We start from the raw sequence: 88,821 nt of genomic DNA, 5'->3' as shown, positions 1-88,821 counted from the left end.
CACCACTCTTGACGTTAGCTCGTGCAGCGTCGCGTGCGCATCTGCAGGACAAGCGCTATTGCAAGCAAGGACATCATCAAGCCGCGCGTTAAACCTTGGCCCCAGCCCGCGTTGACGGCCAGGTAGTCGGAGGCAGTTTCACCGACAGTGGTGGACATGATTTTGATAATCCAGAACGCAAGCGTGATCTCAGGAACCTTGTTGAGCCAGCGGGAGATAGGCTTGTCGGTAGCGGGCGACATGGTGGCGATTCCTCAGAAGTAGCGTGCCACGCAGTCTAGCTGGGCAGACTTAGGGGAACCTTAGTGTGGCGCGGGGAGAAATCGGAAAACCAGGGCCGTCATATGCGCAATTTTCGAACTCATAAATTTGACGTAATGTAATCTAGAGAATTTTTTTGTGTAAGAGCAAAGTTGACACATCGCATCCGGCGCGCGGATACGGCCGATAAAGGACACGTTCTTTTCCTCACTCTGGAGCAGCCGGTGTTTTCCTAGTCGTTAATGGAGGATAGAGACGACCAGTGCCAAGACGGAAACCGCGAGCGCCACGATGGCCACGAGCAGCATCGAAGTATTAGTCATTCTCGCGTAGTAGAAGTCACGCATTTCTCTCATTCTCTTGTCCATCTGTTCGAGATCCACTTTGCCACCTTCGGGATCCGAATACATGCTGGAATATGCCGCCCGAATCTTTGCCTCGATTGCTTCGTGAACTTCACGGTTCCAACCATCAGTCCATTCGACAAACCAGCGCGCTAGCTTTTTTTTGCTCATGCTGCTGCCTCTTCCCGTTTTCCCGTATGGCCCGCGCATCGAGCACGAGCGTTTTCCGGTGTCTGCGATCGAGCTTTCAGGCCATTCGAGAGCTTGGCTCCTCAACGTCGTCATCCCTCAACTCTGAATTCTTCGGCAATTCAATAATTTTAATCATCCGAGAGGCAACCATTTCCAACGAACAGCCATTGCGCTGTAGTTTGGCACAGGGCTAGACATGGGTCGGTATCCGGGGTGCCTTTGATTCCCGCGCGTTTTTACAGTTGGACGCCTTTAAGCCTGACAAGGCCTTGCCTTGCGGCCCCAAATAACGATTCATATAAAACAATGGGTTAGTATCTACCTTTCGTTGCCGAACAAAAGAGCGTCTTCTGACATGGCCACATCGAAGATGGTGGATCAAGCCATCAAGATGACGGGACGAAATAGACAAGGAACCGATGAACGAACTGGACAACGAACAGGCGCTGAAGTCGTATCCCGACCGCCGCCAGTTGCACCTGAACCGCCCTGGGAAATCCGATGGATCGCGTGATCGCGGGCGAGGAGTTCAGCGACGTGCCGGTCGAAATCGAATCGGCCTCCGACGAAAGCGTGAGCTAGGTCCACCGCATCCGCAGCCTCGTGCTGACGAACGCCGCCGGCGAACCGAACTGCCTCGCGCTCGTGGTGCAAGACGCAACCGAATGGGCGAGCGCCGAGGAGCGCTTCGAGCGCATCTTCAACGCGAACCCGGCGCCGGCCGTGATCTGCCGGCTCGACGACCTGTGCTACGTGAAGGTCAACCAGGGCTTTCTCGACATGACCGGCCACGTGCATGAAGACGTGCTCGGCCGCTCGGTATACGAGGTCGACGTGCTCGAACAGGCCGAGCGGCGCGAACTCGCGATCGAGCGGCTCCGCGAAGGCGCGACGATTCCGCAGATGGAGGCCGTGCTGAAGCTCGCGGACGGCAGCACGAAGGCCATGGTGGTCGCCGGGCAGCCGATCGACATGAACGACGAAGCGTGCATGCTGTTCACGTTCATGGATCTCGAGCCGCGCAAGCAGGCCGAGCGTGCACTGCGGCAAAGCGAGGAACGCTCCGCGACGGCGTTCCAGATGGCACCGGTCCCCACCGCGATCGTCACGGCCGTTGCTCGACGTGAACGGCGCGTTCGCCGCGATGACGGGCCATCCGCAGGACGACCTGCTCGGCAAATTCGCGGAGGAGATCGGGCTGTGGGCCGAACGCGCCGCGTGGCAGCGCATCGAAGACCGGCTGGCGCGCGACGGCAACGTGCGCAACGCCGATGTGCGGATCCGCACGCGTGAAGGCGACGTGCGCGATTGCGTCGTGTCGTCCGACCCCGTCGCGATTCACGGGCGCGACTGCCTGCTCGTCGCGCTGCTCGACATCAGCGACCGCAAGCGTACCGAGATGGAGCTCGTCTACGCGATCGAAACGGCGATGCAGGATGCGTCCTGGTTCAGCCGCACGCTGATCGAGAAGCTGGCGAACGTGCGGCGCGCGAATGCGCCGGATGCGGGCGCCCAGCCGTCGGACCTGACCGCGCGCGAGCGCGACGTGTTCTACCTGCTGTGCCATGGCCTGACCAACATGGAAATCGCCGGCCGTCTCGGGCTCGCGCCGAACACCGTGCGCAATCACGTCGCGACGATCTACGCGAAGCTCGACGTGTACAGCCGCGGCGAGGCGATCGTCTGGGCGCGCGAGCGCGGGTTAGTCGGCCGAATAAGCAACCGCAGCAGTTGAGTCGTTTTGTCGTCGGGCCGCGTTTTACGCAGGCGACGTTATTGACGTTCCTAACGAGCGGATGCTGAACTAGGACGTCGTCGTAGCTGGAAAGCGGACTGATACCTTTGCCGACTCCTGGAGACCTTCATCAACGGTGCGGTTCGCGAGATGCCGGACCTCGGTCGAGCATCTCGTCCGAATGTTTACCCTTCTTGCTTGACCGCGGTAGACATATACTGTTCGCGGACTGCCAGTCCCCCGTATGGCAGGTGGGATGCGGTGACCGTCGCTACGTAATCCGAATAGGCGTAGCTCACCCGTGCAACCGCCACGGGTTTGCCTATAAGCGTTTCCAGTGACGTATCTCCAGACACAGATGTTGGCGCTCCGAGCACATTGTGCAGATTCCGGACGGCGATCTGCCAGCTCCGTCGTGTTTCATCTGCGGACATGTCGCGACGGTACACATTGATGGCCATCAACGTGTGATCCGGCGCGAAACTGAACCATATTTCGCTCACGGGTGGTCCATTCGAGCCGAGCGTTTCTGCAGGCACGCCTCGACAGCGCAGGTAGCGCAAGCCTCGGGACAATTCGAGGCACTGCGCCTTGTATCGCGACATTCTTTCCAGGACTTCTGCTTCCGTACTGCGATCGAGCTGCAGGCCAAACGCAGGACGGTGGGCGGCCGCTGATACACCTCTCTCCTGCAAAATCGCTTTGTTGCGAATCGACAGCACCGTTCGGGAATCGACGGAATCAACTGGACACTTCACGCCAAGCTCGGTGAGGAGCCGTCGCCCTTGCGTCGTGTGCAACCAGCCGATCCCGGCAACACTCACGGAGAGTGCCGCAGCGACGCACGCGATCACGTGGGTCGTTCGCACCGCCGTCAGCCCGTACATGATGTTGCCACCGTCGGGGGAAGATACACCGGGCCGCCGGGTGTGGCGCTGATGATGGTATTACGCAGGTTGAAGAGGGTGGGTACCGCACTGAACTGGAATTTTGTGCCGACCGGGATGCCGGCCGAGTTTTTCTCGGTGAGCGTGTACGTTCCATTTGTCGTCGACGTCAGTGCGGCAAAGTCCGCGGCCGAGAGCTTGCTTTGCAGCGTCGCGACGAGATCCACCATGAACTGATCGAACACGCAGCCCGGAACGCCGACGTCGTTATGGGCAGTCGTCATGTCCTGGCACATCTCCGGCTGGGCGTCGATGTCTCCGGCCACCTTGACGGGACCAGGGTAGGTGTACGGACCGCCGAGGAGCGCTTCGAACTGCAGCGTGAGACAGGCTTCAAGCCGTGCTGGCGTGTCATGGGCTGCACTGCTGTGGCTCGCATTACCTGTTACAGCCGCAAAATAGGGCGCTTCGACCGGGTCCGCCAAAAGGCCTGCGACAGCCGCATTGACCACGCCGGCCACCACGCCGGGGGCCGCCGAATCACCGCCAAGCGCGGTCCAGATGGCCAGATTCTCCGGATGTTGCGCTGCCACGGGCGCAATGTCGTCTCCGCCTCCGCAAGCGCTGAGCGCGAACGGCGCCGCTGCGGCAACGACGATACCGATGAAAAGCTTCATGAGTTGTCTCCTCTGAATGCCATCGCGACGCCATTTCCCGAGGTGGGACGCCAAGCACCTTGGCTGGATGACATTTGCAGATACGGCGGCTGAGCGCGAACGGATGCAGTGGCGATTGAAGAAGGGCACGGTTGTCGACACCGTTGCCATTCCGTGGATCGAGGATCTGTCCGCGATGAAGTGTTCAACCGTGCATCCGCTGCACGGTTGGTCTCGTATCTCCGATTGCTTCCAGTCAACGGCGGCAATCTTTCGGAGAACGAAAATGAAATCTTGCGGCAAAGCAAAACTGGGTGGTGCGGCGCTCGCCCTTGCATTTGCAACGTGCATCTACGCGCCGGCCACCGAGGCCGGATCCATGTCGATGGAGCAGACGGTCGAGGTGGGTGGCGCTGCGATGTACCCGTCGAGGAACATCATCGAAAACGCGGTGAATTCTCACGATCACACGACCCTGGTCGCAGCGGTCAAGGCGGGTGGGCTGGTCGACACATTGTCGAGCAAGGGGCCCTTCACGGTATTTGCACCGACCAACGACGCATTCGCCGCGTTGCCGGCCGGCACGGTGCAGACATTGTTGAAGCCGGAGAACAAGGCGATGCTCGTCAAGGTGTTGACGTATCACGTCGTATCCGGACGACTCACGGCATTCGACCTTGCCAGGGCGGTCGAGCAAGGTGGCGGCAAGGCGACACTGAAGACGGTCGAAGGCGATTCCCTGATCGTCAGCCGTGGCGCGAACGGGCTGGCCGTGACCGACGACAAGGGCAATGTCGCGCACGTCACGATCGGCGATGTCATGCAGTCCAATGGCGTGATTCACGTGGTCGACTCCGTGCTGATGCCCTGATGCCTCAGCCTGTATCGGAAGGAAGGCGTGATGTGCGGAAGCAGGCCGTGCGCGCTTGCACATCGCGTCGCCCCCGGTGTGTCGTCGGGGCGCCCCGTCGCACGGTCGAGCCCCAACGTTCCGATCGGCAATTCGTGATTCGATTCCGGCTAGCGATCGAAGGTCACTTCATTTGGCTCGGTGGATTCAGGATCTCTACCGAACTGAGGGCTCGCGCGCGTGCAACCTGGTGATCCACGATCGGGAAGGGATAACTTGCGCCGAGCGCGATGGATGCTTCCCGCAGCGCTTCAGCGGAAGCGGTCCATGGGCTGTGGAGTGTTTCGGCGGGGAGTGCAGACAGTTCGGGCACCCACCGCCGCGTGTATTCGCCGCTCGAGTCGAACTTTTCCCCCTGCAAAACAGGATTGAAGATTCGAAAATACGGGGCTGCGTCGGCGCCGCTTCCTGACACCCATTGCCATCCGGCGGGATTGCTTGCCTCGTCCGCGTCAACCAGCGTATCCCAGAACCATGCTTCGCCCTCGCGCCAGTCGATCAGCAAATGCTTGGTGAGAAATGATGCTGTCACCATGCGCACGCGGTTGTGCATCCAGCCTGTGTGCCAAAGCTCGCGCATGCCGGCGTCGACCAGCGGGTATCCGGTTTTCCCCCTTTGCCACGCGCGAAGCGCCTTGGCGTCGGTACGCCACGGCATGGCGTCAAACTGACGCCGAAAATTGAACTGATGAAGGGGTTCGCAGTGGTAGAGAAGGTAATACGAGAATTCTCTCCATCCGAGTTCACTGAAGAACTTGTTCAATGACTCATTTTTAGCATCGTCAATGCGAACAACTCGCCTGCTTCGCATTGCGTCTACCGCTGATAACGTCGCGTACCACACCTGCCGGGCCGAGATATTTCCGAAGCGAAGATATGGAGAAAGCCGGCTCGTCGCTCGAGTGGCCGGAAAATCTCGAGCGCCGGCATAGTCGGAAAACGAGTTTTCAATGAAGGCCTCGAGTTGATGCCCGGCCGCTTCCTCGCCGCATCGCCAGGTCGCACGCAGACCCTCCGCCCAGTCTGGCGTCGAGGGCTGCAGTGCAAGTTCAGGAAGCGTACGGACGTGTGCGCTGATGTTCTTGGAGACGGGAAAGAACGTGACCCGAGCGGGCGCCGACAGCGGGCACGGCGGGAAAAAATTGTCGCGGCGAGCGGCTTTCCAGTAAGCGCTGAATACCTGGAACGGCAAGCCTTCGCGCGTGGCCACTGTCCAGGGTTCCCGCAAAAGGTGGCCATTGAATGTCGACACGTCGATGCCGCGCGCGATCAGGTCTTTCTTGATCGATGCATCCATTTCCGTTTGCGCTTTCGAGTAGCGGCGATTCCAGCAAACCATTGCCGCCCGGGTTTCGACGGCGAGGTGCCTGATGGCTTCGTGTTCGTTACCGCGAAGCACGAGCAGCGAGCCGCCGAGAGCGGAAAGCGAGCCGTCGAGTTTTTTCAACGACTCGTGCAGCCACCACTTTTGCGCGCCTCCCATGGGACGCCCGAGCGTCGGGGCAGGGTCGTAGACGTAGACGCAAACAACAGGATGGCCGGTGCTGACCGCATGAGAGAGTGCGGGATTGTCGCTGAGTCGTTGGTCATCCCGAAACCATACGATAACGGGGCGGGATTCATAAGGCAGTTCGGAGCTTGTCATGTGTGGTGCCCGAGAAGGTACGTTGGCAATTTGAACGGGATCGGAGATAAAGCTGGCTTGCGACGCTTCCGGCTCTATCCGGCGCGGGCGTCATTCATGTCGCCTGCGCCGATTGGCGGAGGAGAAGGGGGCGTTACGCCATCCCAATGGCTTGCAATCGCAAGCGCGGCCGGCAAGATGAACGCCCAGCCGGTTGCGAGAACGGCGAGCGCTGCAGCCGGATCGGTGAAATGAACGGCCCCCAGCGCCGCACCTGCGCGAAAGGATGCGGGGCCTGCGAATGCACCGACGAGCGCCGAGATGAGCGGTCGCGCCCGAAGCCAGTGCAGCAAGGTATTGAGTTGAATCGCGAACAGCGCCCACAGCCCCGCGAGCCAGTACGGCGCTGTGCCTTTGAGAAGAACGCCGTTCGGGTATACGAGCAGGCCGGAATGTGCAACGGTGCTGTCCCATAACCATCCGGACACCGTGACCGTGATGACAATCCGCGCCTCGGATGCTGGCCGACGCGCGAAGAGAAGATGGCCGGCTGTCGCGATCAGCGCGTAGGTGACGCCCCACGCCGCGTGATGCGATGCGGCAGTCATCACGCATACCAGCCATCCTGTCTGGGTCGTCGCGAGATAGACGTACACGCGAGCGGTACCGGACTTTCGCGTGCTCGACGTCAGTTGATTCGGCGCGCTTCTCATGATCGCTCGCGCGGGATCGGTAACGGCATGCTCGCCGCGCCGCCATGTCGACGTTGCATCTCGGGGTAAGTGGCAGGTAGAACGTTCATGGCAGACGGCTCTCACTATCGTCGACTAGCGGACTCGCCACCGGACGTTTGCTTGGCAGCGAGCGGTGGTCGGCATTCCGCGTTGTTCACAACTCCCTTCCACATACGACTCTCCGTTGCGGACGGATGCACTTGCGTACGGAAGACCTGGATGCCGTTAAGGGGGAGCGGCTGCCATGCGATGCATGCATCCGCTTGCGCGCAAGCGCCGTAAACCACATACCAGGCGGCGGATGCGGCCGGAATCGTCAGGTATGGGGATCTCCATGAACATGAAAGCCGGACTCGTCGTCCTGTCGGTGCTGCTCGCGGCCGGTCTCCTCTCCGCGTGCAGCCCGGTGCGGCTCCTGAATGCGCTGACGCCGAGCTACACGTTCAGTCTTTTCGCAGGTATCCCGTACGGATCCGGCGAACGCCAGGTGCTCGACGTCTACTTGCCCACGCGCGTCTTGCATCACTGGCCGGCCGATGCGAGCGCGGGCGCCCCTGTGGTCGTGTTCCTTTACGGCGGAAGCTGGCAGTCCGGCGAGCGCAAGGACTATCTGTTCGTGGGCGAGGCGCTCGCGTCGAGGGGTTTTGTTGCCGTCTTACCCGACTACAGGACGTATCCGGCGACTACCTTTCCCGGTTTCGTCGACGATGCGGCGCAGGCGGTCGCGTGGGCACGCGAGCACGCGGTTGCGTTCGGCGGCGATCCACGTCGCCTGTTTCTGATGGGGCATTCCGCGGGTGCGCAGATTGCCGCATTGCTTGCGACCGACGGCCGCTATCTGGCGGCACAGGCGATGCGGAAGAGCGATATCGCCGGCGTGATTGGCCTGGCCGGGGCTTATGATTTCCTGCCGCTGCGCGATACCACGCTTGAAAGGATATTCCCGCAGGAAGTGCGTGCCGTGAGCCAGCCAATTCGGTTCATTCAGGGTACGGAGCCGCCGATGTGGCTGGCCACCGCGGAGAACGACACCGTGGTCGAGCCCGGCAACACGACCCGCTTCGCGCGAGCATTGCAAGAGATGGGCGACACCGTCGTGGTCATGCGTTACGGGAACGTGAGCCATGCATCGATAGTCGGTGTTCTGGGCGCGCCGTTGCGAGGGATGGCGTCAGTGCTCGACGATCTCTCCGCGTTCGTGGATGGCGTCGCGAAGGCGTCCAATGGTGGAACCACGGGCAGGCCGCCGACGTCGCCTGCCGCAGCGCCTCGTTCTTCGGTTTCGGCTCAGTGATCGATGCAAGCCCTGCATTGCACGCGAAAGAGCATCGCCACCTGCCGTCGTGGGCAGGTCGGAACAGCCGGCGGCGTGTGCCGCGCTACAGCGCCTTCAGTTCCGGCGTCGACCCGCCCAATCCCTCTTCGCGAAGAATGACGGCAAGCGCCGTTTCGAGCAATTCGGCTGCCCGGTTCGCTGCGTCTCCAAGGTGGCGGTGCAGCAGCGCATCGGCCGGCGATCGCGACACGCATTCGTCGCTGTATCGCTCGAACGCACTGAGCTGCATGATCAATTCGGAGAGATGACGCGGACACTCGCATTTGACGGTGGTGGACAGGCCGCTGAGCGACGCGAGCGTCGCCTCGTCGAAGCGTCGCCGCGTGCGCAGCCAGAGCCCGCGATCCGCGTCATTCGATTGGCGCGACTTGACGACGGCTTGCGCCAGTTTCGAAATGATCGATATCGGGTTGGTCTGGCCTTCCGTCGACCGGAACAGCTCGAACCCCGACAGACGCGCCAGCTCGACCGCCTCTGCCGTGCCGAACCCGTATACGACGGCCACGGCGTGCGCGTTGAGCTGTTGCGCCACGGCAGCGAGCTGCGAAACGACATCCTCATGGAGCGACGTGGTCGTCGCGATGAGGGCATCGACTGACGTACCCGCATGCGCGCTCGTGTCGTCGAGCGAGTCGATTCGCGCGGCGATCCGGATTCCCATTCGCTCTATCGCGGATTCCGGAATCGAAAGCGCGCCGACGACCGCGAGGCTCACACTTGCCTCGTGAAACGCCGGGTCACGCGTATTCGTCAACGACAACGCCTCGAGTTCCTCGCGGCTCAGGCTGGCGATCGAGCCGATCGCGTGGCCCTGATTGACGAGCGTTTTCAGCAATCGAATTCGCTGGACGTCGTCGTCCGAATACATCCGTTGTCCGGACGGCGTTTTGGGCGGCGCAACCACGCCATAGCGCCTTTCCCAGATTCTCAGCGTGGCTGCCGGCATGCGCGCCAGGCGCGCGGCCTCGCCGCTGCGATAGCGATGGGGCGTATCGCGATCCTTGCGAGGGGGCATCGTTGCTCTCCTGAAGTCGACGTACTGTTGTCTCAGGATTGTACGCAGTTTGCGTGAAATACGAAGCAGGAAAGTGATTCAACATGCGGATTTTCGTCAGAAAAGGTGGTTCGCGAAGCGCGAGCCGGCTAGAATGCTTCGAAGCGGTACCGCTCGGTGTCGCGAGGTTGGTCAGGCGTGCGCGGTGCCGCGCGTACGGAGGGGCAAGGTGTTTCGTTCGACGCGCAGGTGTCTCGACAACCCAGGCGGCGATCGTCAATCGCGAAGCGTTCCATGAAGACTTTAAGGCTTGTCCTCGGGGATCAGCTGGACCCGAATCATCATTGGTTTTCCGATGTCCGGGCCGAAACGATCTACGTGCTGATGGAAGTTCGGCAGGAAACCGACTACACGCTCCATCATGCCCAGAAGCTGATTGCGATCTTTGCGGCGATGCGTCGCTTCGCGACGCTGTTGCGCGATGCGGGCCATCGCGTGCACTACATCGAGATCGACGACCCGCTCAATCGTCAGGCCATTCCCGCCAACCTGGACAGCGTCGCCGAGCTTCACGGCGCAGCGTGCATCGAGTATCTGCTGCCGGACGAATGGCGTGTCGACCAGCAGCTGAACGCCTATGCGGCATCGGCGAGCGTGCCGGTTCGCGCGGTCGATACCGGTCATTTCCATACGACGCGAGACGAGGTCGGGCATGTGCTCGGAACGGGCCGATCATGGATCATGGATCGCTTCTACCAGAGCATGCGCGTGCGGCACCGCGTATTGCTCGACGGGGAAGGGCGGCCGGCGGGCGGGCAGTGGAACTACGATGCCGAAAACCGCCAGGCATGGTCCGGCTCGCCCGCGGAACCGGCCGACTGGCGTCCGCATCACGATCATCGCGTGCTGTGGCAACAGATCGTTGCGGCGGGCGTGCGCAGCTTCGGGGAGCCGTCGGCCGGCGACTTTCGCTGGCCCGTCGATCGAGCCGAAGCGCTCGCGTGCCTCGACGCCTTCATCCGGCACGCACTGCCGTTTTTCGGGCAGTTCCAGGACGCGATGCACGGGAGCGCGCGGCGCCTGTTCCACTCGATGCTGTCGTTCGCGCTCAATGTGAAAATGTTGAATCCGCGCGAGGTCGTCGCGCGGGCCGAGCACGCGTATCACAGCGGCGCGGCGCCGCTTGCCGCGGTCGAAGGATTCATCCGGCAGATACTGGGCTGGCGCGAGTTCGTGCGAGGCGTGTACTGGGCACGCATGCCGGGCTATGAAAACAGCAATGCGTTCGGTCATCGCCGCCCGTTGCCGCATTGGTTCTGGGATGGCCGCACGCGAATGGCCTGCATGTCGCATGCGCTGCGGCAGTCGCTCGAAGACGCGCATGCGCATCACATCCTGCGGCTGATGGTGATCGGCAACTTTGCGCTGCTGGCCGGGCTGGATCCGCACGACGTGCATGAGTGGTACCTCGGTGTCTATATCGATGCGTTCGAATGGGTCGAGATGCCGAACACGCTCGGCATGAGTCAATACGCCGACGGCGGGGCAATGGCGACCAAGCCCTACGTTTCCAGCGCCGCGTACATCCATCGGATGAGCAATTACTGCAAGGGCTGCGCGTACGACCGCAATGCTCGAACCGGCGCGCGCGCATGCCCGTTCAACGCGCTGTACTGGGACTTTTTCGACCGGCACCGCGGCGCGCTGCAGCACAACAATCGGATTGGAATGGTCTATCGGCAGCTCGCGCGCTTTGATGACGAGGCGCTCGAAGCGATTCGCATGCAGGCGGACAGCGTGGTGCGGAATATCGAATCGCTGTAGGCCGTTCCGTCATCTGCCGCCGCCGTCGAAAACGGAGCGTGCGAAGCATGCATGTGCGGTGTGGATGCACCCTTCGCTTCGGATCGCCAATGATCTCTGCTCGAACCGCGAAGCGATTCGCGTGCTCATTGCTCGAGATACATCCTGAGTCGCATCAGGCTGCGGCGAATCCAGCTCTTCATCGTGCCGAGCGGCACCTGCATGCGTTCGGCCAGCTCCGCATACGACGCGCCGCCATGAAACGCTTCCCGCAGCACATACGCCTGCCGTTCGCCCAGATGCGCGAGCCCGCGCTCCAGACGCAGGCGCTCCTGGCTCGCCTGAGCGCCGAGGTCGGGTGCCGGGTTTTCGTCGGGGATCGACAGCGCCAGTTCGTCGTCGAGCGGAAGCTCGCGGTGTTGCCTGATCCGGTCGATGGTCCGATTGCGTGCGAGCGTCATCAGCCATGTCATTGCCGTGCCGCGTCCGGCGTCGAATGAATCGGCGCGACGCCACGCCGTCGTGAACACGTCCTGAAGCAGGTCTTCCGCTTCGTGGCCGTCGCGGATCATCCGGACGATCACGCCGTACAGCCGCGCCGCCGTCAATCGATACAGCTGCGCGAACGCGTGCTCGTCGCCGGCGGCGACGCGAGACAGCAATTGGTCGAGTTCCGCATGCGCGTCAGGTGCTTCGTCGGGCTGAACGACCGCATCGGCGGTGAATTCGGTTCTGCCGCCCGGGCGCGACCTCGCGCGGGACGCGTCCCGGCGTTGCTGCCTGCCTGAATGCGGCTTCGTCGATCGACCCTGGCCGGACGACGGGCGGAGCGAATCGTGCGAGCAGTTCATCGGGAACTCCGTATGGCTTTGCGCTTCCTGCTGTTGCGCGCCCGCGGTGACGAGCAGGCGCGGCTCATGGCCGGGCACGGTGCCGTCGCATTCGTCGCGAATGCCTGTCGCGCGCATTACGCATTCTTTCCGGACAACAAGGCGAGAAACTCTCGGCGAAGCGATGCGTCCGCGAGAAATTTCCCGCGCATCACGCTGTTGGTCATTCTTGCCTGGTCGTCCTTGGTGCCGCGCCAATGCATGCAGAAGTGCTCGGCCTCGAGTACGACGGCAAGCCCGTCGGGCGAGATGCGCGATTCGAGGAGATCGGCGATCTGCTTGACCGCTTCTTCCTGGATCTGCGGGCGCGTCATGACCCAGTTCACGAGCCTTCCGTACTTCGACAGGCCGATCAGATTCGACGCGGCGCTCGGCAGCACGCCGATCCAGATGCGGCCCATGATCGGGCAGAGATGATGCGAGCAGGCGCTGCGCACGCGCAGCGGCCCGACGATCAGCAGCTCGTCCAGCCGCTCGACGTTCGGAAATTCGGTGACCGACGGCGCCGCGTCGTAGCGGCCCGCGAACACCTCGCGGATGAACATCTTCGCGACGCGCCGCGAGGTTTCCCGGGTGTTGTGGTCGTTGTCGACGTCGATCACGAGCGAGCGAAGCACCGCTTCCATTCCTTGCGCAACTTCGTTCTGCAACGCCTCCAGTTCGCCGTCGCGCAGGTGCGCGGCGATGTTGTCGTTTGCATGGAAGCGCACGCCCGCGTTCTCGAGCCGACGACGGATGATGTGCGACAGAGGAATGCCCTCGTCGATCGCAGTCAAGGTGTGCTCAGGAGCGTCGATCAGATTGCCCATTTCGGTTCGTTTCTCGAGGTTAGGGGGATGCGATGGATCGCGACTGAGGCGATGCGATGGTTTGCCTGTATTCGTTGCGTAAAAATCGGGCGAACGCCGCCGCTATTTCGGCGACGCGCCGACCGGATGACGCTCACCGGCGCGTGCGCGGGCGTGCATGGCGGTCCGGCAACGTCACCGGACATCCGGCCCGGATCCCGCACGACTGACCCACTGGCGTTGCCGGGGCCCAGCCGCCAACGTCCCGGCGGAACCGCACCACGGGGTCGTTCGCTGTCGGCGTGGCTGCGAGCATGACGGCGGCGGATTGTTGCAACGTGTTCAGGACGAATGTGTGGTCGATGCGGCCGCCGACCGAGTGAAACAGGTGGAACCCTGCAAGGCGGATCAACGCGAGGGCCTGCACGCTGCCGTACTCATAGATGATCGCGGCCGCGCGGACACGGCGCGCCTGGGCCAGAGACACGAATTGAATTGCCAGAGTCATCTGCAACGACGAAACCTCCGCGATCAGCGCGTCGACGGCCTGGCCCGGCTGTCGTAGCGCCCGCGACACCGATTCGACGCGCTCGCTGACGTGCAGGCCGGCTTGCTCGATCGTTTCGTCGGAGGCGGTCAGGCCGCCGGTGACGAGCAGCGTCGGACATGCACGAGCCGCGACGGGGTTCGATTGCCGTTCGGGCAGTGCGCCATTCGGGCTGGCGCTTGCGCACCGGTCGGTCACCTGTGGCGAGCGGTGCCGGCAGCGTTGGCCGCGCTGCAGCGCAGCGACTCGCAAGCGCGCTGCAATCGGCCGGTCGGGCGCCGCACCGGCGTAGTGTGACGGTCTGCGTGCCGGGGCGACGGACACGCGCACCACCATTGCAGCCGGACACGCCGGAAGCCGGCGCGGCTTGATGTCGTGATTGCGTGTTGGCACGGGGCCTCCCTCGGTCGATTCATGCGTCACAGCTGGATTGTATGCAAATTTTCCGGAAAGTGAAGCGGAAAAGTGATTCATTAAATAATTTGTACCGAAAGTTTGTGCGTTAGGTCCTACGTCAGCATCGGGAAATTGCGTTTTCACCACGTGAACGCTCATTTTTATAAGCGTATTGCGTGTCTGTAGTGCATACGAAACGACTTTCGGGGTCAATGGGATGCTGACCAAGATTGGTCAAGATGGACCAGGAAGTACGCAGGAAGGCAAGCGATTTCGATGCAAGAATCGATCGTGTCTCACATTTGTGAGTCGATACTACGGGATCCGGCCTGCGGCCGCTCGCGCCAACGAACATGACCGGGCGTTCACGCAAGCGTCGGGCAACGGGGACAGGCCGGAGTGAATAGTCTGAAGGCAACCGGGCATGCAGCAATCCAGACGGCCGCGAGGAAGGGGGGCACTCTCGCGAGCGCGCCTGCGCGCACCGGTGCCGATCGATCCCGGTTGCCCGAAACAGGGGCGAGCATTCCGTCTCGGCTCAGGCGAAGCGCTATCCAGGCCCGCGCGCTGCTCGCGACCGGCTCATCAACGCGAAGTCACCGACGTGCAGCGTTTGTTTTCATGCTGGAACGCGGCCGCCGATTCCAACGGCAACGCTCGGAGCAATATCGGACTTCGTCCCACGCGGCTTTCCATTTCTTTCTCCAGCTGAAAGGCAAGCCGCAGGTCTCGCATGTCTTCTCAGGCAAGTGCATCTTGTTGACCATGGCGAATCACGCGTCGAGAAGGATCCTGGCGAACTGTCCGGTCGAGCAGCGCTGCCGGCGTCGATACGTCGATACATCGGACCATCGCCGCTCACCGTCGAATCAGCGCGCATCGTCGCCCAGCAACTGACGGCGCAACGACTTTGCCCGCGTGCGTGGGTCGAGCCAGATCGAGAAGAATGCGCGCGCGAACGCCGGGTCGGTCACGTCGGCCGTGAGGCGGCCGTTGGTGTAGAAGCGTGCACCGCGCTCGGGCACATACACGCCGCACAGCACGTCGCCGCGCGATACGTCGGTGAAAGCCCGTTCGATATCGCGGCGCCAAGCATCGAGCGTCGTCGGCGGCAACGGCGCGGGTGCGAGTCTCTCGATTTCGTCCATGCCCGTCGAGACGAGCCGCTCGCCTTTCACGTCGTGACGGTAGGCCAGCGACAACGCAAACGGCGTGTCGAACGCGCCGGGGGGCCGGGGCGCCCACAGCTGGGCGTCGTACAGGCAGATGCCCAGTATGCAGAACCGGCCGGATCCGATCAGTCGCGCCGATGCGATGTCGTCGACACAGCTCGCGCCGGCGAACAAGGGGGCAGCCAGCGCCGCGGCCGCGACTGCGGCGAGCATCGCAAGCCGGCGCCGCATGTCAGCCGCCCGACGACACAATGAAATGCATCACGTCGGTTCGCCGCTCGGCAAATCCCGCTTCGCAATAGGCGAGATAGAGGCGCCAGGTGCGAATGAACGTCTCGTCGAACCGTTGCGCGCGCACCGAGTCGATACGTGCCTCGAACGTGGCCCGCCAGGTGCGCAGCGTGCGTGCGTAGTCGTCGCCGAACGCAAGCACCGGCTCAGCAGCCAGGCCAGCCCGCCGCGCGGCATCGACGAAGCGCTCCGGGCTCGGCAGCATCCCGCCGGGAAAGATGAACTCGCGGATGAAGTCGCTCGACGCGCGGTAGGCCTCGAATTGCGACTCGACGATCGTGATCGATTGAATCAGCGCGCGAGCACCGGGCTTCAGGCGCTGCCTGAGCGTGTCGAAATACACCGGCCAGAACGTTTCGCCCACGGCCTCGAACATCTCGATCGACACGATCGCATCGTATTGGCCGTCGACGTCGCGATAGTCGCGCAATTCGAGCGTGACCCGATCGGACAGCCCGGCGCGCGCAATGCGCTCGCGGGCCAGTGTGTATTGCGCCTGCGAGATGGTGACGCCATGCACGCGTATGCCTTGCCGTGCGGCATGCACGGCGAAGCCGCCCCAGCCGCACCCGATCTCGAGCACGCGCTTGCCCGCGCGCAGGCCGAGCGAATCGACGATGCGCTGATACTTCGCCGTTTGCGCGTCGGCGAGCGAACGCTGCGTGTCGCCGTCGAAGCATGCGCTCGAATACGTCCACGTGTCGTCGAGCCACAACCCGTAAAAGTCGTTGCCGAGATCGTAGTGCGCGTGGATGTTGCGGCGGCTGCCGGCCCGCGTATTCATCCTCAGCCGGTGACGCAGCGCGTACCAGACGCGTGCCAGGCGGCCGCCGGTCACCGTCTTCGCGATCACCGGCTGATTGCGGATCGCGAGGCGCAGCAGCGCGACGAGTTCGGGCGTGTCGATCCAGCCGGCGCGATACGCTTCCGCGAATCCGATGTCGCCCGCGCGCAGGATCGCACGGCACGCCCGCCAGTCGCGGACCTGCAGCGTCGCGGCCGGCTGGCAGTGCGGATCGCCGAACACCTGTTGCGCGCCTTCGGGCGTTACAAGCGTCAGGTGGCCGTCGCGGATTTGTCGTAGAAGCGCGATGAACAACCGGGCCGAGAGCGGCATCACCGGTTGCGATGCGGGAGACAGCAGGCGCAGCAAGGTCATGGACGAGCCTCGTGATCGGACATCGCCGAGCGGCCGCGTGGCGACGCGCCCGGCGAACGGGACAATGGCGAATCGGCAGCGGCAGAACGGCCGGGGGGCGTCTTGCCATAGAACGGCACGCGCGCGAGCCACAGCCGCAGCGCTTGCCAATGAATGCGAATGACGACGTTGATCGCGTTAAGCGGCTGCCGGGCCAGCGCGCGCCACGCGCGTGCCGCCGTCAGCGGCGCGGACCGCATACCGATTGCCGTGCGCAGCAGCAGACCGTCGTCGTCGCGATAGTCGATCGCCATGTTCAGATGATCGCCGCGCTGACGCACGCGAAACGCGTAATCTCCGACGACGTCGCAAAACGGCGAGACATGAAACGTCTTGCGGCAGACGAGCACGGTGTCAGCTCCGATCGGCGCGTGGCGCATCGCACTCATCAGGTAGCCGTGGTGCGCACCGAACGTGTTGCGCACATCGGCGTACAGCGCGCGAAGCCGGCCCGCGCGGTCGTAGCAGTACCAGAAGCTCACCGGGTTGAACGCGTAGCCGAAGATGCGCGGAATCGTCTGCAGCCAGATCGGGCCGTCGGCTGGAATGCCGGCGTGTGCGAGGACATCGCGCATCCACGGGCCGAGCGCGCGGCCGTCGCGCGGGCCGTAGTCACGCAACGCGAGTCCGAGCGGGCGCCAGCGATCGATACCGAACCAGCTGCCATCGATTTCTCCCAGCCGTTCGACGTCGCAGCAGACTTGGAAGACCGGATACGTGAACGCATGGCGCACGGGCCGCAGCCGTTCATGCATCACGTTGCCGACGAGAAGCCGGGCGGCCGTGCCGTCGCGGGCAAAGGGTGCGCTCATGGCTTGGCCCAGGCCGGAGCGACACCGAAGTCGCAGGCGACGCGCAACGCGGACTTCAGCCCGTCCTCGTGAAAGCCGTAGCCCGTCCACGCTCCCGCAAACCAGGTATTGCGCCGCCCTTGCAGCATCGGCAGGCGATGCTGCGCATCCACGGCCGTGAGATCGAGCAGCGGATGCTCGTAATCGTAGCGGCCGAGCTGGGTGTCGGGCGCGGGCTCGTCGACCGGATTCAACGTGACGACGACCGGCGAGCGGAACGGCAGCGGCTGCAACTGGTTGAGCAGGTAGCTCACGCACACCGGCGATTCGCCGCCCGTGCGCCTCGGCCGGCCGCCCAGGTAGTTCCACGCCGACCACACGCGCCGCCGGCGCGGCAGCAACGCGGTATCGGTATGAAGCACCGCGACGTTGTGCTGGTAGCGCACGGCGCCGAGCACGTCGCGCTCGGCCTTGCTGGCATCCGCGAGCAGCCGCAGGCTGGTCGGCGCATGGCACGCGAGCACGACCGCGTCGAACCGCTCGTGACCGGCTGTATCGGTCGCCACCGTCACGCCCGCGTCGTCGCGCCGTATCGCGCGGACCGGCGTATTCACGCGCACGTCGTCGAGCGTCGCGGCGATGCGCTCGACGTACTGCCGCGCGCCGCCCGCGACGGTGCGCCAGGCCGGCCGGTTGTTGACCTGCAGTAACGCGTGATTCAGGCAGAAGCGCAGGAACGTCGCCGCCGGAAACCGCAGGATGTCGTTGGCCGCGCTCGACCAGATCGCGGCCGCCATCGGCAGCAGGTAGTGATGCTGGAATGATGCGCCGTAACCGCCGGCCGTGAGCAGTTCCCCGACCGAAAGACGCTGCCGGCTCGCCGATTCGAGGTGATCTTGCGCGGACGCGTTGAAGCGCAGGATGTCGCGCAACATCCCGAGAAAGGTCGGCGAGAACAGGTTGCGGCGTTGCGCGAACACCGTGTTCAGGTTGCTGCCGGCCCATTCGAGCCGGCCGCCGTCGACCGAAACCGAAAACGACATGTCGGTCGAATGGGCGGCCACGCCCAGTTCGTCGAACAGCGCGATCAGGTTCGGATAGGTCCGGTCGTTGAACACGAGGAATCCCGTGTCGACGGGGTGGCGTGCGCCGTCGAGTTCGACGTCGACCGTGTGCGTGTGACCGCCGAGGTAGTCGGCGGCCTCGAACAGCGTCACACGGTGACGGCGGGCCAGCAAGTACGCGCTGGCCAGGCCCGCGATGCCGGCGCCGACGACGGCAATCCGCCGGCCGGGCAGCGACATTGAAAGTTCCGGGTGCATCGCGAATGGTCTCCGTCAGTCACAAGTGCAGGTTCGGGAATCACATGTGCACATATACGTCGCACCGCACGCGGCGGATGCAGGTGCGGTGGTCATTCGCGATCGCCGGGCGACGCGAAGCCCGGCTTGCCGATCTGGTCGGGTGTTTGCGGCACCCGCCTGAAGCGCGACGTGTCGTAACCCATCGCATCGAGCCGGGCGAGCAGCGAGCGATAGGTGGCCTCGTCCATCGTCGGCTCGCGCGAGAAGATCCAGCCGAGCGTCTTGCCCGGGTAGCCGAGTATCGTGTACCGGTAGTCGGGATCGACGTAGAGCGTCAGTTGCGTGACATACACCGGCCAGAACAGCCGCACGCGCCATTCGCCGCCGCCGCTGCCGGGCTTGACGGCGTCGACGAACCGGTAGTGCTTCTCGGGCTGGTCGAAGCCGCCTTTGCGGCCGACGAATGCGTCGTCGATCCGGCCGTCGTCACGCAGGCGCCACTCGGCCCGGCTGCCGACGAAGCGGCGTTCCGCGAAATACGGGATGTTCGCGATCACGTACCAGCGGCCCATGTAGCGCGGCAGGTCGACGGGTACGGTCGACAGCGGAACGGCGGCGCGCGGATTCGGGTTCGGCGGACTGCCCGAGCACCCGGCGGCCCCGATCGCGAGCGCCGTCACGACCGTGACGGCGGCACGGCGGAGAACCCGGTACGCGATCGCGGCCGTCATGCGAGAACCCGGCGCTTGTCGAACAGATAGTGGGCGACGCCCCATTCCTGCCCGTCGGCATAGCCGAACAGCTCGGCGACCGCCATGTAGAACATCCGCCAGCGCTGGAACCAGATGCGGGCGTAGGCGCCGTAGACCGTCTCGAAAATCGGCATGACCCGGGGGCGCGCCGCATCGAGCGACGCGAGCCACTGATTGGCCGTGCGGGCGTAGTGAGTCCCGTCGAGCCACCATTGGCGGGCGATGCGCACGTCGTCCTGGAACCGCAGCAGCAGGTCGGCCGACGGCATCGTCCCGCCCGTGAAGAAATAGCGCGACATCCAGTCGGTGTCGTCGTGCACCGCGAAGTGATAGGCGAGCAGCTTGTGCGCGAAGATGTGCACGAAGAGCTTGCCGTCGTCGTGCATCCAGCGCGCGATTTTGGCGAGCAGTTGCCCGTAGTTCTTCATGTGCTCGAACATCTCGATCGAGAGCACGCGGTCGAAACCGGCATCCTCGGGATCGAAGTCGAACTCCACCACGTTGCCGGTCACGATGCGCAGATTCGTCAGCCCGCGCTGCGCCGCGCACCGCTCGATGAAGTGGCGTTGACCGTGCGAATTCGACAGGCCGACGATCTGCGCGGCCGGGTAGCGCTCGGCGAGCCAGAGCGACAGCGAACCCCAGCCGCATCCGAGGTCGAGAATGCGCTGGCCATCCTCCAGCCTGGCGCGCTGCGCGTACAACGCCAGCATGGCTTCTTCTGCTTGCGACAGCGTTTCGTCGCCGCGCGGGTAATAGCCGCACGAATATTTGAGCCGCGGGCCGAGATGGGCCTCGAAGAAGCTGCCGGGCACTTCGTAATGCTGCGTGTTCGCCGCGAGCGTTTCGATTGCGATCGGGCTCGCGCCCAGTTCACGCACCAGCGTGTCGTAGGCCGCCGCGCGCCGTTCGCCGTCATACGCGTGTTCGTCGCGCAGGCGTTGCCGGATGAGCGAGCGCATGCCGGCCCGGATCAGCCGGTCCGGCAGCCAGCCGCGCTCGCAGCAGCGGATCAGCCAGGCGTCGTTGGGTGCCGCCGCCGAGGCCGGCGACGGTTGCGAGGTGGTAGCGGTCATGATCGCGTGCTCCGGTCTTCAGGGTGATCGGATCGAGTGGGGGAAGGGCCAGGCGCCGGCCTCGGAGGCCACGGAACGATGGCGCTGGTCGTGCGCATGTACTCGCGGTAGCCCGGCCGGCTTTGCACCAGACGCGCTTCGAGCAGCGGCAAGCCGGATACCTTGAGCAGCAGCCATGCCATCAGGAGTGGCGGGAACAGCGTCAGCAAGCCCCACGGCATGCCGATCGCCAGCGCCGTGTAGGCGAGCCAGTGCACGCACTCGAAAAAATAGTTGGGGTGCCGCGAATAGCTCCACCAGCCGGCGCGACAGACCTGGCCGCCGTGGTCGGGATCCGCGAGAAACCGCTTGAGTTGCCGGTCGGACGCAGTCTCTCCGGCGACGGCGGCGATCCAGATCGCTACTGCCGCGGCGATCGCGGACCGGGACGGGGCTGCCGCGCTGTATGCGGGGATGAAGAACGCGATCGACAGCAGCATCGAGATCAGCGCCTGCAACTGGAACAGCCAGAACATGTTGCGCGGCGCGGCGTCGCCCCACTGCAGGCGGAACTGTCGATAGCGCGGGTCTTCCGGCTGCCCGCGATTGCGCCGCCACAGGTGTCGCGCGAGTCGCAGCCCCCAGATGCCGCCGCCGGCGGCGACGAGCGCACGATTCAATTCCGGGCCGGTAGCCAGCACGGCGACGAACACGGCTACGCCGCCGAGCGTCGCGGCCCAGACAGGATCGATCATCCCGGCGTTCCGGGAATGCAATTGGGCAATCCATACCGCCGTGAAGGACAGGATCAGTCCGACGAAGGCGAGGAGGGCAACGACGACGGCGTGCATACGGGCTCCGAGGGCGCGATATCCCTCTATACGGAGCGGTCGACCGATCGGACGCAGACGGATGCGACGAGATGCGCGATCTCGTCGAGAGAGACGGCAGCGGGCGGCACGCCGCCTCCCTTTACGTTTGCGGGTTGAGCGCGCGTTGCGCGCGTCAAGTGGTGTGCATCGCGCCGGTGGCGAGCACCGGCCCGGTGGGTTGGCCGCTCGGCGAGCCGCCGCGAGGCTCGAGCGATACGGCGAGCACCGCGCGTGCATCGAGTCGCGCGACGATCGCTTGCGGCAGCGTCATCGACGCCGGTGCGTTCGACGAGAATACGCCGAGCGAGATCGGCTTCGCATTTGGCGGAATCAGCCAGAGCTCCGTCGAGCGGTCAGCGGCGATCGGTGGCGTGTTCGCGGGCACCACGACCATCCGGGCACGCTGCAAGTCGACCGTGGCGGTCCACCGTGCGACGCCATCCGCTTGTGCCAGCGTGGCCGCCATGTAGTGGCTGTCTTCGGCAGCGGGGCGCGGCGGCGCTTCGCCCACCCGGATCACGTTGACCGTGAGCAGTCCGAGCGCCGCCACGCTCGCGCCCATGCCGACCCAGCGCCACAGTCGCAGGCTGTTCCACCATCCGTCGGATGGCGCAGCGCTGCGCGGGCGCGGCGGCGGAATGAAGCCCAGTTGGTGCTGGATCCTCGTCCAGGTTCGCGCGGGCGGGTCGACGGGCGTGACGTCGTCCGCGAGCGGGGCGAGGTGGCGCTGCCAGCGCTCGAGTGTGGCTTGCAACGCCGGGTCGCGCGCGGCGGCCTGCTCCAGCTCGCGGCGCGCGTCTGCGTCGAGCACGCCGAGCGCGTATTCCGCGCAGCGCAATTCGGGATTGTGATCGGCCGGCGTATTCATTGCTCCAGGCACACCTTCAGCTGCATCAGGCTGCGCCGGATCCAGCTCTTTATGGTTCCGAGCGGCACACGCAGTCGCGCTGCCAGCTCACTGTAGGTCGCGCCGCTGAAGAAGGCCTCGCGCGCCGCGCGGCCCTGCTGCGGATCGAGTTGCGCGAGGCATCGCTCGAGGCGCAGACGCTCCTGCGAGGCCTCCGCCAGCGCGGCGGGCGTCGGATCTTCGGCGGGAAGCTCCAGCGCCTGTTCGTCGTCGAGTTGCGCGTCGCGATGCTGCCGCAAGCGGTCGATCGTCTTGTTGCGCGCCAGCGTGATCAGCCACGTCATCGCGCCGCCGCGCGCCAGGTCGAACGCGTCGATGCGTCGCCATGCGGTCGTGTAGACCTCCTGGAGGAGATCCTCGGCTTCCCCGTGATCGTGAAGCATGCGCACGATTGTTCCGAACACCCGCGACGCGGTCAGCCGGTACAACTCCGCGAAAGCCGCCTGGTCGCCGGATGCTGCCTGAAGCATCACCCGGTTCAGATGTTCGCGGCGCGCGACATCCGCATCGGCATCGCGCGAAGGGGCTGACTGATCGAAGCCGCTGGCACCGCCTGGCGTGTCGCTCATGCGAAGTGGATGGCGCGGACCGCCATGATGTGAATGTCGAGCGAAATATAGCACTCTCGGATGCATGTGATCGAACGATCGGTGGCGCGCCCGCTTTGATCTCTTCAACCAGATACGAGCGACGCGTTCGCGCGGATGCAGGCAGCCGCAACGTGCGGCGAATGCGGTCGACTACCGTCGGTTGCGTGCACAATGAGCGGGTTTCGTGTCTGGAGAGTCATTCAATGAAGCGAAGTATCGTGGGCCGACCGATGTGGACGGCGGGCGTGATCGTGGCGGGCGCCGCCCTGGTGCTGGCGGGATGTGCAGGCCTCGCCGGCGGGCCCAGCGGGAATGCACGCGTTCCGCAACCGGCGAAATTCGTCGATCTCGATCGCTACGTCGGCAGATGGTACGAGTTCGCGCGGTACGAAAACCGCTTCGAGCGCGGATGCGACGGCGTGACGGCCGACTATGCGAAGCGGGAAGACGGTCTTGTCGGCGTGCGCAATACCTGCCGCGAAGGCGGGCCGGACGGCCGCGCGCGAAGCGCCGACGGGCGGGCACGGATCGTGGCCGACAGCGGCGGCGCAAAGCTGAAAGTGTCGTTCTTCGGGCCTTTGTTTTTCGGCGATTACTGGGTGCTCGATCACGCCGACGATTATTCATGGTCGATCGTCGGTGAACCGTCGGGTCGGTTCCTGTGGATCCTGACGCGCGACGCAAAGCCCTCCGCTGAACAGGCCGCGGCGCTTGTTGAGCGGGTCCGGACGCTCGGTTACGACACGACGATGCTGCTACGCACTGCGCATTAGGGCGACCGGACTGCAACCGGCATGCGCGGCCTCATCAGGTGCAACGCAGCGTTCCGTATGCGCCGTGCCGATGGCGGTTGCGAAGGAGAGGAAGGGGAGACGCTGGTCGAGGACCGAAGTCGCGTGACGTTGCTCGATGCACGTCACGCGAAACGGCGCCTGCCTCGACGGCGCAAGACGCGCGCGGGTCTGATCGATACAAGCGGGCACCTGCGTGCCCGCTCAGTTCGGCACGGCGTTGTGTTCGCGCCCGATACCGGGCGCGAACCTTTCGGGGGCTAGACCTGCCCGCGATTGCGCGAGTTCACCGCGACCACCTTGGGCGACTCGGCCAGCGGGACAAAATGTCGGGTGGTGCCGTCCAGCGCATCGATGCCGCCTGTCTCGATGTCGTAGACCCAGCCGTGCAGATTCAGGCGTCCTTGCTCGAGCGCAAGCGCGACGGAAGGGTGAGTGCGTAGGTTCGCAAGCTGCGCGATCACGTTTTCGCGCACGAGCCCGTCGAGCTTCGCGCGCGGCGAGTCGTATTCATGCGCGGCGTTGATGACTTTCGCGGAATCGGCATGACGCAGCCAGTTCGCGACGGCCGGCAGGTGGTCGAGGCACGTGCAGCGCGAAATCGCGCCCATCGCACCGCAATCGGAGTGGCCACAGATCACGATATCCCGAACGCCGAGAACGGCGACCGCGTATTCCACGGTGGCCGACACCCCGCCGGGTTCCGGGCCGTAGGACGGCACGATATTGCCCGCATTGCGGATCACGAACAGTTCGCCCGGCTCGCGCTGCGTGAGCAGCTCAGGTACGACTCGGCTGTCGGAGCACGTGACGAACAGCGCCTTGGGGTTTTGTGACGTCGCCAGTTGCTTGAAAAGCGCCTCACGTTGCGGGTAGATATCGCGCTGAAAACGCAGAAAACCATCGATGATGTCTTGCATGCTCACTCCAGAACTTCAATCGTATGATCAGCGCAGTAGCGGCAGGTACGCCTGCGCGGCCAGCATCATAGTGCATATCCGGCAAGCGTGGGTATGGCGCGCAGTATCGCCCGACACCTCTCCAGGTATGGGGGCGAATATCGATTCTATTTGACATAATTAACACTCTCGGCGGACCATGTGTCCCTGCATGCCAGCATCGGGGGCGTGCCTGTAGGGAGCATCCCGAACGCAACCGAGCCCGCCAAGGCAACTTTTGGGGCATTTGGGCGGGAATCTGCTCGGCGTCCCTTTGCCATCAGGGCGTTGCGGCCGATCTTGGATTGGCGCTACGGCCAATATGGGTAGGATAGTGGGTAGGAGCCTATCTGCGATTGAGGGAGTCTTACCCGGCGGATCTGTGCGAGCGATGGTTGGCGTTGGCTGCCTTCAGCCAATCTGGACCAAAAAGGCAGAGACGGCGCGCCGTGTGCGGGGGCGCATTAAGGCGATCCTGGACGCGGGGACCGTGATGGGCCACCGCGCCGGTGGTAACCCTGCTCGTTACGTAGACCGTCTCCAACTGGTGTTACCACGGTCAAAGAAACGCTCGCAGGTAAAGCATCATCCGGCGTTGCCTTGGGAAGACCTTCCGACGTTTATCCGGGAGCTGGAGCTTCGTCCCCGACGCGCGGCACGGGTGCTGCACCTGCTTATCCTCACGGCGACTCGCACGAACGAGGTGCGGTTTGCGCGGGTTGAGGAGTTTGATCTCGACAATCGTGTCTGGAGTATGGTCGCGTGCTCGACATCGAGACGGCACGCAGTATCTCGCGTCCGCTTTTTAGTGTCTTTTTAGTGTTCGCGCCGGGACGCGTGGAATCAAATTTGAGGGGCCGGAGCGGGAAGCCTTGCAGATATTGGCTCACGGCGCGGGCACGATTCAAAGTTAAATGAATCGTGAAGTCTGGGGTGTTGGGTTGGGGGGGGGCTGGAATCTGTCGAAGCCCCGGCTGGCAAGGGCCTTCGAGCGGGGGAGCAGCCAATGTTTACCGGGCGTCTGTTCGCGCCGCGATTTTTAGTGTCTTTTTAGTGTTCGTCGAGAGGTGCGGCGAATCCGGAGTTTGGCTTGCCGGTCGAATCGGACAGGGACACGAGCGTTGTTTGACTGCGGTCATGCATCACGCCGAGCGTGTGATGCGCGTTGATAGACGGCTGAGTTTGCAAGCCAGCGCGACCGACGTGTGGTGCGCGTGTGGACGCGGAAGTTTGACAGTTTTTTTCGTAGAAACTTCAGGGGGCGAGCTAGGACGTGCGCGGTTGTGCAGTGAAAGACGGGCGCGATGCGCTCCGCCGAAGTGGTCCATTTCGAGGCAGGATCCGGCGGAATGAAGGGGAACATAGTAAGGGCCAGGTTCTCCTTCATTTCGGGACTTAGGCGGAGCCTCCGCGTGCGAGGCATCGTGTCCGAAGGGCATTGAGCGCCCCCGCCGTGGCGATCGAAAAACGCTGCCGCCACCGTCTCGGCGCCCCTGTAATTCTGGCGCGGACGACGACGTGTCGGTGGGCGGGTTCATTGGGCATTGCGTCGCACGCGGGCCTGGAGGTTCTTCGATCTGGGCGGGGCGACTGGAGGGGCGGCTTTGTCTCTGGCGGTGCCGAAGCTCAATTGCGCGCGCACATTTGGCGCGGTGACAGGCGAGGGCCTCGGCGGGCCGGTGGCTGAATTCTCTCCGCCCTGCGGAGAGAATTGAGCTGGACCCATCTGAGGATGTTGATGTACGTCGACGACCCGCTCAAGCGCGACTTCTACATCGAACTCTGTCGCCTGGAGCGCTGGTCGTCGCGGCAGTTGCAGGAGCGGATGAACTCCCGTTATGCGGCCGGCCTGCGCACCAACCGGCTGGTCGGCACGACGGTCGGTGGCATCTGTCGCCACGGTCGCGATCTACCGCGTGCCGGTCCATTTCACACCGGCTTCGCAGCCGGGTCCATTGTCTGAATCGAGTGCGCCGCGGTTCACGCGGTACACGATCCAGAGTCGCGGGCTCAGCGCCGCCTGCAGCCGGCTCGTCGTCACGCCCTTCAGGCGATTCTTGACCGGCTGACAAAAGCGATCCCTGGACAGCCCCCGAGCGCTTTCGAATTCGTGCCGAACCCGAGCGAGTCCAGCGCGTACTGGCCATGACCGTCGGCGCTCTCGAGCAGGTTTGTCGCGGTGCGCGGCACGGGCGCCGACTTGCTGCATATCCCCCTCCATTTTTGGTCAAATCCCGAATTGTGGTAAATGCAAAATACTGCGTTGTCTTTTCAGTAGGGCGTATCCCCACGAAATCCGGAAATTTTCGGGAATTTCCCGTTCTTCTTCTGACGAGGAAGGGTGCGGTTGTGTTTGACAAATCCCGTAATTAGGGATTACAGTAAAAACACCTTAGCCAAACCCGTCGAGCAGCCGCATGAACATCCCACAGTTGGGCAGCGATACCGAAGCAAGAAGCGGGGCGAGCGTCGTGCTCACCACGGCGCGCGACGCCGGTGTCGACGTCTGTTTTGCCAATCCAGGCACGACCGAGATGCCGTTCGTCGGTGCGCTCGACACCGTGGCGGGCTTGCGCTCGATCCTTGGGCTGTTCGAGGGCGTGTGCACGGGCGCCGCGGACGGCTATGGCCGCATGACCGGCAAGCCCGCGATGACGCTACTGCATCTCGGCCCCGGCCACGCGAACGGCATTGCGAACCTGCACAATGCGCGCCGCGCCCGCACGCCGATCCTGAACATCGTCGGCGATCACACGCGCGAGCATCTGAAGTACGACGCACCGCTGACGTCGGACATCGAATCGCTCGCCCGTCCGGTGTCGGTGTGGTATCGCAGCGTGGCGCGCGACGCCGATCTCGCGACGGATACGGCCGACGCGATTTCCGCCGCGATGGGCACGCGGCGTGGCGTCGCGACGCTCGTGCTTCCAGTCGATCTCCAATCGGCCCGGGTGCGCAGTGCGGCGTGGCCCGCCATCGTGCGCCCGGCTGCGGTGACGTTCGATGCCGCTCGGGTCGAACAGGTGGCCGACCTGCTGCTCAGCGGTCATCGCGCTGTCCTGCTGATGGGCGCCCGCGCGCTGTCGGTGCGTGGGCAGCGTGCGGCGGCGCGCATCGCGGCGGCCACCGGTGCGACCTGCTTCAGCGAGACTTTTCCTGCGCGGGCGGAGCGCGGCGGCGGTCTGCCGGACATCGACCGCCTGCCTTATTTCCCCGAACCGGCGCTCGCCGCGCTGGCCGGTCGGCGCGTGGTGCTCGCCGGCGCGCTCGCGCCCGTCACTTACTTCGGCTACGAGGGCATTCCGGGCGAACTCGCGCGGCCCGAGGACATCGTGACGCTGGCAACACCAGGCGATGCGGCGGACGACGCGCTGGAGGCGCTGGCCGATCGCGTCGGCGCGGCAACGAACGACGATGGGGTGCCTATCGAACGCTGGCGCGTGGAGGACGGGCCGCTGACGCCGCAGACCGTCGGCCGCGTGCTGGCGAATGCGCTGCCCGACGACGCGATCGTGTCGATCGAGGGCGGCACGTGCGGTTATCCGTTCGTGACCGCGTCGGCGCGCGCGCGCCGTCACACGATCCTCACGAACACGGGCGGCGCGATCGGCCAGGGCTTGCCGGTGGCGCTCGGCGCCGCCGTCGCGTGCCCTGAGCGCCGCGTGTTCGCGCTGCAGTCCGACGGCAGCGCGCAGTACACGATCCAGTCATTGTGGACGATGGCGCGCGAGCGTCTGCCGATCGTCATGCTGATCGCCTCGAACCGGCGCTACGGCATCCTGCAGACCGAGCTCGCACGCGGCGGCCTGCCGGCCGACACGCCGCACGCGAGCCGCCTGACCCTGCTCGACGATCCGCCGATCGACTGGCTCGCGCTGTCGCGCGGCTACGGCGTACCGGCCGAGCGCGCGAATACCGTGCAGGCGCTGTCCCAGGCGCTCGACGTCGCGCTCGCGCACTCCGACGGGCCGCGGCTCATCGAAATGTGCCTGCCCTGATCGCGCTACCCGCTGACTTCTTCAATCCCGACTCTGATCTTTCATCGTTATGGACCTGCAACTCCACGGAAAAGCCGCATTCATCACCGGCGGCAGCATGGGCATCGGCAAGGCGGTCGCGCTCGAACTGGCCCGCGAAGGCGTCAACGTCGCCATTGCCGCGCGACGCCTCGAACACCTCGAGGCCGCCGCCGCCGAGATTCGCGCGACGCTCGCGCCGCTGGGCGACGCGGCCGGCGCGATCCTGCCCGTCACGCTCGACACGACCGACATGGCGTCCATCGAAGCAGCGATGGCGGCGAGCGTCGAACGTTTCGGCCGGCTCGACATCCTGCTGAACGGCGCTGCGCATCCGGGCGGCCTCGTGCGCGCGGAGCTGGAGCACGCGGATCCGCAGGGGCTGCTCCAGGACATCGACATCAAGGTCGTCGGCTACCTGCGTTGCGCGAAGGCGGCCGCGCCCTACATGCGGCGCCATGGTTTCGGCCGGATCGTCAATATCGGCGGGCTCACCGGCCGCGGCAGCAAGCAGTTGTCCGGCATGCGCAACGTCGCGATCGTGCACCTGACCAAGACGCTGTCCGACCAGCTCGGCCCGTTCGGCATCACGGTCAACACGATTCACCCGGGCGTCGTCGAGACGCCGCACATTCACGAGCTCTACGAGAAGGAAGCGCAGAAGCAGGGGCTGACGGCCGCGGAGGTCGAGGCCAACTACGTGAAGGTCACGCCGATCCGGCGCGTGCTGCAGCCGGAAGAAATGGGATGGATCGTGGCGTTTCTCGCGTCACCGAAGTCCGGCTCGATCACCGGCGAGTCGATCGGCTGCGACGGTGGGCTCACGCGCGGCATTTTTCTCTGACACAAGGAGCATCGCATGACCGCAACCGTACTGGTCGCCACCGCGGGACAAGGCATCCTGCGCTCGAACGACGACGGCAAGACCTGGCATCGCCTCGGGCTGGACGAGCCCATCGAGTTCGACGGCATCGTGCGCGCGCTCGCGGTGGATCCCGCTACGCCGTCGCGCGTGTATGCCGGCGCCGATTCGGGGCTGTGCATCAGCGAGGATGGCGGCGCGCACTGGTTTCGCCCCGAGAACCTGCTGAACGGGCAGGCAGTCTGGTCCATCGCGATCGATCCGGCGAATCCGGCCGTGCTGTATGCGGGCACCGGCGCGCCGTCGCGTGCCGCGCTTTACAAGTCGAGCGACGCGGGGCTGACCTGGGCGCGAACGGCTCCCGAGTTTCCGGAGTTCTGTTCAGGCGTCAATCGTCCGCGGCTGCTGACGATCTGCGTGGACCCGGAAGACAGCCGCAACGTGTGGTACGGCGTGGAGGAAGGCGGCGCATGGCGCAGCCGCGACGCCGGTGCGACCTGGACGCGCGTGGACGGCCCCGGCACGGCGATCCGCAACAGCGACATTCATGCGATCGCCGTGCTGCCTGCCGGGCCGCACCAGCCGAAGACGACGGTGTTGCTGACGGTGAACGCGGTGCACGTGAGCGACGACGACGGCCTGACCTGGGACGGCAAGCTGTCGCGCGACCGCTTCGACGGGCTGTACTACACGCGCACGGTCGTCCCGCTGGCGGCACCCGGCGGCGACCTGCTGATGGCGATCGGCGACGGCACGCCGGGCACGCGCAGCCGTATCTACCGCTCGCCCGATCGCGGCCGTGCATGGCACGAGACGGATCTGCACACGCCGCCGAATTCGACGTTCTGGGCATTCGGCGTCCATGCGGCGCGGCCCGGGCTCGTCTATGCGGGGACCAAGTACGGGCACCTGTTCCGTTCGCACGACGGCGGCCGGAGCTGGACCAAGGAATGGCGCGAATTCAGCGAGATCACGGCCGTGGCGTGGACGCCGTTCGAAGCGCCGCTCGTCGCCCACGCGCAGTCGACGCATTGAGCGGAGCGAGCGATGACCCAGCCTGACCTCCTGCAACGGGCGGCGCACGCGAACGAAAGCGGGCTGCCGCTGCCGGTACCGCGTGTGCAGCGCACGCACCTGTCGCTGTTCGTGCGCGATCCGGTGCGCTCGAGCATCTGGTATGCCGACGTGCTCGGCATGACGGAAACCGCTCGCGGCGAGCAGTGGGTGTTCATGTCGTTCGGCCAGAAACACCATGACATCGCGCTGATTCGCGCGGCGTCCGATGCGGAACTCGGCACGATCGGCCTGCAGCACTACGGCCTCGAAATCGCGGGCGGCCTGACCGAGCTGCGCCGGCTGTACGGGATGCTGATCCGTCGCGACGTGCCGATCGTGAAGATCACCGATCACAAGGTCGGAATCGGCGTGTATTTTTCGGACCCGGACGGCAACCGGCTCGAATTCTTTTGCGAAACCGTCACGGACGACGAGGAAGGCAAGCGCGTGCTGCACCGGTACAACGCGCCCAGCGATCCCTTTCAGCTCGAGCCGCTGTTCGACTGACGTGCCCGCCATCCATTCCGACACCATCGATACTTTATAGAGGATTACTGATGAGCAAGATCGCCAATTTCGAGGGCTTTCATATCCGCAAGTGGTATACGCAGATCGAGGATTCGCTCGCGAACGAGACCGGCCAGCTCGCGGACGGCGAGCCGCTGCGCAAGATCGTGATCGCCGCGGCCGTGCACAACCCGTATGCGGGGCGGTACAGCGAAAATCTTGACGATCTCGTACGCCCGTCGCCGGCGCTCGGGCAGGAATTCGCGCGACGCATCGAGTCGCTCGCGGCGGGCCGCGCGATCGAGAGCTACGGCAAGGCGTGCCTGGTCGGCTCGGCCGGCGAATACGAACACGGCAACGCGTTCCTCACGTCGATCTTCGCGGAGCCGATCCGTGCGGCATTGGGCGGCGGCAAATCGTGGGTGCCGTCGAGCGGCAAGCGCGGCCCGATCAACACGGTGATCGACGTGCCGCTCGCGCACAAGGATGCGCTCTACGTGCGCTCGCACTACGACACGGTGACTTGCCTGTTTCCCGACGCGCCCAACGACGACGAAGTGCTGGTGATCTTCGCGTTCGCGACGCGCGGCCGCCTGCATGCGCGGCTCGGCGGGCTGAAGGCGAGCGAGATCGTCGGCCGCGACGGCCTGGTGTGAAAGCAGGGGCTGCCGGAGAGCGAATGATGAATACGGTGTCCGTCAAGGATGGATGGGTCGAGAGCGACGGGTTGCGGCTGCACTACGTGAGCTGGGGTCGCGACGATGCGCCGGCCGTGGTGATGCTGCACGGCTTGCGCAGCTACGCGCGGACGTGGGAGCCCGTTGCCGACGCGCTGGCCGACCGCTACCGGGTCGTCGCGCTCGATCAGCGCGGGCGCGGGCTGAGCGACTGGGATCCGCGGCGGGACTATTACGCGGCGGCCTACGTTCGCGATCTCGATGCGCTGGTACGCGCGCTCGACCTGCGACGATTCGTGCTGGCCGGGCATTCGATGGGCGGCGCCAATGCGTTCGTCTACGCGGCATCGAATCCGGACCGGCTTGCCGGTCTCGTGATCGAGGACATGGGCCCGGGCGCGTCGGCCGGCTCGCAAGGTTCCGAGCGCATCAAGCGCGAGCTGAAGGAAACGCCGGACGCGTTCGCGTCGTGGGACGACGCGCGCGCATTCTGGCGGCATCAGCGGCCGAACATCGCGGAATCCGCGCTCGATTCGCGCGTCGCGCACTCGCTGAAGGAGGACGCACACGGACGGATCGTGTGGCGGCACGACGCCGCCGGGATCGCGGCGGCCCGGCTGGCCGCGACGCCGGAGCAGCTCGTCCATCTGTGGCCGCTGGTTCTCAACCTGCAGGTGCCGACGCTGCTGTTGCGCGGCGGCGATTCGGATTTCCTGGCCGCGGAAGTGGCGGCCGAAATGGCGGCCAGCGCCGGCATCGACTGGCTCGATATTCCGGGCGCGACGCACTACGTGCATGACGATCAGCCCGCCGCGTTCAACCACGCATTGCGCACCTGGCTCGATCGTCTCGACGATCCGGCATGGCGGACGGGAGCCGACGCATGAAGGCGAACAATCCGGAGCGGACATCGGTCGCGATCGTCGGCGCCGGGCCGAACGGCGTGGCGATGGCGAATCTGCTCGGCCTCTACGGCATCGCGACGGTGATCGTCGAGAAGGCGGCGGACGTCGTCGAATTTCCGCGCGCGGTCGGCATCGACGACGAAGCGTTGCGGATGTTTCAGACAGCGGGGCTCGCCGACGAACTGAGCCGCGACATCATCCAGAACGTGCCGCTGCGCATGTTCAAGGCGAACGGTGAATGCTTTGCCGATATCCGCCCGTCGATCCGCGAATTCGGCTGGTGGCGGCGCAACATCTTCATGCAGCAACTGGCCGAACGAACGCTGCGTGCCGGGCTGGCCCGCTATCCGCACGTGTCGCTGCGAACCAGCGAGGAAGTGGTGGATGTGGAACAGGACGATGGAGGCGTCACGTTGCAGGTGCGCCGCGCGGACGGCCGGCAGTATGCGCTCCAGGCCGACTACGTGGTCGCGGCCGACGGCGGACGCAGCCCGATGCGCGAGCTGCTCGGCGTCACGCTCGCCGGCACGACGCATCCGATCAAGTGGGTCGTGGTCGATGTGAAGAACGCCGGCCTCGACCAGCCTTGCACGGCCCTGAACTGCGACCCGCGCCGCCCGAACGTCTGCATCTATCTGCCGTTCGATTTCCGGCGCTGGGAGTTTCTCGTGTTCCCGCACGAGGACGAAGCGGCGATCGCCCAGCCCGACTCGATTCGAGCGCTGATCGCGCCGTACGTCGACGACATCGATCGCGTCGAGATCGTGCGCGCGCGAACCTACACGCACCATTCGCGCGTGGCCGAGCGTTTCGTTGTCGGTCGCGTGGCGTTCGTCGGCGATGCCGCGCACCTGAGTCCGCCGTGGATCGGCCAGGGCCTGAACGCGGGCCTGCGCGACGTGGGCAACCTCGCGTGGAAGCTGGCGGGCATCGTCCGTGGCGCATTGCATCCCGGCGTGATCTCGACGTACGAATCCGAGCGGCGCGATCACGCGAAGGCGATGATCGACCTCGCGGACACCTTCGGCGCGATGCTGATGCCGACCAACCGGCTCGTCGCGTTTGTGCGCGATCGCGTTCTCGGGCTGGTCCGCTTCGCGCCGGGACTGAAGGACTACATCCTGCAGATGCGGTTCAAGCCGATGCCGAGCTACACGCGCGGCATCGTGCTGCCCGGCGGATCGGATGCGGTCGGCAGGATGATCGTGCAGCCCGACGTCGAAACGGCCGATGGCGTGCGCCGCAAACTCGATGACGTGCTGGGGCCGTGGTTCTCGATCGTCGGCTGGCAGTGCGATCCGCAAGCGTGCCTGAGCGACGACGATCGCGCGTACTGGACGTCGCTCGGCGCGGTGTTCGTGCAGGTGAGCCGTTCGCGCAGCGGGTCGAGTCGCGCCCGGCGCGTGACCAGCGTGCACGGCAGCGCCTGCGTCGAGGACGTCGACAACGCGCTGGCGGCGTGGTTCGACCGGCATGCCGGCCCGCTCGTGGTCGTGCGCCCCGATCGCTACGTGGCGGCGCAGACGGACGCCGTGGGGATGGCCCGCGCGACCGCGGCCTTTCAGGCGTTCGCGCCACGACAACGGGAGGAAGTGCATGTTTGTTGAACAACGCACCTATACGCTGGTGCCGGGCGGCGTCGCCGAATATCTGCGGCTGTATGCGGAATGCGGACGCGCCGCGCAGGAGCGGGTGCTCGGCACGATGATCGGCTGTTTCGCGACGGAAGTCGGGCCGCTGAACCAGCTCGTCTATCTGTGGGCATTCGATTCGCTCGACACGCGTGCGCGGCGGCGTGCCGCGCTGATGGCCGATCCCGAGTTCGGGATCTTTCGCGGCAAGGTCCGGCATCTGCTCGTCAGGCAGGAAAACCAGATTCTCCGGCAGGAAATCGGCGGCTTGCTGCATGCGCCGCAACAGGCGGCGTGAAGCGGCCGTCGCGCCGTCCGCGCCAACCGCGCACTTTCAACCGAGGGTTCCGTCTTGATTCCGTTTACGCCGCTGACTTCGCGCATGGTGCCTGATGCGTGCGTCGATTACCCGCCGCTTCGTCTGTATGTCGACGGACGGTTCCTGCCGGCCGACGGCCGGCGCACGCAGCCCGTCTTCGATCCGGGCAACGGCCGCGTGCTCGGCGACCTGCCGCATGCGACGCGGGCCGATATCGACGCCGCCGTGCATGCCGCGCATCGTGCGTTCGCGACATGGCGCCGCGAGTCGCCGCTCGTGCGCTCGGACATCCTGCGGCGCGCCGCCTCGCTCGTGCGCGAGCGCGCCGAGTCCATCGGCCGCCATATCACGATGGACCAGGGCAAGCCGCTTCGCGAGGCGGTCGCGGAGGTCATGTCGTCCGCGGAACAGCTCGAATGGCACGCGGAGGAGGGGCGTCGCACCTACGGCCGCGTCGTGCCGGCGCGTTCGCCGGATGTGATGCAGACGGTGTTGCGGGAGCCGATCGGCGTGTGCGCGGCGTTTTCGCCGTGGAATTTCCCGTTCAGCCAGGCGATGCACAAGATCGCGGCCGCGCTTGCGTCGGGGTGCACGCTGGTGCTGAAAGGGCCCGAGGAATCGCCGAGCGCGCTCGTCGCGCTCGCGCACCTCTTCCACGATGCGGGGTTGCCGCCGGGCTGCCTGAACATCGTGTGGGGTGTGCCGGGCGACGTGTCGACGCAACTGATCGAGGCGCCGCAGGTGCGCAAGATCTCGTTCACCGGTTCGGTGCCGGTCGGCAAGCGGCTGGCGGCGCTCGCCGCGGCGCACATGAAGCGCATGACGATGGAGCTGGGCGGACACGCGCCGGTGATCGTCTGCGCGGATGCCGAGATCGAGCGCGCCGCGGCGATGCTGGCCGCGTACAAGTTTCGCAATGCCGGGCAGGTGTGCGTGTCGCCGACGCGGTTCTTCGTGCAACGCGCGGTGTTCGATCGCTTCGTTGCCGCGTATCTGGAAGCGGTGGGCAAGATCCGCGTCGGCTACGGACTGGAGGAGGGTGTCACGATGGGGCCGCTCGCGCATGCGCGGCGCGTGTCGGAGATCGACGCGTTCGTCGCCGACGCGAAGGCGAACGGCGCGGCGATCGTCGCGGGCGGCACGCGTTTGCCGGGGGCCGGCCATTACTTCGCGCCGACGGTCGTCGTGGCACCGCCGCGCGAGGCGCGCCTGATGAATGACGAGCCGTTCGGCCCGATCGTCGGGATCGTGCCGTTCGATGCACTCGACGATGCGCTCGCCGAAGCCAATCGTTTGCCGTTCGGCCTGGCGTCGTATGCATTCACGACATCGGCACGCAACGCGCACCGGATTGGCCGCGCGCTTGAGGCCGGCATGGTCAACATCAATCACTTCGGCATGGGGCCGGCGGAGATCCCGTTCGGCGGCGTGAAGGACAGCGGCTTCGGCAGCGAGGGAGGCACCGAGACCTTCGACGGTTATCTGGTCACCAAATTCATCACGCAACTGAACTGACGGTGCGCGCGCCGGCGCCCGCGCGCGGCGTCGCGCCAGCCTTCAGGTGGCTTCGCCGATCTGCGCGGTGGCGTCGATCAGCAGCTTGCCGAGCACGTGCTCGTCGAACAGCGCGAAGTGCTCGGCGCGAAAGACCAGCGACAGGCTGCTGTTGATCTCGCCGCTGCTGGCGGTGCGGATCGGGGCGGCGATGCCGACGAAACCGGCATCGAGTTCGCCGCGCGAGATCCAGTAGCCGGTCTCGACGATCTGCTGGCAGTGCCGCCAGAACTGTGTCCAGTCGGCCGCGAACTCGCCGAACGCGGCGTTGCGCCGTTCGTGCAGCCGTTTCAGGCGCGCGCGCGACATCGCTGCCACGATCACTTTCGACGATGCGCCCTGGAACAGCGGCATGATGCGGCCGCGGCCGAAACCGAGCTGCAGGTTTTCGGCACCGGTTTCGTGCATGACGTTGATGATCTGTTCGTCGAACAGCGTCGACACGAGCGCATCGCCGCCGGTGACCTGGACCAGTTTCTGGATGACGGGCTTCGCGGCGGTGAGCGTCGGGTCCGACTGCCGCATGTTGTAGTCGAGATGGATGATGCGCGGGCCCAGCGTATAGCGGCCGTTGGTGCCGACGAGCAGGCCGACGGAAGCCAGTTCCTTCACGTAGCGATAACACGTGGTGCGTGAAAAGCCCATGTGTTCGGCGATTTCCTCGGCGGTCATCGACGTCGCGGACGAAGAGAAGACGTCGAGGATGGACAGCATTTTGGTGAGGCTCGACATGACGTGATCCGGAAATCAGGCGGCTTGCGGCAATGGAACGGGAGGATCGGAAACGGCTCGCGCTGCGCCGCGGTCGCGGGTGACGCGACACATCGGCGACGGCAGGGCCGTAGTCTAACTTAAGTCGTGGCGGCGGCAACCGGACCCGCATCAAGGAAGGCGCGTGACACATGCCGCTGATCGTCCTGTAATCGCGTCGCATCGAATCAATATGGAATCCTATGTTGACGATGCAGATAACGCAACCCGACACGGCCTGCGTGCGATCCGGCTCGCGGACGCGATGCATGAATATTCGATGAGGAGAAGAAGATGGGAACGTGGTTGAAGATGGTGGCGCTGTGCGGCTGCGGTGCGGTTTCGCCGGTGTTCGCGCAGTCGAGCGTGACGCTCTACGGTTCGCTCGACACCGGCATCACCTATACGAGCGACGTCGCTTCCGCGCCGCGCGGCGGCCGCCAGCTCGCGCTCCAGGCGGGCGTGTCGCGCAACGACGTGTGGGGCCTGACGGGCAGGGAAGACCTCGGCGGCGGCAACTTCGCGGTATTCCGGCTCGAAAGCCAGTTCCAGACATCGGACGGCACGTTGACCGTGCCGGGCTCCGCGTTCAGTTCGCAAGCGTACGTCGGGCTCGGCGGCGACTGGGGCACCGTGACGCTCGGGCGGCAGTTCGATTTCGTCGGCGATCTCATGCCGTCGTTCGCGATCGGCGCGAACACGCCGGCCGGGCTGCTCGCGTGGGGCTTGCCGGCGAACGCGTCGGCGGGCGGCGCGCTCGACAACCGCGTGTGGGGTGTGCAGGTGAACAACGCGGTGAAGTACGTGAGTCCGACGTTCGGCGGTGTCGCGTTCGGCGGCATGTGGGGGTTCGGCAACGTGCCCGGCACGGTCGCGCGCAGCAGCGTGCAAAGCGCGATGCTGTCCTACACGCAAGGCGCGTTCAGCGCAGCGTTCGCCTATTTCGGCCAGCACGACGTGGCTGCCGGCGGCAATCTGCGCAACTTCTCGGGCGGGGCCGGCTACAACGTCGGGCCGTTCCGCGTCTTCGGCATGGTGTCGGACGTACGGATCAGCGCTGCCGCGCCGTTGCGCGCCACTACCTACGACGCCGGGTTGACCTATTCGGTCACGCCCTCGTTGCAGCTCGGCGGCGGTTTCCAGTACCAGCAGCGCGGCGGGGACATCGGCTCGGCCAACCAGATCACGCTGAGCGCCGACTATTCGCTGTCGAAGCGCACGGGGCTGTACGCGGTGGTCGCGCGCGGGCACGACAGTGCTTACGGCGCCCAGGTCGAGGCCGCGCTTGGCGCAGCGGCGGCAGGCGCGTCGCAGACCGCGGTGCGCGTCGGGGTGCGGCATCAGTTCTGACCGCACGGGAAAGCACGGGTTGCCGCGTGCGGCAACCCGGCCCGCGGGTCGCCGCGCTCAGAACCGATGCATCATCCCGATCCGCAGCGCCAGCTGGTTGCGGCCCGACGACTGCCCGGCCGTGCCGAGCACGTGCGCATGGTCGAAGTCGGTACCGGTGTTGCCGGTTGCATGCTGGTAGGCAGCCTGGAGGTAGGTCGAGGTCCGCTTGCTGAGGTCGTAGTCGAGCATCATCGACAGCTGGTGCCAGCTCGGCGATGCGTCGCCGGCCGTCGTGGCGACATGCGCATGCGTGAATGCATAGGCGGCACCGAGCCAGAAGTCAGGCCGGAAGAAATACTGGCCGTTGACCTCGAAGTTGTCGAATTTCCACGCGTTCTGCGTGCCTGCCGCAGGCGGGTTCGCGAAGTAGAGATTCGATTCGGGGTTGGTCACGTCGACGTGCGAATACGCGGCGGAGAGCGTGAACTTGTCGCTGAACTTGTATGACGCGCCGGCATCGATGTTCTGCTGCGAGCGGCCGCTGAATACCGTGTCGTCGCTCGACAGCGCACCGCCCGCGGTCGCGCCGCCGTTGTTTGCCTTCAGGTAGGCGACGGCGGCGGAGAACGCGCCCATCTGGTACTGCACGGCCGCGCTGTAGACGCGGTTTCGCGCGAAGCCGCCCGCCTGGTTCGAGAGGCCGTAGAGCACTTCGCCCTTGAAGCCGGCATACGCGGGCGACACGTATTTGACGCTGTTCTGGATGCGGTAGTCCCAGTCGGCGTTGTCGTTGTCGTACGGGTGCGCGCCGAAGTCGCCGAGCCAGTTTCCGGTGGCCGTGAACGGGCTCCACATGTCGAGCGTGGGGTCGTACTGGCGGCCGAGCGTAAGCGTGCCGAACTGGTCGGAATCGAGTCCGACATAAGCCTGCCTGCCGAACATCCGGGACGTCACGCCGAGCGCGCCCGTACTCGCGTTGAAGCCGTTTTCGAGCTGGAACAGCGCCCTCAGGCCGCCGCCGAGGTCTTCGGTACCTTTCAACCCCCAGTTGCTGCCGACGGTATCGCCGCTGATCATCTGGTAAGCCGTGCTGCCGCCCGCGTTGCTCGTGAAATTGATGCCTTCGTCGATCAGGCCGTACAGCGTCACGGTGCTTTGCGCGTGGGCCGGCAGGCCGAAACCCATGGCGCTCGCGGCCGATACGGCCGCCATCATCTTCTTCATCGTCGATCTCCAGGTGTGGGCGGCCCACGCGTGGCGACACGGTTTCCGACGGCGTGCGTCAGCACCGGACGCGTGCAGCGGGTCCGTTTATCGTTAGTTAAACGAAATATGAATCGGGAAGAAAATCGGTCCGCCGCGATCGAGCGGACCGAATACGGCGCCTCGCCGGGCGCGAGGTTCCGCGTAGCGGAGCTACAGCATCCGCCGCAGCACGTCGTTTTCCGGGTTGCGGTCGAAGAAGCGGTGCTTCAGCGCGCCGAGCACATGCAGCACGATGAGCGCGAGCAACGTGTAGGCGAGCGTCCGGTGCAGCCACTGAAACGCCTCGAACCAGTGGTCGTTCTTCGGCAGCAGCTCGGGTACGCGGAAAAAGAAGAACGGCACGCCGTCGCTCTGCGTGAAAGTACTGGACATCGAATAACCCATCAGCGGCACGACGATCGCCAGCGCGTACAGCAGGTAGTGGCCGATCTTGGCGAGCTTGCGGTCGAGCGTCGGCAGGGTGGCAGGCAGCGGCGGCAACGGCTTCATCGACCGAATCGCCAGTTGCGTGACGACCACCAGCAGCGTGAGCACGCCGAACTCCTTGTGCGTCGGGTAGTACCAGTCGAACTTGGCCGGCAGGTTGTCGTCGAGCCGGACCATCGTCCAGCCGGTCCAGAGCTGCGCGCCGATCAGGATCGCCCTGACCCAGTGCAACAGCCGAAGCGCGAGCGGGTATTTCTCCACGGCGAATGCAATGGCCTGGTGTTCCATTTGATTTGTCTTCCTTTGAAGCGACACTGCGACCGGCGGGATGCCGATCGTCAACGTCTCGCGCCGATCTTCGTCGAACCGAGGCCGGGTGGCGATGCGCACGAACCTTCGACGAGAGGCCCGTGCGCCAGGCTATTTCGCGCGCTCAGGCGATCGCCAGCGAATCCGCGCAGCATTCCTGCAGTGCTTCGCGCAGCGTCACCGCGATGAAGTCGGCTTCGTCCTGCCGCAGCGTCAACGGCGGCGACATCACGACCTTGTTCGCGATCGCCCGTACCAGGACGCCGCGCCTGCGCGCGGCATCGGCCGCGCGGGCGGCGAACCCCTGTCCCGGATCGAGCGGCGTGCGGCTGGCCTTGTCGGTCACCAGATCGAGCGCCAGCATCAGTCCCTTGCCGCGGACGTCGCCGACCGTCTCGAAGTCGGCCTTCAGCGGCAGCAATTGCTCGAGCAGGCGCTGGCCGACCCGCGCCGCATTACCGGGCAGATCCTCGGCCTCGACGATGTCGAGCACGGCAAGCGACGCCGCGCAAGCGAGCGGATGCCCGCTGTACGTATAGCCGTGCATGACCACGTGCGAGAAGCCCGCACCATGTTCGATCGCGTCGGCGATCCGGCCGTTGTACAGTGTCGCGCCGAGCGGCACGTAGCCGGCGGAAATGCCCTTGGCGACGCACAGGATGTCGGCGGCGACGCCCCAGCCGCGGCTGCCGAGCAGGCTGCCGGTGCGGCCGAAGCCGGTGACCACCTCGTCGGCGATCAGCAGGATGCCGTTGCGGTCGCATACGGCCCGCACGCGCGGCCAGTAATCGGCCGGCGGGACGATCAGGCCGCCGGCACCCTGCACCGGTTCGGCGACGAACGCGGCAATGGTCTGCGGGCCGTGAAACGCGATCGTTTCCTCGAGCTGCCGGATGCAGTGCTCGACGAGCTGTTGCGGATCGTCGCAGTTCCACGGATTGCGGTAGAGCCACGGCGTGTCGAGCAGCACGCAGCCGGGCAGCAGCGGGCCGTGATTGTAATGGTAGACGCCGTTGCCGCCGATCGAGGTGCCGCCCATGTGTACGCCGTGATAGCCGTTGCGCAGCGACAGGAATTTCGTGCGCGACGGCTCGCCTGCGGCGACCCAGTACTGACGCGCCATCTTGAGCGCGGTCTCGATCGCGTCGGACCCGCCGCTGCCGAACATCACCCGTTGCATGTCCTCCTGCGCGAACATAGCGCACAGGCGGTCGGCCAGGTCGTAGACGCGCGGATGGGCGACGCCGTCGAAGGTCTGGTAGTAAGACAGCTCGTCCATCTGCTGCGCGATCGCGCTTTTCACCTCCGGCCGGTTGTGGCCGACGTTGACGTTCCACAGTCCGCCGACGCCGTCGAGCATGCGGTGGCCGTCGACGTCGTACACGTAGTTGCCGTCGCCGCGTGCGATGACGACGGTGGGGGTCGTATGGCCGGCGGCGGCCGAGCTCATCGGATGCCAGAATCGTTTTTGACGCTTTTGATAGTCCATGGTGTCTCTCGTCTCTCTTACGAAGTGCTTGAACAGAGGGGGGCGACGTGGTGTGCGCCGCGGGTCACAGGGCTGCGGTGACGATCTTTTCCTCGAGGTATGCATCGAGCGCGGCCTTCGACAGGTCGCGCCCGATCCCGCTTTGCTTGGTGCCGCCCCACGGCAGGCGTGCGTCGATCGGGCTCCATGCATTGATTGCGACCGCGCCGACGTCGAGCCGCTCGGCGACGCGGTGCGCGGTGTCGACATCCTGTGTCCACACCGAAGCGGAGAGGCCGAACGGCGTGTCGTTGGCGATGCGAACGGCCTCGTCCTCGGTCTCGAACGGCATGACCATGCCGACCGGGCCGAACACTTCGTCGCGGGCGATTCGCATGCCCGGATGGACACCGCCCAGGATCGTCGGTCGCATGAAGCAGCCGCGCGGCGGCACCTGTTCGTCGCCGACGAGCATGACCGCCCCTTCGGCGAGCGCGCCGTCGACGAGCGCACGGACGCGCGCAAGGTGACGCGGGTTGATCAGCGCGCCCATCTGCACGCCGGGCTCCGATGGCGGACCGACACGGATGGCCCGGGCCGCCTCGGCAAGCCGCTCTTCGAGTGCGTGCGCGATCGAGCGGTGCGCGAGCACGCGCGAGCCGGCCGCGCACGTCTGGCCCTGGTTCGCGAACATGCCGGCCATCAGCGACGGAATCGCACGATCGAGATCGGCATCCGCGAACACGATCTGCGCGGCCTTGCCGCCGAGTTCGAGCGTGACGCGCTTGAAGGTCTTCGCTGCCGCGGTCGCGATCGCGCGGCCGACTTCTGTGCTGCCGGTGAAGCTGATCTTGTTCACGAGCGGGTGCGCGACCAGCGCGGCGCCGACTTCCGCGCCCACGCCGTGAACGATGTTGACGACCCCGGCGGGCAGGCCGGCTTCGCAGACGAGTTCGCCGAGCCGGGCGACGGCCAGCGGCGTGTCCTCCGACGGCTTGATGACCACGGGGCAGCCGGCCGCGAGCGCCGGCGCGAGTTTCCACACGGCGATCATCAACGGCGCGTTCCACGGAATGATCAGACCGGCCACGCCCACCGGTGCACGCCGCGTGTAGCTGAGCGTCGGTCGGCCCATGAAGCCGTCGGTCGGAATCGTGCGGCCCTCGAGCTTGTCGGCCCAGCCGGCGAAGTAGCGCAGCGTGTCGATGCACATCGGGAGGTCCATCATGCGCATCTCGGCAAGCGGGCGTCCCTGTTCGACGGCCAGCAATTCCGTCAGCGCATTGCCGTTGCGCTCGACCAGCTCCGCGAGCCGAAGGAGCCAGCGGGCGCGGGCCGAGCCGCCGGCGCGGGCCCACGCGTCGTCGTGCAGCGCGGCGTGCGCGGCACGCACCGCGCGATCGACGTCCTCGGCGGTCGATGCGGGCACGGCGGCGACGTAGTCGCCGGTTGCCGGCGCCAGCTTTTCGAAAGTGCGGCCGGTCGCTGCATCGCAATGCCTGCCGCCGATCAGATTCTGAATTTTCATCATGGTGTCCATGTTTCACAGGGGCGAATCGTCGGGCTGAACGGGGCGGCGGCGAGGGCGGCTGCCACCGTGCTGCGGCGACGTCGCTTTCACTGTATGTCGATGAAATCGCGCGCCTTGTCCGCTATCGGCAATCGTTGCTGTGCGATCGGGATAGGGAATACCCGTGCCGGCGCGACGCATTGCGAGTCGCGTCGGCAGCGGGAAATGCCCGGGGAGGGCGTAACGGGACGACGGGGCGGCGCGGCACCGTCCGGGCAGCGGCTACTGGCCAGCGGCTACTGGGCGGCGCGCCCGAGTTCGCGGTACAGGTCGGGATCGCTGCGCTTCAGCCGCAGCGCGGCGCGGATGCCGAGCGCGCCGACGGCGACGAGGAAATACGGAAACATCGCGACGAAGGTCGAATCCGATCCGCTCAGCACGGACAGGTTGCGCACGACCAGCACGAGGCATGCACCGAGCGCGATCACGCTGACGAGCGGCGCGATCAGGCGGTGCACGACGCTGGCGTCCCGGCGATCGCGCGCGAAGAATGCGATTACCGAGGCCGCCACCAGGATCTGCACCGCGATGATGCCGATCGTGGCCAGCGCACTCATCCACGAGAACACGACCGCGAACGGATCGAGGCGGAACACCGCCGACCCGACGATGGCCGTGAGCGCGATCAGCGTCTGCACCTTGCCGGCGACATCCGGGCAACGATGCACGGGGCACGTATGACCGAGCTTGCGCCACAGTACGCGTTCGCGGCCCATCGCGTAGAAATAGCGCGTGATCGTGTTGTGGAACGACAGGATGGCCGCGAAGAGGCTCGTGACGAGCAGCACGTTCATCGCGTCCGTCGCGATGCCGCCGAGCAGCCGGCCGCTGACGGCAAACCACAGATTGGCCGGATCGCGGCCCGCCTGTGCGGCGATCTGCCCCTCGCCCCACGCCTCGACGATCGCCCACGACGACAGCGCGTAGAACGCCATGATGAGGATCACGGCCAGGTAGGTGGCCCGCGGAATCGTACGTTTCGGGTCGCGCGCCTCCTCGGAGAAGATCGCCGTCGCCTCGAAGCCCATGTACGAGCCGAGCACGAACACGAGCGCGGTGCCGAGCCCGGGTGCGAACACCAGCGCGGGGCTGAACGGTTTCGCGCTGAAGCCGCCGGTGCTCGCGCCGTGCACGACGATCGCGAGATCGAGCAGCATCACGATCGCGATCTCGCCGATCATCAGCATGCCGAGCAGCCGGCCGCTGAACTCGATGCGTCGCGCGCCGCAGACGTGGACCGCGACGACGCACGCGAGCGCGAACGCCCACCACGGCACGTCGACGCCGTAGTGCCGCTGGATGCTGTCGTTCAGGAAAAAGCCGAACATGCAGTAGATCGCGATCTGCACGGCGTTGTACGCGACGATCGCGACGAACGCGCCGCCCACGCCGGCGGGGCGTCCGAGCCCGTTCGCGATATACGCATAGAACGCGCCCGCATTGGAGATGTGCCGGCTCATCGCGGCATAGCCGATGCTGAAGATCAGGTACATGACGCCCGCCAGCACGAATACGCCGGGCACGCCGGGGCCGTTGCCGAGCGAGAATGCCGCGGGCGTCGCGCCGACCATCGCGGTGAGCGGCGCGGCCGCGGCGACGACGAAGAAAACGATGTGTGAAAGTCCGACGGCGTTCTTGCTGAGCCCCGCTTCGGACCGGGGTGACGATTCGTTCATGAGTAGTCCCGCTGGCCGGATCGTCCGTCAGGAATCGACACCGGCATGCCTGATCGATATTCCCGTGCCGCGCGCCGATCCTGACGAGCCGGCATGGGATGCCGACGGCCGACCACCGACGACGACACAGGTGTGCGCTTGGACGGCCGCTCGATGCGGTGAAGCGCACACAAGCAGGCCGACGACAAAAATTTACGGTGCCTAAATCACGTGCGTTGTCCGTTATCGGCAATCCGCATGCGCGGGGGCGGCAGGGGATTACCCGGATGCGCCGCCACCATGCGTCGTTCGCGGGCTCAGCTCAGGCGCGGCGTGTGTGACGGCAGCTCGTGGAAATGCTGCTGGTAGTACGCGGAGAAGCGCCCGAAGTGGCAAAAGCCGAATTGCGCCGCCGCGTCGCCGATCCGCATCGTCTCGGGCGTCGTCATCAGGAAGCGCCGCACGGCGTTCAGCCGGATCGAGCGGAGATAGGCGGTCGGCGTCGTGCCGACCACGTTCTGGAAACTGTATTGCAGCGTGCGGCGGCTGATTCTGAGGTGGTGACAGAGATCGATCACCGTCGGCACGTCGTCGCATTCGAGCGCGATTTCCTGGCTGCGGCGAACGATGTAGCTTTGCGTCGAGGCCGACGGCAGCGCGCCGGCATCGGCATCGTCGGACTGCACGAGGTCGAGCAGGATGCCGACGACACTGTGCGCGAGCACGCGTTCGTCGAATGCATCGCGTGCGGTGAGCGAACCGCTGTCGAGCGCCTGGCAAAGCACGCGCTCGAGCCCGTCCAGCGCATGGCCGTAGCGTGCTGGCGAGATCGGCAGCACCGGCTGCTTCAGGATGCGGGCAGGCAGGTTCGCGAGTTCGTCCAGTTCGCGATCGGCCGTGAGCGTGCGATCGATCGTGAAGGCGAGCACCTCGGTGTCGCACGGCAGATGCGCGACGAACTCCTCGCCGCCGCGCAGCGTCAGCAGGCTCGGGCGCTCGACGGTGCGCCCCTGGACCACGGGCGCGACCGCGCTGACGATCGGCAGCGCGAAGCAGAGCCGGTCGCGCGGCGCGAGGCCGTGCTGCATCACGCGCTGATTGAGGCGTTCGCGAAAGACGTGGAAACGCTGGCCGGCGACCTGGCGCAGCGTGGTCGTTGCGGTGCCGGGACTGATCTGGTCGTAGTGCTGCGACCAGTTCACGATCGCCTGGGAATGGAGGAACACATCCGAGAAGCACAGTGTTTCAGCGTGCAGATTCATGGCGTGGCTGATGCATACCGTCTGAAATTCGATGCCGGCCGAGGCCGACGCAGGTTGCCCGGGCGCGGGCAGCACGCGCGATGCGCGCGGTTCGCCTGGATTCGCCCGGATGGACGGCTTCCGAAGATGCCGTGCCATGCGGTCGGTCCCGCCGACGATCATATCCAGAAAAAAACAACGGGTGACGCGATCGAAAATCCCGGTGACGCTCGCGGCCGTTTGTTTTTGTAAATCTCATTATATGAGATTGAATTTATTTTTATGATGGGGGTTTACGTGCGATATGACGCGATACCTTGCAGTGTAGGCGAAATGACCGGGATATCCGCAGGATTTCGATGTTTTCTTACAAAACTGACGAATGAAGGTTGGCGATGCGGTGCAGGCGACGCCCGGCGGATTTTCTCGTGTTAACTACCAATGAATCCCGAATTATGAGATTCGTATAATTCTCCCGTGGCGCTTCGACTGGCCGTGCGCATGCATGGCGCCGCCGATTACAGCCGCGAGCAACGCACGCGACTGCCGATGCATGTCCACCTACCGGGAGCGGTCCATGTCCGAGTCACCCCCTGCCGTCTTGTACCGCCGGATCGCGCTGCGCGTGATTCCGTTTCTGTTCGTCTGCTACGTCATCAACTTCGTCGATCGCGTCAACATCGGGTTCGCCAAGCTGCAGTTCCTGCAGGATCTCGGCTTGAGCGAAGCCGTGTTCGGCTCTGCGACGGCCATTTTCTTCATCAGTTACGCCGCCTTCGAGGTGCCGAGCAATCTGGTGCTGGCGCGCATCGGCGCGAGCCGCACGCTGATGCGCATCATGGTGCTGTGGGGCCTTTGCACGGTGGCGCAGATGTTCGTGACCGGCAGCGTGTCGCTGTACGTGGTGCGGTTTCTGCTCGGCGCCGCCGAGGCCGGCTTCTTTCCGGGCCTGATCCTGTACCTGTCGTACTGGTTTCCGGACGCGGTGCGCGCCCGTGTCAACAGCATGCTGCTGCTCGCCGTTCCGGTTGCTGGAATGATCGGCGGACCGCTGTCCGGCTGGATCATGGCGCACATGCAGGGCGTGATGGGGTTGCGCGGATGGCAATGGCTGTTTCTGATCGAGGGGTTGCCGGCCATCGCGCTCGGGCTGGTTGCGCCGCTGATGCTGAGCGACCGGCCGGAACAGGCGGCATGGCTGTCGTCTTTGGACCGGCAGGCGCTCTTGCGCGATCTGGACGCCGAGCGGGCCTCGGCCGTGGTCGGCCATGACCGGGTCGGCGTTGTCGACATCGTTGGCAACGGTCGCGTGCTGGGACTTGCCGCGATCTATTTCTGCATCTACGTCGGGATGGGTACGGTGACGTTCTGGTCGCCCACGGTGCTGAAGTCGGCCGGGGTGTCGAGCGTCTCCGGAATCGGCTGGTTATCCGGGCTGATATCGGTGTTCACGATGATCGGAAACGTGGCGATCGCATGGAGTTCCGACCGATTTGGCGAGCGCCGGTGGCATACGGTGGTCTGCATGCTCGTCACCGCGTGCAGTCTACTGCTCCTGCGCTTCTCGGTCGGCCACGTATGGATCACCGTGGCCTTGCTGGCGACCGCGCAGCTGTGCGCGTTCACCGTGCCGATCGTTTTCTGGACGATTCCGGCTGCACAACTGACCGGTCGCGCGGCGGCGGCGGGCATCGCGGTGATCAGCATGCTGGGTTCGCTCGGCGGCGCCTTCAGTTCGTGGCTGGTCGGCCTCCTGTTTGCGCGTACGGGGGCGCCGTATGCCGGGCTCGGGGTGGTCGCGGGGCTGCTGGTGGTCGGTTCGGTGCTGGTGACGAGCCTGGTGCCGCGCACTCTGACGCCGCGCCGCGCGGCGAGCGAACGGGCGTGTCTCCGTACAAGCCGGGGAGGTCGAGCGTGCTAGAGGACAAAGACGCAAGGCGGCTCGTTGCTCACGGGGAACGCATTCAAAAAAGTGGCGTGCTCGGAAAATCGTCGCAGATCAATCGTCTTTTCGAATTACTGCTCGAACGTTCGCTGGCCGACGCCGCACCGAAGGAAATCGAGATTGCGCAAACGGTCTTCGGCAAATCCATCGACGTGGATCTTGCCGCCGATGCGACCGTGAGGGTGCATGTCCACCGGCTACGGAAGAAACTCGAGGAACTGCCACCGGACGAGCATGGTGAACGCCTGGCCCTTCCGCGCGGGGAATATCGGCTCGTCGTCGTTCCGCCGGCTGCGGCCGCGGCAGACGATCGTGCCGCACCGCGTCGCCGCCTGCGACGCGGCGCCTGGATGTGGTTCGCAGGGGGCGCCGTGCTTCTCGTCGGGCTCAATCTGATTTGCTGGAACTGGTTCGCAGGCAATCCCGCCGGAGACGCTCGCCTCGGGACCAATCTCTGGAGTGCGCTGGCGGGGAGCCATATTCCGACTCTTGTCGTTTATGGCGGCGATTATGTTTTCGGTGAGCTGGATTCCGACAACGAGGTTTCCCGCCTGATACTCGACCCCCGAATTCACTCTGCGGATGAGTTGGGTCAGTACCGGTTGCGGACCTCGGGCGCGAATCAAAAATATATCGACTTGAATACCTACACCCTTCCTGAAGGTGTGGCGCCGGCTATGGCTGCCATTACTCCCATCATTGCGACCGCGCGAGCCGGTGAGCTGCCGTCGCTGCAATCCATCGCGATGTCGCGCTTCACCAACAACATGTTGCGGACTCACGATCTCGTCTATGTTGGTTTGCTGAGGAATCTGGCGGACCTGAAAGAACCGCTTTGCGATATCTCGGGTTTCTCTCTGTCGGACGACGGCGATACGCTTGTCGATCGGGCGAGCGGGAATCAGTTTCAATCCGACTGGGACAACCCTTCGACCGAGGGGATTATGCGCCGCGACTATGCATATATAGCCAGCTTTCCGGGCTCATCGGGAAATCATATCGTCGTTATTGCTGGCACCAGGGATCCTGCGCTCATGGAGGCCATACATGTTGCGTCGAGTAAATCCGAACTGGACAAGCTGACGAAGAGCCTCGGCTCCGATAACACGTTCGAGGCACTGTATGAAGTCCGTACATTCGGACCGTCGAACGTCGGTAATAAGCCGGTCATTGTTCGCCATCTGAAGGTCGGCCAGATGTGGCCTGTAAGAGAAAGCGAGCTTGCGCCCAAGAAAGCCGGAGCCGGCGAACCCGCAAAACCAAAATAAAAAGTTGCGCTGCGTACGGTGATCCATGGAGCCGGTCCGGGCTCGAGATCGTGGTGAGCATGCGGAACGCACCTGTTTCGACGGCGATCCGGATGTGCTCTCGATGCCGCATCGAGATTGAATGCCCGATACCGCGCCGTCTTCTGTTTCTCCACCCGTTCCTCCCGTTTCGAGACGTCGTTATTTCGGCTGGGCCGAACCGGTGCGCGCCGCAAGCGAGCGGAGCAGAAGAGCGGGCGCAATGCACGCCGGAGTCGATATGCCCGCGATACGCAGGCATCCGCGATGCGATGAAATCGGGTTTACCCCAGGAATTGCAGTTGTCCGGTCACGCGAAAACACCAAAAAAACGTTCGTTAACCGTTCGTCCACCGTTCGTTACTGGCCCGTGGGAGGGCGGCAGACCACCATGAACGCACTATCCCGACGGCCGCGTCTTCCTTCTGCGTCGAACAGGCCGCGGGCATAGACGGTACCTGGCAAGCGCGGCGTGCGCGACTCGCGGCCCTGCCCTGGCTCGTGACAATATGCAATCCCGGAGACGAAGATGCTAAATGAGATATGGAGCTCGGTTGCTGACTTTTATGACCCGACCATCGGAATGCTGCGGCAGTGGGCATGGGGTCTTCCGATTTATTTCGTGGTAGTTGCATGGGTCGCGTTCCTGGCAAGAAAAGAACGAGAGCCGGTGACGTTACGGGCGGTGGTGAGGTCCGTATTTCCGAAGGACCAGTACGATCACGCGTCGGCTCGCGTCGACCGATGGAACGGCATTATTCTTCTGGCGATCGGTTTTCCACTTTCTGTATTCGTCGCAATCAATGCGATATCGGTGGCGGACAATCTGGCGGGTTTTCTGGCGACGTATTTCGGGGCGAGAGCGCCTCTGATGCACACGGACTGGAAAATGGTTGCGGTTCAGTTCGCTATCTATTTTCTGGCTCTGGATTTTTCCGGCTACTGGGTGCACCGCTGGTGTCATGAGGTTCCCGTCCTGTGGCCACTGCACAAGCCGCACCATACGGCCGAAACGCTGACGCCATGGACGCTCTTTCGTCAACACCCGGTTGAATTCTTTTTTCTGAACACGATTCCGTCGTTTTTCGCCGGCGTGATGCTGGGCTTGCTGCTTTACGCCACCGGAACCGCTGTCAATCCGGGAACCGTGACCGTGATCGGAATTCAGGTGTACGTTTCTTTTTTTGTCGTCGACACGATGTCTCACGTACACGTGCACGTTTCGTACGGAAACTGGGTGAATCGTATCGTGCTCGCGCCTGTCATGCATAACCTCCATCACAGCATCGAGCTGCCGCATCGAGATAAAAACTACGGGGTGATTTTGACGGTATGGGACTGGATGTTCGGAACCCTTTATCTGCCGAAAAAGAACGAAACATGGCGCTGGGGGCTGAATGAAGTGGAGTTTGGGGAAAAAAATCCTCACAAAACCCTGCGAGGCTTCTATCTCGAGCCATTCGTTTCGTTCTGGCAGGGTTTGCTTCAAATCGGCGCTCGCCAGGATACCGTGACGCCGACCCACGAGTGAGTTTTCGCCGACGGGCGGATATCCAGGCCGCACGCACGACTCGATATCGAACAGAGTCGCGCGTGCTCGTTAAAAAATCACCTTTCTTGAATATGCCAAAAGTTACCTATATCGAAGCGAATGGCGACGAGCACGTCGTGGTCGCGCCGGACGGCGCCAATGCAATGGAGACCGCACTGGAAAATGGAGTGCCGGGTATCGACGGCTTTTGCGGCGGCCAGGCCTCGTGTGCGACTTGCCATGTCTATGTCGACGAACCCTGGCTCGGCGTGACCGGCAAAGCCGATCCGGCGATCGAGCTTGCCCTCCTCGAGCCGTTGGGTGCAACGCAGGAGAACAGCAGGCTCGCTTGTCAGATCAAGTTGACACGAGAATTGCACGGCCTGGTGCTGAGAATGCCCGAGAAGCAAGGCTAGGCGGCTATCCCGAGCCTCTTCCTGACGGCTCGGCGCGCGTACTTCGACGGAGTACGACGGCGATGAACCGGGGCGCGCATGCGAATCTTCGTGTTTCGTGCCCGTTCGTGCGCGTTGTGCATCGACGGGTGCCGCGGCCGGTTCGGCGATCGGAGACGCGCTCGTGTGGGCGTCTCCGATTGCCTGTCGGCGAGACACGCTCGTCATCCTCTTCAACGCATTCGGAGTCCGTACTGCCCGGCAAGTGATCCACCTCGTCGAACATCGTTCCGGCTGCGCGATTGTCGAAGCGACGGTTTGCCGGCGAACGTCGTCCTCGACAGCCGGTTCCGGTGCGCACGCCGCACGCCGTGCGCCGATCCGGTTCAAACCCGTGGATTGCCAGGGCGTTTCCTCGGGAGACAACTTTGACATCCTCACAAAAAGCGCCGCTCGTTATCGTCGGTGCCTCGTATGCCGGAACTCAACTCGCCGCGGCTGCGCGCGAACTGGGATTCGATGGACCTATCGTCCTGATCGGAGACGAGCCGCACGCACCCTACCAGCGCCCGCCTCTTTCCACGGGCCTGCTCACGGGCAAGACCGGCATGAGCCAGCTCGCGCTGCGCAGCCCGGATTTCTATACTGAACAATGCATCGATCTGCGCGTGGGGCAGCGCGCTACAGCGCTGGATCTGGCCGCGCGCCGCGTGCGGCTGGCGGACGGCGAGCATCTCGAATACGGCTGGCTTGCACTCGCGACGGGCGCGCGCTGCCGCCCGCTTCCGGTTCCCGGTGCTGAGCTTCAGGGCGTGCATCAACTGCGCACGCTCGACGATGCGCTGGCGGTGCAGCGCAGGCTTGGCCGTTGCTCGAGCGCGTGCATCGTTGGCGGCGGGTTTATTGGTCTGGAGGTCGCGGCCGCGCTGAGCTCGGCTGGAACGCGGGTTACCGTGGTCGAGAGCCAGACTCGCCTCCTCGCGCGCGCCTTCCCGGCGTTCATGTCGGACTATGTCGCGCATGCGCACCGCCGGCGCGGCGTCTCGCTGGAACTGGGCCGCAGCGTACGGGCGCTGCTGGGCCGTCAGGGTAGCGTCGAGGCAGTCCAGTTCGACGATGGCCGCACGTTGGATTGCGACTTGGTCGTAACAGGGATCGGCGTATTGCCGAACACGGAGCTTGCCGATGCCGCCGGCATCGCCTGCGACGACGGCATCCTTGTCGATGCGTTGGGCCGCACCTCGGTGCGGAACATACTGGCCGTCGGCGACGTGGCCAACATGACGCAGCCGCCTTTCCCGGGTAGTCCGGCCAGAATGCGGTTTGAATCTATCCAGGCCGCCAGCGACGGCGCGCGCGCCGCGGCCTCGGTGCTGGTCGGTCGGCCTCAACCGCTTTCGGCCGTACCATGGTTCTGGAGCGAGCAGCACGACCTGAGATTCCAGATGGCCGGTCTGCCATCGTCCGGAGACCAGGTGGTGTTGCGCGGTGCACCCGCCAGCGATCGCTTTACGGTGTTCTACCTGCACGACGGTGCGATGGCGGCTGCGCATTCCGTGAACCGGCCGTCGGACCACGTGCTGGCGCGCAAGCTGATCGCCCAGCGATCGCGTATTCCCGCTGCGACGCTGGCCGACCCGACCGCGGATCTCAGATCCATGATCGACGCCGGACAGGTGAATTGACCGTCATTTTCGGGGTACACCAGGCGCCTCGCGCACGCGAGTCACCGGTCGTATGTCGGCCATCACGTGAATCCGCGTGCGCTCCGGCAGCGGATTCGGTCGCGGAAGATGACGCGCAGGGTGGTGGCCGCAGCCGTCGGAATGGGTGCGAGGCACCCTGCATCGCGGTCGGGCTCGGTGATCGGACCGCGCCGGCTCGTCCGTCTTCTATCCGTCGTTCCGAACCGGTCTTTTGGTATGCGAAGGCAGCTCGCCGAAGAGTGCCAGGTAGTCCTCGGCGAAATGGCTCAAGTGGAAGAATCCCCATCGGGCGGCGGCGTCACCGATCAGGAGTTTGGATGGATGCGTCGACATCAGGCTTCGACGCACGCCGTTGAGCCGCACGGACCGAAGGTAATTCAACGGCGTCGTTCCGGTCACGGATCGAAAGCTGTTCTGCACGGTACGCCGGCTGACCTGCAGTTGCCGGCACAGCTCTATCACGCTGGGAACCTTGACGCTCTCGGACATGGTCAGGTGATGACATTTCTCGACGATGAAACTTTGGGTGGAACTGCCGTTGCGTTGGCGTAGATTGCAATCCGGGCTGCTGATCAGTCGAATCATTTCATGAAGAACGAATTGCTCGAACGCGCCTTCGTCGTGCTGGATGGTGCCGCCTTCGTCGTCGACGAACGCCTCGGAAAATATCGCAAGCAGGCGACGGCGGCACGCGTTCAGGCGCTGTCTGGGCAACGTGATGACGGGTTGCTTGAGGAGCGTGTTGATCGCGTGGGCGTTCGCAACGGTCGATAGTGCCGATTCGAACATATCGCGATCGAAGTTGATCGACAGCATGTCCATGCCCGTTGGCATATGAAACATGAACTCCTCGCCGCTACGCAGGAAGAGAACGCTGTTGCAGTCTGCCTTGCGGCCTTGCATGACGACCGGTCCGGACGCCGAAATCGGTATGGCGAAGCAAATCTTTCCCGACGGAGCTTCGCCGTGTTGAACGACGCGCTGGTTTATCCGTTCCCGGAAAAGGTGGCAGCGCGCGCTCGCAAGTTGCATCAGCGAGCTTTCGAGCGAACCCGCCGATATCTGGCTGTAGGTTTGATTCCAGTGCTTGATCGACGCGGCGTGGGCATTCACGTCATCAAATCGGTCGATGCTCTTCATGACAGGAAACCTCGACGGGGCGGCGAAGGACGTGCGTAAGGCGACTGATCGTTTTTTGGGCAGGAGAAATTCTGCGAACAAATCGTGTGTTATCCCAGCGGGGGAAACCCGCGGATGTCGAGCCGGGACGCGCGAGCCCGTCCGCCGGTCCGATGACTCCGTCAAGTTCGGCGTGTCGAGGCGCCGTAAGCAGTTGCGACTGCCACGAAGTCAGATGTCGGCGATGCGATGTGCGGCGGGGTGATCGAAGATTGCGCTAGAAATTCGCGACGATCATCAGGTTGGCATAGAAGTTTGCGGCCGCGCTGCCGGTCTGGTTTCCGCCGTTTGCAGCGTATTTTCTCGGTTTGTAGACACCGAAGTTCGGGGAAAACTGGAGATGCTTGGTCAGAGCCCAATCCAGATAGAGTGTCAGCTCGGACGCGTCGAGATCGAGGGTCGAGCGATTGGACAACGTCCGGAAGTTGAAATACATCAGGGTCACGGTAAATTTTTCGGACGGGTGGACTGTGAGCCCGACGTCATGGATGCGCGTATTGAAGTTGTATGAAAACGAATAGTTGGATGCGATTTCACCCTGGTAGCGATCGCCGAATCCACCCTGGAACAGCGAGTCGAAATCCTTCGAATAACGCGTGTAGCGATAGCTCAACGACGGCTGCCACCGGACATTCCGGAACGTATATCCGGCTTCGGCGTACCACCCGTTGTCGTTGCCGGATCGTTTGGTTTGGTATGCATATTCGAACGCGAAGTGCGTATTGGGGATCCCGGCGTCACCGTCGCCTCGAATGCTGTACGTGTTCATCCCCGGGCGATCGAGGCGGCTTGGGGTACTGACATATCGCTTGTCGATGCTGATGCCATGGACAAAGGTGAACCCGAGCGTTCCCGGCCGGCCCGTATAGTCCAGGGTGCCTACGGCCAGCTCGGTATCGGCTTGCAGATGATTGTTCGATTTGAGCCAGATTGCGCTTCCATGCCATCCGGTGTCGCCGCCCAGTCGCAGCACTGCGGTTCGCGAGAAAGCCACGCGCGATGCCAGATAGTAAGCGCCGCCGCGATCGTAGCGGCCGTCGTCCACAGCTCTGCCGGCACTGACTTTGTCTCCTTTGATCAGGAAACCGGAGCCCACGTTGACGTACTGGCTGCCGGCGGAAATATCGATGCCGTCCTTTCCCAATGCAGGAATCGAGTCGCCGGATTTCCAGCCGAGGTAGGCGTCCTCGAGCGCGTTGCGGCGTTCGCGGCCGGTCGTAAAGCCGCCGGGGTCGCCGTCGCCCCACGTGGCGGAGCCGAGAAGACTCACGGCCCCGTAGATCGACCCTGCGCCGGGGATCGCCGTGCCGCCGCTCAAGCCATACTTCAGATAGCCTTCCTGCCATCGGGTTGCGCCCGGACGGTCGATATAACTGCGCTGGACACTGAAGAACCCGTAGCCCACGCTCAGATTCGCGTCGATGTTCGTGCTCCCGTCGTTGTAGAACTCGTATGCGCTTGCAGGCGACGGAAATGTGCCGATGACGATCAGCGCCGGAAACAAAATTCGGATAACGGAATACATGAAATTGTCCTGAAATGTGCGGCGCGCTGGAGTTTTTCTGCACGCGGTGTGCCCTGCGCAGAGCGCGCTGTCTACGGGAGATGGCGCGTCATTGAAGTCGTCACGAGCACCACGAATCGCGGGTTCGAGTGTTCAGTCGCGATGCCGTGAGGTGGTAGCCCAAATCAGCACAAAGTACGAGGGTCGGGTGCAGGCGGCGATGCGAAACGTGGCGGCGCAATCGAGCCGTTGCCGTTGGCGGTTTCCTTTCGCGAGGGTATTCCCCCGGTTCCGTATGGAGTTGCCATTTCTGGATAAACCGCTGTCTGGAGACGCTGTTTAATGACTTGCGTCGAGCTGCCGACGGGTGTGTTTCCCTGGTCGACCGTGCAGCGGGATGGCGGCAGGGCGAACTGGAATCGCGGAGGCACCGCGCCGCATGAAGGAAAAGCCCGCGCGGGTGTACCGCTCATCAGCGAATACGAGATGCCGAAAACGGAAGGGTGGCGCTTTCGTCGAAGCGTGGCGCGGGATGCCCGAAAGACATTCGTGAAGCGACGCCGTGGGGCACGTGTTTCGCGCAGTGACCAGGCTCATCAACAGTGGAAACATTCACATGCACCGTCTGATAGAGAAAACCCGATACGTTGTCTTGATGGGAGTTTGGATCGTGGCAGGTACGGCCGCACCGGTTCGCGCGGAGGTCCCGCAAATGCCCACCGTCGTCGAAGTTCCACCCTCCGGTAAGCTGCCTCTGTCGTCGGCTTCCCGCCCTGGAACCGAATATATCGATCTGGCCAGATACGGGTACACCGAGAAGGAATACTATCTATCCGGTATCGCCCCGGTCATTACCGCGACGGGGAAGACGATGTTCCAGGCGCCGTACCTGACACGGATTCTCGTCCGCGCACCGATCGACCCGGCCCGCTTCAATGGAACCGTGATAATCGAGCCGTTCAGCTGGTTCGGAGAGCGCGGCGCCGGCTGGATCCTTACCCGGAAATATCTGCTGAGTCGCGGATACGCCTACGTGGGATACACGCTCAATAGCAACAAGCCGGCGGTCGATCCGAAGTTCATATCGGACACGCCGAAGGAGCAGGCGGACCAGATCGCGTTGTATGGAAACATCGTCAATTTCGACTTCATGCGTCGCTTCGACTACGCGCGTTATGCGCCGCTGGGCGTGTATTACGATCCCGAGCATTTCGTGCTGGGCAACGTGCCGGACCCGTTCATTCCGCAATCGCAAGGCATCGGTGCGCAATTGGCGCTGATGCTGAAGTCCGATACGCCGCAAAGTCCGCTCGCGCCACTGAAGGTTCGGCGGGTCTATGTCGATAGTTGGGCCGTGACGGCGCAAGTATGGATGGACTATCTCGACCAGGGGCGTCACCAGCAATGGCGGATGCCTGACGGTCGTCCTTTGATCGACGCGTACATGGCGGGGCGCATGGCCTATGGCGAGGTGGGGGGCGAATCCATTCGCGTGCCGCGCAAGATGCCGGACGACGCACCGTTCGTGACGGTCTTCAGCGAATCCGAATTGATGCACGATGTGCTCGCCGGTATTCCGCTGCCGCCGGACACCGACAGCCCCAAGCTTCGTTATTACGAAGTCACGGGCATGCCGCACTTGCGAAAGGCCGATCTCGGCACGGGTGAGAAGGAGTGGGTGGCCGCCGATATCGGCAAGGGTAACGATCCGCGTTGCCGAACGCTCTATGACGAGCCGGTGGAGGACATCGTATCGGCAATCCTTGACGGGATGGATAGATGGGTGCGGAACGGCGAGACCATGCCGAAGGCGCCGAGGGTCGTCCGCAACGGAAAGGCCGTGGTGCGCGATCTGGTAACTGGAAACATGGAGGGAGGAGTCCGTCCACCCTGGATTCAGGTGCCGTCCGCGACCTACATGACCGACCAGGAAACGGGTTGCGGTTTGATCTACGACACGAAGATTCCGTATTCGAAAAGCAAGATGAGAAAGTTGTACGGAAACTACCAGAACTACGAGCAGGAATTCGAGGCGGCGAAAGAAAAGTCGATCAAGGAGCGTTATCTCCTGCCGGACGATGCTGCTACGCTTCGGCCGATTGCGCAACCCGGGGACTTCTAGCAGGCTGTTGAAAAACGCCTCGTTGTGACGACCGAGGCGCTACTTAAATGGGTTTCGTATGCAATTGGCCGTTGAGTCGCTGGCGGATCGTGCCGGATGCCCCGCTTGTCAGCGGGCCGACCGACGCGTTGCCGCGCAACGGCTGCGCCTGGGCGGCTCATCGTGCCACTCCCAGCGGCATCGCTTCCAGTATTCGAGCTATTCGAGTTAGGTTGCTCGCCAGCATCGTCAGCTTGAAGTGCTGGTCGACCCGTTTGATGCCGCGATACGCGGACTGCCAAATCCGGCCGACGGTCTTGCACCAGCCAAAGTGCTCTTCGATGCGCTTGCGAATCACTTGGCTGATGCCATTACCGGCGTGTCGCGAGGTGCGGCCGTCGATCGTGCAGGCACCTTGAGAAGTCTGATCGAGGTCGCGAATCACACCGGGACGAGCAATCCCGGCTTGATCGTCGCAGCCGATCCAGTGACGGAGTCGCGCTACAGTCACCACCGATTCGTGACGGGGTATACCGGGATGCGGAAGGGACGTAACGGGTGCAGACCATGGTCTGCACCCGTTTTCATTTTCCGTTGACCTTCCCGTATCTTCCCGGCCACTGACCAGGCTGATCGGGAGCGTGGAAACATGCACTTCCCATCTTCTTGTCATCGTTGAAAATCATTCAATCGCAAAGCCAATTATCAAGATCGACCGGGGGCAACAAAATACGACATCGCACCCTCGTACAGGCATGAGCCATGCATTTCGACCACGCCACCATCGTTACCGATGATATCGACGGCACCCGTTGCTTTTTCGATGAGGTTGTTGGTCTCGACACCGGGCCCCGACCGCCGTTCAGCGTGGACGGCTATTGGTTGTACCTCGATCGTCACCCGATGATTCACGTTACGCGCGCGACGCTTCCTGCGCAGAAAGGTCGTAGCACACCGCGTATCGATCATATTGCGCTGCGCATCGACGCGCGCCGCGAATGGGAGGCGTTGATCGAGCGGCTGACCACCAGACGGATCGACTACACATTGAGCGACGTGCCGTTGTCCAACGAGCGACAGCTGTTCGTGTCTATTGCTCCGGGCGTTTGCGTCGAGTTCGTGACGACACTCGCAACCAATGATCAAGGCGACATCAAGAATGCTTGAATCGGTATGTCGGACTGTGACGCGCAGATCGAAGGCTGGCGTAATGTGACAGAAGCGGTGCATGCAGAGGGCGGGCGCATCTTTTTACAGCTTTGGCATGCAGGCAGGATGTCGCACCCGGCGTTCCACGATGGTGCGTTGCCGGTAGTGCCATCGGCGGTGGCGTTCGAAGGACAGATTCTTAACGGAGGAAACGGGCGATGAAACTCGATGATCAAAGGGTGTTGGTGATTGGCGGAAGCTCCGGGATAGGTGAAGCGACCGCACGTGCATTTGCGGAGGCCGGAGCGACAGTGACGATTGCATCGCGCGATGCGGCCAGGCTGGCGGCGAGCAAAGACAGGATCGGTTATGGCGTGAGCACCGGCGTGATGGACATTACCGACGACGCGAGCGTACGTGCATTTCTCGATTCGGCGGGCGAATTCGACCACGTTGTCGTATCGGCCGCCCAGACAGCCACGGGGCCGGTGCGTGGTCTGGAGCTTGATGACGCCTATGCGGCGATGGACAGCAAGTTCTGGGGAGCGTATCGCATCGCACGGGCCGTCCGCATTCGGCAAGGCGGTTCCCTGACGTTTGTGTCGGGCTTTCTGAGCGTGCGGCCGAGCAAGAATTCGGTCTTGCAAGGCGCGATCAACGCAGCGCTTGAATCGTTGGCGAGAGGCCTTGCGCTCGAACTTGCACCGGTACGTGTCAACACGGTATCCCCGGGCCTGATTGCGACACCTCTCTGGTCGAAGATCGATGCGGAAGCGCGCGACCGGATGTACGAAGGCGCCGCGGCGCGATTGCCGGCCGGGCGAGTTGGACAACCCGAGGACGTCGCGAACGCCGTGCTCTATCTCGCGTCGACTCCTTATGCGACGGGTTCGACGGTGCTGGTAGACGGTGGTGGCGCGATCGCGTAGCACCCTGCGCTGGGACAACCCGGGCGCGCGCGGATCGTACCGATAGTCAGTCAGTTCCCGTAGCTTCAGCTGGTACCGCGCGTCCGCGTTTTCGCGGAATTCCTTCGCGAATCGCTCACGCACGCCCGGAGTTGGGGCGAAGGGGAGTATCCGCCTCCTGCACAGCCGTTCCGCCTACGCAGCAGGCGTGTTCAGGACGCCGTCAGCGCTGTCGAATACGCGGACGGCGGGACGGCTCCGACATGCGTACCGAATCGCCGCCTGGCGTTTCCAGGCCGGACGAACGGATCGTTTGCAACATCGCTTCTTCAAAACGTTCCATGGCGGGGGTAAAGGTCCTGCCGCGGCGCCAGCGCAACGCAGCGATGCGCGCCAGGCCGTCGTCCGAGATAGTCGTCGTTTCGATTCGCGAGCCGGCCTGCACTGCCAGCGGGCTCGCGATTGTTGCGTAGTCGGCATGCTCGACGAGCCGTATCAGCGAATCGACATTGGCAGCCTCCACGCGAACGTCCAGCGCAATGTTTGCATTTGCACATGCGGCGTCGATTTGCCCGCGCATGGCGAATGTCCGATTCAGCAGCGCGAGCGGCTGGCGCGCAACTTCTCGCAGGCTGACGGTCTTTCCGGCCCTGCGACGGGTAGATCGCCGGACGAGCGCCAGCCGTTCCGTGAACAACGTTCTCTGCTCGATGTCCGCATTCGACAAGTGAGAGAACGACACGCCGATATCCAGTTCAGTTTCGATCAGCCCTTGATCGATCGCCGCGGCCGGGAGTTCGTGAACGGACACGCGCAGCTGAGAATGCCGGGCGAGTAGCGTCGATATCGTCGGTATCACGAGCGATCTTGCGTAGGTGTCGATCGCACCAACGCGCAATGTGCCGTGAACTTCGAGCGAGCGGTTCCGGACGTTGGCAAGCGTCACGTCGAGTTTTTCCAGGATCGGCTCGACTTCCGCGAACAGGTCTGCTCCCGCTTGAGTGAGCAGAATGCCGCGACCCACCCGATCGAACAGCGTCACGCCGAGCAGATCCGCGAGCTCACGGAGGTGCTGCGAAAGTGCCGATTGAGTCAGATGCAGTCGGGCTGCGCCGCGGGTCACGCTGCCGGAGCGTGCGACCGCAATGAAGCTGCGCAGCAGGCGAAGATCGATGGCTGAATACATAACAGAGGCTAATGAATCGATACGCAAAACATAAATTTACATCAGGTGATCCGAATCCTAACCTCTCACCCACGCATTCTTTCAACAGAGGTGAAGACATGCCGCACCTGATCATCGAATCCACGCCCCGGATTGCGAGACTGATCGATTTCCGATCCTTGACGAGCACGTTGCACGAACGGCTCGCGGCACAAGGGCATGCCTTGCTCGCCGAATTGAAGAGCCGTACCTATACGGCCGAACAGTTCTTGTCTGGAGACGATCCGACAAACGAATTCATCGTTGTCAGGCTGTTGCTGACGAAGCCCAGGAGCGAGCCGGTACTGCACGAAATGGGGAGACTGATTCACGACGTCGTGCGAGACGACGTCGAGCGTATCCAGCCGGCGTTCGGCTGGCAGTGCTGCGTACTCGTCTGCGATTTCAGCGGCGCGCCGTACATCAAGACCGTTCGTGACAGGACCCACGCCGGGACGGGGGCTTCTGCATGACGTGGCACGTGCTAACAACAATTCATGGAGACTGAAATGGACATCATGCGCAGCACCGGGTGTGAGACACCCGACGAACGAAAAGCAATCCCGGCAGACGCGTCGCCCGCGGATCTCGACGCACTCTATCGACGCATCGGTTGGAAGCTGATGCCGTTGCTTCTGGTGGCTCAGGTTCTTGCGTATCTCGACCGGGTGAACGTCGGGGCCGCGAAGCTGCAGATGGCAGGTGATCTTGGATTGAGCGACACCGTCTACGGTATCGGTGCGGGCATATTCTTCGTCGGCTATTTCTTGTTCGAGGTACCGAGCAACCTCATGCTGCATCGTGTGGGCGCGCGCGTGTGGATTGCCCGCATCATGGTGACCTGGGGGATCGTTTCGGCCGCTGCGGCGTGGGTACATTCTCCCGCCACTTTCTATCTGCAGCGGTTGATCCTCGGCGTAGCGGAGGCCGGGTTTTTCCCTGGCATCGTGCTGTACCTGACCTACTGGTTTCCTGCTCATCGGCGCGGCCGGATGACGACGTTGTTCATGAGCGCGACGGCGGTCGCAGGCATTGTCGGCAACATGCTGTCGGGTTGGATCATGACGAATCTCGACGGATTCGCGGCGCTGTCCGGATGGCAATGGACGTTTGTAATTGAAGGCTTGCCGACGGTCGTCGTGGGTCTCGCCGTGCATTATCTGCTACCGAGCCGCCCGAACGATGCCCGCTGGCTATCGCCGGAAGAGGCGGATGCGGTGTTGCGAGGCCTCGATGTCAATGCAGGTCGTGCCGGGGAGACGCAGCGCGCATCCAGGTTGTCGGCATCGGAGATGGTGTTGCTGACGACGATTTATTTCCTGCTTCTCGTCGGTCTGTACGGAATCGGCTTCTGGCTTCCGACGCTCGTGAAGGACACGGGTCTGACGAAACTGTCATGGATCGGCGTTTGCAGTGCGATTCCGTATTTGATCGCGGTGCTGGCGATGAATGTCGGCGCACGTAGCGCGGACCGTGCGGGTAACTGGGCGGCCTATGTCGCAGGCGGCGCCGGTGTGGCATCGGTCGGTTTCATTTTGAGCGCATCGTTCAGCGGTGCTCTGCCGGCAGTGATCGCGGGGCTTTCACTCGCCGCCGCGGGCACGCTGACCGCATTGCCTCTGTTCTGGCATCTGCCGACCATGCGATTGACCGGCACGGCCGCGGCGGCGGGGATTGCGACGATCAATTGTTTCGGAAACCTTGCGGGCTTCGCCGGACCAATCGCGTTCGGGTGGTTGAAAGACCGTCATCACGATGCGATCGGGCCGACCCTGTTGCTGGCACTGAGTGCTTTGGCGGCGGCGTTACTCACCGCGATTTACCGGCGGGTGGCGAGGCATTGAAGAGACGCATGCCGAGTTTGCCTGACCTGTCTCGGTGAGATCCGAATTTTTTGGTCTGGATTGAAAGTCTATTCATTTCAAGGCCCATTTTCAAAATATGGGCGTTTGCCGAGAATTCATTCCACGCGCACGGTTTGGCGCGACATTCAATATCTGTTCATTCGTCATCGTGCACCGCAATGCGGTGACAGAGACGCGCTTGTGCGTCGTGAGGAGTTCAACTATGGCAATTCAGGTCGATCAAACGGATCGTGATTCAATCAATCGGGCGCCGGATCAGCCGACGCGCCGTTCCTTCCTGACCAAGGCCGGTGTCGGCGCGGGTGCTTTCGCCGTCGGTGCGATGCTTCAAACGGCACAGGTCGACGCGCAAACGAGTCATTCCCAATCGAACGCGGTCGCTGCGCCCGGGCGGGGAGAATTCTGGCCTGACGGCGCGCGGCTGGTCATTTCAATCTCGATGCAGTTCGAGGCGGGCGGGCAGCCCCCGAAGGGGGCCGACAATCCGTTCCCGAAGGTCGATTTCCCGGCGAGTGTCCCCGCCGATCTGGCCGCCGAAGCGTGGTTTGCGTATGGATACCGCGAAGGGATTCCCCGGATGCTGGATCTCTGGGATCGCCACGACGTGAAGGTGACGGCTCATATGATCGGCGAGGCGGCGAAGCGGCATCCGGAGATTGCCCGGGAGATCGTGGCGCGTGGCCATGAAGCTTCGGGCCACGGGCCGACGTGGAACTCGCAGTACGCGATGTCGCGGCCACAGGAACGCGAGTTCCTGATCCAGGCGCGATCGATGGTGGAAGAGGTGACCGGTCAACGCCCGATCGGCTACAACGCGAACTGGCTGCGACGCGGCCCGAACACGTTGTCGTTGCTGCAGGAGCTCGGCTACGTCTATCACATCGACGATACGAGCCGTGATGAGCCGTTCATCGAAAAGGTCAACGGCAAGGATTTCGTTGTGGTTCCGTACACACTGCGCAATAACGACATCCTGCTGGTCGAGGGCCGGAATTACTCTCCGGAAAAATTCCTCGAACAGATCAAGTTCGATTTCGATCAGCTGTACGAAGAGGCGGGATCGCGTCGACGCATGATGTCGATCAGCGCGCATGACCGTATCAGCGGAACGCCGCAGATGACACGTGCATGGGACGCGTTTCTGCGGTATGCGAAGAGTCATCCCGGCGTTGCGTTCATGCGCAAGGACGACATTGCACGGTTCGTCCTGAAAAGCCCGATTACGGTACGCGAAAGCGAGACGATCTAGGGTACTGCCCGAGCGACTGCGCACTGATTCGATCGCGCAGTACGTATTCCCGCCTGAACATTCAAAGTCGCGTCATTTCCGGATTCATTTCGTTTTTCGAGCACACCGCATAGGAGCCTGACATGAAAACCAGCACCGTCGTTTCCGTCGTTTCCCGCATCGCGTTGGCCGCCGCCACAGCTGCTGCCGCATTGCCTGCCGTTTCCGCCACTGACGACAATCTCGTACAGCCGAAAACGCTGATTATCGACAAGAGTCTGTCGAAGCATCAGGCCGAGCAACAGATCCGTGCGGCACGCCTTTACGATACCTTCTGGAGCACGGGTGACGAGGCACAGGCTCGCGAGGCGCTGGCGGCCAATTTCACCGACCGCACGTTGCCCGCCGGCCGGCCGCAGGGTATCGCAGGGCCGCTCGCGGCATCGAAGGGTTTCCATGGTGCCGTGCCGGACGTTCACGCCGAGGTCGAACAGATGATCGTCGCAGGCGACCGCGTCATCACTCATCTGCACTTCACCGGTCACTTCACGGGCAGCTTCAACGGCGTGCAGGGAAAGGGGCAGGTGGTCGACTTCATCGCGACGGACATCTATCGCGTTCGCGACGGCAAGATCACCGACAACTGGCATCTCGAGGACAATCTGACGTTCCTCCAGCAACTCGGCGTGGTCGCCGGGTAAATGGGCATGGGGCCGATCCCGCCGGTCGGCTTTTCCTGATTCGATCTGCGGCGCGTTACCATGCCGGGGCCCACGCGGGGCATCGCGCGGCACAACCCATCATTATTTTCGCGTGACGCGATCATGGACAATCTCGGTGATATTCGCCTCTTCGTTGAAACGGCAAGCCAAGGCAGTCTCTCGGCTGCCGGCAGAAAGCTCGGCCTCTCTCCCGCCGCGGCGAGCGCCAGGCTCGTGAAGCTCGAGGGAGAACTCCATACTCAGCTGTTCGAGCGGTCGACCCGTAAGCTGCGCCTCACTGACGAAGGTCGCCTGTATCTCGTACATTGCCAGCATGCGCTGCAAACCCTGGAAGATGCGCGCGCTGCGTTGCAGGCCGGACGGGCGTCGGTGAGTGGGGCGTTGCGCGTGTCGGCGACGTCCGATTTCGGACGCACCGTGCTACGGCGATGGCTCGACGAATTCAACGAACGCCACCCGAACGTCACGCTGACGCTGGTCCTGTCCGATTCGCTGTCACATTTGCTGCAGGACGACATCGATCTCGCGATCCGCTTCGGTGTGCCGGCCGACAGTTCGATGGTCGCCAAGCGCATGGCCGACAATCGCCGTGCACTATGTGCGTCGCCCGACTACATTGCCGCGCACGGCATGCCTAACCATCCCGACGATTTGCGCGAACATCGGTTCGTCGTACTTTCTTCGGCAGCGGGCGCGGCGAACAACTGGCGTTTTGCGCGCGACGGCGAGACAGCATTGTTCACGGCACCGCTCGACAGTTCACGTCAAACGAACGACGGTTCGCTTGCCCGCGAATGGGCGATAGAGGGTCGCGGCGTGGCCATGAAGTCGATCTGGGACATCGGCGCAGATCTGCAGGCAGGGCGGCTGAAACTGCTCCTGCCGGAGTGGCGTTGCCCGGACGTGCCAGTGAACGCACTCTTTCAGCGCACGCATTATATGGCACCGCGCGTGCGCACATTGCTCGACTTCCTCGAAAAGCAGTTCTCCGAAGCATCCGAAGCGTTGGCGCCGTTTCTGCGATAGCTCGCCTTTGTCGGTGGTTATCGGTTTGACCTGTATCCGCGCGGATCATTGCGGCCAGTGAGCGAGTCGCGGGGAGAGCGGCGGCACTCATGGTTTCGAGTCGTTTCTGTCGTGCCGGAAATGCCGCGAATGCTCGCCGCCTGTACAGGGTGACCTGGACCCATCACGTGTGGGCCGGACGCGAGGCATCGCTTCACGGAATGTCCGCTCGCCGTCTTCGTACGGCTCGGGAAGAGACGATCCGCTACTCGACGACACGGAGCCGGGTTCGACGCGACGCTCGCCGTTTTCCTCGCAGCCGGACACGACCAAGACGATCCGGCATGCACGGGACTGTCAGCGAGCGCCGATTTTGGGCCTCCCGTTACCGGTCGTACTCGAAGGACTCGGTAAAGAGCGTGTCGACCGGATCGGACCAGTTCAAATTCACGAACGAGAAGTCCGTGCTGCCGGTCCAGCCGGCGACCGACGGAAACGCCACGCCCTGGTCGCCCGGCACGTTGAGCGTCGCCGCCGCGCCCGCCTGGACCGGCAACGCCGATGCCGAACCGTTGACGAACGTCGCCGCCGTCTGCCCGGCCGCGGTTGCGCGAATCTGCACGTTGCCGCGCTTGACGAACGGCAGTCCGGCCTTCGACGTCCAGGCCAGCGGGAAGGTCGTGCCGCCCGTGAATGTATCGGCCGTGCCCGGCGTCAGCTTGTCGCGCGTGGATTGCGCCAGCTCATGCCACGCGTACTGGCGCAGCGCTTCGGGAAGCGGCGACGGCGTACGCAACCGAACCGTATAGTGTTTGGCTGGTGTCGACGTGTTGCCGTTCTGATATACGTCGATCGTATAGGCGCTGAACGGCTTGATGTCGGCCAGTTCGGCGGCACTCAGTTGCGGTTTCGCCCACGCGGTATTGTTGCGCGGCGCGTCGCCGGGCCACGTGAACTGGCCCTGGGTGGCCGGATCCTGCGCGACGCCGGCGAGGCGGAAATTGTTGCGGCACAGCGCATTCTTCGACAGCGCGGCAAGCTGCGCCGGCGTCTGCCCGCTCGCGATCTGCGCCCGGATGTTCAGGGTGTCGCAGGTGCCGCTCGACGGCTGCAGGAACACGCCGTTGCGCAAGCCCGGGCCGTTCACGATCGCGAAGTCCACGGCGGTACCGGCCGCATCGACAGCGCCCACCTGGAGGTTGAGCGAATCGACGAATGCATTGGTTCCCGTCGACGGGTTGGCCGAATTCAGCCAGTCCCATTTTTGTGCGTTCGCGTTCACCTTGGTCAGTACAGCGCGCTGATTGCCGACCACGCGCCAGCCATTGTCGCCGCTCGCGAGACTGCCCGCCCGCACCGCCAGTTGCACGTGCTGCTGCATGCCGTCGCGAATGCCGTCACTGCGCGTCCACGCGAGCTTGACCCACATCGTGTCGCCGGCAACGACGCGGATCACTTCCGGCAAGCTGAAGCTGGCGTTGTTCATTGCATCGTCGGCGACGATACCCGGCGTTCTGCCGGCCGCTGCACCGAACTCCTGGTCGGCCGACATCCCGTTGTTGAGATATGCAGCCGGCACGCCGGCGTTCAGCGCACTCGCTGCGACGTCGTCCACGAAGATCCGGCCGCACGCCGCTACGCTGCCGCCCGTGCGCGCGGTGCCGGTCGAGCCGGCGAAGCACTGGTTGAGTGCGGTCTGCAATGCTGCCAGATCGCTGGCGCTCGGCAAATTCGACACGACCGTACCGTTGATGGTCGCGGCGGCCGGCAGGCTCGCCTTGTCGCTGGCCTGCGGCGCGACACCCGGTGCGAGCTGAAGCTGTACCGGCGTATCGCTGGACGCGCCTGCCACCGAGCTGATCTGGACGCCGCCATCCGGCAGCACGTTGACCTTCACCTGGTCGAGCAGCCGGTCGAGGCCCGGTGCGCCGGCGGTCAGCGGGCCGGAAATCAGGTCGACACCCGTATTGCCGGTCGCGGCCAGCAGGTCCGATAACGCAGACGAATAAGCTTGCACGGTGCTCGCAACCGCCTGCGCGGTGACTTTGCTCTGCAGCAAGCCGGTGTCGGCGAGCAGCTTCGTCGGGTTGTCGCCGATGATCGTGGCGGCGATTGCGTTCGTGATCGGCGTGATGTTGATGGTCTGCGTGCCGGCTTTCGCGCTGAGCGCGATCAGCGTGGCCTGCGAATCGGCGACGTTGCCGTACGCGGACAATGCGAACGGCGCGCTCAAGCCCGTCACGGTGCAATGAAACGCGCCGGTCGACGCATCGGCCGGGCAGTCAACCGCTTTGCCGGTGGCATCGACCAGCTTCACGGTGGAACCCTGCATCGCCGCGCCGGCGGCCGCGACCCCGCTGACCGTCTGTGCGGTTGGTTCGGCAGGCGACGAGGACGAACTGCTACCGCCGCCGCAAGCCGACAGGACGAGCACTGCAATACCGGATACGACAGGTGTGAGCTTCATTGTTTTTCCCCCGAGAGCCTGCTGGTTGATACGTGCCATATGCACTGCTGATGCACGCTGAATGGCCGGGATTCTCGCAAAGCCATTTTTTTTGATCATCATTCAGGTGGATGAAAATCAGGAAATAACATGGCACTGCATGCAAATAACCTGTGTTAGCCTGAAAACATTCGGTATTCGAAGCAATATCGTCAGACAAAATCAACATACGAAGATCGCGAAGCGACGGGGGGAACATGCACCGTGACCAACTCATCGGGGACCTCTACGAGGCCGCGCTGCATCCGGATGGTTTTCTCGAAGTCTTTCACCGGGTATCCGAAAGCCTCGGTGCAAATGTATTTCACATGTTCAGTTGGGACGTCGCACGCAATGCGCCGAAATTCTCGATTTATTCACCGCGCGCGGAATTCGACGAGATCGTCGCGCTCTACGACCAGTATTACGGCGCGCTCGATCCACGCCGAGGCTTCGTGGAGAATGCACCGCTAGGCGAATTCGTTTGCTGCCAGGATCACCTGACCGAGCGCGATATCGAACGCAGCGAATTCTTCCAGGACTATCAGATTCCGTCGGGCATTCGCTATCTGATGGGCATCCGGTTCGCCCGCCCCGGTAGCGACAACATCTTGCTCGGGCTGTTGCGCGCGCACGGGCGCCCGCCCTATTCACCGGAAGAGCGTGCGACGCTGACCGGCATGGCCGGGCATCTGCAACGTTCGATCAACCTGTGGCAGGACGCCAGGGTACTGCATCACGACGCGGCACTCGGTACCGAACTGATGGAGGAACTGGGCCTGTCCGTCTTCGCGCTGGACCGGCATGCACGCATCGTGTTCGTCAACAGGGCGGCCGAAGCGATGCTTCGCGCGGCCACCTGGATCAAGCTCGAGAACGGTCATCTTGGCGCGGTAAGTGCGCCTCAGAATGACGCGCTCAAGGCGGCGCTGGGGCGTGTCGCGAAAACCCGCAAAAGCGAGAGTCTGGCCCTGTCCAGCGCCGTGAACGCCGCGCACGAAGTCTTTCTGAGCATCTCCGCCTTGTCCGGACACGGGCGGCATGCCGTCCTCGGCGATGCGACGCTGCTGGTCACGGCCAGGCAACGTAGCGGGGCGCCGCTCGTCGCCGCGCAACAGCTACGGCAGGCGTTCGGCTTGTCGAGCGCGGAAGCCGCCGTCGCCGAAGCGTTGATCGGTGGCAAGACACCGGACGAATGCGCGGCCAGCGCGGGCGTGTCGCTCGCGACCATTCGCACCCAGTTGCGCGCGATCTACGAGAAGACGCACACCCGGAACCAGGCCGAGGCAGTGGGGCGGATGCTCTGGGTGCTACCTCGGCATTCGCGCGGTGATTGATGCTTCGAAGCCGCTCGCCGGGTGGGGATAAGTCGCTTTCCGGCTCTGTGTGAGACCGTCGATCTCGCCGCTGGCGCGCGCCGTCTCGTTCACGGCGTAGTCGTAGTGGCGCAGGATCTGCCCCGTCTGGTCGAGCAGGTGGCGCGTGTGACATCAGAGACGAATCGATGCTCATTCGAGAACGGGGAAGCCTCATCAAGGTGCCACGCATCGAGCCACCCAAGCAAACGCCGACCGGGGGGCGCCGGCGCGAACACGTGCTGGGCACGTTTCGCGCCGATGAACCGATCTCCGAAGGCTTGTTGGTGGAAGCGCACGGGGCCGATCTTTGCGTGGCCAACGAAGCGATACAGGCGCGTGTGAAGGCGATACTCGCAGCCGGGGCCGAGACCTACGAAGGCGAACTCCACTTCCCGGACCTGTCCGCGAAGCTGCCCCCCGCTGATTGAGCCGTTCTGCGCGGCTCCGGAAGAGCGTGCGCCGATTCGATGACCCGACGCGGCACGCGTCGAGCCAGGCACGGAAATCGCTCCTATACGTGGATCGGCGTCGCACCGACGCACGTCCGATTTCGCGATCCACTGTCAGGAGGCCGCGCCATGCACGAATTCACGAACTGGAGCCCATTGGTTTCGCTGATCGCCGGGATTCTCATTCTGGTGGTACCGCGCTTGCTGAATTACATCGTTGCGCTTTACCTGATCATCATAGGGTTGCTCGGGCTTTTCGGCGGACATTTCCACTGACGCACCACGTGGAACTGTGCATGACCGCACAGGGCCGCTAGCTCGAGCTTCCGGAGACGCGCAATACCGACAGGAAACGGCGGCGCGTCGGAACCTACAAGTGCTCGACGCGTACCTCGACTGAATCCCGGGGCACGGTCAATCGCGTGCGGCCAAGCAAAGCATCCGCGGGCGCGGTGCCGTCCGGGTTCAACGGCTTCATCTTGTTGAACGTGACGGAAAAGTAGTCCGGCGTGACCGTGGCCGACGCATAACCCTGCGCGTCGTGGTCGGCGTGGCACAGATCGGGGTTGTTCGCCATCAGGAAGCGGTCGAGTCTGGCAGGCGTCGCCGCGATGGACGCGAGCGGTGTGCCGTTCCATGCGGCCTTCAGGCAGGAATAGAAGGACATGCTGCTGATGCCGGCGCAGACGAAATCGACGATGACCGGCACCCCCGTCGCGGGATCGGGATCGTCCCGCACGACGCCGCACTGAAATGCATGCAGATCTCCGGTGATCGCGACGACGTTATGGATCCCGTGTTCCCTCAGGTAGGCGAGCAGTTCGTGCTTGTGCGCGGGATAACCGTCCCATGCGTCGCAATCGACGACGAGGCGGGCCCCCGGTGTCTGGGGTGCACCCGGCATCACGAACCACAGACGGTTCAACATCACCTCGTTGCCCCATACCTTCCAGGTTGCCGGCGAGTCCTTCATCGCGGCTTTCCACCATTGCGTCTGTTCCGGACCGAGCAGCGACGGCGGGCGGCCCAACTGCCGGGCAAGACGCGCCTCGTCGCGTTGCAGTCCATCCTGCTTGACGAAGTAGCGCGAGCCGGCCGCATCGTCACCGTGCACCGGGTCGTGCCCGTGCGCGCGCGCGATAGCCGCTTCGCTCACGACATGGTCGTCGCGATACAGCCGCTCGTCCGTCATCACCAGATGCATCAGCATGCCGAAACGAAAATCGCGGTAGATGCGGATATTCGTGTACGACGGATTGTCCGGCTCGAAGCGCACGTCGCCCCAATCCACCGGCATGTACTCTGCCCACGCGCGGCTGGCGTTGCGCCGCCGCCGGGTTTCCTGTCGCTCCTCGTTGGTGTAGACCTGATGATCCTGCCAGCAATCGTCGGAAAATTCGTGGTCGTCCCAGATCGCGATCATCGGCAGACGCTGGTGCAGTGTCTGCAAGCGCGAATCGGTACGATAGGTGCGATAGAGCGTCCGGTAGTCGTCGAGCGAATCGGCATACGCGCGGCCGTCCGCGAGCCGCTTGCCGTCGGGCAGGTGCAGCGGGGAATGTGCCGGCTCGGCCTGGCCGGGGGGAGAGGTCCCGACCGTTTCATAGATATAGTCACCCACGTGCACGACGAAATCGAGATCGCGTTCGGCGGCCATCAGCGTCATCGCCTGCCAGTGGTTGATGCTCCAGTCCTGACAGGTGAGCCACGCGAAGCGAACCTGTTCGTTGGCCTCGCCGGCCTCCGGTGCCGTGCGCGCGACACCGGCCATGCTGACGTCGCCGCCGGCGACGAACCTGTAGTGGTAGGTCGTCTTCGGCGAGAGTGCCGCCACCTTCGCGCGCACGGTGAAGTCGTAGATGGCCAACGCCCTCAGCGGAACGCTGGCGACGAGCGTCGAGAAATCCGGCAGCGTCGATACTTCGAGTCGTAGCGGGACCGCGCGCGCGGCACTTCTCGCATCGTGCTGCTCGCCGCTGGATACCGGCACGCAACGTGTCCAGAACACGATGGAGCGATCGCGCGGATCGCCGCTTGCGACACCTTGCGGAAATCGACTGGTGTTTTTGCGCACGGTGCTGCCCGGCAGGCCCACTGGTGAAACGTCGTGCGGGACGGCAGCAGCGGCAGCCGCAATGGTAAAAAAGGCCGACGACTTGAGGAAATGGCGACGATCCATTGATCCTCCCGATCGCATCCCGCGGATGCAGGAAGCACTGCAGCAGGTGTCCGCTGCTCTCGCTCGGCAAGCCTGCCGGCGTTACGCAGCGAGGACAGATAGCGCAGTCGATCCCGAACATTACTGCGTAGATCGACGCCTGAAAAGTCGTAAGAACCCCATTTCGAATGCGTGCACGCGACCTCGCAAAGGCCCCTGTATTCAGGAACACGAATTGCTGGATACGGTGCAGCAAACTCGGGGAGGGAGCAATGCGCATTGGCCACACTGTCGGCAAGGTGGCCGCGTGGCTTGCCGTCATCGTCACCCTGGCGCTTGCCGCGCTGGTCATCTTCATCGTCACGTTCGACTGGAATCGAGCCCGGCCGTGGATCGATGACAAGGTGTCGGACGCAATCGGACGACAGTTCGCCATCAACGGCGATTTGCGTATCGATTGGCGTCGGCCGGTCAGCGAGCAAGGCTGGCGTGCATGGGTACCGTGGCCGCGATTCAGCGCACACGATGTCACGATCGCCAATCCCGATTGGGCGCGCACGAAGCATTTCGTCGCGCTGGACATGATCAGCTTCGAAGTCGAGGCGCTGCCGCTGATCGCAGGCCGCATCGTGATTCCGGCAATCGACCTGGTCAATCCGTCCGTTGACCTCGAGCGCATCAAGGACGGGCGAGTCAACTGGACGCTCAAGCTCAAGCGGTCCGCGCAGCCGGGCCGATGGACGCTCGACCTGCATCAGGTCGCGTTTGCCCAGGGTCATCTCGGCTACTACGATCAGCAAAAGCAGTTCGATCTGAGCGCCGTGGTCGACACGCTTGGCCAGCCGATCCCGTTCGACGCGGTGGTGAAGCAGCAGCAGGCGTTGGCGCAACACGAATCGGCACGAGCCGTCGGCCCGGCAGGTCAGAAAAAGCTCGCGGCCCAGGCGCGCTCCGGCCCGGCGCAACCGGTGGTGCCGGCGTCGGGTGCCGAGGCGGCGTCCCGCGCCTCGGCCGCGGCGTCGCAAGCGTTGGCCGCTGCTTCACATGCTGCGGCGACGACATCTCGCACCACGATAGCCCCGGCTGCATCAGGCACATCGATGGCATCGAGCGCGCCCGCTGCGCCCGCATCGGGCGCAGCGGCTTCGGCGACAATGAGTGCATCGACGGGCGCATCGACGGGCGCGGCACCCGCGGCATCTGCCGGCGTCGGCACGTACACGATCGGCTGGACCGTCAAGGGGACCTACAGGAAAGGCGCGGTCGCCGGCACGGGCAAGATCGGCAATGTGCTGGAGTTGCAGGGCGCACAACACCCGTTTCCGGTTCAGGCCGATTTGCGTTTCGGCGATACGCACCTGGCGCTCGTCGGCACGCTGACCGATCCGGCTCACCTGGCGGCGGTCGATCTTCGACTGTGGCTCGCGGGCACCAGCATGGCCAAGCTGTATGACGTCACGGGCATCACCCTTCCCGAAACCGCGCCTTATGCGACCGACGGCCGGCTGGTCGGCCAGTTCCGGGCGTCCGGCAACGTCTTCAAGTACGAGGACTTCACGGGACGCGTCGGCGGCAGCGACATCAACGGTTCGTTGGTGTACGTTTCGCGCGAACCGAGGCCGCTCTTGTCCGGTACGCTGGTGTCGAGGCTGCTGCAGTTTTCCGACCTTGCGCCGCTCATCGGCGCCGACACGAATGCCAGCAAGGCGCGGCGGGGCGCCGCCGTCGCGCAGCCCACGAACAAGGCATTGCCGGTCGAGGCATTCCGCACGGACCGCTGGAAGAAGATCGACGCCGACGTTCGATTGACCGGGCGGCGCATCGTCAAGACTGCGAGCCTGCCGATCACCGACCTGTCGACCCACGTCGTGTTGCATGACGGCGTGCTGACGCTCAACCCGCTGAACTTCGGCGTCGCGGGGGGCACGCTTGCTTCGAACATCCACCTGGACGGCAGCGGCATGCCGCTCAAGGGGCGGTTCTCGCTGCAGGCGCGACATCTGAAGCTCAAGCAACTGTTCCCGACATTCCCGGTGATGCAAACGGCGCTCGGCGAGGTCAACGGCGATGCCGCGCTGTCGGCCACCGGCAATTCGCCGGCGGCACTCGCCGCGACTTCCAACGGGGAAGTGAAGACCTTGGTGACCGACGGCACGGTGAGCCTCTTGCTGATGGAAGCCGCGGGGCTGAACGTTGCAAACGTGGTGTACGAGAAATTGTTCGGCACGCGCGACGTCAGGATCAACTGCGGTGTGGCCGACTTCGTGGTCACCAACGGCGTGCTCGACTCGCGCGTATTCGCGCTCGACACCGAGGATGCGGTGATCGGCATGGATGGCAACGTGAACCTGCGGGACGAGACCATGAATCTGACGATCCATCCCCATACCAAGGGATTCCGGGTGATATCGCTACGCTCGCCGCTGTACGTCACCGGGTCCTTCAAGCAACCGCACGTCGGGGTGAAGGCGGGCGCACTGATCGCGCGTGGCGGTGCCGCGATCGGGCTGGGCTTGCTGAATCCGCTCGCCAGTCTGCTCGCGTTGCTGCAGCCGGGCCGCAGTCGTTCGTTGCCGTGCGGGCAGATGCTGGCCGACATGGAGCAGCGCCCGACGGCGCCGCCGCCGGGCGTCCGACAGGGAAAGAAGGCTGTCCCGGCGTACATGAACGCGCCGCTGGCTGCTTCTGCCGCGTCCGCGCCGGCCGGTGCCGAACCCGGGCATTCGACGCGGGGGAACCGGAGTTCCTCTCATGACCGGTAACGCCACGTGCGCGGTCCGTTCCCGCGCTCGGCCGCCTCGAGTATACGCGCGAGCATCGACAGATCGCGCAGGGGGCGCGGCGATTGCGATACGCGCGTGACCCAACCCTCGTGGCGCTGATGAATCGCGACGTCGTCGTGTGCGACTCGTGCGCGCGCCGACAGCGGGCCCGGTTGCGGAATCCGATGGGCGACAAGCCGAAGTAGCGTGGCGACGCGCGCCCGCGAAGCGCGGCCGATGCAGGTAGCCGGAACACCGCGAGATCGCGTTCGGGATGCCGTTCGATTTGCGTGCCCTGTCGATTCCCGGCCGCCAGCAGGGCACCGCATCGACCGAACGCAGGCGCGCCGCGTCGACCCGTGACGACAGGTTCCTGCTTGCCTTGCCGTCACCCGGTGTCTGCGGCCGATATGGACAGGGGGCGGCGTCGAATGGCGGTTGAGATCGAATCGCGTGCGGTGCACAATCCGGAAACAGAATGACATCGCGCAAACGGGCCGTCTCGCTTCACGTATTCCGCGCTCGATGACGGATGGAACGCCGTGCCGGCGATCGACCGGCGCGGTTGTCCGTCATCGTGCGCTGCGCGGATATCACGTCGAATTCGCGGTTCCCGTTAATCGTCAATCCAGGCCGGGTCCCGATCGGCACGAGTTGAACAAGATGAATGCACCTGACCTCAATCTCCTGATTGTTCTGGATGCCTTGCTGTCCGAGAACAGCGTCGCGCGGGCCGCGGAGACGCTCGGCCTCAGCCCGTCGGCATTGAGCCGGTCCCTGGCCCGCCTGAGGGCCACGACGGGTGATCCGCTGCTCGTCAGGGCCGGACGCGATCTGGTGCCGACGCCTCATGCGCTTGAACTGCGAGTCCAGGTTCGCGCGCTCGTGGAAGGCGCGCAGGCCGTCCTGTGTCCGTGCAAGAACGCGGACCTCGGCGGGCTCGAGCGCACGTTCACGATCCGCGCCAACGAAGGGTTCGTCGATACGTTCGCGGCCGAACTGCTCGCGCTGGTGATGGAAACCGCGCCGAACGTGCGGCTGCGCTTCGCGCCGAAGCCGGACAAGAGTGTCGAGGCGTTGCGCATGGGGGCCGTCGATCTCGAGATCGGCGTGGTGGGCCATACGGGCCCCGAATTGCGTGTACAGGCGCTGTTCCGCGACCGCTTCATCGGCGTCGTTCGGGCCGGTCACCCGCTTGCGCGGGAGGAGGTCACGCCGCAGCGATATGCATCGTTCGGCCATATCAGCGTGTCGCGGCGGGGGCAACTCAGCGGTCCCATCGACAACGTGCTTGATACGCTGGGGCTGCAGCGAACCGTCGCGGCGATCGTGTCCGGTTTTCCCGCCGCATTGTCCCTGGCGCGCGACTCGGATTTGATCGCCAATGTTCCGGAACGGCAGACCGGGAAATCGCGGGGGGGAATGTTCAGCTTCCCGTTGCCGGTGCTGACTGCCACGTTGACGGTTTCGCAGATATGGCATCCGCGCTTCGACAACGACCCCGCGCATCGCTGGCTGCGCAGCTGCCTGCGGCGTGTCTGCGCGACCCAGGCGCCGTCGTTGTACGATGTCGGCGCACCTGAACCATGACGGTGCACACGTCACGTTCGCGCGCGTCAACTGCATGAATACATTGAGCGTGACGCATCTTCCGCGCGGGATTGCAACTCGGTATGCTCAACCTTGTCCGATTGCTGCGTCCGGCGTAATTAATCCGTATTGCATTGTTTCGTTCAATGCACTTTGATCCGCGATTGTTGCCCGATCGTTGCTGATAATGATCCCGGGCGACGCGAGCGGCACATGGCCGAATCGCGTGCATTACTGGCTTAATAAATAAAGAAACAGGCTGGTGCTTTCGCACCAAGCACTGTCGTTTGCGCTTTCGAGGGCTGAACAGGATGATTCACGCTTCGCAGGACGGGCGTGCGCCGAGTCGGCCGGCATGGTTAATTGTTCTGGAGATGAGAATGACTCGGTTGGCATTGAACATGACACCCCCCACTGCGGTCGCGTTGAGCACGAGAGAGTGTGAAGTATTGAAATGGGCAGCCGAAGGGAAGACTGCCTATGAGATAGGCATGATTCTCGGATTGACCGAACGTACGATCAATTTTCACATTTCACGCTCCATTGCCAAGCTGGATGCTTCGAACAAGACAAACGCGGTCGTGAAAGCCGTGCTGATGGGCCTGATCGTATTCGTTTAGAAAGGACCCGGGGCGCCCGCCCCGGGAAGCCGTTTGTCAGATCGCGCCCTGGAACGCCAGCACGCGCGCCTTGAACTCTTCGGGAACCGGCATCGTCGCATTGCTCGCATAGTCGAACATCACGTGCGTCGACTGCGCGCGGGCAACGATCGCGTCGTCGCCGGCCGCGCCGTTGTCCCGCATCATCAGGTGTTCGAGTTCGAAGCTCTTCGAGCCGAAACGGGTAATGCTGCTGCGTACCGTGATCGTATCCCCGTACTGGGCGGGCTTCAGGTACTCGCACGACGTCTTGACCATGATGTGCGGCAACTTCTCCGAATACGGCAGCTCCAGCAGGTCGTGCATGAACGTCAGATATGCGTGCTGAAGGTAATCGTAATAAACGGGGCTGCTGACATGCCCGAGTCCGTCTGTCTCCCGGTATTTAACTGTAATTTCAGTTTCATAATGATTTTTCGTCATGTGTATCTCCATGTGAGAGTGCGAGGTGCAATGGCGCATGTCCTCGCGATGAAAATAAATTGAATCTGATGGTTTTAGATACTGTAAAAAATAGCAGATTGAGGAATTCGATTGGCGACTGAGATAAATGACAGTCGCCAATCGAATTTGATAAAGCTTTAATTGACCCCCGTGAGTTTCGTATTGTCGAATCGAAATCGGAGAGTCAAGTGGAACAGCCTCATCTGAAAGGGACGGCGGCGGTCACCGGGGCAATGCAACTGCGCGGCGAGTTGCATGCCGACGCCGCGACCACTCGCGTGGTACGGGGCGCCCAGCGCGCACTCGCCCGCATCCTCGCGGGCAGGGACGATCGCCTCGCGTTGATCGTCGGGCCGTGCTCGATTCACGACACGGACGCCGCGCTCGAATTCGCACGCCGGCTCGCGCCGCTGCGGGCGCGTTACGCCGATACGCTCGAGGTCGTGATGCGCACGTACTTCGAAAAGCCCCGCACCACGGTCGGCTGGAAGGGGTTGATCAACGATCCGCTGCTCGACGGAAGCTATCGCGTCGACGACGGGCTGCGTCTTGCGCGTCGCCTGCTGCTCGACGTCAACGCACTCGGCATGCCGGTCGCGACCGAGTTTCTCGATCCGCTCACGGCGCCCTACCTCGACGATCTGGTGTCCTGGGGCGCGATCGGCGCACGCACGACCGAGTCGCAGATTCACCGGCAGATCGCATCCGGCCTCGATGCGCCGATCGGCTTCAAGAACGGCACCGACGGCAACGTGAAGATCGCGATCGACGCGGTCCGCACGTCGCGGGCCGCGCATCACTATCTCCGTCCGCGTGACGAAGGCGGGCTCGAGGTCGCGTCCACGCGGGGCAATCCGAATACGCACATCGTGCTGCGCGGCGGGCGCGTGCCGAACTACGACGACGTCAGCGTGACGGCCGCCTGTGCGGCGCTGCGCGATGCGCAGTTGCCGCCGCACGTCGTGATCGACGCGAGTCACGGCAACAGCGGAAAGCAGACGCGCGCGCAAATCGCCGTCTGCGAGAACGTGGCCGGGCAACTGCGCGACGGGCAGCGCGCGATTGCCGGCGTGATGGTCGAGTCGTTTCTCGTCGAGGGGCGGCAGGACATCGTGCCCGGCCGGGCCTTGACCTACGGGCAGAGCGTGACGGACGCCTGTCTCGGCTGGGAGGACACGGTTGCACTGATCGAGCTGTTCGCCGCCGCGGTTGCGTCGCGACGGCGGTCCCGAGTCGGCTTTCTGGTACCGGGTGTTCCGGCCGGCACCGTACAAGCCATTTCTTACTGAAAGGAGCTTTCTTGAACTCACCCATCGATATCGCACACGCGCTCGACTGGAAGGGGGACGGCGCAAGCCGGACACCGTTCGAAGCCTATACGAGCGATGCGCTTTACCAGCGCGAACTGGAGCGTTTGTTCTATTCGAAACACTGGTGTTACATCGGCCTCGAGGCGGAAGTGCCGTCTCCCGGCGATTTCCAGCGCACCGAAGTCGGCGAGCGTTCGGTCGTGATGACGCGCACCGAGGACGGCGAGGTGGTCGTGTTCGAGAACGCCTGCGCGCATCGCGGCATGCAGTTCTGTCGTGAACGCGCGGGGAACGCGAAGGATTTCCACTGCCCGTATCACCAGTGGAACTACGACCTGAAGGGCAATCTGGTCGGTGTGCCGTTCCGGCGCGGCGTGCGGCAGAGCGGCAAGATCAACGGCGGCATGCCGCCGGATTTCGATCCGAAGAATCACGGGTTGCGGCGGCTGCGCGTGTCGACGCGCGGCGGCGCGGTGTTCGCGTCGTTCGACCAGGACGTCGAGTCGTTCGAGGATTTTCTCGGTCCCGACATCCTGCGCTATTACGACCGCCTGTTCCACGGGCCGAAGCTGACCGTGCTCGGTTATACGCGCCAGCGCGTGCCGAGCAACTGGAAGCTGATGGTGGAGAACATCAAGGACCCGTATCACGCGGGGCTCCTGCACACCTGGTTCGTCAACTTCGGGCTGTGGCGCGCGGACAATCCGGCCCAGCTGGTCACCGACGCGCATCACCGTCATGGCGCGATGATCTCGATCCGCAGCGGCGGGGGCGGCGGCGAGGTCACGCACAACGTGACGAGCTTCAAGGAGCGCATGACGCTGAACGATGACCGTTTCCTCGATGTCGTGCACGAGCCGTGGTGGGGCGAGCCGACCGTCGTGATGTTGACGTTGATGCCGAGCGTGATCATCCAGCAGCAGGTGAATGCGCTGTCGACCCGGCGCATCCGCCCGGTCAGCCCCGGCGTGTTCGATTACGTCTGGACGCACTTCGGATTCGAGACGGACGACGAGGACATGACGCGCCGGCGGCTGCGCCAGGCCAACCTGTTCGGGCCGGCCGGCTTCGTTTCGGCGGACGACGGCGAAGTGATCGAATGCGTGCAGCAGAGCTTCGAGCAGATCCAGCACGGCAACGTATACAACGAGCTCGGCGGCCGCGAAGTCGACGAGCGCACCGACCACATGGTCAGCGAAACGCTCGTGCGCGGCATGTACCAGTACTGGCGCCACGTGATGGAGGCATGAATGACGATTTCATCCGCATTGGCCGACGCACGGCCCGCGACGCGCGGCACCGGAACGGTTGCGGCGACCTTCGCCGATTTCTACGAGCTCGTGGACCTGAACGCGCGCTATGCGTCCGCACTGGATCGCGGCGACTGGGACGCGTGGCCGGAATTCTTCGAGGAGGACTGCACGTATCAGCTGTTGCCGCGCGAGAACCATGAACGCGACTTCCCGCTTGCGCTGCTCGCGTTCGAGAGCAAGGGGATGCTGAAGGATCGCGTGTACGGCATCAAGGAGACGCTGTTCTACGACCCGTATTACCAGCGCCACCTGATCGGCACGCCGCTCATCACGTATCTCGACGAATCGGTCATCGAGGCCGAGACGAACTACGCGGTGCTGCGTACCAAGAGCGAGCAGATGAGCGACGTGTACAACACCGGCCGTTATCTCGACCGGATACGCCGCACGCCGCACGGGCTGCGTTTCGAGTCGCGCATCTGCGTGTACGACAGCGAGATGGTGCCGAATTCGATCATCTATCCGATCTGAGGAGGCGGCGTGACGACGGAATGGATCTATGCGGTCGATACGGCCGCGGTACGCGAGGAGGGGCTGACGGGCGTGATCGTCGGCGGGCGCGACATTGCGCTGTTCGCGGTCGACGACGAGATCTTCGCGACCGACAACCAGTGCACGCACGGCGAGGCGCGCCTGAGCGACGGTTTTCTGCTCGACGACGAAATCGAGTGCCCGCTGCATCAGGGGCGCTTCAGCGTGCGTACCGGTGCCGCGCTGTGCGCGCCGGTCACGGCTTGCGTGAAGACGTTCCCGGTGAAGATCGAGGCGGGCCGGGTGTTCGTGCGATTCGATACCGAAGTCGCGCATGACGAAGCGGATGCATCAACGGGAGAGCGGACATGAGTGCCTATGTGGTGGTGGATGTCGACGTATACGACGAAGTGCGATTTGCCGAATACCGGAAGCTCGGTGTGCCGACGATCGCCGCGCATGGCGGCCGCGTGCTCGCACGCAGCGACGACGTGGTCGTGCTTGAAGGCGAATGGACGCCGCGGCGCCTGGTCGTGCTGGAGTTCGACGATCTCGACGCGGCGCGCCGTTGGCACGGCTCCGACGAATACCAGCGCGCGAGGCAGCTGCGGCTCGATGCGGCCGACACGCACAGCATCGCGCTCGCGAGCCTGTGACACCGGGGCCGCGCCCGGCCGCGGCCCGCGAGACCAAGTAGGGGAAGACATGACGGCATATATCGTGTTTGACATCGACGTTCACGACGCACGTGGTTATGAGGAGTACAGAGAGATCGGCGCGCCGACCGTCGCTGAGTTCGGCGGGCGTTTCCTGGTGCGCGGCGGCGAGGCGGCGACGCTCGAAGGCGCATGGTCGCCTCGCCGCGTCGTGGTGCTCGAATTCGATTCGATCGACCGTGCAAAGGCGTGGTACGAGTCCGACGGCTATCGGCGCGCGCGGGATATTCGCGAGCGCACCGCACGCACGATCGGCATCATCGTACAGGGCGCGCCGCCGGCGACAACCGTGGGAGAGCAGGGATGACCAGGACGACTTCGGCGGCGCGCGTCGCGATCGTGGGCGCGGGTATCGGCGGGTGCGCGCTCGGCGCGATGCTGCAACGGATCGGCCATGACGTGCGCCTGTTCGAGCAGGCGCCGGCGTTTGCCCGAGTGGGGGCCGGCATTCACCTGAGCCCGAACCTGATGCGGGTGATGCGGCTGCTCGGTGTGCATCGCCAGGCCCTGTGGGCGGGCCAGGAACCCGACGCGTTCGCCAACCGCCAGGCGGCCGACGGTGAGCTGCTGTATCGGCTGCCGCTCGGCGAAAACGCGATCGGGCGCTTCGGCGCGACGTTCGTGACGCTCAAGCGCGGCGACCTGCATGCCGCGCTGTTGGGGGCGGTGGCACCCGGGACGATCGCGTGGGGCAAGCGTCTCGCCGGCCTCGACCCGGCGGCCGACGCGATCAGGCTGACGTTCGAGGACGGTTCGAGCGAAACGGCCGATCTGGTGATCGGGGCAGACGGCCTGCGCTCGCGCGTGCGCGAGGCGCTGCGCGGGTTCGAGGCGCCGGAATTCTCCGGGCAGGTCGCGTTTCGCGGGGCGTATCCGCGCGCGCTGCTGGGCGAACTCGCGGTCGAGGATCTGACCAAGTGGTGGGGCGACCGGAAATTCGTGCTGTCGTACTGGCTCGATCGTGCGCGCCGCGAATTTTATTTCGCCGCGATGACACCGCAGGCCGAGTGGCCCACGCAGGCCTCGTCGATGCCGGGCGACGTCGACGAGATGCAGGCGATCTTCGCCGATTTTCATCCGGCCGTGCGCCACATGCTGGCCCGCGCGCCACGCGAGTCGGTCATGAAGTGGGCGTTGTTCGAACGATCGCCGCAGTTCGAGTTCGGCAACGAGCGCGTCGTGCTGATCGGCGACGCCTGTCATCCGATGCGCCCGTTCATGTCGCAGGGCGCGGCCATGGCGCTCGAGGACGCGACGATTCTGCTACGTGCGCTCATCGGCTCCTCGAACGCGGCGAGTGCGTTCTCGACCTATGCGCAGTGCCGGGTCGCGCGACTCGGCGAAGTGCATCGCGTATCCGCCGCGAATACCTTCATGCACGGTCCGACCGAGCCGGAATGGGTGTTCGGCTACGATGCACTGACCGCGCACGCGTCGTCCGCGCTGCCGCCGTTACCCGTCGAGCTGGACTGGCTGGTCGGCGCGTCGCCGCTCGCCGCGCGCATGCAGGCCGCGGCGACGCGTGCGGTACCGTCGCATCGGTCGCCGCCGATGCCGCACGCGCCGGTACCGTATTAGACCGGTGCCGGGTTGCGCTCGAAGCCGCGCTGGTGCCAGTACGGGTAGGGCAGTTGCGTCGTACTGGCGGCATCGAGCCGCTTTACCTGGTCGGGCGTCAATGCCCAGCTGGCCGCCTGCGCGTTCTCGCGCAGTTGCGTCGCGTTTCGGGCACCGATGATCACGTTCGCGACGGTGGGCCGCCGCAGCAACCAGTTGAGTGCGACCTGCGCGACCGTCTTGCCGGTTTCGGCGGCGATCTCGTCGAGCGCGTCGACGACGTGGTGCAGCAGGGCATCCGTGACGGGCGGGCCCTCGTCTGCGGTCTTGTGCAGCCGGCTCGTCTCCGGCAACGGCCGGCCCCGGCCGACCAGGCCCGTCAGCCGCCCCCATCCGAGCGGGCTCCATACGATCGCGGACACCTGCTGGTCGAGCGCGAGCGGCATCAGCTCCGTTTCGTAGTCGCGGCCGATCAGCGAATAGTAGACCTGGTGCACGGCATGCCGCGTGAGCCCGTCGCGATCGGCGGCCGCGAGCGACTTCATCAGGTGCCAGCCGGAGAAGTTCGAGCAGCCGATCACGCGGATCTTGCCGGCGCGCACGAAATCGTCGAGCGTGCGCAGCGTTTCCTCGACGCGTGTCTGGGCATCGAATCCATGCAGCTGGTACACGTCGATGTAGTCGGTGCCGAGCCGCTTGAGGCTGCCGTGAATGGCATTGGCGAGGTGATGGCGCGACGACCCGACGTCATTCGGGCCTTCGCCGAGCCGGAACGTCCCCTTCGTCGACACGATCACGCGATCGCGCCGGCCGGCGATCGCCTGGCCGAGCAGCTCTTCGGCGAGTCCGTCGGAATAGACGTCCGCGCTGTCGAACATCGAGATGCCGGCGTCGAGCGCGATGTCGACGAGCTCGCGTGCTCCGGCGGCGTCCGTGCTGCCCCATTCCCTGAAGAATGCGTTGCCGCCGCCGAACGTCGCGGTGCCGAGACTCAGAACGGGGACCTTGAAGCCGGTTCCGCCGAGGGTTCGGTATTCCATGATCGGTACTCCTTGTCGAAGTGTGAAGGACTGCGGGATGGCGCCGCGAGGGCGCGGGATACGGACGGGGACGGCAGGGCATGCGCCCGCCGTCCGCCGGGGTTCACGGGGGCGACCGGTCGGCGTGCATCAGCCACGCTGTCAGCAGGACGCCGGCGAATGCGGCACACGCGCCGACGGCGAAGGCGGACGGGTAGTCGGTACGCGCGACGACCCAGCCAGCGAGCGGGCCGGTGCACGCGTAGGCGACATCCTGGAACGCCGTGAAGCCGCCGAGGGCGGTGCCGCGTGCCTGCGCCGGCACGTGCCGGAGGGTGGCGACACCGAGCGCGGGAAAGACCAGCGAACAGCCGAGGCCGGATACGGTCGCGCCGACGAGCGCGACGCCGGATGCCGGCGCCGCCCACAGGAGAAGCTGGCCGATCGCCTCGACCGCGAGCGCGGCGAGCGCGACCGGATAACCGCCGAACTGGTCGGGCAGATGGCCGAACAGGACGCGGACGAGGACGAAGGCACCGCCGAAGCAACTGAGCGCGAGGCCCGCGCCTTCCCATCCGCGCGCCTGGAACAGCAGCGTCACGAACGCGCCGATCGCCGCGAAACCGACGCCCTGCAGCGCGAGGCTGCATCCGGGCCGCGCGATGATTCGCAGCACGCGGGACAGCGGCACCCGCAGGCCCGGCTGCGGCGCGACGGCAGGCAGCGTGGCGACGAGCGCGAGTGCGATGCAGGGCAGGACGATCGTGGCGCCGGCCACGGCGGCCAGCCCGCCGGGGCGCGCGAGCGCCATCCCGCAGGGCGCGCCGAGCGCGATCGCGCCGTAGAGGGCCATGCCCGTCCACGAGAGCACGCGGCCCGAGCGGGTCGCGCCGAGCGTGCCGATGCCCCACGCGAGCGCCCCGGTGACGAGCTGGCTTTCGCCGAGCCCGGACAGCAGCCGCGCGGCAACCAGCAGCGCGAGACGCGCGCCCGGGCCGGCCGGCGCCGTGGCGCTCGCGACGTAGACGCCGCCCGCGACGACGCACGACACGAGCCCCGCGCACATCGTGCGCTTCGCGCCTCGATGATCGGCGCGGCGGCCCGCGATGCTCCGCGTGAGCACGGTCGCGAGGAATTGCGCGCCGACCGCCGTGCCGACGACGAGCGTGCCGAAGCCGAGCGTGTCGTGCACGTACAGCGGCACGACGGGCAGCAGGACGCCGAAGGTCAGCGCGCCGAGAAAGACGCCGAAACAGATGAGCCGGGCCGTGCGGGCCGGGGCGATGTCGGGTGCGACGACGTTGTCGAGGTCGGGGGCGTTCATCGGAAGGAGCCGGTTGATCGGCGTCACGGACGCCGGTAGCGGATGGACCAGACGGCCAGCAGGGTCGCGCCGAACAGCAGCAGGCAACCGAACGAGAAATCGTTGAGCGCGAGCATGTGGGCTTGCACGTCGATCGAGCGGCTGACCGACGCGAGCGCGCCGGCCGGCGACATGCCGGCATGTTCGAGCCGGGCGAGCCAGTCGCCGGCAGCCGGATCGAACGGCGTGATGCGATCGACGAGGTACGTGTTGTGAACGCGCGAGCGCCGTTCGAAATAGGTCGGCGCGACGGAGGTGGCGACGCTGGTGCCGATCCGGCGCAGCGCATTCTGCACGCCCGACGCCGCCGGCAGCCTTTCGCGCGGCAACCCGGCGATCGACAGCGACACGAGCGGGGTGATGAAAAACGCGGTGGCCGCGCCCATCAGCAGCGAGTTGGCCGCGATGTCGCCGAGCGTCACGTCGGTATTGAAGCCCATGCGCCAGAACGACGCCGCGCCCCAGCCGACCAGCGCCACGGTCGCGAGGTGGCGCGGGTCGCTGCGCCCCTGGATGCGGCCGATCAACGGCGCGATCACGATGCCCGCGATGCCGAGCGGCGCGGTGGCGATGCCGGCCCAGGTCGCCGTGTAGCCCTGCTCGGTCTGCAACCAGAGCGGCACGAGCACGAGCGCGCCGTAATAGACGCCGAAGCCGACCGTCACCGCGATCGTTCCCGCCGTGAAGCTGCGATCCGCGAACAGCCGCAGGTCGACGATCGGATGCGCGTCGGTCAGCTCCCAGAGGACCAGCGCGACGAACGACACGACGCAGAGCACGGCGAGCGCGCGGATCTCGACCGCCGCGAACCAGTCGAGGTTCTGGCCGCGGTCGAGCATCAGCTGCAGCGAGCCGAATGCGGCGGCGAGCAGCAGCAGCCCGACGAAATCGACGGGAAGGTGGCGGGTCGGGTTGTCGCGCCGGCCGAGAAAGCGGGTCAGCCCGAGCAGGACCAGCGCCCCTGTCGGGACGTTGACGTAGAAGATGTAGGGCCACGAGAGGTTGTCGGTGATCCAGCCGCCGGCGATCGGGCCGAGCACGGGCGCGACGAACGTGGTGGTCTGCCAGACCGACAGCGCGACGTTGCGGCGCGCGGCCGGAAACACGGCCAGCAGCAGCGCCTGCGAGAGCGCGGTGATCGGCCCGGAGGCCGCGCCCTGCAGCGCGCGGAACAGCAGCAGCGATTCGAAATTCGGTGCGAGGCCGCACAGGATCGAGGTCAGGACGAACAGCACGACCGAGACCCGGAACAGCCGCACCTGGCCGAAGCGCTGCGCGAGCCAGCCGGTCAGCGGCAGCGTGATCGCGAGCGGCGTCGCGAACGACGTCAGCATCCAGGTGCCCATGTCGGGCGCGACGCCGAGATCGCCGGCGATGGTCGGTACCGCGACGTTGGCGATCGTCAGGTCGAGCGTCTGCATGAAGTTGGCGACGCTGATCGCGATCGCGACGAGCACGAGAGCCGGGCCCTGCAGCGGCTCCAGCGGCAGTTTCGGCGCCGCACCCCGAGCGACGGGCGCCATGCTCAGGCTCCCGGCGCGCGGCGCACGGCGGCGCCGTCGTTCGCGCGGATCGTGTCGTTGACGAGGGCGTCGCCGGACGAGGCATCGTCATCGAAAATCGACGTCGCGTCGATCGGGCGCCGGGCGGCGGCCGGCGCGGGGCGCACGGAGGCCGATGCGGTGCCGGGCGCGCCGTCGCCGAGCACGACCGATGCGTTCATCGACAGGCCGATGCGCAGCGGATGCGCGCGCAATTCGCCGGGATCGAGCGCGACCCGCACGGGTACGCGCTGCACGACCTTGATCCAGTTGCCGGTCGCGTTCTGCGCGGGCACCGACGCGAATGCCGAACCCGTGCCCGCCTCGACGCCTTCGATGCGGCCGTGGAACACGACGTCGGAGCCATACAGGTCCGAGCGAAGCTCGACGGCCTGCCCGGCGTGCATGCCGCGCAGCTGCGATTCCTTGAAGTTGGCCTCGACCCACACATGGTCGAGCGGCACGAGCGCCATGGCCGGCGCGCCGGGCGTGACGTGTTGCCCGACCTGCACGACACGGCGTGTCACGAGCCCCGCCAGCGGCGCGCGGATTTCGGTGCGGCGCAGTGCGAGCGCCGCACTGCGCACCCGCGCGGCCGCGGCGCGCACCAGCGGGTTCGAGTCGATCGACGTGCCGTCGACGCGGGCACGCGATGCGTCGTACGCGGCCTGTTGCGCGTCCAGCGCGGCGGACGCACTGGTCATCGCGTCGCGCGCATGGCGGATGTCCTCGCGCGATACGCCGCCGTCCTGCGCGAGGCCGAGCCGTCGCTGCAGGTCGTCGGAGGCCTTCGACAGCTCGGCCTTGCGCTGGAGGATCTGCGCCGCTTCGCGCGCCGTGTCGGCATGCGCGGTGCGGTACTCGCGCACCGCATGGGCGAGCTGGGCAACGGCGTCGTCGAGCGCGAGTTTCGCATCGGTCGGATCGACGCGGAACAGCGGATCGCCGGCACGGACCCATTCGGCGTTCTGCACCATGATCGTGTCGACCGTGCCCGCCACCTGCGGCGATACCTGCACGACATCACCCGTCACGTAGGCGTCGTCGGTCGTCTCGGTGCCGCGCGACGTGACCCACCAGTAGCCGCCGGCCAGCGCGGCCAGGGCGAGCGCGATGAAGAACCAGCGGAAGTAGCGGCGCCGCGTGGTGCGCAGCGCCTGTTCGGCGGGCGGGGGCGACGCCGCGCCCGCGGCGGCCGGCGGAGTGTCGGTGCGATTCATTGTTGGGCTCCGGGGTTCGTTGCGCCACCGAGCGCGGCGATCAGCCGGACGTGCTCGACGGCAAGTGAGGTATCGGCGCGAGCGACCGACCGGCGGTCCTCAAGCAGCCGGGTTTCGGCCAGCAGCACGTCCAGGTAGCCGGAAATGCCTTTCTGGTAGCGCCGCGTCTCGATGTCGTAGGTCTGCTGGGCGCGTGCCAGCGCATCGCGATTCAGGTCACGCTGCCTCGCCAGAGCGTCGAGCTGCACGAGCGAGTCGCTGACCTGGGCGAGCGCGTTGACGACGGTGTCGTCGTAGTCGGCGACGGCGGCGTTGTACGCATCGGTCTGCGCGCGCAGGCCGGCTCGCAGCCTGCCGCCTTCGAAGATCGGCAGCG

The 88,821-nt window shown here is 64.5% G+C and carries 79 protein-coding genes and 5 pseudogenes; 44 read left to right on the top strand and 40 right to left on the bottom strand.

Annotated features, from left to right (window positions below; translation table 11 throughout):
- Window positions 1-20: 20 nt before the first annotated feature.
- Window positions 21-242, bottom strand: a pseudogene (locus L810_RS07635) (hypothetical protein); the annotation flags it as partial.
- Between the two features lie 258 nt (window positions 243-500).
- The gene (locus L810_RS46935) at window positions 501-776 is read right to left on the bottom strand and encodes a hypothetical protein (protein ID WP_155836135.1); all 276 of its coding nucleotides are present in this window, start codon (window positions 774-776) and stop codon (window positions 501-503) included.
- Window positions 777-1,295: 519 nt separating this feature from the next.
- On the opposite strand from L810_RS46935, the pseudogene L810_RS07630 reads away from it, so the two are divergent.
- A pseudogene (locus tag L810_RS07630) lies at window positions 1,296-2,532 on the top strand (PAS domain S-box protein); the annotation flags it as partial.
- 185 nt (window positions 2,533-2,717) lie between these two features.
- Here L810_RS07630 and L810_RS46930 read toward each other — a convergent pair.
- A complete protein-coding gene (locus tag L810_RS46930) occupies window positions 2,718-3,419 on the bottom strand; it encodes a hypothetical protein (RefSeq protein ID WP_155836133.1) in 702 nt (233 codons plus the stop codon).
- Window positions 3,407-4,096 carry a hypothetical protein gene (locus tag L810_RS07625; RefSeq protein ID WP_042973681.1) on the bottom strand — a complete coding sequence of 230 codons (690 nt, stop codon included), beginning with the start codon at window positions 4,094-4,096 and terminating at the stop codon, window positions 3,407-3,409. Before L810_RS07625 ends, L810_RS46930 begins: the two co-directional genes overlap by 13 nt.
- A 358-nt stretch (window positions 4,097-4,454) precedes the next feature.
- Between L810_RS07625 and L810_RS07620 the strand changes: the two genes are divergently transcribed.
- The gene (locus L810_RS07620) at window positions 4,455-4,946 is read left to right on the top strand and encodes a fasciclin domain-containing protein (RefSeq protein WP_009687764.1); all 492 of its coding nucleotides are present in this window, start codon (window positions 4,455-4,457) and stop codon (window positions 4,944-4,946) included.
- A gap of 163 nt (window positions 4,947-5,109) precedes the next feature.
- Here the strand turns inward: L810_RS07620 and L810_RS07615 are convergent, their stop codons facing one another.
- Window positions 5,110-6,630, bottom strand: a complete 1,521-nt coding sequence (locus tag L810_RS07615; protein WP_042973679.1) for a cryptochrome/photolyase family protein — start codon at window positions 6,628-6,630, stop codon at window positions 5,110-5,112.
- A gap of 74 nt (window positions 6,631-6,704) precedes the next feature.
- Window positions 6,705-7,265: a DUF2878 domain-containing protein gene (locus L810_RS07610; protein WP_063625718.1), complete on the bottom strand. Its 561-nt coding sequence runs from the start codon at window positions 7,263-7,265 to the stop codon at window positions 6,705-6,707.
- Between the two features lie 412 nt (window positions 7,266-7,677).
- On the opposite strand from L810_RS07610, the gene L810_RS07605 reads away from it, so the two are divergent.
- Window positions 7,678-8,637 carry an alpha/beta hydrolase gene (locus L810_RS07605; RefSeq protein ID WP_042973677.1) on the top strand — a complete coding sequence of 320 codons (960 nt, stop codon included), beginning with the start codon at window positions 7,678-7,680 and terminating at the stop codon, window positions 8,635-8,637.
- Window positions 8,638-8,722: 85 nt separating this feature from the next.
- Here the strand turns inward: L810_RS07605 and L810_RS07600 are convergent, their stop codons facing one another.
- The gene (locus tag L810_RS07600) at window positions 8,723-9,694 is read right to left on the bottom strand and encodes a MerR family transcriptional regulator (protein WP_021157780.1); all 972 of its coding nucleotides are present in this window, start codon (window positions 9,692-9,694) and stop codon (window positions 8,723-8,725) included.
- Window positions 9,695-9,967: 273 nt separating this feature from the next.
- On the opposite strand from L810_RS07600, the gene L810_RS07595 reads away from it, so the two are divergent.
- Entirely contained in the window at window positions 9,968-11,497 is a 1,530-nt protein-coding gene (locus tag L810_RS07595) for a cryptochrome/photolyase family protein (protein WP_021157779.1), read from the top strand.
- A 125-nt stretch (window positions 11,498-11,622) separates the two neighbouring features.
- Here the strand turns inward: L810_RS07595 and L810_RS07590 are convergent, their stop codons facing one another.
- The 13 genes from L810_RS07590 to L810_RS07535 all read right to left on the bottom strand — a co-directional run bounded on the left by L810_RS07590 (window position 11,623) and on the right by L810_RS07535 (window position 23,008).
- The gene (locus tag L810_RS07590) at window positions 11,623-12,327 is read right to left on the bottom strand and encodes a sigma-70 family RNA polymerase sigma factor (RefSeq protein WP_042973697.1); all 705 of its coding nucleotides are present in this window, start codon (window positions 12,325-12,327) and stop codon (window positions 11,623-11,625) included.
- Window positions 12,328-12,443: 116 nt separating this feature from the next.
- On the bottom strand, window positions 12,444-13,175 hold the full coding sequence (gene folE, locus L810_RS07585) for a GTP cyclohydrolase I (RefSeq protein ID WP_021157777.1): 732 nt from the start codon (window positions 13,173-13,175) through the stop codon (window positions 12,444-12,446).
- A 133-nt stretch (window positions 13,176-13,308) separates the two neighbouring features.
- Window positions 13,309-14,175: a hypothetical protein gene (locus L810_RS07580; protein WP_257008807.1), complete on the bottom strand. Its 867-nt coding sequence runs from the start codon at window positions 14,173-14,175 to the stop codon at window positions 13,309-13,311.
- Window positions 14,176-14,693: 518 nt separating this feature from the next.
- Window positions 14,694-14,852, bottom strand: a complete 159-nt coding sequence (locus L810_RS44820; RefSeq protein ID WP_373453092.1) for a DUF2256 domain-containing protein — start codon at window positions 14,850-14,852, stop codon at window positions 14,694-14,696.
- A 114-nt stretch (window positions 14,853-14,966) separates the two neighbouring features.
- Window positions 14,967-15,500, bottom strand: a complete 534-nt coding sequence (locus L810_RS07575) for a chalcone isomerase family protein (RefSeq protein ID WP_021157775.1) — start codon at window positions 15,498-15,500, stop codon at window positions 14,967-14,969.
- A 1-nt stretch (window position 15,501) separates the two neighbouring features.
- Window positions 15,502-16,719, bottom strand: a complete 1,218-nt coding sequence (locus L810_RS07570; protein ID WP_021157774.1) for an SAM-dependent methyltransferase — start codon at window positions 16,717-16,719, stop codon at window positions 15,502-15,504.
- Entirely contained in the window at window positions 16,716-17,570 is an 855-nt protein-coding gene (locus tag L810_RS07565; RefSeq protein WP_021157773.1) for a DUF1365 domain-containing protein, read from the bottom strand. The genes L810_RS07570 and L810_RS07565 overlap by 4 nt, the downstream gene beginning before the upstream one ends.
- Window positions 17,567-18,871, bottom strand: a complete 1,305-nt coding sequence (locus L810_RS07560; RefSeq protein ID WP_042973675.1) for an NAD(P)/FAD-dependent oxidoreductase — start codon at window positions 18,869-18,871, stop codon at window positions 17,567-17,569. Before L810_RS07560 ends, L810_RS07565 begins: the two co-directional genes overlap by 4 nt.
- Window positions 18,872-18,963: 92 nt before the next feature.
- Window positions 18,964-19,584: a lipocalin family protein gene (locus L810_RS07555; protein WP_021157771.1), complete on the bottom strand. Its 621-nt coding sequence runs from the start codon at window positions 19,582-19,584 to the stop codon at window positions 18,964-18,966.
- Window positions 19,581-20,681: an SAM-dependent methyltransferase gene (locus L810_RS07550; RefSeq protein WP_021157770.1), complete on the bottom strand. Its 1,101-nt coding sequence runs from the start codon at window positions 20,679-20,681 to the stop codon at window positions 19,581-19,583. The genes L810_RS07555 and L810_RS07550 overlap by 4 nt, the downstream gene beginning before the upstream one ends.
- Window positions 20,678-21,511 (bottom strand): DUF1295 domain-containing protein, encoded by an 834-nt coding sequence (locus tag L810_RS07545; RefSeq protein WP_042973674.1) that lies wholly within the window; start codon window positions 21,509-21,511, stop codon window positions 20,678-20,680. The genes L810_RS07550 and L810_RS07545 overlap by 4 nt, the downstream gene beginning before the upstream one ends.
- Window positions 21,512-21,665: 154 nt before the next feature.
- Window positions 21,666-22,400 carry an anti-sigma factor gene (locus L810_RS07540; protein ID WP_021157767.1) on the bottom strand — a complete coding sequence of 245 codons (735 nt, stop codon included), beginning with the start codon at window positions 22,398-22,400 and terminating at the stop codon, window positions 21,666-21,668.
- Window positions 22,397-23,008 (bottom strand): sigma-70 family RNA polymerase sigma factor, encoded by a 612-nt coding sequence (locus L810_RS07535; RefSeq protein ID WP_042973672.1) that lies wholly within the window; start codon window positions 23,006-23,008, stop codon window positions 22,397-22,399. The genes L810_RS07540 and L810_RS07535 overlap by 4 nt, the downstream gene beginning before the upstream one ends.
- A 224-nt stretch (window positions 23,009-23,232) precedes the next feature.
- On the opposite strand from L810_RS07535, the gene L810_RS07530 reads away from it, so the two are divergent.
- The gene (locus L810_RS07530; protein ID WP_042973671.1) at window positions 23,233-23,802 is read left to right on the top strand and encodes a lipocalin family protein; all 570 of its coding nucleotides are present in this window, start codon (window positions 23,233-23,235) and stop codon (window positions 23,800-23,802) included.
- Window positions 23,803-24,080: 278 nt separating this feature from the next.
- Here L810_RS07530 and L810_RS07525 read toward each other — a convergent pair whose 3' ends face one another.
- On the bottom strand, window positions 24,081-24,740 hold the full coding sequence (locus tag L810_RS07525) for a carbonic anhydrase (protein WP_021157764.1): 660 nt from the start codon (window positions 24,738-24,740) through the stop codon (window positions 24,081-24,083).
- Window positions 24,741-25,080: 340 nt separating this feature from the next.
- Between L810_RS07525 and L810_RS49735 the strand changes: the two genes are divergently transcribed.
- The 11 genes and pseudogenes from L810_RS49735 (at window position 25,081) to L810_RS07475 (ending at window position 36,246) form a co-directional block, all read left to right on the top strand.
- Window positions 25,081-25,578, top strand: a complete 498-nt coding sequence (locus tag L810_RS49735) for a tyrosine-type recombinase/integrase (RefSeq protein WP_373453091.1) — start codon at window positions 25,081-25,083, stop codon at window positions 25,576-25,578.
- Window positions 25,579-26,445: 867 nt separating this feature from the next.
- Window positions 26,446-26,593: pseudogene (locus tag L810_RS49730) on the top strand (DUF1016 N-terminal domain-containing protein); the annotation flags it as partial.
- Window positions 26,594-27,175: 582 nt separating this feature from the next.
- Complete coding sequence (locus L810_RS07515; RefSeq protein WP_042973669.1) at window positions 27,176-28,756, top strand: acetolactate synthase large subunit; 1,581 nt, start codon at window positions 27,176-27,178, stop codon at window positions 28,754-28,756.
- A gap of 49 nt (window positions 28,757-28,805) precedes the next feature.
- Window positions 28,806-29,618, top strand: coding sequence for an SDR family NAD(P)-dependent oxidoreductase (locus L810_RS07510; RefSeq protein WP_021157760.1), 813 nt, complete (start codon window positions 28,806-28,808; stop codon window positions 29,616-29,618).
- Between the two features lie 15 nt (window positions 29,619-29,633).
- On the top strand, window positions 29,634-30,671 hold the full coding sequence (locus L810_RS07505) for a WD40/YVTN/BNR-like repeat-containing protein (protein WP_021157759.1): 1,038 nt from the start codon (window positions 29,634-29,636) through the stop codon (window positions 30,669-30,671).
- 12 nt (window positions 30,672-30,683) lie between these two features.
- The gene (locus L810_RS07500; protein WP_021157758.1) at window positions 30,684-31,199 is read left to right on the top strand and encodes a VOC family protein; all 516 of its coding nucleotides are present in this window, start codon (window positions 30,684-30,686) and stop codon (window positions 31,197-31,199) included.
- Window positions 31,200-31,249: 50 nt separating this feature from the next.
- On the top strand, window positions 31,250-31,855 hold the full coding sequence (locus L810_RS07495; RefSeq protein ID WP_021157757.1) for an amino acid synthesis family protein: 606 nt from the start codon (window positions 31,250-31,252) through the stop codon (window positions 31,853-31,855).
- Window positions 31,856-31,881: 26 nt separating this feature from the next.
- Window positions 31,882-32,763, top strand: a complete 882-nt coding sequence (locus L810_RS07490) for an alpha/beta fold hydrolase (RefSeq protein ID WP_042973696.1) — start codon at window positions 31,882-31,884, stop codon at window positions 32,761-32,763.
- Window positions 32,760-34,388 (top strand): bifunctional 3-(3-hydroxy-phenyl)propionate/3-hydroxycinnamic acid hydroxylase, encoded by a 1,629-nt coding sequence (locus L810_RS07485; RefSeq protein WP_021157755.1) that lies wholly within the window; start codon window positions 32,760-32,762, stop codon window positions 34,386-34,388. The genes L810_RS07490 and L810_RS07485 overlap by 4 nt, the downstream gene beginning before the upstream one ends.
- Complete coding sequence (locus L810_RS07480; RefSeq protein ID WP_021157754.1) at window positions 34,378-34,710, top strand: NIPSNAP family protein; 333 nt, start codon at window positions 34,378-34,380, stop codon at window positions 34,708-34,710. The genes L810_RS07485 and L810_RS07480 overlap by 11 nt, the downstream gene beginning before the upstream one ends.
- A gap of 84 nt (window positions 34,711-34,794) precedes the next feature.
- Entirely contained in the window at window positions 34,795-36,246 is a 1,452-nt protein-coding gene (locus L810_RS07475) for an NAD-dependent succinate-semialdehyde dehydrogenase (RefSeq protein ID WP_175895146.1), read from the top strand.
- A 42-nt stretch (window positions 36,247-36,288) separates the two neighbouring features.
- On the opposite strand, the gene L810_RS07470 is transcribed toward L810_RS07475, so the two are convergent.
- A complete protein-coding gene (locus tag L810_RS07470; RefSeq protein WP_021157752.1) occupies window positions 36,289-37,017 on the bottom strand; it encodes an IclR family transcriptional regulator in 729 nt (242 codons plus the stop codon).
- Between the two features lie 312 nt (window positions 37,018-37,329).
- Here L810_RS07470 and L810_RS07465 point away from each other — a divergent pair, with 312 nt between their 5' ends.
- A complete protein-coding gene (locus L810_RS07465) occupies window positions 37,330-38,385 on the top strand; it encodes a porin (protein ID WP_021157750.1) in 1,056 nt (351 codons plus the stop codon).
- A gap of 57 nt (window positions 38,386-38,442) precedes the next feature.
- On the opposite strand, the gene L810_RS07460 is transcribed toward L810_RS07465, so the two are convergent.
- From L810_RS07460 to L810_RS07435, 6 genes are all read right to left on the bottom strand, one after another.
- Window positions 38,443-39,591 (bottom strand): porin, encoded by a 1,149-nt coding sequence (locus tag L810_RS07460; RefSeq protein ID WP_042973668.1) that lies wholly within the window; start codon window positions 39,589-39,591, stop codon window positions 38,443-38,445.
- A 192-nt stretch (window positions 39,592-39,783) separates the two neighbouring features.
- On the bottom strand, window positions 39,784-40,347 hold the full coding sequence (locus tag L810_RS07455) for a cytochrome b (protein WP_042973667.1): 564 nt from the start codon (window positions 40,345-40,347) through the stop codon (window positions 39,784-39,786).
- Window positions 40,348-40,492: 145 nt separating this feature from the next.
- Window positions 40,493-41,857 carry an aspartate aminotransferase family protein gene (locus tag L810_RS07450; RefSeq protein WP_021157746.1) on the bottom strand — a complete coding sequence of 455 codons (1,365 nt, stop codon included), beginning with the start codon at window positions 41,855-41,857 and terminating at the stop codon, window positions 40,493-40,495.
- A gap of 64 nt (window positions 41,858-41,921) precedes the next feature.
- Window positions 41,922-43,367: an aldehyde dehydrogenase family protein gene (locus L810_RS07445; protein WP_021157744.1), complete on the bottom strand. Its 1,446-nt coding sequence runs from the start codon at window positions 43,365-43,367 to the stop codon at window positions 41,922-41,924.
- Window positions 43,368-43,642: 275 nt separating this feature from the next.
- Window positions 43,643-45,082, bottom strand: a complete 1,440-nt coding sequence (locus L810_RS07440) for an APC family permease (RefSeq protein ID WP_021157743.1) — start codon at window positions 45,080-45,082, stop codon at window positions 43,643-43,645.
- A gap of 296 nt (window positions 45,083-45,378) precedes the next feature.
- Window positions 45,379-46,323, bottom strand: a complete 945-nt coding sequence (locus tag L810_RS07435) for a helix-turn-helix domain-containing protein (RefSeq protein WP_042973695.1) — start codon at window positions 46,321-46,323, stop codon at window positions 45,379-45,381.
- A 532-nt stretch (window positions 46,324-46,855) separates the two neighbouring features.
- Here L810_RS07435 and L810_RS07430 point away from each other — a divergent pair.
- The 5 genes from L810_RS07430 (at window position 46,856) to L810_RS07410 (ending at window position 53,144) form a co-directional block, all read left to right on the top strand.
- Window positions 46,856-48,223 carry an MFS transporter gene (locus L810_RS07430; protein WP_257008806.1) on the top strand — a complete coding sequence of 456 codons (1,368 nt, stop codon included), beginning with the start codon at window positions 46,856-46,858 and terminating at the stop codon, window positions 48,221-48,223.
- A complete protein-coding gene (locus L810_RS07425) occupies window positions 48,217-49,515 on the top strand; it encodes a hypothetical protein (protein WP_155836131.1) in 1,299 nt (432 codons plus the stop codon). Before L810_RS07430 ends, L810_RS07425 begins: the two co-directional genes overlap by 7 nt.
- 547 nt (window positions 49,516-50,062) lie before the next feature.
- On the top strand, window positions 50,063-51,064 hold the full coding sequence (locus L810_RS07420; RefSeq protein WP_051392171.1) for a sterol desaturase family protein: 1,002 nt from the start codon (window positions 50,063-50,065) through the stop codon (window positions 51,062-51,064).
- A gap of 62 nt (window positions 51,065-51,126) precedes the next feature.
- Window positions 51,127-51,480 carry a 2Fe-2S iron-sulfur cluster-binding protein gene (locus tag L810_RS07415; RefSeq protein ID WP_021157738.1) on the top strand — a complete coding sequence of 118 codons (354 nt, stop codon included), beginning with the start codon at window positions 51,127-51,129 and terminating at the stop codon, window positions 51,478-51,480.
- A gap of 407 nt (window positions 51,481-51,887) precedes the next feature.
- Window positions 51,888-53,144: an NAD(P)/FAD-dependent oxidoreductase gene (locus tag L810_RS07410; protein ID WP_021157737.1), complete on the top strand. Its 1,257-nt coding sequence runs from the start codon at window positions 51,888-51,890 to the stop codon at window positions 53,142-53,144.
- 207 nt (window positions 53,145-53,351) lie between these two features.
- Here the strand turns inward: L810_RS07410 and L810_RS07405 are convergent, their stop codons facing one another.
- Both L810_RS07405 and L810_RS07400 read right to left on the bottom strand, forming a co-directional pair.
- Window positions 53,352-54,305 carry a helix-turn-helix domain-containing protein gene (locus L810_RS07405; protein ID WP_021157736.1) on the bottom strand — a complete coding sequence of 318 codons (954 nt, stop codon included), beginning with the start codon at window positions 54,303-54,305 and terminating at the stop codon, window positions 53,352-53,354.
- 256 nt (window positions 54,306-54,561) lie between these two features.
- On the bottom strand, window positions 54,562-55,869 hold the full coding sequence (locus L810_RS07400; RefSeq protein ID WP_021157735.1) for a hypothetical protein: 1,308 nt from the start codon (window positions 55,867-55,869) through the stop codon (window positions 54,562-54,564).
- A gap of 691 nt (window positions 55,870-56,560) precedes the next feature.
- Here L810_RS07400 and L810_RS07395 point away from each other — a divergent pair.
- Window positions 56,561-57,970, top strand: a complete 1,410-nt coding sequence (locus L810_RS07395; protein WP_021157734.1) for an alpha/beta hydrolase domain-containing protein — start codon at window positions 56,561-56,563, stop codon at window positions 57,968-57,970.
- 157 nt (window positions 57,971-58,127) lie between these two features.
- Here L810_RS07395 and L810_RS07390 read toward each other — a convergent pair.
- Window positions 58,128-58,367: pseudogene (locus L810_RS07390) on the bottom strand (IS5/IS1182 family transposase); the annotation flags it as partial.
- A gap of 344 nt (window positions 58,368-58,711) precedes the next feature.
- Between L810_RS07390 and L810_RS07385 the strand changes: the two are divergent.
- The 3 genes and pseudogenes from L810_RS07385 to L810_RS07380 all read left to right on the top strand — a co-directional run bounded on the left by L810_RS07385 (window position 58,712) and on the right by L810_RS07380 (window position 60,027).
- A complete protein-coding gene (locus L810_RS07385; protein ID WP_021157732.1) occupies window positions 58,712-59,116 on the top strand; it encodes a hypothetical protein in 405 nt (134 codons plus the stop codon).
- Window positions 59,117-59,134: 18 nt separating this feature from the next.
- Window positions 59,135-59,296, top strand: a pseudogene (locus L810_RS44805) (oxidoreductase); the annotation flags it as partial.
- Between the two features lie 20 nt (window positions 59,297-59,316).
- On the top strand, window positions 59,317-60,027 hold the full coding sequence (locus tag L810_RS07380; RefSeq protein WP_042973661.1) for an SDR family oxidoreductase: 711 nt from the start codon (window positions 59,317-59,319) through the stop codon (window positions 60,025-60,027).
- Between the two features lie 202 nt (window positions 60,028-60,229).
- Here the strand turns inward: L810_RS07380 and L810_RS07375 are convergent, their stop codons facing one another.
- Window positions 60,230-61,192, bottom strand: coding sequence for a LysR substrate-binding domain-containing protein (locus tag L810_RS07375; RefSeq protein ID WP_021157730.1), 963 nt, complete (start codon window positions 61,190-61,192; stop codon window positions 60,230-60,232).
- A gap of 98 nt (window positions 61,193-61,290) precedes the next feature.
- Here L810_RS07375 and L810_RS07370 point away from each other — a divergent pair, with 98 nt between their 5' ends.
- From L810_RS07370 to L810_RS07350, 5 genes are all read left to right on the top strand, one after another.
- Entirely contained in the window at window positions 61,291-61,683 is a 393-nt protein-coding gene (locus L810_RS07370; protein WP_021157729.1) for a 5-carboxymethyl-2-hydroxymuconate Delta-isomerase, read from the top strand.
- A gap of 45 nt (window positions 61,684-61,728) precedes the next feature.
- Window positions 61,729-63,054, top strand: a complete 1,326-nt coding sequence (locus L810_RS07365; RefSeq protein WP_042973687.1) for an MFS transporter — start codon at window positions 61,729-61,731, stop codon at window positions 63,052-63,054.
- Between the two features lie 223 nt (window positions 63,055-63,277).
- A complete protein-coding gene (locus L810_RS07360; RefSeq protein ID WP_021157727.1) occupies window positions 63,278-64,324 on the top strand; it encodes a polysaccharide deacetylase family protein in 1,047 nt (348 codons plus the stop codon).
- 122 nt (window positions 64,325-64,446) lie between these two features.
- The gene (locus L810_RS07355) at window positions 64,447-65,004 is read left to right on the top strand and encodes an ester cyclase (RefSeq protein ID WP_042973659.1); all 558 of its coding nucleotides are present in this window, start codon (window positions 64,447-64,449) and stop codon (window positions 65,002-65,004) included.
- Window positions 65,005-65,127: 123 nt separating this feature from the next.
- Window positions 65,128-66,051 (top strand): LysR family transcriptional regulator, encoded by a 924-nt coding sequence (locus L810_RS07350; RefSeq protein WP_042973658.1) that lies wholly within the window; start codon window positions 65,128-65,130, stop codon window positions 66,049-66,051.
- A gap of 364 nt (window positions 66,052-66,415) precedes the next feature.
- Here L810_RS07350 and L810_RS07345 read toward each other — a convergent pair whose 3' ends face one another.
- Complete coding sequence (locus L810_RS07345; protein WP_042973657.1) at window positions 66,416-68,497, bottom strand: hypothetical protein; 2,082 nt, start codon at window positions 68,495-68,497, stop codon at window positions 66,416-66,418.
- A 236-nt stretch (window positions 68,498-68,733) separates the two neighbouring features.
- Here L810_RS07345 and L810_RS07340 point away from each other — a divergent pair, with 236 nt between their 5' ends.
- From L810_RS07340 to L810_RS44800, 3 genes are all read left to right on the top strand, one after another.
- The gene (locus tag L810_RS07340) at window positions 68,734-69,852 is read left to right on the top strand and encodes a helix-turn-helix transcriptional regulator (protein WP_021157722.1); all 1,119 of its coding nucleotides are present in this window, start codon (window positions 68,734-68,736) and stop codon (window positions 69,850-69,852) included.
- Between the two features lie 167 nt (window positions 69,853-70,019).
- Entirely contained in the window at window positions 70,020-70,301 is a 282-nt protein-coding gene (locus tag L810_RS48920; protein ID WP_042973656.1) for a hypothetical protein, read from the top strand.
- A 150-nt stretch (window positions 70,302-70,451) separates the two neighbouring features.
- The gene (locus tag L810_RS44800) at window positions 70,452-70,598 is read left to right on the top strand and encodes a DUF3096 domain-containing protein (protein ID WP_021157720.1); all 147 of its coding nucleotides are present in this window, start codon (window positions 70,452-70,454) and stop codon (window positions 70,596-70,598) included.
- Between the two features lie 94 nt (window positions 70,599-70,692).
- Here L810_RS44800 and L810_RS07330 read toward each other — a convergent pair whose 3' ends face one another.
- Entirely contained in the window at window positions 70,693-72,501 is a 1,809-nt protein-coding gene (locus tag L810_RS07330; RefSeq protein WP_042973654.1) for an alkaline phosphatase D family protein, read from the bottom strand.
- Window positions 72,502-72,752: 251 nt separating this feature from the next.
- On the opposite strand from L810_RS07330, the gene L810_RS07325 reads away from it, so the two are divergent.
- From L810_RS07325 to L810_RS07315, 3 genes are all read left to right on the top strand, one after another.
- On the top strand, window positions 72,753-75,242 hold the full coding sequence (locus L810_RS07325) for an AsmA family protein (protein WP_021157718.1): 2,490 nt from the start codon (window positions 72,753-72,755) through the stop codon (window positions 75,240-75,242).
- 663 nt (window positions 75,243-75,905) lie between these two features.
- Complete coding sequence (locus L810_RS07320; RefSeq protein ID WP_042973685.1) at window positions 75,906-76,832, top strand: LysR family transcriptional regulator; 927 nt, start codon at window positions 75,906-75,908, stop codon at window positions 76,830-76,832.
- 380 nt (window positions 76,833-77,212) lie between these two features.
- Window positions 77,213-77,452: a LuxR C-terminal-related transcriptional regulator gene (locus L810_RS07315; protein WP_225723211.1), complete on the top strand. Its 240-nt coding sequence runs from the start codon at window positions 77,213-77,215 to the stop codon at window positions 77,450-77,452.
- A 36-nt stretch (window positions 77,453-77,488) separates the two neighbouring features.
- Here the strand turns inward: L810_RS07315 and L810_RS07310 are convergent, their stop codons facing one another.
- Complete coding sequence (locus L810_RS07310) at window positions 77,489-77,914, bottom strand: acyl-CoA thioesterase (protein WP_021157713.1); 426 nt, start codon at window positions 77,912-77,914, stop codon at window positions 77,489-77,491.
- 209 nt (window positions 77,915-78,123) lie between these two features.
- On the opposite strand from L810_RS07310, the gene L810_RS07305 reads away from it, so the two are divergent.
- The 7 genes from L810_RS07305 (at window position 78,124) to L810_RS07275 (ending at window position 83,323) form a co-directional block, all read left to right on the top strand.
- Window positions 78,124-79,224: a 3-deoxy-7-phosphoheptulonate synthase gene (locus tag L810_RS07305; protein ID WP_021157711.1), complete on the top strand. Its 1,101-nt coding sequence runs from the start codon at window positions 78,124-78,126 to the stop codon at window positions 79,222-79,224.
- An 11-nt stretch (window positions 79,225-79,235) separates the two neighbouring features.
- On the top strand, window positions 79,236-80,495 hold the full coding sequence (locus L810_RS07300; RefSeq protein WP_021157710.1) for a Rieske 2Fe-2S domain-containing protein: 1,260 nt from the start codon (window positions 79,236-79,238) through the stop codon (window positions 80,493-80,495).
- Window positions 80,496-81,029, top strand: coding sequence for an aromatic-ring-hydroxylating dioxygenase subunit beta (locus L810_RS07295; RefSeq protein ID WP_021157709.1), 534 nt, complete (start codon window positions 80,496-80,498; stop codon window positions 81,027-81,029).
- Between the two features lie 9 nt (window positions 81,030-81,038).
- A complete protein-coding gene (locus L810_RS07290; RefSeq protein ID WP_021157708.1) occupies window positions 81,039-81,401 on the top strand; it encodes a non-heme iron oxygenase ferredoxin subunit in 363 nt (120 codons plus the stop codon).
- The gene (locus L810_RS07285; protein ID WP_021157707.1) at window positions 81,398-81,685 is read left to right on the top strand and encodes a DUF1330 domain-containing protein; all 288 of its coding nucleotides are present in this window, start codon (window positions 81,398-81,400) and stop codon (window positions 81,683-81,685) included. The genes L810_RS07290 and L810_RS07285 overlap by 4 nt, the downstream gene beginning before the upstream one ends.
- Window positions 81,686-81,749: 64 nt before the next feature.
- Window positions 81,750-82,052 (top strand): DUF1330 domain-containing protein, encoded by a 303-nt coding sequence (locus tag L810_RS07280; protein ID WP_230950467.1) that lies wholly within the window; start codon window positions 81,750-81,752, stop codon window positions 82,050-82,052.
- A complete protein-coding gene (locus tag L810_RS07275; RefSeq protein WP_021157705.1) occupies window positions 82,049-83,323 on the top strand; it encodes an FAD-dependent monooxygenase in 1,275 nt (424 codons plus the stop codon). Before L810_RS07280 ends, L810_RS07275 begins: the two co-directional genes overlap by 4 nt.
- Here the strand turns inward: L810_RS07275 and L810_RS07270 are convergent.
- The 5 genes from L810_RS07270 to L810_RS07250 all read right to left on the bottom strand — a co-directional run.
- Entirely contained in the window at window positions 83,320-84,342 is a 1,023-nt protein-coding gene (locus L810_RS07270) for an aldo/keto reductase (RefSeq protein ID WP_021157704.1), read from the bottom strand. The two genes, L810_RS07275 and L810_RS07270, sit on opposite strands and share 4 nt — an antisense overlap.
- 103 nt (window positions 84,343-84,445) lie before the next feature.
- On the bottom strand, window positions 84,446-85,645 hold the full coding sequence (locus L810_RS07265; protein WP_042973682.1) for an arabinose transporter: 1,200 nt from the start codon (window positions 85,643-85,645) through the stop codon (window positions 84,446-84,448).
- A gap of 23 nt (window positions 85,646-85,668) precedes the next feature.
- Entirely contained in the window at window positions 85,669-87,207 is a 1,539-nt protein-coding gene (locus L810_RS07260) for a DHA2 family efflux MFS transporter permease subunit (protein WP_021157701.1), read from the bottom strand.
- 2 nt (window positions 87,208-87,209) lie between these two features.
- Complete coding sequence (locus L810_RS07255) at window positions 87,210-88,445, bottom strand: HlyD family secretion protein (protein ID WP_021157700.1); 1,236 nt, start codon at window positions 88,443-88,445, stop codon at window positions 87,210-87,212.
- Window positions 88,442-88,821: TolC family protein (locus L810_RS07250; RefSeq protein WP_042973652.1), on the bottom strand; the 380-nt coding region annotated here is incomplete at its 5' end. The genes L810_RS07255 and L810_RS07250, both read right to left, overlap by 4 nt.

Source organism: Burkholderia sp. AU4i (assembly GCF_000466765.1).
GTDB classification, from domain to species: Bacteria; Pseudomonadota; Gammaproteobacteria; order Burkholderiales; family Burkholderiaceae; genus Burkholderia; species Burkholderia cepacia.
Note: the sequence above shows the minus strand (reverse complement) of the source record. Positions and strands in the feature narration are given on the sequence as shown.

Excerpts from the sequence above, each read along its gene's own strand:
- L810_RS46935 (WP_155836135.1), bottom strand. The coding sequence starts at position 776 with ATGAGCAAAAAAAAGCTAGCGCGCTGGTTTGTCGAATGGACTGATGGT.
- L810_RS46930 (WP_155836133.1), bottom strand. The coding sequence starts at position 3,419 with ATGTACGGGCTGACGGCGGTGCGAACGACCCACGTGATCGCGTGCGTC.
- L810_RS07625 (WP_042973681.1), bottom strand. The coding sequence starts at position 4,096 with ATGAAGCTTTTCATCGGTATCGTCGTTGCCGCAGCGGCGCCGTTCGCG.
- L810_RS07620 (WP_009687764.1), top strand. The coding sequence starts at position 4,455 with ATGTCGATGGAGCAGACGGTCGAGGTGGGTGGCGCTGCGATGTACCCG.
- L810_RS07615 (WP_042973679.1), bottom strand. The coding sequence starts at position 6,630 with ATGACAAGCTCCGAACTGCCTTATGAATCCCGCCCCGTTATCGTATGG.
- L810_RS07605 (WP_042973677.1), top strand. The coding sequence starts at position 7,678 with ATGAACATGAAAGCCGGACTCGTCGTCCTGTCGGTGCTGCTCGCGGCC.
- L810_RS07600 (WP_021157780.1), bottom strand. The coding sequence starts at position 9,694 with ATGCCCCCTCGCAAGGATCGCGATACGCCCCATCGCTATCGCAGCGGC.
- L810_RS07595 (WP_021157779.1), top strand. The coding sequence starts at position 9,968 with ATGAAGACTTTAAGGCTTGTCCTCGGGGATCAGCTGGACCCGAATCAT.
- L810_RS07590 (WP_042973697.1), bottom strand. The coding sequence starts at position 12,327 with ATGAACTGCTCGCACGATTCGCTCCGCCCGTCGTCCGGCCAGGGTCGA.
- folE (WP_021157777.1), bottom strand. The coding sequence starts at position 13,175 with ATGGGCAATCTGATCGACGCTCCTGAGCACACCTTGACTGCGATCGAC.
- L810_RS07580 (WP_257008807.1), bottom strand. The coding sequence starts at position 14,175 with ATGAATCACTTTTCCGCTTCACTTTCCGGAAAATTTGCATACAATCCA.
- L810_RS44820 (WP_373453092.1), bottom strand. The coding sequence starts at position 14,852 with ATGCACTTGCCTGAGAAGACATGCGAGACCTGCGGCTTGCCTTTCAGC.
- L810_RS07575 (WP_021157775.1), bottom strand. The coding sequence starts at position 15,500 with ATGCGGCGCCGGCTTGCGATGCTCGCCGCAGTCGCGGCCGCGGCGCTG.
- L810_RS07570 (WP_021157774.1), bottom strand. The coding sequence starts at position 16,719 with ATGACCTTGCTGCGCCTGCTGTCTCCCGCATCGCAACCGGTGATGCCG.
- L810_RS07565 (WP_021157773.1), bottom strand. The coding sequence starts at position 17,570 with ATGAGCGCACCCTTTGCCCGCGACGGCACGGCCGCCCGGCTTCTCGTC.
- L810_RS07560 (WP_042973675.1), bottom strand. The coding sequence starts at position 18,871 with ATGCACCCGGAACTTTCAATGTCGCTGCCCGGCCGGCGGATTGCCGTC.
- L810_RS07555 (WP_021157771.1), bottom strand. The coding sequence starts at position 19,584 with ATGACGGCCGCGATCGCGTACCGGGTTCTCCGCCGTGCCGCCGTCACG.
- L810_RS07550 (WP_021157770.1), bottom strand. The coding sequence starts at position 20,681 with ATGACCGCTACCACCTCGCAACCGTCGCCGGCCTCGGCGGCGGCACCC.
- L810_RS07545 (WP_042973674.1), bottom strand. The coding sequence starts at position 21,511 with ATGCACGCCGTCGTCGTTGCCCTCCTCGCCTTCGTCGGACTGATCCTG.
- L810_RS07540 (WP_021157767.1), bottom strand. The coding sequence starts at position 22,400 with ATGAATACGCCGGCCGATCACAATCCCGAATTGCGCTGCGCGGAATAC.
- L810_RS07535 (WP_042973672.1), bottom strand. The coding sequence starts at position 23,008 with ATGAGCGACACGCCAGGCGGTGCCAGCGGCTTCGATCAGTCAGCCCCT.
- L810_RS07530 (WP_042973671.1), top strand. The coding sequence starts at position 23,233 with ATGAAGCGAAGTATCGTGGGCCGACCGATGTGGACGGCGGGCGTGATC.
- L810_RS07525 (WP_021157764.1), bottom strand. The coding sequence starts at position 24,740 with ATGCAAGACATCATCGATGGTTTTCTGCGTTTTCAGCGCGATATCTAC.
- L810_RS49735 (WP_373453091.1), top strand. The coding sequence starts at position 25,081 with ATGGGTAGGATAGTGGGTAGGAGCCTATCTGCGATTGAGGGAGTCTTA.
- L810_RS07515 (WP_042973669.1), top strand. The coding sequence starts at position 27,176 with ATGAACATCCCACAGTTGGGCAGCGATACCGAAGCAAGAAGCGGGGCG.
- L810_RS07510 (WP_021157760.1), top strand. The coding sequence starts at position 28,806 with ATGGACCTGCAACTCCACGGAAAAGCCGCATTCATCACCGGCGGCAGC.
- L810_RS07505 (WP_021157759.1), top strand. The coding sequence starts at position 29,634 with ATGACCGCAACCGTACTGGTCGCCACCGCGGGACAAGGCATCCTGCGC.
- L810_RS07500 (WP_021157758.1), top strand. The coding sequence starts at position 30,684 with ATGACCCAGCCTGACCTCCTGCAACGGGCGGCGCACGCGAACGAAAGC.
- L810_RS07495 (WP_021157757.1), top strand. The coding sequence starts at position 31,250 with ATGAGCAAGATCGCCAATTTCGAGGGCTTTCATATCCGCAAGTGGTAT.
- L810_RS07490 (WP_042973696.1), top strand. The coding sequence starts at position 31,882 with ATGAATACGGTGTCCGTCAAGGATGGATGGGTCGAGAGCGACGGGTTG.
- L810_RS07485 (WP_021157755.1), top strand. The coding sequence starts at position 32,760 with ATGAAGGCGAACAATCCGGAGCGGACATCGGTCGCGATCGTCGGCGCC.
- L810_RS07480 (WP_021157754.1), top strand. The coding sequence starts at position 34,378 with ATGTTTGTTGAACAACGCACCTATACGCTGGTGCCGGGCGGCGTCGCC.
- L810_RS07475 (WP_175895146.1), top strand. The coding sequence starts at position 34,795 with ATGGTGCCTGATGCGTGCGTCGATTACCCGCCGCTTCGTCTGTATGTC.
- L810_RS07470 (WP_021157752.1), bottom strand. The coding sequence starts at position 37,017 with ATGTCGAGCCTCACCAAAATGCTGTCCATCCTCGACGTCTTCTCTTCG.
- L810_RS07465 (WP_021157750.1), top strand. The coding sequence starts at position 37,330 with ATGGGAACGTGGTTGAAGATGGTGGCGCTGTGCGGCTGCGGTGCGGTT.
- L810_RS07460 (WP_042973668.1), bottom strand. The coding sequence starts at position 39,591 with ATGAAGAAGATGATGGCGGCCGTATCGGCCGCGAGCGCCATGGGTTTC.
- L810_RS07455 (WP_042973667.1), bottom strand. The coding sequence starts at position 40,347 with ATGGAACACCAGGCCATTGCATTCGCCGTGGAGAAATACCCGCTCGCG.
- L810_RS07450 (WP_021157746.1), bottom strand. The coding sequence starts at position 41,857 with ATGGACTATCAAAAGCGTCAAAAACGATTCTGGCATCCGATGAGCTCG.
- L810_RS07445 (WP_021157744.1), bottom strand. The coding sequence starts at position 43,367 with ATGATGAAAATTCAGAATCTGATCGGCGGCAGGCATTGCGATGCAGCG.
- L810_RS07440 (WP_021157743.1), bottom strand. The coding sequence starts at position 45,082 with ATGAACGAATCGTCACCCCGGTCCGAAGCGGGGCTCAGCAAGAACGCC.
- L810_RS07435 (WP_042973695.1), bottom strand. The coding sequence starts at position 46,323 with ATGAATCTGCACGCTGAAACACTGTGCTTCTCGGATGTGTTCCTCCAT.
- L810_RS07430 (WP_257008806.1), top strand. The coding sequence starts at position 46,856 with ATGTCCACCTACCGGGAGCGGTCCATGTCCGAGTCACCCCCTGCCGTC.
- L810_RS07420 (WP_051392171.1), top strand. The coding sequence starts at position 50,063 with ATGCTAAATGAGATATGGAGCTCGGTTGCTGACTTTTATGACCCGACC.
- L810_RS07405 (WP_021157736.1), bottom strand. The coding sequence starts at position 54,305 with ATGAAGAGCATCGACCGATTTGATGACGTGAATGCCCACGCCGCGTCG.
- L810_RS07400 (WP_021157735.1), bottom strand. The coding sequence starts at position 55,869 with ATGTATTCCGTTATCCGAATTTTGTTTCCGGCGCTGATCGTCATCGGC.
- L810_RS07395 (WP_021157734.1), top strand. The coding sequence starts at position 56,561 with ATGCCCACCGTCGTCGAAGTTCCACCCTCCGGTAAGCTGCCTCTGTCG.
- L810_RS07385 (WP_021157732.1), top strand. The coding sequence starts at position 58,712 with ATGCATTTCGACCACGCCACCATCGTTACCGATGATATCGACGGCACC.
- L810_RS07380 (WP_042973661.1), top strand. The coding sequence starts at position 59,317 with ATGAAACTCGATGATCAAAGGGTGTTGGTGATTGGCGGAAGCTCCGGG.
- L810_RS07375 (WP_021157730.1), bottom strand. The coding sequence starts at position 61,192 with ATGTATTCAGCCATCGATCTTCGCCTGCTGCGCAGCTTCATTGCGGTC.
- L810_RS07370 (WP_021157729.1), top strand. The coding sequence starts at position 61,291 with ATGCCGCACCTGATCATCGAATCCACGCCCCGGATTGCGAGACTGATC.
- L810_RS07365 (WP_042973687.1), top strand. The coding sequence starts at position 61,729 with ATGCGCAGCACCGGGTGTGAGACACCCGACGAACGAAAAGCAATCCCG.
- L810_RS07360 (WP_021157727.1), top strand. The coding sequence starts at position 63,278 with ATGGCAATTCAGGTCGATCAAACGGATCGTGATTCAATCAATCGGGCG.
- L810_RS07355 (WP_042973659.1), top strand. The coding sequence starts at position 64,447 with ATGAAAACCAGCACCGTCGTTTCCGTCGTTTCCCGCATCGCGTTGGCC.
- L810_RS07350 (WP_042973658.1), top strand. The coding sequence starts at position 65,128 with ATGGACAATCTCGGTGATATTCGCCTCTTCGTTGAAACGGCAAGCCAA.
- L810_RS07345 (WP_042973657.1), bottom strand. The coding sequence starts at position 68,497 with ATGAAGCTCACACCTGTCGTATCCGGTATTGCAGTGCTCGTCCTGTCG.
- L810_RS07340 (WP_021157722.1), top strand. The coding sequence starts at position 68,734 with ATGCACCGTGACCAACTCATCGGGGACCTCTACGAGGCCGCGCTGCAT.
- L810_RS48920 (WP_042973656.1), top strand. The coding sequence starts at position 70,020 with ATGCTCATTCGAGAACGGGGAAGCCTCATCAAGGTGCCACGCATCGAG.
- L810_RS44800 (WP_021157720.1), top strand. The coding sequence starts at position 70,452 with ATGCACGAATTCACGAACTGGAGCCCATTGGTTTCGCTGATCGCCGGG.
- L810_RS07330 (WP_042973654.1), bottom strand. The coding sequence starts at position 72,501 with ATGGATCGTCGCCATTTCCTCAAGTCGTCGGCCTTTTTTACCATTGCG.
- L810_RS07325 (WP_021157718.1), top strand. The coding sequence starts at position 72,753 with ATGCGCATTGGCCACACTGTCGGCAAGGTGGCCGCGTGGCTTGCCGTC.
- L810_RS07320 (WP_042973685.1), top strand. The coding sequence starts at position 75,906 with ATGAATGCACCTGACCTCAATCTCCTGATTGTTCTGGATGCCTTGCTG.
- L810_RS07315 (WP_225723211.1), top strand. The coding sequence starts at position 77,213 with ATGACTCGGTTGGCATTGAACATGACACCCCCCACTGCGGTCGCGTTG.
- L810_RS07310 (WP_021157713.1), bottom strand. The coding sequence starts at position 77,914 with ATGACGAAAAATCATTATGAAACTGAAATTACAGTTAAATACCGGGAG.
- L810_RS07295 (WP_021157709.1), top strand. The coding sequence starts at position 80,496 with ATGACGATTTCATCCGCATTGGCCGACGCACGGCCCGCGACGCGCGGC.
- L810_RS07285 (WP_021157707.1), top strand. The coding sequence starts at position 81,398 with ATGAGTGCCTATGTGGTGGTGGATGTCGACGTATACGACGAAGTGCGA.
- L810_RS07275 (WP_021157705.1), top strand. The coding sequence starts at position 82,049 with ATGACCAGGACGACTTCGGCGGCGCGCGTCGCGATCGTGGGCGCGGGT.
- L810_RS07270 (WP_021157704.1), bottom strand. The coding sequence starts at position 84,342 with ATGGAATACCGAACCCTCGGCGGAACCGGCTTCAAGGTCCCCGTTCTG.
- L810_RS07265 (WP_042973682.1), bottom strand. The coding sequence starts at position 85,645 with ATGAACGCCCCCGACCTCGACAACGTCGTCGCACCCGACATCGCCCCG.
- L810_RS07260 (WP_021157701.1), bottom strand. The coding sequence starts at position 87,207 with ATGGCGCCCGTCGCTCGGGGTGCGGCGCCGAAACTGCCGCTGGAGCCG.
- L810_RS07255 (WP_021157700.1), bottom strand. The coding sequence starts at position 88,445 with ATGAATCGCACCGACACTCCGCCGGCCGCCGCGGGCGCGGCGTCGCCC.